The sequence below is a fragment of the Leptospira haakeii genome (assembly GCF_002812045.1).
Taxonomy (GTDB): Bacteria; Spirochaetota; Leptospiria; order Leptospirales; family Leptospiraceae; genus Leptospira_B; species Leptospira_B haakeii.
The window spans coordinates 576,064-691,406 of sequence record NZ_NPEG01000001.1 but is presented as its reverse complement, the minus strand read 5'-3'; the positions used below and the strand labels follow the sequence as shown (position 1 = coordinate 691,406).

At 38.9% G+C, this 115,343-nt stretch carries 108 protein-coding genes, 1 tRNA gene and 1 pseudogene (2 of these 110 only partly in view); 52 read left to right on the top strand and 58 right to left on the bottom strand.

Annotated elements, in window-relative coordinates; all coding sequences use genetic code 11:
- Nucleotides 1-482 carry the 5' portion of a DUF445 domain-containing protein gene (locus tag CH377_RS03290; protein WP_207797573.1) on the bottom strand. Its footprint begins 712 nt before the window's first position, so the window shows 482 of its 1,194 coding nt (coding positions 1-482); its start codon is at nucleotides 480-482; its stop codon lies beyond the left edge, outside the window.
- Between the two features lie 92 nt (nucleotides 483-574).
- On the opposite strand from CH377_RS03290, the gene CH377_RS03285 reads away from it, so the two are divergent.
- Genes CH377_RS03285 through CH377_RS03270 form a run of 4 tightly spaced genes read left to right on the top strand, consistent with a single transcriptional unit; the run spans nucleotide 575 to nucleotide 3,265 of the window.
- Nucleotides 575-1,048: an LIC_10042 family TonB-like protein gene (locus CH377_RS03285; protein WP_100722381.1), complete on the top strand. Its 474-nt coding sequence runs from the start codon at nucleotides 575-577 to the stop codon at nucleotides 1,046-1,048.
- Nucleotides 1,041-1,562, top strand: coding sequence for a UpxY family transcription antiterminator (locus CH377_RS03280; protein ID WP_207797572.1), 522 nt, complete (start codon nucleotides 1,041-1,043; stop codon nucleotides 1,560-1,562). Before CH377_RS03285 ends, CH377_RS03280 begins: the two co-directional genes overlap by 8 nt.
- 2 nt (nucleotides 1,563-1,564) lie before the next feature.
- Nucleotides 1,565-2,533, top strand: coding sequence for a KpsF/GutQ family sugar-phosphate isomerase (locus CH377_RS03275; protein WP_100722379.1), 969 nt, complete (start codon nucleotides 1,565-1,567; stop codon nucleotides 2,531-2,533).
- A gap of 6 nt (nucleotides 2,534-2,539) precedes the next feature.
- Entirely contained in the window at nucleotides 2,540-3,265 is a 726-nt protein-coding gene (locus tag CH377_RS03270; protein WP_100722378.1) for a type I 3-dehydroquinate dehydratase, read from the top strand.
- Nucleotides 3,266-3,269: 4 nt separating this feature from the next.
- Here CH377_RS03270 and CH377_RS03265 read toward each other — a convergent pair whose 3' ends face one another.
- The 7 genes from CH377_RS03265 to CH377_RS03235 form a co-directional block, all read right to left on the bottom strand.
- On the bottom strand, nucleotides 3,270-4,781 hold the full coding sequence (locus tag CH377_RS03265; protein WP_100722377.1) for a tetratricopeptide repeat protein: 1,512 nt from the start codon (nucleotides 4,779-4,781) through the stop codon (nucleotides 3,270-3,272).
- Nucleotides 4,782-4,892: 111 nt separating this feature from the next.
- On the bottom strand, nucleotides 4,893-6,506 hold the full coding sequence (locus CH377_RS03260; RefSeq protein ID WP_100722376.1) for a GMC family oxidoreductase: 1,614 nt from the start codon (nucleotides 6,504-6,506) through the stop codon (nucleotides 4,893-4,895).
- A gap of 5 nt (nucleotides 6,507-6,511) precedes the next feature.
- Nucleotides 6,512-7,015, bottom strand: a complete 504-nt coding sequence (locus tag CH377_RS03255; protein ID WP_100708637.1) for a hypothetical protein — start codon at nucleotides 7,013-7,015, stop codon at nucleotides 6,512-6,514.
- 73 nt (nucleotides 7,016-7,088) lie between these two features.
- A complete protein-coding gene (locus CH377_RS03250) occupies nucleotides 7,089-9,710 on the bottom strand; it encodes a ribonuclease R family protein (protein ID WP_100722375.1) in 2,622 nt (873 codons plus the stop codon).
- The gene (tsaB, locus tag CH377_RS03245) at nucleotides 9,707-10,396 is read right to left on the bottom strand and encodes a tRNA (adenosine(37)-N6)-threonylcarbamoyltransferase complex dimerization subunit type 1 TsaB (protein WP_100722374.1); all 690 of its coding nucleotides are present in this window, start codon (nucleotides 10,394-10,396) and stop codon (nucleotides 9,707-9,709) included. The genes CH377_RS03250 and tsaB overlap by 4 nt, the downstream gene beginning before the upstream one ends.
- Nucleotides 10,393-10,953: a tRNA (adenosine(37)-N6)-threonylcarbamoyltransferase complex ATPase subunit type 1 TsaE gene (tsaE, locus tag CH377_RS03240; protein WP_100722373.1), complete on the bottom strand. Its 561-nt coding sequence runs from the start codon at nucleotides 10,951-10,953 to the stop codon at nucleotides 10,393-10,395. The genes tsaB and tsaE overlap by 4 nt, the downstream gene beginning before the upstream one ends.
- A gap of 8 nt (nucleotides 10,954-10,961) precedes the next feature.
- On the bottom strand, nucleotides 10,962-11,819 hold the full coding sequence (locus CH377_RS03235; protein WP_100722372.1) for an Hsp33 family molecular chaperone HslO: 858 nt from the start codon (nucleotides 11,817-11,819) through the stop codon (nucleotides 10,962-10,964).
- A gap of 172 nt (nucleotides 11,820-11,991) precedes the next feature.
- Between CH377_RS03235 and CH377_RS03230 the strand changes: the two genes are divergently transcribed.
- From CH377_RS03230 to CH377_RS03220, 3 genes are read left to right on the top strand one after another with little or no spacing between them, the layout of a single operon-like run.
- Nucleotides 11,992-13,971, top strand: a complete 1,980-nt coding sequence (locus CH377_RS03230) for a beta-galactosidase (RefSeq protein ID WP_100722371.1) — start codon at nucleotides 11,992-11,994, stop codon at nucleotides 13,969-13,971.
- The gene (locus CH377_RS03225) at nucleotides 13,968-14,909 is read left to right on the top strand and encodes an LIC_10030 family protein (RefSeq protein ID WP_100722370.1); all 942 of its coding nucleotides are present in this window, start codon (nucleotides 13,968-13,970) and stop codon (nucleotides 14,907-14,909) included. Before CH377_RS03230 ends, CH377_RS03225 begins: the two co-directional genes overlap by 4 nt.
- A gap of 17 nt (nucleotides 14,910-14,926) precedes the next feature.
- Complete coding sequence (locus CH377_RS03220) at nucleotides 14,927-15,772, top strand: inositol monophosphatase family protein (RefSeq protein ID WP_086447587.1); 846 nt, start codon at nucleotides 14,927-14,929, stop codon at nucleotides 15,770-15,772.
- 47 nt (nucleotides 15,773-15,819) lie between these two features.
- Here CH377_RS03220 and CH377_RS03215 read toward each other — a convergent pair whose 3' ends face one another.
- From CH377_RS03215 to fliG, 6 genes are all read right to left on the bottom strand, one after another.
- Nucleotides 15,820-16,194: a c-type cytochrome gene (locus tag CH377_RS03215; protein WP_100722369.1), complete on the bottom strand. Its 375-nt coding sequence runs from the start codon at nucleotides 16,192-16,194 to the stop codon at nucleotides 15,820-15,822.
- 10 nt (nucleotides 16,195-16,204) lie between these two features.
- Nucleotides 16,205-16,909, bottom strand: a complete 705-nt coding sequence (locus tag CH377_RS03210) for a urate hydroxylase PuuD (protein WP_165780446.1) — start codon at nucleotides 16,907-16,909, stop codon at nucleotides 16,205-16,207.
- A 146-nt stretch (nucleotides 16,910-17,055) separates the two neighbouring features.
- Complete coding sequence (locus tag CH377_RS03205) at nucleotides 17,056-18,255, bottom strand: LIC10025 family lipoprotein (RefSeq protein ID WP_100722367.1); 1,200 nt, start codon at nucleotides 18,253-18,255, stop codon at nucleotides 17,056-17,058.
- Between the two features lies 1 nt (nucleotide 18,256).
- A complete protein-coding gene (locus tag CH377_RS03200) occupies nucleotides 18,257-18,760 on the bottom strand; it encodes a hypothetical protein (RefSeq protein ID WP_100722366.1) in 504 nt (167 codons plus the stop codon).
- Between the two features lie 118 nt (nucleotides 18,761-18,878).
- The gene (locus CH377_RS03195; protein WP_100722365.1) at nucleotides 18,879-20,813 is read right to left on the bottom strand and encodes an adenylate/guanylate cyclase domain-containing protein; all 1,935 of its coding nucleotides are present in this window, start codon (nucleotides 20,811-20,813) and stop codon (nucleotides 18,879-18,881) included.
- A 267-nt stretch (nucleotides 20,814-21,080) separates the two neighbouring features.
- Nucleotides 21,081-22,094, bottom strand: coding sequence for a flagellar motor switch protein FliG (fliG, locus tag CH377_RS03185; protein ID WP_008589915.1), 1,014 nt, complete (start codon nucleotides 22,092-22,094; stop codon nucleotides 21,081-21,083).
- 133 nt (nucleotides 22,095-22,227) lie between these two features.
- Between fliG and CH377_RS03180 the strand changes: the two genes are divergently transcribed.
- On the top strand, nucleotides 22,228-22,590 hold the full coding sequence (locus CH377_RS03180; RefSeq protein ID WP_100722805.1) for an arsenate reductase family protein: 363 nt from the start codon (nucleotides 22,228-22,230) through the stop codon (nucleotides 22,588-22,590).
- Between the two features lie 13 nt (nucleotides 22,591-22,603).
- Here CH377_RS03180 and CH377_RS03175 read toward each other — a convergent pair whose 3' ends face one another.
- The 5 genes from CH377_RS03175 to CH377_RS03155 are packed head-to-tail and all read right to left on the bottom strand — an operon-like array spanning nucleotide 22,604 to nucleotide 26,384.
- Nucleotides 22,604-23,593 carry an aldo/keto reductase gene (locus tag CH377_RS03175; RefSeq protein ID WP_100722363.1) on the bottom strand — a complete coding sequence of 330 codons (990 nt, stop codon included), beginning with the start codon at nucleotides 23,591-23,593 and terminating at the stop codon, nucleotides 22,604-22,606.
- A 15-nt stretch (nucleotides 23,594-23,608) separates the two neighbouring features.
- Nucleotides 23,609-24,226, bottom strand: a complete 618-nt coding sequence (locus CH377_RS03170; protein ID WP_100722362.1) for an L-threonylcarbamoyladenylate synthase — start codon at nucleotides 24,224-24,226, stop codon at nucleotides 23,609-23,611.
- Nucleotides 24,223-24,966, bottom strand: coding sequence for an SDR family NAD(P)-dependent oxidoreductase (locus tag CH377_RS03165; protein ID WP_100722361.1), 744 nt, complete (start codon nucleotides 24,964-24,966; stop codon nucleotides 24,223-24,225). Before CH377_RS03165 ends, CH377_RS03170 begins: the two co-directional genes overlap by 4 nt.
- Nucleotides 24,963-25,466 (bottom strand): hypothetical protein, encoded by a 504-nt coding sequence (locus CH377_RS03160; protein WP_100722360.1) that lies wholly within the window; start codon nucleotides 25,464-25,466, stop codon nucleotides 24,963-24,965. The genes CH377_RS03165 and CH377_RS03160 overlap by 4 nt, the downstream gene beginning before the upstream one ends.
- Nucleotides 25,467-25,505: 39 nt before the next feature.
- On the bottom strand, nucleotides 25,506-26,384 hold the full coding sequence (locus tag CH377_RS03155; protein WP_100722804.1) for a hypothetical protein: 879 nt from the start codon (nucleotides 26,382-26,384) through the stop codon (nucleotides 25,506-25,508).
- 72 nt (nucleotides 26,385-26,456) lie between these two features.
- Between CH377_RS03155 and CH377_RS03150 the strand changes: the two genes are divergently transcribed.
- A complete protein-coding gene (locus CH377_RS03150) occupies nucleotides 26,457-27,011 on the top strand; it encodes a nucleoside triphosphate pyrophosphatase (RefSeq protein WP_100722359.1) in 555 nt (184 codons plus the stop codon).
- A gap of 22 nt (nucleotides 27,012-27,033) precedes the next feature.
- On the opposite strand, the gene CH377_RS03145 is transcribed toward CH377_RS03150, so the two are convergent.
- On the bottom strand, nucleotides 27,034-27,255 hold the full coding sequence (locus tag CH377_RS03145; protein WP_100722358.1) for a hypothetical protein: 222 nt from the start codon (nucleotides 27,253-27,255) through the stop codon (nucleotides 27,034-27,036).
- Between the two features lie 96 nt (nucleotides 27,256-27,351).
- Between CH377_RS03145 and CH377_RS03140 the strand changes: the two genes are divergently transcribed.
- Nucleotides 27,352-28,455 (top strand): DNA polymerase III subunit delta, encoded by a 1,104-nt coding sequence (locus CH377_RS03140; protein ID WP_100722357.1) that lies wholly within the window; start codon nucleotides 27,352-27,354, stop codon nucleotides 28,453-28,455.
- Here CH377_RS03140 and CH377_RS03135 read toward each other — a convergent pair.
- Complete coding sequence (locus tag CH377_RS03135) at nucleotides 28,400-29,296, bottom strand: AAA-type ATPase lid domain-containing protein (RefSeq protein WP_100722356.1); 897 nt, start codon at nucleotides 29,294-29,296, stop codon at nucleotides 28,400-28,402. The two genes, CH377_RS03140 and CH377_RS03135, sit on opposite strands and share 56 nt — an antisense overlap.
- Nucleotides 29,297-29,303: 7 nt before the next feature.
- Nucleotides 29,304-30,878, bottom strand: coding sequence for an LIC10012 family protein (locus CH377_RS03130; RefSeq protein ID WP_100722803.1), 1,575 nt, complete (start codon nucleotides 30,876-30,878; stop codon nucleotides 29,304-29,306).
- Nucleotides 30,879-31,012: 134 nt separating this feature from the next.
- Here CH377_RS03130 and CH377_RS03125 point away from each other — a divergent pair, with 134 nt between their 5' ends.
- A complete protein-coding gene (locus CH377_RS03125) occupies nucleotides 31,013-31,567 on the top strand; it encodes a lipoprotein LipL21 (RefSeq protein ID WP_100709231.1) in 555 nt (184 codons plus the stop codon).
- A 143-nt stretch (nucleotides 31,568-31,710) separates the two neighbouring features.
- On the top strand, nucleotides 31,711-32,268 hold the full coding sequence (locus tag CH377_RS03120; protein ID WP_100722355.1) for a lipoprotein LipL21: 558 nt from the start codon (nucleotides 31,711-31,713) through the stop codon (nucleotides 32,266-32,268).
- A gap of 75 nt (nucleotides 32,269-32,343) precedes the next feature.
- On the opposite strand, the gene lenA is transcribed toward CH377_RS03120, so the two are convergent.
- The 10 genes from lenA to CH377_RS03070 form a co-directional block, all read right to left on the bottom strand.
- On the bottom strand, nucleotides 32,344-33,096 hold the full coding sequence (lenA, locus tag CH377_RS03115; RefSeq protein ID WP_100722354.1) for a lipoprotein LenA: 753 nt from the start codon (nucleotides 33,094-33,096) through the stop codon (nucleotides 32,344-32,346).
- A gap of 68 nt (nucleotides 33,097-33,164) precedes the next feature.
- Complete coding sequence (locus CH377_RS03110) at nucleotides 33,165-34,118, bottom strand: tRNA dihydrouridine synthase (RefSeq protein ID WP_100722353.1); 954 nt, start codon at nucleotides 34,116-34,118, stop codon at nucleotides 33,165-33,167.
- Nucleotides 34,115-36,628, bottom strand: coding sequence for a DNA gyrase subunit A (gene gyrA / locus CH377_RS03105; protein ID WP_100722352.1), 2,514 nt, complete (start codon nucleotides 36,626-36,628; stop codon nucleotides 34,115-34,117). Before gyrA ends, CH377_RS03110 begins: the two co-directional genes overlap by 4 nt.
- A gap of 30 nt (nucleotides 36,629-36,658) precedes the next feature.
- Complete coding sequence (gene gyrB / locus CH377_RS03100) at nucleotides 36,659-38,572, bottom strand: DNA topoisomerase (ATP-hydrolyzing) subunit B (RefSeq protein WP_100722351.1); 1,914 nt, start codon at nucleotides 38,570-38,572, stop codon at nucleotides 36,659-36,661.
- A gap of 86 nt (nucleotides 38,573-38,658) precedes the next feature.
- Nucleotides 38,659-39,120 (bottom strand): DciA family protein, encoded by a 462-nt coding sequence (locus tag CH377_RS03095; RefSeq protein ID WP_100722350.1) that lies wholly within the window; start codon nucleotides 39,118-39,120, stop codon nucleotides 38,659-38,661.
- Complete coding sequence (recF, locus tag CH377_RS03090) at nucleotides 39,117-40,214, bottom strand: DNA replication/repair protein RecF (protein ID WP_100722349.1); 1,098 nt, start codon at nucleotides 40,212-40,214, stop codon at nucleotides 39,117-39,119. Before recF ends, CH377_RS03095 begins: the two co-directional genes overlap by 4 nt.
- A gap of 12 nt (nucleotides 40,215-40,226) precedes the next feature.
- Nucleotides 40,227-41,348: a DNA polymerase III subunit beta gene (gene dnaN / locus CH377_RS03085; protein ID WP_100722348.1), complete on the bottom strand. Its 1,122-nt coding sequence runs from the start codon at nucleotides 41,346-41,348 to the stop codon at nucleotides 40,227-40,229.
- 324 nt (nucleotides 41,349-41,672) lie between these two features.
- Nucleotides 41,673-42,980: a chromosomal replication initiator protein DnaA gene (gene dnaA / locus CH377_RS03080; protein ID WP_100722347.1), complete on the bottom strand. Its 1,308-nt coding sequence runs from the start codon at nucleotides 42,978-42,980 to the stop codon at nucleotides 41,673-41,675.
- Nucleotides 42,981-43,295: 315 nt separating this feature from the next.
- Nucleotides 43,296-44,243: a hypothetical protein gene (locus CH377_RS03075; protein ID WP_100722346.1), complete on the bottom strand. Its 948-nt coding sequence runs from the start codon at nucleotides 44,241-44,243 to the stop codon at nucleotides 43,296-43,298.
- A 17-nt stretch (nucleotides 44,244-44,260) separates the two neighbouring features.
- Nucleotides 44,261-45,184, bottom strand: coding sequence for a branched-chain amino acid transaminase (locus CH377_RS03070; RefSeq protein ID WP_100722345.1), 924 nt, complete (start codon nucleotides 45,182-45,184; stop codon nucleotides 44,261-44,263).
- Between the two features lie 111 nt (nucleotides 45,185-45,295).
- Between CH377_RS03070 and mnmG the strand changes: the two genes are divergently transcribed.
- Both mnmG and CH377_RS03060 read left to right on the top strand, forming a co-directional pair.
- Nucleotides 45,296-47,182 (top strand): tRNA uridine-5-carboxymethylaminomethyl(34) synthesis enzyme MnmG, encoded by a 1,887-nt coding sequence (gene mnmG / locus CH377_RS03065; RefSeq protein ID WP_100722344.1) that lies wholly within the window; start codon nucleotides 45,296-45,298, stop codon nucleotides 47,180-47,182.
- Nucleotides 47,183-47,375: 193 nt separating this feature from the next.
- The gene (locus CH377_RS03060; protein ID WP_100722802.1) at nucleotides 47,376-47,990 is read left to right on the top strand and encodes a class I SAM-dependent methyltransferase; all 615 of its coding nucleotides are present in this window, start codon (nucleotides 47,376-47,378) and stop codon (nucleotides 47,988-47,990) included.
- A gap of 81 nt (nucleotides 47,991-48,071) precedes the next feature.
- On the opposite strand, the gene CH377_RS03055 is transcribed toward CH377_RS03060, so the two are convergent.
- Entirely contained in the window at nucleotides 48,072-48,815 is a 744-nt protein-coding gene (locus tag CH377_RS03055) for a hypothetical protein (RefSeq protein ID WP_100722343.1), read from the bottom strand.
- 311 nt (nucleotides 48,816-49,126) lie between these two features.
- On the opposite strand from CH377_RS03055, the gene CH377_RS03050 reads away from it, so the two are divergent.
- From CH377_RS03050 to CH377_RS03030, 5 genes are read left to right on the top strand one after another with little or no spacing between them, the layout of a single operon-like run.
- Entirely contained in the window at nucleotides 49,127-50,587 is a 1,461-nt protein-coding gene (locus CH377_RS03050) for a M20/M25/M40 family metallo-hydrolase (protein WP_100722342.1), read from the top strand.
- Nucleotide 50,588: 1 nt separating this feature from the next.
- On the top strand, nucleotides 50,589-51,380 hold the full coding sequence (locus CH377_RS03045) for an RsmG family class I SAM-dependent methyltransferase (protein WP_100722341.1): 792 nt from the start codon (nucleotides 50,589-50,591) through the stop codon (nucleotides 51,378-51,380).
- The gene (locus tag CH377_RS03040) at nucleotides 51,355-52,116 is read left to right on the top strand and encodes a ParA family protein (RefSeq protein WP_100722340.1); all 762 of its coding nucleotides are present in this window, start codon (nucleotides 51,355-51,357) and stop codon (nucleotides 52,114-52,116) included. The genes CH377_RS03045 and CH377_RS03040 overlap by 26 nt, the downstream gene beginning before the upstream one ends.
- Nucleotides 52,116-52,997: a ParB/RepB/Spo0J family partition protein gene (locus CH377_RS03035; protein ID WP_100722339.1), complete on the top strand. Its 882-nt coding sequence runs from the start codon at nucleotides 52,116-52,118 to the stop codon at nucleotides 52,995-52,997. Before CH377_RS03040 ends, CH377_RS03035 begins: the two co-directional genes overlap by 1 nt.
- Nucleotides 52,998-53,031: 34 nt before the next feature.
- On the top strand, nucleotides 53,032-53,451 hold the full coding sequence (locus CH377_RS03030) for an acyl-CoA thioesterase (RefSeq protein ID WP_100722338.1): 420 nt from the start codon (nucleotides 53,032-53,034) through the stop codon (nucleotides 53,449-53,451).
- A 2-nt stretch (nucleotides 53,452-53,453) separates the two neighbouring features.
- Here CH377_RS03030 and CH377_RS03025 read toward each other — a convergent pair whose 3' ends face one another.
- The 3 genes from CH377_RS03025 to CH377_RS03015 are packed head-to-tail and all read right to left on the bottom strand — an operon-like array spanning nucleotide 53,454 to nucleotide 55,287.
- Nucleotides 53,454-53,960, bottom strand: a complete 507-nt coding sequence (locus CH377_RS03025; protein ID WP_100722337.1) for a YaaR family protein — start codon at nucleotides 53,958-53,960, stop codon at nucleotides 53,454-53,456.
- Complete coding sequence (locus tag CH377_RS03020) at nucleotides 53,957-54,304, bottom strand: bactofilin family protein (RefSeq protein WP_008589609.1); 348 nt, start codon at nucleotides 54,302-54,304, stop codon at nucleotides 53,957-53,959. Before CH377_RS03020 ends, CH377_RS03025 begins: the two co-directional genes overlap by 4 nt.
- On the bottom strand, nucleotides 54,304-55,287 hold the full coding sequence (locus CH377_RS03015) for a M23 family metallopeptidase (RefSeq protein WP_100722336.1): 984 nt from the start codon (nucleotides 55,285-55,287) through the stop codon (nucleotides 54,304-54,306). Before CH377_RS03015 ends, CH377_RS03020 begins: the two co-directional genes overlap by 1 nt.
- 119 nt (nucleotides 55,288-55,406) lie before the next feature.
- On the opposite strand from CH377_RS03015, the gene CH377_RS03010 reads away from it, so the two are divergent.
- Genes CH377_RS03010 through CH377_RS02990 form a run of 5 tightly spaced genes read left to right on the top strand, consistent with a single transcriptional unit; the run spans nucleotide 55,407 to nucleotide 61,273 of the window.
- Nucleotides 55,407-56,213: a TatD family hydrolase gene (locus tag CH377_RS03010; protein WP_100722335.1), complete on the top strand. Its 807-nt coding sequence runs from the start codon at nucleotides 55,407-55,409 to the stop codon at nucleotides 56,211-56,213.
- Entirely contained in the window at nucleotides 56,206-57,459 is a 1,254-nt protein-coding gene (gene serS / locus CH377_RS03005) for a serine--tRNA ligase (RefSeq protein ID WP_100722334.1), read from the top strand. The genes CH377_RS03010 and serS overlap by 8 nt, the downstream gene beginning before the upstream one ends.
- A 53-nt stretch (nucleotides 57,460-57,512) precedes the next feature.
- Nucleotides 57,513-58,793 carry an OmpA family protein gene (locus CH377_RS03000; RefSeq protein WP_100722333.1) on the top strand — a complete coding sequence of 427 codons (1,281 nt, stop codon included), beginning with the start codon at nucleotides 57,513-57,515 and terminating at the stop codon, nucleotides 58,791-58,793.
- A gap of 47 nt (nucleotides 58,794-58,840) precedes the next feature.
- Nucleotides 58,841-59,698 carry a substrate-binding periplasmic protein gene (locus CH377_RS02995; RefSeq protein WP_423789903.1) on the top strand — a complete coding sequence of 286 codons (858 nt, stop codon included), beginning with the start codon at nucleotides 58,841-58,843 and terminating at the stop codon, nucleotides 59,696-59,698.
- Between the two features lie 3 nt (nucleotides 59,699-59,701).
- Nucleotides 59,702-61,273 (top strand): hypothetical protein, encoded by a 1,572-nt coding sequence (locus CH377_RS02990; protein ID WP_100722332.1) that lies wholly within the window; start codon nucleotides 59,702-59,704, stop codon nucleotides 61,271-61,273.
- Here CH377_RS02990 and recR read toward each other — a convergent pair.
- Genes recR through CH377_RS02970 form a run of 4 tightly spaced genes read right to left on the bottom strand, consistent with a single transcriptional unit; the run spans nucleotide 61,270 to nucleotide 64,180 of the window.
- Nucleotides 61,270-61,863 carry a recombination mediator RecR gene (recR, locus tag CH377_RS02985; RefSeq protein WP_100722331.1) on the bottom strand — a complete coding sequence of 198 codons (594 nt, stop codon included), beginning with the start codon at nucleotides 61,861-61,863 and terminating at the stop codon, nucleotides 61,270-61,272. The genes CH377_RS02990 and recR overlap by 4 nt on opposite strands.
- Nucleotides 61,856-62,203 (bottom strand): YbaB/EbfC family nucleoid-associated protein, encoded by a 348-nt coding sequence (locus CH377_RS02980; protein ID WP_100722330.1) that lies wholly within the window; start codon nucleotides 62,201-62,203, stop codon nucleotides 61,856-61,858. The genes recR and CH377_RS02980 overlap by 8 nt, the downstream gene beginning before the upstream one ends.
- A 9-nt stretch (nucleotides 62,204-62,212) precedes the next feature.
- Nucleotides 62,213-63,661, bottom strand: a complete 1,449-nt coding sequence (gene dnaX / locus CH377_RS02975; protein ID WP_100722329.1) for a DNA polymerase III subunit gamma/tau — start codon at nucleotides 63,659-63,661, stop codon at nucleotides 62,213-62,215.
- A gap of 60 nt (nucleotides 63,662-63,721) precedes the next feature.
- Nucleotides 63,722-64,180 (bottom strand): nucleoside deaminase, encoded by a 459-nt coding sequence (locus CH377_RS02970; protein WP_100722328.1) that lies wholly within the window; start codon nucleotides 64,178-64,180, stop codon nucleotides 63,722-63,724.
- Nucleotides 64,181-64,253: 73 nt separating this feature from the next.
- Between CH377_RS02970 and CH377_RS02965 the strand changes: the two genes are divergently transcribed.
- Complete coding sequence (locus CH377_RS02965) at nucleotides 64,254-65,858, top strand: anti-sigma factor antagonist (protein ID WP_100722327.1); 1,605 nt, start codon at nucleotides 64,254-64,256, stop codon at nucleotides 65,856-65,858.
- Here CH377_RS02965 and CH377_RS02960 read toward each other — a convergent pair.
- Nucleotides 65,855-66,067, bottom strand: a complete 213-nt coding sequence (locus CH377_RS02960; RefSeq protein ID WP_162494896.1) for a transcriptional coactivator p15/PC4 family protein — start codon at nucleotides 66,065-66,067, stop codon at nucleotides 65,855-65,857. The genes CH377_RS02965 and CH377_RS02960 overlap by 4 nt on opposite strands.
- 117 nt (nucleotides 66,068-66,184) lie before the next feature.
- Nucleotides 66,185-67,117, bottom strand: coding sequence for a ferredoxin reductase domain-containing protein (locus CH377_RS02955; RefSeq protein WP_100722325.1), 933 nt, complete (start codon nucleotides 67,115-67,117; stop codon nucleotides 66,185-66,187).
- A 257-nt stretch (nucleotides 67,118-67,374) separates the two neighbouring features.
- On the opposite strand from CH377_RS02955, the gene lpxD reads away from it, so the two are divergent.
- The gene (gene lpxD / locus CH377_RS02950) at nucleotides 67,375-68,427 is read left to right on the top strand and encodes a UDP-3-O-(3-hydroxymyristoyl)glucosamine N-acyltransferase (RefSeq protein WP_100722800.1); all 1,053 of its coding nucleotides are present in this window, start codon (nucleotides 67,375-67,377) and stop codon (nucleotides 68,425-68,427) included.
- Nucleotides 68,428-68,830: 403 nt separating this feature from the next.
- Here the strand turns inward: lpxD and CH377_RS02945 are convergent, their stop codons facing one another.
- The 3 genes from CH377_RS02945 to CH377_RS02935 form a co-directional block, all read right to left on the bottom strand.
- Nucleotides 68,831-70,024: a multidrug effflux MFS transporter gene (locus tag CH377_RS02945; protein WP_279305806.1), complete on the bottom strand. Its 1,194-nt coding sequence runs from the start codon at nucleotides 70,022-70,024 to the stop codon at nucleotides 68,831-68,833.
- Nucleotides 70,025-70,055: 31 nt separating this feature from the next.
- A complete protein-coding gene (locus CH377_RS02940; protein WP_100722324.1) occupies nucleotides 70,056-71,669 on the bottom strand; it encodes a long-chain fatty acid--CoA ligase in 1,614 nt (537 codons plus the stop codon).
- A gap of 121 nt (nucleotides 71,670-71,790) precedes the next feature.
- The gene (locus CH377_RS02935) at nucleotides 71,791-72,507 is read right to left on the bottom strand and encodes a hypothetical protein (RefSeq protein WP_243401943.1); all 717 of its coding nucleotides are present in this window, start codon (nucleotides 72,505-72,507) and stop codon (nucleotides 71,791-71,793) included.
- Nucleotides 72,508-72,629: 122 nt separating this feature from the next.
- Here CH377_RS02935 and CH377_RS02930 point away from each other — a divergent pair, with 122 nt between their 5' ends.
- From CH377_RS02930 to CH377_RS02915, 4 genes are all read left to right on the top strand, one after another.
- Nucleotides 72,630-72,896 carry a metal-sensitive transcriptional regulator gene (locus CH377_RS02930; protein ID WP_100722323.1) on the top strand — a complete coding sequence of 89 codons (267 nt, stop codon included), beginning with the start codon at nucleotides 72,630-72,632 and terminating at the stop codon, nucleotides 72,894-72,896.
- Between the two features lie 147 nt (nucleotides 72,897-73,043).
- Nucleotides 73,044-73,274, top strand: coding sequence for a YgaP family membrane protein (locus CH377_RS02925; protein ID WP_100722322.1), 231 nt, complete (start codon nucleotides 73,044-73,046; stop codon nucleotides 73,272-73,274).
- A gap of 89 nt (nucleotides 73,275-73,363) precedes the next feature.
- Complete coding sequence (locus tag CH377_RS02920) at nucleotides 73,364-74,707, top strand: TolC family protein (RefSeq protein WP_243401942.1); 1,344 nt, start codon at nucleotides 73,364-73,366, stop codon at nucleotides 74,705-74,707.
- Complete coding sequence (locus tag CH377_RS02915) at nucleotides 74,694-77,846, top strand: efflux RND transporter permease subunit (protein WP_100722320.1); 3,153 nt, start codon at nucleotides 74,694-74,696, stop codon at nucleotides 77,844-77,846. Before CH377_RS02920 ends, CH377_RS02915 begins: the two co-directional genes overlap by 14 nt.
- 184 nt (nucleotides 77,847-78,030) lie before the next feature.
- Here the strand turns inward: CH377_RS02915 and CH377_RS02910 are convergent.
- Nucleotides 78,031-78,112, bottom strand: a tRNA-Leu gene (locus CH377_RS02910).
- A gap of 116 nt (nucleotides 78,113-78,228) precedes the next feature.
- Here CH377_RS02910 and hisB point away from each other — a divergent pair.
- The 6 genes from hisB (at nucleotide 78,229) to CH377_RS02880 (ending at nucleotide 83,873) form a co-directional block, all read left to right on the top strand.
- Nucleotides 78,229-78,810 (top strand): imidazoleglycerol-phosphate dehydratase HisB, encoded by a 582-nt coding sequence (gene hisB / locus CH377_RS02905; protein ID WP_100722319.1) that lies wholly within the window; start codon nucleotides 78,229-78,231, stop codon nucleotides 78,808-78,810.
- Nucleotides 78,807-79,439, top strand: a complete 633-nt coding sequence (hisH, locus tag CH377_RS02900; RefSeq protein WP_100722318.1) for an imidazole glycerol phosphate synthase subunit HisH — start codon at nucleotides 78,807-78,809, stop codon at nucleotides 79,437-79,439. The genes hisB and hisH overlap by 4 nt, the downstream gene beginning before the upstream one ends.
- Nucleotides 79,436-80,170: a 1-(5-phosphoribosyl)-5-[(5-phosphoribosylamino)methylideneamino]imidazole-4-carboxamide isomerase gene (gene hisA / locus CH377_RS02895; protein ID WP_100722317.1), complete on the top strand. Its 735-nt coding sequence runs from the start codon at nucleotides 79,436-79,438 to the stop codon at nucleotides 80,168-80,170. Before hisH ends, hisA begins: the two co-directional genes overlap by 4 nt.
- A 95-nt stretch (nucleotides 80,171-80,265) precedes the next feature.
- Nucleotides 80,266-81,483: a vitamin K epoxide reductase/DsbA family protein gene (locus tag CH377_RS02890; RefSeq protein ID WP_100722316.1), complete on the top strand. Its 1,218-nt coding sequence runs from the start codon at nucleotides 80,266-80,268 to the stop codon at nucleotides 81,481-81,483.
- An 8-nt stretch (nucleotides 81,484-81,491) separates the two neighbouring features.
- A complete protein-coding gene (locus CH377_RS02885; protein WP_100722315.1) occupies nucleotides 81,492-82,034 on the top strand; it encodes a hypothetical protein in 543 nt (180 codons plus the stop codon).
- A gap of 18 nt (nucleotides 82,035-82,052) precedes the next feature.
- A complete protein-coding gene (locus CH377_RS02880; RefSeq protein ID WP_100722314.1) occupies nucleotides 82,053-83,873 on the top strand; it encodes a DUF885 domain-containing protein in 1,821 nt (606 codons plus the stop codon).
- Nucleotide 83,874: 1 nt separating this feature from the next.
- Here CH377_RS02880 and thiD read toward each other — a convergent pair whose 3' ends face one another.
- From thiD to CH377_RS02865, 3 genes are read right to left on the bottom strand one after another with little or no spacing between them, the layout of a single operon-like run.
- Nucleotides 83,875-84,675, bottom strand: coding sequence for a bifunctional hydroxymethylpyrimidine kinase/phosphomethylpyrimidine kinase (gene thiD, locus CH377_RS02875; protein WP_100722313.1), 801 nt, complete (start codon nucleotides 84,673-84,675; stop codon nucleotides 83,875-83,877).
- 18 nt (nucleotides 84,676-84,693) lie between these two features.
- A complete protein-coding gene (locus tag CH377_RS02870; RefSeq protein WP_100722312.1) occupies nucleotides 84,694-85,047 on the bottom strand; it encodes an MGMT family protein in 354 nt (117 codons plus the stop codon).
- Nucleotides 85,044-86,858 (bottom strand): sensor histidine kinase, encoded by a 1,815-nt coding sequence (locus tag CH377_RS02865; RefSeq protein WP_100722311.1) that lies wholly within the window; start codon nucleotides 86,856-86,858, stop codon nucleotides 85,044-85,046. Before CH377_RS02865 ends, CH377_RS02870 begins: the two co-directional genes overlap by 4 nt.
- A gap of 27 nt (nucleotides 86,859-86,885) precedes the next feature.
- Between CH377_RS02865 and rsgA the strand changes: the two genes are divergently transcribed.
- From rsgA to CH377_RS02840, 5 genes are all read left to right on the top strand, one after another.
- Nucleotides 86,886-87,854: a ribosome small subunit-dependent GTPase A gene (gene rsgA / locus CH377_RS02860; protein WP_100722797.1), complete on the top strand. Its 969-nt coding sequence runs from the start codon at nucleotides 86,886-86,888 to the stop codon at nucleotides 87,852-87,854.
- A complete protein-coding gene (locus CH377_RS02855; RefSeq protein WP_100722310.1) occupies nucleotides 87,838-89,151 on the top strand; it encodes a hypothetical protein in 1,314 nt (437 codons plus the stop codon). Before rsgA ends, CH377_RS02855 begins: the two co-directional genes overlap by 17 nt.
- Nucleotides 89,152-89,355: 204 nt before the next feature.
- Nucleotides 89,356-90,285 carry a FecR family protein gene (locus CH377_RS02850; protein WP_100722309.1) on the top strand — a complete coding sequence of 310 codons (930 nt, stop codon included), beginning with the start codon at nucleotides 89,356-89,358 and terminating at the stop codon, nucleotides 90,283-90,285.
- 219 nt (nucleotides 90,286-90,504) lie between these two features.
- The gene (locus CH377_RS02845) at nucleotides 90,505-92,124 is read left to right on the top strand and encodes an LIC10124 family lipoprotein (RefSeq protein WP_243401941.1); all 1,620 of its coding nucleotides are present in this window, start codon (nucleotides 90,505-90,507) and stop codon (nucleotides 92,122-92,124) included.
- Nucleotides 92,124-95,696, top strand: coding sequence for a tetratricopeptide repeat protein (locus CH377_RS02840; RefSeq protein ID WP_100722308.1), 3,573 nt, complete (start codon nucleotides 92,124-92,126; stop codon nucleotides 95,694-95,696). The genes CH377_RS02845 and CH377_RS02840 overlap by 1 nt, the downstream gene beginning before the upstream one ends.
- An 8-nt stretch (nucleotides 95,697-95,704) precedes the next feature.
- On the opposite strand, the gene trmB is transcribed toward CH377_RS02840, so the two are convergent.
- Entirely contained in the window at nucleotides 95,705-96,352 is a 648-nt protein-coding gene (gene trmB, locus CH377_RS02835) for a tRNA (guanine(46)-N(7))-methyltransferase TrmB (protein WP_100722307.1), read from the bottom strand.
- Between the two features lie 49 nt (nucleotides 96,353-96,401).
- On the opposite strand from trmB, the gene CH377_RS02830 reads away from it, so the two are divergent.
- The 3 genes from CH377_RS02830 to CH377_RS02820 all read left to right on the top strand — a co-directional run bounded on the left by CH377_RS02830 (nucleotide 96,402) and on the right by CH377_RS02820 (nucleotide 98,560).
- The gene (locus CH377_RS02830) at nucleotides 96,402-97,340 is read left to right on the top strand and encodes an MBL fold metallo-hydrolase (protein WP_100722306.1); all 939 of its coding nucleotides are present in this window, start codon (nucleotides 96,402-96,404) and stop codon (nucleotides 97,338-97,340) included.
- A 99-nt stretch (nucleotides 97,341-97,439) separates the two neighbouring features.
- Nucleotides 97,440-97,778: a PilZ domain-containing protein gene (locus tag CH377_RS02825; RefSeq protein WP_243401940.1), complete on the top strand. Its 339-nt coding sequence runs from the start codon at nucleotides 97,440-97,442 to the stop codon at nucleotides 97,776-97,778.
- Nucleotides 97,779-97,855: 77 nt separating this feature from the next.
- A complete protein-coding gene (locus tag CH377_RS02820) occupies nucleotides 97,856-98,560 on the top strand; it encodes a hypothetical protein (RefSeq protein WP_100722304.1) in 705 nt (234 codons plus the stop codon).
- Between the two features lie 2 nt (nucleotides 98,561-98,562).
- Here the strand turns inward: CH377_RS02820 and yihA are convergent, their stop codons facing one another.
- The 5 genes and pseudogenes from yihA to CH377_RS02805 all read right to left on the bottom strand — a co-directional run bounded on the left by yihA (nucleotide 98,563) and on the right by CH377_RS02805 (nucleotide 102,436).
- Nucleotides 98,563-99,237, bottom strand: a complete 675-nt coding sequence (gene yihA, locus CH377_RS02815) for a ribosome biogenesis GTP-binding protein YihA/YsxC (protein ID WP_100722303.1) — start codon at nucleotides 99,235-99,237, stop codon at nucleotides 98,563-98,565.
- A gap of 15 nt (nucleotides 99,238-99,252) precedes the next feature.
- Entirely contained in the window at nucleotides 99,253-99,960 is a 708-nt protein-coding gene (gene tilS / locus CH377_RS19580; protein WP_243401961.1) for a tRNA lysidine(34) synthetase TilS, read from the bottom strand.
- A pseudogene (locus CH377_RS19900) lies at nucleotides 99,949-100,152 on the bottom strand (PP-loop family protein); the annotation flags it as partial. The gene tilS and the pseudogene CH377_RS19900, both read right to left, overlap by 12 nt.
- Nucleotides 100,153-100,193: 41 nt before the next feature.
- Complete coding sequence (locus tag CH377_RS19895) at nucleotides 100,194-100,505, bottom strand: PP-loop family protein (RefSeq protein WP_125172137.1); 312 nt, start codon at nucleotides 100,503-100,505, stop codon at nucleotides 100,194-100,196.
- A 2-nt stretch (nucleotides 100,506-100,507) separates the two neighbouring features.
- On the bottom strand, nucleotides 100,508-102,436 hold the full coding sequence (locus CH377_RS02805) for a GAF domain-containing SpoIIE family protein phosphatase (RefSeq protein WP_100722302.1): 1,929 nt from the start codon (nucleotides 102,434-102,436) through the stop codon (nucleotides 100,508-100,510).
- A gap of 342 nt (nucleotides 102,437-102,778) precedes the next feature.
- Between CH377_RS02805 and CH377_RS02800 the strand changes: the two genes are divergently transcribed.
- Complete coding sequence (locus CH377_RS02800) at nucleotides 102,779-104,824, top strand: sigma-54-dependent Fis family transcriptional regulator (RefSeq protein ID WP_100722795.1); 2,046 nt, start codon at nucleotides 102,779-102,781, stop codon at nucleotides 104,822-104,824.
- Here the strand turns inward: CH377_RS02800 and CH377_RS02795 are convergent.
- Both CH377_RS02795 and CH377_RS02790 read right to left on the bottom strand, forming a co-directional pair.
- Entirely contained in the window at nucleotides 104,821-105,219 is a 399-nt protein-coding gene (locus CH377_RS02795) for an SET domain-containing protein (RefSeq protein ID WP_100722301.1), read from the bottom strand. The genes CH377_RS02800 and CH377_RS02795 overlap by 4 nt on opposite strands.
- A gap of 4 nt (nucleotides 105,220-105,223) precedes the next feature.
- On the bottom strand, nucleotides 105,224-107,098 hold the full coding sequence (locus CH377_RS02790; RefSeq protein ID WP_100722300.1) for an ABC transporter ATP-binding protein: 1,875 nt from the start codon (nucleotides 107,096-107,098) through the stop codon (nucleotides 105,224-105,226).
- A 266-nt stretch (nucleotides 107,099-107,364) separates the two neighbouring features.
- Here CH377_RS02790 and CH377_RS02785 point away from each other — a divergent pair, with 266 nt between their 5' ends.
- The 6 genes from CH377_RS02785 (at nucleotide 107,365) to CH377_RS02760 (ending at nucleotide 114,557) form a co-directional block, all read left to right on the top strand.
- Entirely contained in the window at nucleotides 107,365-107,976 is a 612-nt protein-coding gene (locus CH377_RS02785) for an ACT domain-containing protein (protein ID WP_100722299.1), read from the top strand.
- A 123-nt stretch (nucleotides 107,977-108,099) separates the two neighbouring features.
- Entirely contained in the window at nucleotides 108,100-109,593 is a 1,494-nt protein-coding gene (locus CH377_RS02780) for an HD-GYP domain-containing protein (protein ID WP_100722298.1), read from the top strand.
- A gap of 143 nt (nucleotides 109,594-109,736) precedes the next feature.
- Nucleotides 109,737-111,224, top strand: coding sequence for an HD-GYP domain-containing protein (locus CH377_RS02775; RefSeq protein WP_100722297.1), 1,488 nt, complete (start codon nucleotides 109,737-109,739; stop codon nucleotides 111,222-111,224).
- A gap of 72 nt (nucleotides 111,225-111,296) precedes the next feature.
- Nucleotides 111,297-112,442 carry a chorismate synthase gene (aroC, locus tag CH377_RS02770; protein ID WP_100722296.1) on the top strand — a complete coding sequence of 382 codons (1,146 nt, stop codon included), beginning with the start codon at nucleotides 111,297-111,299 and terminating at the stop codon, nucleotides 112,440-112,442.
- 146 nt (nucleotides 112,443-112,588) lie between these two features.
- The gene (locus CH377_RS02765; protein ID WP_100722295.1) at nucleotides 112,589-114,043 is read left to right on the top strand and encodes an NADH-quinone oxidoreductase subunit G; all 1,455 of its coding nucleotides are present in this window, start codon (nucleotides 112,589-112,591) and stop codon (nucleotides 114,041-114,043) included.
- Entirely contained in the window at nucleotides 114,030-114,557 is a 528-nt protein-coding gene (locus CH377_RS02760; protein WP_100722294.1) for a NuoI/complex I 23 kDa subunit family protein, read from the top strand. Before CH377_RS02765 ends, CH377_RS02760 begins: the two co-directional genes overlap by 14 nt.
- A gap of 16 nt (nucleotides 114,558-114,573) precedes the next feature.
- Here CH377_RS02760 and CH377_RS02755 read toward each other — a convergent pair whose 3' ends face one another.
- Entirely contained in the window at nucleotides 114,574-114,870 is a 297-nt protein-coding gene (locus CH377_RS02755; RefSeq protein WP_100722293.1) for a DUF433 domain-containing protein, read from the bottom strand.
- A 351-nt stretch (nucleotides 114,871-115,221) separates the two neighbouring features.
- Between CH377_RS02755 and CH377_RS02750 the strand changes: the two genes are divergently transcribed.
- Nucleotides 115,222-115,343 carry the 5' end (the start) of a hypothetical protein gene (locus CH377_RS02750; RefSeq protein ID WP_100722292.1) on the top strand. 280 nt of this gene lie beyond the right edge of the window, so 122 of the gene's 402 nt are visible here — the first part of the coding sequence; it begins with the start codon at nucleotides 115,222-115,224; its stop codon lies beyond the right edge, outside the window.

Below are 115,343 nucleotides of genomic sequence, written 5' to 3'. Positions count from 1 at the left end.
ACATTTGCGTTTTCTCCTGAAAGAGATTCCTTAATTAAATCGCCAATCCCTAATATACTTTCCAAATTCTCACCAAAAGAGGTATAGATCTCTTGTATTTTTTTTGGAATATCCTCTCGGATCTCTTTTTCTAAAATTTGTTTCGCCTCTTCCGGAACCATTTTCCAAATTACCGGGTTGTCCGCAAAAAATATATCTTTGACTATGGAGGAAGATTTTTCACCGATCCTATCTCGGATCAGATCCGAAATTTGCACGGGATCTATTTTTTTATATAGATCATAAGGACGGATCAACCTCTCCATCATTACATCTGAAATGAGCCCTGCCATTTTTTTAGAATGTCTTGGAATAATTCCCTGCCAGCCTAAAACTCCCCACCCTCTAAACTTAACAGGATAGAAGATCATTTGTACTGCTATATAGTTTGTAATCCAACCTACAAAGGAGCAGGTGACCAATATCGAAATGATCTCTATCATTGACCCGTGCATCGGGCCGAGTTTCGTAGGTCCAAAAATTCGATTCAAGAAAAATTCAATATTAATTATACTTGTAAAAACGTATTAATCCAATGGGATCCAGGGTTTCCTTTTTCATTTCTCTCTCCATTCATACAGTCCTATTTTTATCTTACTATCTGATCCGAAGCCTAAACACTCAAAATTTTTCAGAACAGATCAAACTAACTTTGAGTAAAGGCCAAATCCCGAGTTTACATTTTTCACTTCCTAAAAGTTTGGGAGAAGGACCGGACGCTTCTTCCAATTCCGGCCTGGCTGGAACTCCCGAAGCCGAGATTGAAAGATTTAAAAACGAGATCCATTTTCCACCCGAAGCTTTGGAGCAGCGATTAGAATCAGATTGTTCTTGGGAAGTGGTGATAGGGCCTAACGGAGCAGCCAGAAATATTACTACGATCAAACCTTGTAAATATAAGGTTTTTGAGTCACAGTTTAGAAGATCGATTTCTAGCTGGAAATTTCAACTGCCAGAAGGAAATATAATAATTATTCCAGTATCCTTTCGAATTGAATCAGATGAGTGAATCTTCTAAATCATGGTATGCAGTTTATACAAATTCTAGGGCAGAGAAGAAGTTAGCATTAGAACTTTCCAAAAAGGGAATAACCCAATACTTGCCGATTATCTCGACCAAAAAACAATGGTCTGATAGGATCAAAACGGTTCTGGTCCCTGTTTTTCCTTCTTATGTATTCGTAAAAATTGATATAAGAATAGAAAAACTAAGAGTACTTGAAACTGCAGGAGTAGTAAAATTTGTTTCGGTCGGAGAAACTCCTCTCGTAATCGATGAGGAAGATATTGATGCGATCCGCCAACTCGTAACTGAGTATCCGGATAGGATCAAGATCGAAAGGGAAAAGATACTGGCTCCGGGCAAAAAGGTTCTGATCAAAAACGGACCGTTTAAAAATTTAAGAGCTAGAGTGATCCGAAAAGGAAGTAAATCTTCTATTCTTGTTTCCATTTCCGGAATGGATACCACAGTATCCTTGGAATTGGATTCGGAACTATTAGAAACGGACGAGGAGAATTAGAAGTGGGAAATACATTAGATAAAGTTAAAAAAGCTTTAGATACAGAGATCGAAGCAATCCTTCATTTTAGAGAAAACCTAGATCCGAATGTAGAAAAAGCAGTCGAACTCATCTTCCAATCTAAAGGAAAAGTAATCGTAACTGGAGTAGGAAAGTCCGGAGACGTAGGTAAGAAGATCGCTTCAACCTTATCCTCTACAGGAACTCCTTCTTATTTTCTCCATCCATCAGATGCCGCTCATGGTGATGCCGGAATTTTAGCTCAAGGGGATGTAGTCATCGCGATCGGTAAGAGCGGTGAAAGCGAAGAATTACTCAACCTTCTTCCTACGATAAAAAGTATTGGAGCCAAATTGGTAGGTTTAACCGCAAATCCTCAATCTAGATTAGCTTTAGACTGTGATATTGTAATCTTAACTCCTGTATTAAAAGAGGCATGTCCTTTAGAACTTGCACCAACATCCAGCACGACAATCGCCTTGATGTTGGGAGATGCTATCGCAATGGCATTGATGGAACTTAGAAATTTCCAAAAAGAAGATTTTGCATTATATCATCCTGCAGGAAGGCTCGGAAAAAGATTGTCCCTAAAAGTGGACGATGTAATGAGAAAAGGGGACAAACTCTCAAAGGTTAACTCCGATGCAAGTTTAGAAGAAGTTCTTTCCGAAATCACAAAAAAACTCGTGGGTGCAACAGGAGTCGTGGACGCTGCCGGAAAGTTGATCGGATTCGTAACCGACTACGATATTAGAAAATTATTAAATGATGGAAAATTAGATAAATCAATCAAAGCGAAAGATTTGATGAACCCCAAACCAACAGTATTTGAAAGCGGGATCATGGCTTACGACGTTTTACAATCCATGGAAAGAAGAGAAAAACCTATCTCTGTAGCTCCAATTGTTTCGAAAGATGGAGCATTATTAGGTATCGTTTCCATCCACGATCTTTTGCAAAAAGGACTTTGATTTTCGATGAGCCAAAACGATTCTCAAAAAATAAGGATCATTCTAACATTGAATGAGGAAGAGTTTTTTGGATTAAAAACTCTTCCTAAGGCAGATTTTTTAGAGATACGTTTGGACCAATTTCGTTCCGAAAAGGATGCTCCAGAAAAGATCTTACAAAAAATAAAAGACCTAAATGCACCCTGTGTATTCACCTATAGACAACCAGAAGATTCCAGCTTAAAAAGTTTAGGCAATTGGAATATGGAGAATATTGCACCGTTACTTTCCGCATTAGAATCGGGAAAACATTATATAGATCTGGAATTGGATAAAGACAATCCGGTCTTTAATGGAATTGACGAGGATAGATTCGGTATCATCCGATCTGTTCATAGTTTTTCCGGAATTCCTGATTACGAAGAATTACTCTTTTTCCTAAGACCAGTCACAGAAGAATTTTTAGCGACTGTTAAGTCAGGACTTCCTTTTCAAAGAATTTTTAAAATAGCTGCGCTTCCGAAGAACGAGCAAGAATCTAAGGATTTCCAAGATTCTGCACTTAAGCTGTCTAAACTATGTGCTAAACAGAATATTCCAATCGGATTCTGTGGGATTTTAATGGGAGAATCTGGAAAAGAATTCAGGATCTTTCCTGAAAGAATAGGATCTCAATTTACTTATTGTTGTTTGGGAGAACCAAAAGCTCCCGGCCAAGTGGATTTGGAAACGCTTCTATCTAAAAGAAAATAAACAATTAATCCCTATCTTGGGAATCATCGTCGTCTTTATCATCATCCGATTTCTTATGATCTTTAGTTCCAGCACGAGTTTCTAAGAATGTTTTAAAATTCTCATCAGACCTGAACTTCTTGAATGCCTTATCTTTTTCTGCAGAAGTCCAATAAGAAGATTTAATACTTCCTGATTTTTTGATATAGGACATCGTCCTTTCTTGATCATTCTTCTCTGCGTAACATTTTGCTAAAAGATAATAAGCTCCTGCGGAATCCTGCACCTTTTCTAAATGGACAATCGCCTTTTCTACGTATCCAGTATATAGATACGTTTTACCTAAATAGAAATTATATTCTCTAATCTCTTCCTCGTCCGGTTGGACTGCATGGAAATATTTAAGAGCCTTTTCGTAGTTCCCGTTGTTTGTATAATATCTGGCGAGTTTTAAGATACCGTCGTAATACACATCCGGAAGCTCTTTTAACTCAGGATTTTCTTTTTCGATGGCAGTACCGATCTCTTTCAGAAGATCATAACCTTCTTCTTTTTTGCCGATCTGTATCTTGCAGAGTCCGATATACATTCGGATCTCTCTGGTTTTTTCCCCGTATTCGAGAGCTTTTTCGGCGGTTTTGATCGCATTATCACAATCCTTTTGCTGCCATTTAATTTTGGTCAGACCGATCAAAGGAAGAACTGTATGTTTATTTGCGTGAGCCTTTCTATAATACTTCGATGCTTCTTCGAAGTTTTTCTTTTTATGGTAAGCAGCCGCTTGAGTAAGATGTGTATAATAAAGTAATTTTTCCCTTTCGGAAGGGATCTTTGGCTCTATACGATTCAGGACTACAATTGCGTCGTCGTAATTTCCGACTCGCACAAGTAGAGCCCCATATTTGTAGCCATACTCCACATTTTCCGGTTCACTCTTCACTAATCCGGAAAGAATGGATTCAGACTTAACAAATTCTTTTTCATTATAATAAGCTAATGCAAGTCTCCAAAGGATCTCTTTATTATTTGGCTCTTGTTTTAACTTTTTTTCAAGACTAGAAACACTTTCCTGCTCTGGTTCTTCTTCATGATAAACAGGTTTTCGAGGTCCACCGGAAGAATATCTCTCTTCTGCGGCAGCCCTGATCTTTTGGATATGAGAAAGGTCCGGATCGATCTTTAATAATCTATTGGAATAAGAGATCACTTCTCCATAATCTCTCTGATAATTATGATAAAGGATGATCTTTGTAAGAGAGTTAACCAAATCTTTTTTAGGAAGATTTAAACTAACCGCTTTTTTGAAAGCTTGGATTGATTTAGTATAATCTTTTTTGCTCTCATATATATAACCCATGTACATCCAAGCCTCGCCTGAAGAAGGATTGCCATCGTTATATTTTTGGAATTGTTTGAGAGCCTCTGTGTAGTCTTTTCTGGAATACGCTTTTTTACCTTCTTTCATGTCTGCGAAGACAGAATTGGAAAAGAAGAATATACTAAAGCAAATCAGTAGAGAAAAGAACGGTCTACGCATACTAGTGAGACCGATATTTTCCCTCCGAATACTACAAAAGAAGGAAGGCATTTATCCAATTTTGGAAGAGAACGCCACGAATAAAGTGGAATTCTCGCCTTCCCAAAGGAATTATTTATTTCCTAAAACCTCTGCTTTTCTTTGAGCCAAGGCTCTTGCAGCTCTGAGATTCACACTCATTGTCGTAATTTGGGGGTTTACGGATAATCCTGTAGGATATACGGAAGCATCCATTACAAAAATATTCTTATGACCGAAGAGTTGGAAATCCAAATCTACCGCACCTAGGTCGGGTGACTTAGCAGCTTGGATAGAACCGTGAGGGTGAGCAGAACCGATCGCAATCTTTCCTGGCTCTATACTTTTATCCAGGATCCAATCAAACTTGGAATTTTTATCCACAGGAACTGGATCTTCTACATCAGGGAAAGGGAATATGATCGCTTTTGCACCTGCAGCAACTTGTACTTCTGCGAGAGCTTTCAAACCTTTGAGCAAATTTTTACCGTCAGTAGGAGTGATCTCGAAATATACTTTTCTTCTTCCCAAAGACCATTTCACAGAAGCGTTTGCTTCGCCATCTGCTCCATCACGAACAAGCACAATGCCTGCACTCATGTTCGGATACTTCTTCATCGTATCGAATTGTCTCTGCCCATAAAAAGGAATCAATGAACTTGCTAAGGTAGGGCGAAAAGGTGCAACTTCTAACCAGTATCCGTAACCTGTATTGTCTTGGTTATGACCGTCTTTGATCACTGCTGATTGAGGAGGTCCGGAGAACATATTGATTGTCTCTTCAAAGATCGCAAAGTTTGTGCTGGTAGGATGAACTTTTAAATTTCTTCCAACCCAATCATTTCCAAGTCCGGATCTTTGTAATAATGCAGGACCTTCGATCGCACCTGCACTCACGATGACCACAGGGGCTTCAATCACTACTTTTTCTAGAATATTGTTTGGGGCCTTTTCGTAAGGATCAGGAGTGAATTCTGCAACTACAGTTTTTATATCTCCGTCTTGGATGTATTGTGCTCTCATATTCGAGATTACAGTAGCACCCGCTTCGATCGCATCAGGGATCCAAGTCAAAAATGCGGATTGTTTTGCATTGATAGGACAACCTAAGCCGCAACGGCCGAGACCGATACAACCTCTATTATTATTCTTTAATACTTCCGGATGCAGGCCTAATGCTTTTCCACCTTTCATCAAGGTATTATTATTAGCATTGATCAAATTCGGCGGAACTTCGTGGACACCAATCCTTTCGTGGACTTCTGAAATATAAGCGTCCATTTCCTGTCTTCCGTAATCTTTCCAGCCAAAACGGGAATCCCATTCGTTGGTCACGTAATCAGGAGGATAAAGAGAAGTTTGCCAATTTATAGTGGTGGAACCTCCGATAGTCCTTCCTTGTAAAATAGAAAGAGTTTGCTCTTCTGCGATGATAAATCCTGCGTCTCTATATAATCTAGCTTGGGAAAGAAACTCATCTCCAGTGAATTTTGCAGGATTAAAATATCCGCCCTCTTCAATTAGAACTACTTTCCAACCTGCCTTTGCAAGAGTGGCAGCAACCACTGCTCCTCCTGCACCGGAGCCGATGATAACAGCTTCTGCTTGTAATTTCCAAACTCCGTCTTTGATCCCATTCTCTTTGATCAAAGATTCATGTTTTTCCGGAGTGATAATCTTATAATTTGCTTCAGGAATCGCTCCCATAGTTCTTAACCTTTATATCCCACTAGTTCGTTATAATCTCTTTCCATAGAAACTAAGAAGAAGGACAACTGGCGCATAATATTATAAGCGCCTCTTTTCAAAGACAAGGAAGAGTTTTTCCAGGAAAGAAGTCGTTTCTCTCTATCTTCTTTGGAAAGCCCCACCATAGAGGTGAAAGAAAAATCCAAAGCAAGAGAAACAAGAGAAGAGCCAGGCAAGAATGCCAATAATTTCAAAACGGATTCTGTATCGATTGGATAAGGATGGCCGTAGATATATTTATCCGCAGCTACTCCCAAGTCGAATCCTTGGATTGGATTTCCTACCAGGAAAACTTCTTCCAATGATTTGAAAGCGAGATATTCAGAATCACTCAATCCATGCAATTTAGGAATGGATCCAGGTTTGCAGGAAGCCTGAGGAACTAGGATAGCCGAGATGGCGGCCGTTTTGAACAAAAATTTTAGAAAGCGACTACGAGAAACTTTCTCATCCAGAAACGATTCCAATTCTAACTCCTAAACTTTGTTCGAAAAAACAAAGTTTGCCGTAACGAATGTTCTGGAATATGTTCGACTTTGTCTATCCTTTCTTTTGGAATTTTTTCATCTTCACGTAAATTTTGATTTCTTCAAAATCAATTCTATCCAATTCAACAGGGAAGGTTTCACCTAATGAATATTGTTTGGTATATTTTTTAGAATAGAATGTGAAGTCTGTCTCTGCTTGTAACTCACCTTCGTCTGTGAATTCTATTGCAGGGATAATTGCTTCCACCGGAGGATTATTCAGTTCCACAAATGCGACTGCCGCTTTGAATCCTACAAGAGTCGCAGTAAATTCTTTGATCCCTGTTTTTTCCAAAAACCTACAAGCTTTGAGCTTATAATAATCCCTTTCAGAATCAGTTGCTTTTCTTTCTTCGTGAGAAGTATGTAAACCCATTACTTTGATATCTTCTTCAGAATAAGGTTCCTCATCTGAGAGTAGGATACTTTCTAGGACCCTATGACAAACCAAGTCAGGATAGCGACGGATTGGAGAAGTGAAATGACAATAGTCTTTGAAACCCAATCCCCAATGCCCTAAATATTCTCCGGAATAATAGGCCTGCATAAAACTTCTTAAAAGAGAAATATTAAACAAACGCTCAGAAGGACTTCCTTCAATTACTTGTAAAACATGTCGGATAGATTCGTACTTCGTGTCTTGTAGTTGAGCGTTGACCCCGTTCAGGCTTAGGAAAGAATTCAACATTTCCAGTTTTTCAACATCCATTGGTTCGTGGACACGATACAAAGTAGGTCTTTCCTTTTTGCGAATGTACTCTGCTACTTTGATATTTGCAGAAAGCATAAATTCTTCGATCAAGATATGAGCCTGTAATCTATCCACAGGTTTGATCTCTACTACATTATGCTCCGAGTCGGTAACTACCTTTGTCTCTTTTAGATTCAGATCTACTCTTCCGGAGTTTAATCTTCTTTTTCTGAGAGTGTCCGCAAATTTCATCATTTGGAAGATCCAATTACTCGGATCTCCGGCTTTGATCTCTTCTTCTGCTCGATTATAAGTGTATCTTTCCTCTACTTTAATAATCGATTTATAAAACTTAGCATGGAAGATTGTGCCGCTCCAATCCGCTTCCATCTCCACCGTAAATGCCAGTCGGTTCTTCTTAGCCACAAGACTACAAAGATTTTCAGAAAGTTCAGGGGGAAGCATTGGAACAACTCTACTTCCCAAGTAAACGGAAGTTGCTCTAGCATATGCCTCTACATCCAGATCAGAACCCGGTTGAACATAATGAGAAACGTCTGCGATATGAACGTAGAACCGGATCTTCTTACCTTCATCTATAAAGGAGATCGCGTCGTCAAAGTCCTTGGAATATTCTCCATCTATCGTGATGGATTTGAGTTCTCTCAAATCCACCCTCGAGCTCCAATTGTCGACTGTGGATTCGTCCACTTCGTCAGGAAGTTCTTCCAATTTTACTTCTTCCGGATAGAGAATAGTATAATTGTACTTCATTAACATTCTCATCAGATCCGTGTCTTCTTTTGTATCCGACTCGAAGCGGACAAAGTGAGCTTCGTATAGATTCTTTTCGTGATCCGAATCCTGCTTTAAAGTAACGATTAAAACATCTCCGATATTGATCTCATCTTGCAGATCTTGGAGTAATGTTTTGCGGGGAAGAAAACCTTCTTTCAGATCTCCTTCCATATCTAAGAAGGTCCCGACTATAAATTTATAATCCTTCTCAGTGACCTTCATTCTATAAAGTTCACGGCCCCTGCGAAGAACTGAGACAACTTCTCCTTCTAATTTTCCTTTACGCCCGATACCCGTTGGAAGAATTTCCACAAGGTCTCCTTGAATAGCAGAAGATGTATACTGACCCGGAACAAACACTTCTGTTCCTGTAGTCAGTTTAACAAAACCATCTCCCTTCTTACTTAAGGAGATGGTTCCACTTAAGGTTTGATTTGGACGAACTATGATATTCTTTTTTTGGATCTCGATCAGACCTTCTTTTTCAAAGAAGATCAAAACTTCTTCTGCAGAACGTTTTTGTTCTTGGGCTTCCCATTTTTCCCTTCTAAATCCTTTTTTCTGTCCTGCATGAGCGATAAACTTTGAGTAGATCTCTTGCATAGAAAGGACCTTTCCTGCTTTAGAACGGAAAAATTTTAGAAGTTTTCTGCCAGGTTCATTCTCTCTTTCCCAATCATGACTTCCGAATTTTCGATCGTAAAACTTGGGCTTTGATCCTGGAACATGAGAATCTTTTTTGTGGTGTGAAGGTTTAGAAGAATATCCCTGATTCTTATTTTGAGTTTCGTAAGAAGGTTTTCTATGGTTTAATTCTTCTTTTTTCGCGGGAACCTCTTCTCGAAATTCTTTTATCGGTTCTTGTTTAAAAGATTTGTTTTTGTCTTTTTTTATTTTTTTAGAAGAAGGAGCTGAAACTTTTTGTTCGACCGGAAATATTTCCAGTTTCTTGGAGCGAGAAGACTTATGATCTTTTTTCTTTTTTGAAACCTTCTCCTTTGCTTCTCTAATACTTTTTCTTAGATCATTTTCATCCGATTCTTTGGATCTGGATTTTTTAGGTTCTTTGTTTTTCTCACTACTCTGGTTGGTTTTTGACTGTTTCTTTGTTTGTATTTGTTTAACCATTTTCTTTTTTTGTGTCATGTATAATATACCTTAGGCTTATCATCAGCGTAAGTTCCTCGCAAGTAATTCGGAACCAATTGCAAATATGAATGATCTTCCGGCTTTGCTAATGCCTTTTTGATTTCGCTGGACTTTTCCAATATACTTCCTTCCGGCGATGGAAGATTTTCTTTCATATTTGTTCCCGCAAAAAATTCGGGAGAGTCGCTGAACTTAATTCCGGTAAGATAAGAGCCTATCCTATCTTCCGGGATGGTTTCCGGAAGCATATCCGGAGTAATGTCTATAGTGCCCCAATAACCTCTGGAGTCCCTTAGACCGAAATAGACTTTTCCTTGTTTCGCTTCTATTCCTACACAAACGGGTGATTCTGATTCCGCATAATATTGGCAGGAGTACAATTCTAAACTATCAATTCCCAAAACCGGAATATTCCAGATCTGTGAAAAGTTGCGAGCTGTCGCCACCGAGATCCTGATCCCAGTGAAAGACCCCGGACCGGTCGCAGTTACGATTATATCAGGTTTTTCCCAATTTGAAACCTTCAAACAATTAGAAATTTCTTTAATGAGTAACAGAGAAGATTCTCTATTATGCAATTCTCTGTACTCGGAAAGTTTTTCTAGTTTGCCATCATCCGTTTTAAGAAAACATCCCACTAAGATCCAAGAGTTAGTCGCATCGAAGAATAATATTTTTGTCATAGGATTTTCTCCGACTTCAGGAATGATCCGATTTGTAGATCGGATCTTCTCCATTCTTCTCCCGAAAACTCAATTTGCAGATTACGAGTGTCCTCGTCCTCTTCTTCCAAATCGATCTTGATGCGGAATTTTCTGTCTTTAAATTCAGACTCTGCTCTTTCCCACCATTCTATCAGAGATATCCCTTTGCCATTCCAATATTCTTCAAATCCAAGATCAGGAATTTCTTCCGAGGAACCGATCCGATATAGGTCAAAATGAAAGATATCTAATGGATCTCCCGATTGGTTTTGGATCTCAGGAAATGGATACTCATTCATCAAAGTATAAGTAGGGGAATTTACAAATAGTTTGGATGTATCTAATTCAGGTTTTAAATGATCCAATAAAGCTTTTACAAGTTTAGAAACGAATGTGGTTTTGCCCGAACCCATTTTTCCGGAAAGAAGAACTATAGGAAATTTTCCTTCTTTCCAGGCAGCAGCGAGAATTCCTGCAAGTTTTGAGACAGGAATATCTATAGAATCTAAGGTAAGATTTTCAAACCGTCCTAACATTCTATTTCTTAAAATAACTCTAAGACCTCTGCCTTTGGGAATCTATAGATGGAATTACAGAATTCGCAGGTAACCTCGATCTGTCCTTGTTCTTCTGCAATATCCATTGCTTCTTCTTTTCCTAAATTTTGGATTAGCTCTTTGATCTTCTCTTCAGAACAATCACATCTGTATTCAGGTCTTCCTGTCGCCAAGATCTCGAATTTTGTATTCCAAGAAGCTTGCAAAATTTCTAATGCTTGAGAAACAGTTCCTTCATAGACCTTGGATTTTTCCTCTTCCAGCTTTCCGGCTAATTCTCTAACTGCGTCTATATGTTCCGGTCTTGCTTCCGGTAAAGCTTGTAAGAATAAACCTTTGATCCTCCAATGCAAACCTTCTAATTTAATATACGCTACTAAAAAGGAAGGAACCTGCTCAGAGTCTCTCAAATAGTTTTCAATATTTGTTTCGAAACTTTGATTTCTAAAAGGAACAATGGATTGATAAATACACTCTCCATCTTTCCAACGGAATACTTTTAGAATCCCTAAATTTTCTTCAGAGATCTGCCCGGATTCTATATCTTCTTCCGGGCGATGTCTTAAGGTTGCCTTTAGTTTTCCATCACGAGTACTATAAGCTAAAACCGAGTGTATCTCTGTATCATCATAAAAACGGATCTGAACGCTTACCTTTGTATCATCTTTTACTAGATCTGCTAAGAAGAATGCGGCAAGCATTGTCCTCGCCAGAAGTTCCGTACCTGCATCGTCGAAACCGTGTAAGTTAGAAGCTGCGGTTACTGCGTAGGAAATTTCGGCTGAGGAAAAACGAAAGTGAACGTCGGGAAGAATCCCATAATGGTATATATCGTGATTTTCCATGTAATGTTTGGGTTCTCGACCTTGTAGGACGAAGTTCTAATCTATTCTCCCTGAATCGTATCGAAAAGACAGTATTTTTTCCGAATTTCCATGGGATTTACCGGTTTTCTTTCTGGAAAGATCTTCCCTTAAGAGAATCATCGTCTCTACCTTTTTAACATGCGAGGACCGAATGATTTTCGGAGCTGATTATTATCCTGAACAATGGACTCCCAAAGATTGGGAAGAAGATATTCGGATCATGAAAGATATGGGACTGACCAGAGTCCGTCTCGCAGAGTTTTCCTGGGCCTTAGTCGAACCTAAAGAAGGTAAATTCGATTTTTCTTTTTGGAAGAAGATGTTGGATCTCTTTCATAAACATAAAATGGATGTGATCCTAGGAACTCCAACTGCCACATTCCCTCCTTGGCTTGCTAAAAAATATCCTGATGTTCTCCAAGTAAGAGATGGAGTTCTCAGAAATATAGGAACGAGAAGGCAGGCATGTTTTTCTTCTCCGAATTATAGAAAAGCGGTAGTTCGTGTTGTGACTAAGATGGCCCAAACATTAGGAAATCATCCTGCTGTGATCGGTTGGCAGATAGACAATGAGATCGGTCATGAAGGATCGGATATTGATCATTCTGAAACTTCTCTCAAAGCATTTCGCCTTTGGTTGAAATCCAAATATAAAACAATCCAGAACTTAAATGATACTTGGGGAAATATTTTTTGGGGAGTGATCTTCAACGATTGGAATGAGGTCCCCCTTCCAGGTCCTCATGTGAGCGCAGGATTTAATCCTTCTATGATCCAAGACTTTTACAGATTCCATTCGGATACGATTGTGGACTTTGTAAAATTACAGTCAGATATAGTGAGAAAATTTTCTCCCAACAGAAAGCTCACTACAAATTTATATCCAAGTCCTTTTCTTCCAGTAATCGATATGAGTGAATTATTTACTAATTTAGATTACGTTTCTTGGGATAATTATCCTACCTGGGGGGATCAAGAAGAACCATTCCCCCATCCATTCATATCAGCGATGCATCAATACAATCGAGGACTGAAAGATCTTCCTTTTACGGTGATGGAACAAATTTCAGGATTCCAAGGACATGATACTTTAGGTTATCTTCCTGCTCCAGGTCAGATACAACTTTGGATGAAACAAGCAATCGTGCAAGGAGCAGAACAAATCGTATTTTTCAGATATAGAACTGCAAGATTTGGACAAGAACAACTTTGTTATGGGATACTGGACCATGATAAATCCCTCACAGATAGATACCTAGAATTACAAAAAGGGATCTCTGAGATATTACCTGAAGCTAAAGATTTTGCATCTGAGCATTTTCCCGCGGATGTAGCTGTTCTTCATGATATCGAGAATGCCAGAAATTTCAAACACCAACCTACCTCTTCCGGTTTAAAACATAGTCCTGTTTCTTTTGCGCAGGTTGGATACGATATAGAGATGGCAACTTGGTTTGCAGGTCTTAATATTCTAAACGTAAACACTCATTTCTTACCCATCTCTAAAGCTGACTTTTCCAAATATAAAGTATTGGTTCTTCCATTGTATGCAATGGTAGATAATTCTATTATTAAAAAATTGGAGCAATTCGTTAGAGAGGGAGGTGTTTTAGTTTTAGGATATAGATCAGGATTAAAGGACAAAAATTCCTGGATGTTGGATTCTCAGGTTCCTGGTCCATTTTCCGAAATGGCAGGAGTCAAGGTGAGAAAATTCGAAGCAGTGGGAAATCGAAACGTTAAGTTCCGATTCAGGCTGTTACCGGGAACCTGCTCCAAAATTTGCGAGATCCTGGAACCTACCACGGCCAAGGTTTGGGCAAGATATTCTGATAATAAGAAATTTTATAAAGGAAAACCTGTCATAACTTGTAATCGATTCGGAAAAGGATCTGTCGTATACGTTGGAGCGAGCCTGAGTCCGATCTCGTTTATGCTATTATATAGAAGAACCTTAAAAATGGCAGGTATCCCATTTACTTTCTACGGTCCAACCGTAGAGCGTAGTTTTAGAAAGGGAAAGTCCAAAGACTACGAAATTTTTATCAATCATTCCGGTAAGAAGGCTCTTGCAGGTTTCAAGCTACTCAAACCATACGAGGTAAGGATCCTGCCCAAAGCAAAAAAATGAATCTGAATGAAGTTAAAGAATTAAATAAGCTCTTAAAGAATCATTCGAATGGGAGAAACAAGGGATATTCCATTTTTGTGGATAACCTTCATACTTCCTTCGTTGAGTTCGAAGAAAAATTTATTCTACCTTCTACTTCCGTTTTCGAGATAGAGTTTAGCGCAGCAGAAAGTTTTCTGAAATCACTTCTTCAACTAGCTCCCGAATTAGTTACGGATTCACTTGTTCTTCCCGAACCCAGACCAAAAAGGGACATTGATCGTTTATTCTTGATCAAACCTTTTTATACGGAAGGGGAAATGTTTAGAGAAAATTCCCCGGAAATATGGAGAGAGAAACTTCCTCCATTTGCAATCGTTACTAGCTTTCATTTGATGCATCTTGGTGGAGCTCCTAAGGAAGAAATTTATACACAAGCCTCTCAGGGAAAAACTATGTCCGTTTACACAAAGAGAGCTTACTTTTCTTCCAGGGTGATCCCTCTGGATTCGCTCACAGTATTAGAAGATGCTGTTATAGACTTCACTGCTAAAAAATACCAGGAGTCCGATTTCATGGTGCAGATCTCGAGAGATACATTCGAAGGAGTTCGGCATACATATTCCGAAATTTTTGACGAGGTGGATTATTCTAAGCAGGTAAATTTTATCCATGAGTCATTGGGTATCACTCCCGCAGATTGGTCCCTTGGAAAAATTTTCGCTCCTTTAGCAGTGGAATACCTTACATTGACCTCCAGGTTTTTGGATCCTTCCCTAGACAGGATTGCAAAGGATTTTAATTCGTTTCACCAAGTAGTTGATCTTTTGTTAAGACCAGGCAGCATGACCTTAGAAGAATCTGCCCGAAATTCATTCTTCGCTTGGCTCCGATCTCATAAGTCGGAGAGGATCATTTCCCCGTCGGGAAACATGGCTTGGAAAATTTTAAGGGTATAAAGGACATAAGCCCGAACATGGAATCCTTAGCACCTCCCATAGATTTCCCTCTTGAAGAAGTGAAGAAGAGAGTGAAATCAGTCCAGTCCGTATCCGGGCTTATACTGGAATCCGCTCGCAAACTCCAAAAAGAGATCCGAGTTTTCGGGATCGTAAGTGACTCCGAAGAAAAAGACCGCATTCATAAAGCGGACGAATTGATGGGAAAATTCCTGATCGATTTTATCCGGCAAAACTTTCCAAACGACTCAATCATTTCAGAAGATTATTTCAAACACGAAGGGAGTAATTCTTTCCGTTGGGTTTTGGACCCGATCGATGGATCCATGAACTTTGTAAGAGGGATCCCACTTTATTGCGTATCCGTAGGTTTAGAGCATAGAGAAACTCCAGTGGCTGGAGTTGTATTCGCGCCCGAGTTAGACACACGTTACTCTGCAATTTTAAGCCAAGGTGCATTCAAGAATGGACTCAGAATAGACGTCTCTAACACAGATGCACTTGCAAGATCTCTTTTGGTGTCCAGTTTTCCTACAAACAGAAAGGAAATTTTGAATGAGGTGATCTCGGATATCACTGCATTTATCAGCTGCGGTAGGTCCATGAGAAGAACAGGATCTTTCGTTTTAGATACTTGCTGGGTGGCAGAAGGTGTTCTCGACGGAATCTGGGAGAAGGGCGTAAAACTCTGGGATACAGTCGCAAGCTCAGTGATCTTAACTGAAGCAGGCGGGAAACTCACCGACTTTCAAGGAAAACATTTCTTATCGGGTCAGGCAGAAGTAGTAGCTTCTAATGGAAGGATCCATAAGCAGATCATCGACATTCTTAGAAATGTTCGACTCTCCATAGGACGAAATTAAGTAGAAAGGGACGGCGAGTAGAAACCTGCTCGCCGAAGCCAAAAATCTTACTGCTTCAAAAACTCTTCTAAGGATTTTATCTGAGCTTCCGTAAAATTAAAACGGGTCATCGCAGTACTCTGACGCTTGGGAACATATCCTGGCGGATATTCTCCTCTCATTCTCGCTTCCAATAATTCATAAGAAGAATTAGCCACAGAAGGCCCGACAGCTCCGTCCAGTTTAGGATTGGCATTATGACAAGCTAGACAGTTTGCCATGTATAATCCTCTACCGGCTTCTGCTTCCGGAGAAAGCGGTTTGGATTCTTTACATAAAGAGAATACTGCCGCGAAAATTAGTAAGAGTAGAAAGCTAAAAAAAGAAAGGCGGTGATTACCGCCCTTCTCGCTTCCACTCCGATTGGGTTGGAATGGATTCATTCAATATTCCTTAAGCAGTTAAAAGAACTTCCATCAGAAGATAAGTAACTAAAGCAAAGATCACTCCGCTAGTAATTACCGCTTTTACGGTTTTGATCGGCTTAACAGTAGGTCCATTTTGGTCCGCTCTTAAAGCGTTCACTTCGAAGATCACAATCAAAAGTACGATAATTCCGAGGAAAACTCTCAACTTCTCCGGGCTATAATTAATAGGAAGGTTACGAGCCGCTCCCATTGCGAATAACATTGGAATAGAGAAGAAAGTGTTAGTTCTAGAAGCTACGAAAGCGCGGTTAGCGTTAGGAGCAGGATCTACAGTAGTCTCTCCTTTTGCTTTTGCGATCACAACTTTTTGATTAGGCCAGATAACGAACCAAACGTTCGCCCACATAACCGTTCCAAAAAGTGCACCTACTAGAATTACTACTACCCATTGGGAATTATGCGGAATACCTTGTGCTCCGAGTGCGATAGCGATCATCGCAAGACCGGATAAGAAGGTAAACATTGCGCCCCAACGGAACCACCATAATGCGCGTGGAACTAATTTCTGAGTTGCGTTCTTCTTTGTATCCGCATCAGTTTCGTTGAAGAAAGGACCTTGTACAAAGTTGAAGTAGTACAACATTCCAATCCAGGTTACCCCAGATAAAAAGTGAATGTACTTAACTAAGTAATAAAGCCCGTTCGTGGTGGTAAACAGGGTTAATTCCATGATTCCTCCGAACACAGTTCTAAAAATATTATTCGGTCGTTAACCGAATCCGATTAGGATTATTTGTGAAAGAGGTCCAGTCAAGCAGTTTTGGAAAGTTTCTAAATTGGTTTTATGAACTTCAAGTTTACTTGAAGTTTTGAGGATCATTTACCTCTTAAATCTAATACGATATTTTTTCCTAACTCCGTAAAAAAAGAAGGCTCGTCGTCTTCATCGCTCGACTTGAAAGGAAGAAAACGATCTCTGAAAATTTCAGACTGAGTGGTAAGTAGAACCTTGGTTTTATTCCCGTTACGCTTTGTTTTATTTTCGAAACGTGTCCCGCCCGTGCCGTCGGATCCTTCTACTAAAAGTTTAAAACTTCCTTCAGCATATTCGTCCATATTTCCGGGAATGAAGAAGTTCACAGCTCCCGGAGGAAAGATGGAAAGAAATCTTCCTCCTATCGTAGTTTCCGGAATTTTGCTATAGTATCCAGTGACAGTATCGGTATTACCGGAACGACTGAACTTAAGCGTATATCCTAGTCCACGAATATCAATTTTTAATCCGAAAACATTGATGAACAGATACGTTCTAAGATGTAAAGCTTTGGGAGAAGACCAATACCCTTTAGGAGATTCAGGTATACCTAATATAATTTTTTTTCCTTCATTATAAAATTCCCAACCCTTAGTAAAACCTCCAGGTTGGAATAACTGAAATCTAAAAGCAACCTGGCCCAAACGTTTATTCCACTTTTTATAAGCTATAGGGAACTGTTCCTTCATTCTTTCCGAAAGTGTGTACATCAGAAAAAGTTCCCCATCTTCTCTTTTAATCTCACAATCGAATTGATGGCATAAAAATTTTTGAAGAGGGGAATGTTCCAAAACTTGATTCGGTTCCGCTTTGCGCAGATGTTGTACCATCTCTTCTATCAATGGAAACACATCGAATACGCTCACTTCGGGAGAAAGCATTTCAACTGTTCGAGTAATCTTGTATATTGGTTTTGTATAAAACTCTGTAGGTTCCGTTTTTACAAAGATTGAATATGGACTTTCCGGAAATACAGAAAGGGGAGAATCTGATAATTCCTTCCTAAATCGGCCACTGTTCTCGCTCAAACGAAAAGAGAGAGCAAGATAACCATCTTTTTTATAAAACTTCTCCTCCGAATCTGCTTCCGGATTTCCGTATAAAATCCCACGAACCGGATCATCTTTAAATTCAGTTTGGATAAAGTCTTGGTATTTAAAATATCTTTCAAAGTAATCCGCAACATGTGGATTCTTTTTTACACACCCAAAGAAGGGAAGAACTAGCAAAAGTGGAAGATAAGAAGAGATTCTTTTGTTCATTTTACTTTCCACTTCGGACTAATTTATAAAGTTCAGAAACTTTTGCATCATCTACGGATTCAAAATACTCTTTGTGGATGAGTACACCTTTGGAAGAATATATTCTTAAGAAAGACTTTCCTTCTATTAGACCAGCAGATAAAGCTCCTTTCTTATCCAACAAAATACTTTCGTAATCTTTCTCTTTTTCTTGGAGAATATAATCAAAAACTGCAGAAGGCGCGTTTTTTAAATTTAAATAAGCGGAGAAGATAACGCGATCCTCATCTTTCAATAATGTCTGCATCTTCCAATAGATCTTGCGTCCATGTTTTCTGCAAAGGACAATGTCTTTGAAACTACAACCGAGCAAAAAGTAAGTGTTGCCTCTTGCAGTCGATGAACTAAAAACTTTTCCTTTTTGGTCGGCCAATTTGAAATCCGGAAGTTTTTCCTTTTCTTCTGCGTTCAATCCTAAAACAGAGAAAAGTAAAACGATAGAAACAATCCCGACCTTATACTTCATATTTTAGAATTCCCTATTTGACTGAGGTTAAATTCGGATTACAAAACCAGACAAACATCAGACAGGAGAAGGTTTTATACGTTCCCTTAATTTTAGAAGAATAGATTGAAATTGGAAATTATTTTCTGTGAAGCCTAAAAATCCCGTCCCAATCTCCGGGAGGATCCTGGCCTAGGATCATTTTGGTTCTTTTAGCATACAGTTTTACGATATTATCCGTAGGCTTTTCTTTGTATAATTCCTTAAAAATAGAGAATGCATTCTTGAATTGTCCCGCTTTATAGAGAGCAATTCCTTCGTTCAGTTTCATTTTGGAGCCTTCTTTCCAATCCACTGATTCTGGCTCATCCGCTTGGAAGACCTCGTATAAGATTACAGGTTGAGTCTTGCCTTTTACAATGACTGTATCTATCTCTCTTGCCATAACATCCGAAAGCAAATTCAAACGTAAGAATGTATGATGAGTCACTAAAATTTTGCTTTTATAAAAACCGGAAAGACTTTGGACCCGTGAAGATAAGTTAACAGTATCGCCTACGACAGTCGTATCAATTCTTCTTTCGCTTCCTACAGTTCCTAAGATCAAAGGTCCGGTGTTTACTCCGATTCCTAGATCAGCACCAATGCCTATTCCATCATTCAGAGATTCTACGTAACGAACCATATCAATCGCAGACTGAAGAGCGTTATCTGCAGAGTTGAAGTTGTCCTTCTCCGCTCTATCACTATGATCGGAGAATAATGCCATGATCGCATCTCCGATATATTTATCCACGAAACCTGCATTCTTAAATATGATATCTTCAAATGCGGAGAAGTATTTGTTCAGATATTTGATATTCTCGTCCGGGCTTAACTTCTCAGAAACAGTAGTATAACCTCGTAGGTCCGCAAAGAAGACTGACATCGTCTTTTCTTTTGAATCACCTATTTTGATCTCTACCGGGCTTTCTCTATCTAAGATAGAAATAAATTCAGAAGGTACGAATCTGTAGAATGCATCTCTCTGCTTTGCTATCTCCAGGTTGAGAGCTTGAGATTGTTTGTACAAACTTACATATCTGGAAACTAAAAGACTGATGATCACAAGAATGAAAACGGAGAATGAGATCTTAAAGAAAGGGTAATGGAATCCTGCAATCTTAGTCATTGCATCGATCGTATCCCAAAGCCCGAAAAGACCACAAACACCAATGCCAACAGCAAGTTTAATGGAATCAGGCTTTTTTAAACGGATTGCGTTAGCAGAGAAAAAGATCACATACAAGAGCATCAAAAACAGAAGAATTTGAAAAACAGTTAGATTCGGAAGAACGTATTTATAGGGGAGAACCCAATTCGCTAAAAATAGAATTCCACTTAAAACGCAGAAGGTCCGAATGATCCAAAACTTTCCTTCTTTTTGGTAAAAGAAGTCTTTTGCAAAAAGCATAAAGACGGGTACCATTGGAATGAGTGCCGAAATCTCTCCTCTAAAGAAAAATTCAGTATCAGGACCACCAGGAAAGTTTATAAATTTATTATATATATGAAAGGTCGTAAAATAGAAATATACGGAAGAAAATAGTGAGAAAAGTCCAAAATACAGATAATATATATCCTGCTTTCTGGTTACAAAAAACAGAACATGATAGAAGCCGAATATAAAGTAAATCCCGAAGAGGAATATATCGAAGTATTCCGAAGTTGAATTATATATTTCCTCTAAGGAAGAGATCCTGAAATTTTTAGGATGGTAAAATCCAAAATGATCATTTGCTTTTATAGGATTACTATCCGCCATTCCCATAAAGCGTATTTTGAGATCATTTTTGCCTGCCTTTAAGATCCCATGATGAAGCGGAATGATCAGTCCCTTTACGGAACGATTTTTAGTAAGTTGCCCATCTGTAGGCTCATACCATTCTTCTCTTACTAAAATGCCATTCAGGAAAATTTTCCAGTTCTCACCTATATCTGAAATATAGAGACCGGCCGGAATCTTAAGTAAGTCGTCCGTTTTGTCCAAGTTAAATTCAGTTTTGATCTCAACTTGGTGAAGGCCTGAATCCATTGGGATCTGGAAAAGACTATTGAATGTCCAAGGTAAATTCGGAAGAGGAGTCCAATCTTCAGAACTGGTTTCTTGCTTTTTATTTTTTGGTTCTGTTTTCTTTTCGTTTGGAGTTTCAGATATAAGTCTTCCGGTCCATTCCAGTTCAGAAAAGTCTATCTTTCTAACAGGCTTAGTATCGGAAATACAACCAAACTGAAAAACCAGTAGGGTTACACAGATCCAGAATAGAAATCGTTTGTGAGATATATGGTCCAGGTTCGGACCTCACATAACGAGTTCGTCTTCGCCAGCACGTGCGACAACGATGTCTCCGGATTCTTCCAGCTTACGTATAATGTTAACGATTTTTTGCTGAGCGTCTTCCACGTCTTTAATACGAATTGGTCCCATGAAGTCCATATCCTCTCGGAGCAGGTTCGCTGCACGTTTGGACATGTTCTTAAAGATTTTTTCCTGAACTTCTGTGTCCACAGATTTGAGAGCTTTAGCAAGATCTGAGTTGTCTACTTCTCTCAATACTTTTTGGATCGCGCGGTCGTCGAGTAGTACGATATCCTCGAATACGAACATTCTCTTTTTGATCTCTTCCGCGAGTTCCGGATCTTCCTCTTCCAGAGCTTCGATGATTGTTTTCTCAGTTCCCCTGTCCACAAGGTTCAAAATTTCCACTACTGAATCGATACCACCGGCAGAGGTATAATCCTCACTCGCCAATGTAGAAAGTTTTCTTTCTAATACCCTCTCCACTTCTCGAAGAACGTCCGGAGAAACCCGGTCCATGGTAGCGATCCTTTTTGCAACTTCTGCCTGAATGGTATGAGGCAAACCGGATAGAATGCTAGATGCTTTCTGAGGATCTAAATAGGATAAAATTAATGCAATTGTTTGAGGGTGCTCATTCTGGATAAAGTTTAATAAGTGCTGAGGGTCAGTTCTACGAATAAAGTCGAAAGGGCGAACCTGTAAACTCGAAGTAAGTCGATTGATAATATCGATCGCTTTCTGGTTACCAAGAGCTTTCTCTAATAGTCCCCGAGCGAAGTCGATACCTCCGTTCGAGATGAATTCCTGAGCCATCATAAGCTCGTTGAATTCTACGAGGACCTTCTCCTTATCCTCCGGAGTGATCTTATCTAAACGTGCGATCTCAAACGTGATCTGTTCGATCTCGTCTTCACGTAGATGTTTGAAAATTTCCGAAGATACGTCGGACCCTACGGCGATTAGAAAAATGGCCGCTTTTTGTCTTCCGGTTAGAGAGGTCTTTTTATTCAGCACTTTGAGCGCGTCCTAAGGAATACTATCGGCAAAACTTTCCATTTTCAAGGTAAAGTTTTTTTGTCGGTTCCTACTTGCAAAGACGACATAAATTCCGAATTTGGGAAGGGAAAGCTTTGTAGGAGATCCAACCGTGAAACTGAAAGTTTACGAATACAAAAACTGTAGCACATGCAGAAACGCCCTAAAATTCCTGGAAGGAAAAAAGATCGACTTCGACAAGAAAGCAATCCGAGAAACCCCTCCAACCAAAACGGAACTCAAAAAAATGCTTGGGTATGTGGGTGGAGACTCCAAAAGATTATTCAATACTTCCGGTGGAGATTACAAAGAACTAGGTCTTAAGGACAAACTTTCCAAGATGAGCCTGGATGAGCAGTTCGAACTACTTTCCGGGAATGGAAACCTGGTAAAAAGACCTTTTGTCTTAGGGGAAAATTTCGGACTAGTAGGTTTTAAAGAAGAAGAATGGAAGGCCACTTTAAAAACTAAATAGACCTTCCCACCAATTATCTTCCTATAGAACCCATACTAGTGGCCGGATAACGTAGTCCGGCTGCTGCATCTTTAGGTGCGACCGAATTGATCCTGTCCAAATCTTCTTTGGATAATTTGACAGAACTTCCCCCGATATTCTCTTCCAGATATTTACGTCTTTTGGTACCAGCAATCGGGACTATATCCTCTCCTTGAGCAAGAACCCAAGCTAAAGCAAGTTGACCCGCAGTGACAGATTTTTCGTTAGCGATCTCTTTTATCTTAGCTACTAACTCTAAATTTTTTTGGAAATTCTCTCCTTGGAAACGAGGTGAATTTCTTCTAAAATCTGTTGGATCAAGATCTTCAAATTTCTGGATCTGTCCTGTTAAAAATCCACGGCCGAGGGGGCTATAAGCCACGAATCCGATTCCAAGATCTCTACAAGTTTGTAAGATACCATCTTCCGGATCTCTGGTCCAAAGAGAATATTCGGTTTGTAATGCTGAAATAGGATGAACCTTAGCGGCTCTTTTGATTGTATCAATTCCAGCTTCAGAAATTCCTATATACTTTACTTTTCCCTGTTTTACTAAATCCGCCATTGCTCCTATAGTTTCTTCGATAGGAGTATCTGGATCTACTCTGTGTTGATAATATAGATCGATCGTATCTACACCTAAACGTTTCAAACTTCCTTCGCAGGCTTGTTTCACATATTCAGGTTTTCCATTGTATCCTCTTTTATAAGGATCATTAGGATCTCTCACGATCCCGAACTTAGTGGCAATCACTACTCGATCTCTTTTGCCTTTGATCGCTTTTCCTAAAAGTTCTTCATTTATATGAGGGCCATACATATCTGCTGTGTCGAATAATGTAACTCCCAGCTCTATCGCACGATGTATAGTTGCAATGGATTCAGTATCATCTGTCTTTCCGTAAAAATCAGACATTCCCATACACCCCAATCCTTGTTCGGATACGAGTGGGCCTATCTTTCCCAATTGTCTTTTCTGCATGATTGCCTCCAGGGATTATAATGAGTTGATCTTTTCCATTCCCTTGCCTTCTCTTAAGATGGAAATTCCATCTCCTGTGCAATCAAGAATGGTAGATAATTCGAGCTCTAGGATTCCTCCATCTAAGATCCCATCCACTTTGTTACCGTATTCTTTTTCGATCATGTCCACGTCGGTCACGAACTCATCTTTGAAAAATACCGAAGTAGAAGTAAGAGGATTTGGATGGAGCTCCAACAGAGTCTGTAGATATTTTGAATCGGGAATCCTTATCCCTATATTCTTATCTTTTTGATTCGAGAAAGAAACTCTAGGAAGATGTTTATTCGCCTTAACTACGAACGTATACGGTCCAGGAGTAATTCTTTTCATCAAACGGAACGCTTCATTGGAAAGTTGTTCCATATAGTTAGATGCGGTAGAAATATCTGCGCAAAGAAGAGACAGAGGTTGGTTCTTAGAGATATTTTTCAGTTTGTATAATTTTTCGACTCCAGCATGAGATTGAGAGTCTGCAATCAAACCGTAAACTGTATCAGTAGGAAATACATACACCCCTCCCTCGGATAATTTTTTGGAAATTTGTCCGAGGATCCTCTTTTCAGGATTTTGGGGATGTAATTCTAATATCATATACCGGAAGTAACACCTCCGTCCACGACGATGGTCTGACCAGTAACGTAAGCCGCTGCATCGGAAGCTAAGAAGACTGCCGCTCCTGCAAGATCTTCCGGTCTGCCTAATCTAGACATCGGGATCCTTGCTTTCATTTGCTCTAATACTTCGGGTCTTTCTTTGATCATCTCCGTCATGTCCGTATCAATAAATCCCGGACAGATCGCGTTTACTCTGTATCCGGAACCTGCCCATTCTACCGCGAGGGCTTTGGTCATATTAATTACTGCACCTTTTGTTCCGCAATATACGGACGCAAATTTAGTGCCGACCATACCTAGGACTGAGGCGATATTGATAATGTTCCCGCCTTTTTTCTTATGTATTTTATAGTATGCCTGACTCGCACGAAACACTCCCACAAAATTGGTTTGTGTCACATTTTGTATGTCTTCTTCTTTAAAAAAGCCAGCAGGTAGGTTGGTAGCTACTCCTGCATTATTTACAAGCACGTCCAACTTACCGTGTTTTTTGCTCAATGTTTCAATGATAGAATCCATTGCTCCAGGTTGGCGAATATCAGCTGCAAATGCTTCGATGCCGGATCCTTCTAAACGTTTAATGGACTCGGAAGAAGATCCAGTTCCATATACTGTTGCACCTGCGTCCAAAAATCCCTGAGCGATCTGTCTTCCGATCCCCCTAGTTGCTCCCGTTACTAATACTGATTTACCTGTTAAATCGAATACGTTTTTCAAAATTCTCCTCCCTTGTCGGTAGTTTTAGGTTCCGAATAATACACTTTAGGTTTGCTGCCATTTTGTAATACACCGCAAGGATGTTTAGATCTATCTTTGTCGGATCTTCTTCCGGCGGAAATATCATATCTTTCAAATAGTTTTTTGGAATCTATTCTCATGTTATTTCCATAATCCGTATTGGTTGCCTTGATCTTTTCTTTTTTCTTAGGCACTGGCTCTGTTGGATCGTGAGGTTCCTTTTCCAGTTTGGCTTCTTCTTCTATCTTATAATCGTTCTTTAGAACACCACGATCTATATAATGAGAATATCCTTCGTATTCTTCATGAAACGGATCGCAGTCGGAAAGATCTGGATTTACTACAATCTTATCACAGAATATATCGAACCAATCGCATGTGTTTTCAAAAGTATGATTTTTAAAATTTTGTAGATTGAAACCTCTGCAGGAAACTGAAGTAAGAAAGAATAGAAGGAAGATAATTTTAAATAATTTCATATTCTATTCTTATATTCGGAAAGAAAATCCGAAAGGCCCTTACTTTTTACCTTCGCCATTTGCAGGCGGATTTGTTGAAGTGCTAGTATTCTTACCATCTCCCGGTTTTTTACCGGTTCTAGATTGATAGACACTTATAATTGCCTGTTTTTCTTTCTGGCGATTTTTCTCTTCTGATTCGTTCAAAACTTCCAAACAATCGTCCCAGTATTTTACTTCCTCAGGAGTTAAATAGTCCGTTTCCAAAACTTTATTTTTAGTAAGTTTCTCTTCGGATTCCAATTTTCCTTCTTTGGATTTTTCCAGAAGGATTTTTGCCTTATAAAGTTGCAATAAGCCTTGTTTAGCAAAATATAAATTCTGTCCTTGATTTCCTATCTCTCTTTCTAATTTAGCAGCCTGCCAAGTATCCCTATAAATCTGAAGATGTTTTTCCATAACGGGAATATATTGTTTTCCCGGTGCTTCCGTATTCAGTTTCAGATCCACAACCTTAGGTTGGATATCCTTCTCCAATGCATCAGAACGATTGAAGACTTCTTTTGCCTGAGCTTCTGCAAGTTGATCCAATTTAGTTTTTAAAGTTTGGAATTGGTTTCCTGCTGGTTCCCATTCTCCCCTTTGAAAAGAAGATTCTGCCTTTGAATAATCCGCAAGGCAAGTGTCCCAGTCCGACTTCTTTCCAAAATTTAAAAGACTAGTCCTAAGATATCGTAAAGATATCCAAGATTTTTTACGCAAAGAATACGCTCTAGATTTTGGATCTACATTTGAGTTAGTCGGTTTGGTCTCCGGACTATCGTTAGGTGCAACTTTTTTAGCTTCCTGGGAATAAGAAGAAGTGAAAGCCACTAGTGAGACAAGAATTACCGAAACTTGGGTGCGTATAGAGAAGAATGATCTAAAAAATAAATTCATTGGTTCGATCCGTGCGAACATTGATACCGGGAAAAGGAGTGTCTGGCAAGGCTTTTCTTTCAGGATGGATATATGCTTATTCTGAGATCCCAATCTCCTAGAAGAAAAGAGATCTTACAGTCCTTAGGATTACATTTCCAAATCCTACCACTGCCCATAGACGAAACTAGTCTTCATGAAGAAACACCTGTTCGTTATTTGGAAAGAGTGACCTTAGCAAAGCTCGGACCAACACCAGATGATTCGGAAGATGTAATCTTAGCCTCAGATACAATTGTAGTTTTTCAAAATAAGATCCTCCAAAAACCCTCAGATGAATCGGAAGCATTTTACATGATCTCAGAACTTTCCGGAAACACACACCAAGTGTATTCAGGGCTTGGTATCATGACTAAGAACGAAAAAATTTTCGAGTATGATGTTTCTGAAGTGGAATTCTATTCTTGGAAGGAATCTGAAATTTTAGAATATATTAAAATTTGCAAACCTTACGACAAAGCAGGATCATATGGGATCCAAGATTCGAATTCTCCTGCGAAAAATTTCCAAGGATCTTATTCGAATATCTTAGGCTTTCCGATCCGCAAATTTTTCTTATACCACACTCTTTGGAGCAGGTTTCTTTGATTATTGAATGGAAGAGGGGGAATTAAACGTAAAGATCTAGAAATCGACCTTTAGATGTGGAAGATTCCTGGGGTGCAGAACTTCCTTCCGGGCCATAAAGTTTTAGAGATTTTCGTAAGTCAGAGAAGTCCCTTTGGCGAATTGGCTCAATTGCGGGAACCCTAGACTGATTCAAGATCGGCTTGATATAAGTAAGATAATCTTCTTGAGCAGAAATTCTCTGTACGCCGTCGCTGATTCTCATTTAGCCTAAACCTAGCTAAAAGATCGGAAAAATATCGGATTTACTTTAGGAAAAGAATCGGATCATCCGCTTGACTAACTGCGAAATCCTTCCAGGATGATTTCCGTGGCCGATACCAAAGTTGCGAATTCTTATGAGAATCTGATCGATTTTCTACACAAGACCAAACCCAGCCTGGAGTCATTACCCCAGATCCTATTTGTGGTCTCTCAGGATTCTTACGAATTCGGTGTGGTCAGTGATCTGTACAAAGCCGCTTATAAAAAAAGTGCGGATCCTTATGAGATCGTAGTATTCGTTGCAGAGCCGGGAGATTTAGAGAATTTTCAGAACGAAGCCGGAAACCTAGACATGTTCGCGGCCCAGAAATTATTTATAATCAAATCAGGTGTTACATTCTTCAAGCCGTGGCTTGGAAAAACAAAATCCAAAACTTCTCCTAAATCTTTTTCAGTTCCTGAAACGGTAAAAATCCTGATCCATTATGATCATTGGGACCTTCCCAAAGAATTGGTTTCCATATTCGGAGATAAGGTCTCTCATTTTAAATCTTCTAAGATATTCCCTGATAAAAGAAAAGAAGCCTTCTTAAGAGCCTCTAAAGAAGTAGAAGTTAAATTGGACGACGAAGCAGAAGAAGAATTTTTGCTCAAAGTAAATCCAAGTGCAGGTGCTTACTTAAAGAACTTAGAAAAACTGAAATTATACTTAGGCAAAAAAAGTTTCAATCTTGCAGATCTAAAAGAAGTATTATTCCAAAGTTCGGAATTCAGTTCCTCCGAGATTGTGGATTATTTTTTCGAAAAGGATTATGGAAGATTCTCCAGAGAATTTTCAAAATTCAAAATAGGTAAGGACTCACTTCTTATTTTTCTTTCCTTAGTGAAAGACCATTTAGATAAATTAAGGATTTATAAAATTATTCTGAGAATGTATGACAAGGTTCTAAGTGAAAAAGAACAATCTGACTTACTTGGGATCGGAGCTTATTCTCCAGCCAGAAAGAATCATACTTTCAAAAGACTTAGGAAAGAAAGCTCAGCGTTTAACGATCTGGAAATTAAAGAATTGTATGAATTCTTATTGGAAATGAACCAAAAGATCAAAACAGGTTCTGAAAAAGAAGAAACTGTGTACTATTTCTTCAGGAAGATGGAGGATTTTTTCCATCCTCGGAATCGAACAATTCGAACTCGGTGATCTTTCTATAAATTGTTCTTTCGGAAATCCCTAATATTCTAGCTGCCTTTTCCCTGTTTCCATTTACTAAGATCAAATTCCGTCTGATAATTTCTCTTTCATAATCCCTAAGTGGAATTCCAGTACGAACTGTAAGATTATCGTTCTGTTTGTATCCTGTTTCGAATAATTCCGGAGGAAGATGTTTTGTATCCAGAGTCTTCACATTATGCATGGAGACCATTGCTTCCAAAAGATTTTTTAGCTGATGAAGATTACCCGGATAATCATATTCTAATAGAAACTTTCCTAACTTTTCAGAAATTTTAATATTTTTGCGATTATATCTTTTACCAATCAGATCCAGGAAGAAACGAGTCAGTGGAGGAATATCTTCTTTTCTATCTCTTAATGTAGGAATTTTAACCTGAAGGGTTTGTATCTCAGTCAATAGGGATTCTTGTAATCTACCGGACTTCACTTTATCGGTAAGATCGGGCTGATCAGAAAGTAAGTATCTATTCTTCCCTTTTTCATTCCGTATCTTTTGTAAAAGTTGTACCTGAAAACTAGGATTTAGATTTGAAAAGGCTTCTAAAAAGATTATAACTCCAGCTTTTCCGTCTAACTTAGAGAAGATCTCGGAAGTCTCTTCTTCCGACTCGGAAACTGAAAAATCAAAAACTTGGTATTGAGGAAACCTATCTTTACAGAACGAATGGAACAAATATCCTAAGTAACTTTTTCCGGTCCCCGATTCTCCTAAAAACAAAATGGGTAGATCGGAAGAGACCGCTTGTTTCATACGATCCAAGATTTTACGGGTAGTAGGGGATAATGCTATAAAATTAGGTTCTTCCATGACTCTGCTACGGCTGAGAAACTTCCAGGATCTCTCCCTTTACTAAACAATCGAATTTGAATTTTTCCGTATTTATCAAATAATTTCGAGCAACGGAAGGATCACATTCTAAAATTTTAGCAGTAGAGAAAGTATATCGTTCTAACGAATCCGGTATTACTTCGACCCCCTCCGAAGAAAAAGAGGATGAAAGAAACGTAACCGCCCACACTCCTTTTTTTCCTTCTGAAAATCCAGATATGTTTGGAACTCGGATCCAGAATGCCTTAGACCCTGATTTGACTAAAACCTTCGGAAAATTTCCGAAATATTCTGAATTAGCAGCACCGCTTACGGAAGAAGAAAATAAAGATGCAAAATTACTGCGGACAGGCTCAGAAGTGAGGATCTTCTCCTTCTTCACTTCTTCGTAAATACTTCCTAAACTCCATGGATTTAAGAATTCTCCCAGGGAATACTTACCTGCAAATTCCACTTTTTCGAGAGAAACATCCTCCAAATTCATTTTTGGATCTGGAGAAGCGCTGCTGCTATATAATTTTCCCTCTTTGAATACCAAAGTTTTGGAATCTCTAGGAGTTACGATTTTCTGGAAGTAGGAAACTTCTCTGAATTCCGCTCCTCTTTTTGCCGCTTCTTTATGTTCCCTACGTGCTTCCGGCCCTGCATAAGAAGAATATAGAATTGAAACCTTAGCACCGACCTGACTCAAGCCCTCAATCGCGGCGCCGTATCCGCTAATTGAATTGGAAGCCTTTGCATTGGTGAGAATGCTGATCATTCTTTCCTTTTTCTTTCCTGGAGAATCTTCCGAACTTAGAATCCTTCTTAATCGGAGAAGTGCATTCGTAAGATCTTGTGTATTGGATTTCCCTTCAGATTTAAAGTCTTTCCATTGTTTGATAAATTCTGAGCGGCTGGATTCAGGAAAAACTTTAGAACCATTCTCACTAAAGACAACCAAACGAAATTTTGTTTCCGGTTGCCAAGAGATTGCTTCTAATTGCGACATAAATTCTTTTCTTTCAGGTGCGTAAGAATAAGAAGAATCCAAGACAATGATCTGTGATTTCGCAGTTTGGACAGGCTCTCTGGAATATTCTTTTATCTTCTTTTTGGGAACCAAAGGAAAGGAATCCTTGGTCAACTTTTCCAAGGTAGCAAATAGATCTTTTCTACCTATGATAGAGTATTCTTCCATTTTAGAAAGGTTACAATCATATACGGAGCGATCGATCCTAATCTTCTCCTCAATAGACAACTGGTCCCGAACTACATAATCCGGTTTGAGTCTGGAGCAAGTTTGTTTAAATTTTTCTCTGGATACTTGAGGGATTAGAAAATCTTTTATTTCCGGATCGGAATTTGGAGAGAGTTGTTCTTTTATCTGAATAGAATAGATCCTAGTCGCATAGAACTGGCCTAATTTTGCTAACTCGTATGGCTTTTCACCGGTTCCTTCCAGGGAGGCCGGAGCATGTCCTTCCCAATTTCCAGGGAGAAATACAACTGTCGTCGCTATTGCGTCGCTAGCCGCCAGAGTTAGCAGAACAAAAAGATAATTTCGGAAATTTTTTGACAATTGTGCGCTGCGAATAAATATTTTTTTACCAAAAAGTTGGCTGCTTTTAAATTTAAACGTATTCATTAAAAAATGGCTTGCGGAATCCGTTTAATGGATATATTCCTCAATTCCATCTGATCAAGGAGAAAATGATGATCAAGAAAGTAATCGTTATTGCACTATCTGCTGCATTACTTACCTATTGCGGAGCGAACACCGCGCAAAAAGATGCTACTTCCGTTGGCGACGGAGGATGGTCTTTCGAAGGCTGGGGTGGACCACCTGAGCAAAGAAACGACGGTAAAACTCCAAGAGATACCAACCCTAAAGACTATTACTACATGAAGTTTGCTTCTCGCGCATCTGCTAAAGCTGTTGCGAAAAAAAGTCTCGCTATGATGCAGTCTACTTGCCGCGAAGCTTCCCGCTTACAAGGTGCTTCCGACGTTGTTAAAAAAATGGTCGGTGAGACTGTTGAATCCGCATCCGGAGTTTCCGACGGTGAAGCAACTGCTTCCGTTATCGTAGGTACTTCTGCAGGTATCGTTAAAGGAGTAGGAGTTTACGAGTGTAAAGCTACTGGTCCAGGATCTGATCCTAAAGACATCTCTAAAGACAACTGGGAAGAATGCCAGTGTGTTATTTATGCTAAATTCCCAGGTGGACGCGACGCTCTAGTTGCTAAAGCTCAAGAAGTTGGTAAATAATATTAAGTCAGTTTGAGTTTCTACTTTAACTGAAATGGAAACCCCGCCCGTAAAAGGGTGGGGTTTTTTATTTCTTCATAGAAGAATGAAAAAAATTGAGTCACTTGCTGCAATTAAGTGAGTAAACAAATTCCAATAAACTTATGATCAAGAAAGTAATCGTTATTGCGCTATCTGCTGCATTACTTACCTACTGCGGAGCGAACACCGCGCAAAAAGATGCTACTTCCGTTGGCGACGGAGGATGGTCTTTCGAAGGCTGGGGTGGACCACCTGAGCAAAGAAACGACGGTAAAACTCCAAGAGATACCAACCCTAAAGACTATTACTACATGAAGTTTGCTTCTCGCGCATCTGCTAAGGCTATTGCGAAAAAAAATCGCGTGATGATTCAATCCACTTGCCGAGAAACCGCGCGCCTACAGGGCACTCCTGACTTAATTAGGAAAATGCAAAGTGAACATCACACTACAGAGAAGTTCTGCTCTAACGAATCCCGTCAAGGGCTAACTACCGATTGTAACCCCTCGATATCTGCATCACTCGTTCAAAGTGTAAAAATTTACGAGTGTAAAGCTATTGGTCAGGGTTCAGATCCAGCAGATGTTTCAAAAGACAACTGGGAAGAATGCGAGTGCATTATCTATGTTAAATTTCCAGGTGGTCGCGCCGCTTTTCTAGCTAAAGCTCAAGAAGAGTAAACGATAATTTAGTTCGAGTTTTTACTTTAACTGAAATAAAAACCCCACCGAGAAGGTAGAGTTTTTAAGTTTTATTTATTCTGTTGGTTGTTGTTCGGAAAGAGTTAAGCCGAATTCAGTCGCAAGAGAATTCACAGATTCTTGAAAAATATCTCCTTTCTCGAAAACCGTCTTCAATGCAGCGGTTGCTGACTTCTTTAATTCTTCCTGTTTAGCGGGGTCAGCTGTTTTATTGATTTCAATCAATTTTAAACTAGCCGCTTTCAGATTTCGAACGCTATCTCCCAAAAGTGGATCTCTAGAAATATTGGAAGAAACTGGTTGAATCCAAATATCAGACAGATTATTTAACTTCCCACCTTTCAAGATGGAACCGTTACAACGTACTTTGGAGAATTCTCCACTTGCTTCCGACTCGAAACATGACATTCCTTTTTCTAGCTTTCCTTTAGAAGGAGAAGTAAGAGAATTTTTAGCAAATGCAGTATCTCCGTCACCTACCACGAATAGGACCGCATCATAAAAGTTTTTGAGAAGTGCAAAACCTTCTTTCCCGTCTACTGTTCTAAGTTTCAGATATTCTGTGACTGTTTTTTTACCTTTGGTATCCGTTACTTCGAAGGGAACAATTTCTAATCCATTCACTTCTTCAAATTCATAAACCAAAGTGACTTGATCCGATTTTTCTCTGGAGCCGGGACTTTTGTAAACGTGTTGATCAGCACCGGAATATTTTGTTCCTACGATTTGTTCAACCGGAGCTTCTTCTTTCTTTTTATCACATGCGAGTAATACAAGTATGGTAAATATGAGTGCAATGGCTCTCATCAAATTCCTCCTGGAAAGGAATTATCAGCTTACTTTAGAAAATCTTTGTCAATCTCAATCCTGAGGGATCAAGAAACTAGACTCAAACTGTTTTGAGCTTCGTGAAGTATTTGGATCAATTTTTCAGGATCTTCCATCTTGAGAAGTTCCAGTCGTTTAGGCTCTATTTCTTTTCGAGATTGTATATAACGCACTAAATGTTTTCGGAGAAGGATCAATCCATACTTATCTCCAAAAGTTTCCCTCATTAACTGTAAATGACTTAGAGTCGTGGACACTATTTCTTCAAAACTTAGATCTTCTTTTTTGATATTAGAGAATATCCAAGGGTTACCGATGGAATTCCTACCGACCAAAACCCCGTCTACTTTGGATTCCTCTTTTCTACGGACCGCTTCTTCGTAACTGCTTACGTCTCCGTTTCCAAAGATAGGGACTTTTCTTTCCGACTTGATATCTGCGATCGCATCCCAATCTGCTTTTCCGGAGTATCCCATTTCACGAGTTCTTCCATGAACTGAAATTGCCATCACTCCGGATTCTTCTAAGATCCTGGACACTTCCATATAATTTCTAGAAGAATCATCCCAACCTAAGCGGATCTTCGCAGTTACTGGAATGTCCAATGCCTTTCTCATTTCTTCTATTATCTTTCCGGCATATACAGGTTTGCGGAGAAGTCCGACTCCGGATCCTCTCATAGAAACATTTCGAGCAGGGCATCCCATATTCAAATCTATAATATCAGGATTTAATTCACGGATCCTTTTTGCGGCTTCTACTATGATCTCCAGTTTATTACCGAAGATCTGGAAAGTAATCGGTCTTTCTTCTTCACGAAAACGTAATAGAGATAATGCTTTTTTTGATCCGACTGCGAGGCTATCGGTGGAAACAAACTCAGTGTAAGAAAAGGCAGACCCATATCTTCGGGCCATGGTTCTAGTCGGGCTATCACTGATCCCGGCCATCGGCGACATAGCCAACCAACCGGGAATTTCGACAGAACCGATGCGGATCATTTTTCTTTGCTTTCACGAATCACGGTACAATCTTGGACCCTATCATTGTCCTTGATGTCTACGACTCTGACTCCTACTGCAGTTCTTCCCATTTTAGAGATTTGATTTGCTTCAGTTCTAATGACCATTCCTTGCTGGGTGACTAAGATAATCTCGTCTTCTTCGCCCACGGAACTTACTGCTACTGCTGCACCGTTTTTCTCTCCCACTTTCAAGAAGGCCATTCCTTTGCCTCCTCTACCTTTGGTTCCAAACTCTTCGAAGCCCAGACGTTTTCCGTAACCGTTTTCTGAGATCACAAAGATGTCGTCGCCTTCCACTACTTTAGAAAGTCCTACGATCGCATCCTCTTTGGAGAGCCTCATCCCGGTCACACCTTGAGCCGTTCTTCCTTGAGCTCGGATCGTATCCATTTCAACTCTAAGTGCAAGTCCGTTAGCGGAGAAGATCATTACGTTATCACCTTTAATAACGGAAATTACTTCTATGAGTTGGTCACCATCTCTTAGACCGATGGCGATGATACCTGATTTTTTTACATTACCGAATTCGGATAATTCTACTCTTTTGATAAACCCATTCTTGGTTACGAGTAATAGATCTTTTCCTTTATCTTCTTCTTTGAATGTAAAGATAGCGGAAATGGTCTCGTTCTCTCCAAGTCCTATGATTGCTTTTAATGATTTTCCTCTGGCTTCTTTGGAAGCTTGAGGAAGTTCGTAAGCTTTCATCATATAAACTTTTCCGATGTTTGAGAAGAACATCACATTATCGTGAGTCATGGCAGTTTTCATGATCTTGACCACATCTTCTCTTTTCTGAGAAAGTCCTTGGATACCTTTTCCGCCACGTCTCTGTCTTTTGAAAGTATCTAAAGGAAGTCTTTTTATGAATTGATCATAAGTAATTTGTAATACAACTTCTTCGTCTGCAATCAGATCTTCTGCGTTAAAGGTAGAAGACTCTACACTTTCCAAACTAATATCGGTCTTTCTTTTGTTCCCGAATTTTTCAGAAACTTCTGACAATTCAGTACAAACTATATCAGACACTCTTTCAGGTTTAGCGAGAATATCTTTCAGATCCATAATAAGGGCTCGAACTTCTTCTAACTCATCGATTACCTTTTGGACTTCTAAAGAAGTCAATCTTTGGAGTCTCATCTCCAGGATCGCGTCAGCTTGGATATCTGAAAGAACGAATCGAGCCATCAATTGTTCTTTTGCTTCCGCAGCATTTTTAGATGCACGGATTACTTTGATCACTTCTTCTATATTTTCGAGAGCAATCTTCAATCCTTCTAAGATATGGGCACGTTTTTCAGCCTTATCCAGATCGAATTGAGTTCTACGAACAATTACTTCTTTTCTGTGGATTGAGTAAGCAACGAGGATTTCTTTAATGTTAAAAATCTTAGGTTTGTTATCTAAGATCGCAAGCATTGTAATCCCGTAACTTACTTGAAGTTGAGTAAGTTTCAGAAGTTGGTTTAGGATTACTTGCGCATTTGCATCTTTTTTAATATGGATCTCTACTCTAATCCCTTTTCTATCAGATAGATCCAAAATTTCGGAAATTCCTTCGACCTGTTTTTCGTTAACAAGCTCGCCAATTCTTTCTAGAAGAGTCTTTTTGTTTACTTGATAAGGAATTTCAGTAACGACTATTACTTCTCTGCCTTTTTTGTTCTCTTCTATTTCCACTTTGGAACGGATTCGAATTGAACCTTTACCAGAATGATAGGCAGATAATAAACCTTCTCCGCCGATAATCGTACCGCCGGTAGGGAAATCCGGGCCTGGCATTATTTTAAGAATTTCTGATATACTAATATCAGGGTTTTTGATTACAGTGATAACCGCTTCAATCGTTTCTCTCAAGTTATGAGGAGGAATGTTTGTAGCCATCCCGACTGCGATCCCGGAAGAGCCGTTTACTAGTAAGTTAGGAAAATTTGCAGGAAGTACATCCGGCTGTTGTTTGGTATCATCGAAGTTAGGAGAAAAATTAACCGTCTCCTTTTCGATATCTCTTAAAAGTTCTTCTGCAACTTTTGCAAGTCTTGCTTCTGTATATCGATACGCTGCAGGGTTGTCTCCGTCTATTGATCCGTAATTTCCTTGTCCGTCAATGAGAGGAACCCTAAGAGAAAACTCTTGAACCATACGAACTAATGCATCGTATACAGAGCTATCTCCGTGTGGGTGATAATTACCTAATACTTCTCCGACGATTTTTGCACATTTAACGTAAGGGCGATCACTTCTCCAGGCCCTTTCATTCATTGCATGTAAAATACGTCTGTGAACCGGTTTTAAACCATCTCTGACGTCAGGCAAAGCTCTTCCAACAATTACGCTCATCGCATAACCAAGGTAGGCTTCCTTCATTTGGTCTTCGATTTCGACAGGAATTACCCTGACGCCATTCTTCAGTGCATCACCAATATCTGGACGGGAAGAAAGGCTGAATCCCAAAGTTTTTGTTTCGTTCTCTAGCTCTTCGCTCATTTGTATTTAGAATTTCCTATTACCAATATATTAAAGATCAAGGTTCGCAACTTTTGCTGCGTTGACCTCGATAAAGCGACGTCTCGGATTTACTTCGTCGCCCATAAGTATATTAAATGTATCTTCGGCTTCCACGTAATCATCGAGTTTTACTTTTAGAACGACTCGTTTTTCAGGATCCATTGTTGTCTCCCAAAGTTGCTCCGGATTCATCTCACCCAAACCTTTATATCGTTGGATGACTGCCTTTTCTGTTCCTAGAGATTTTAAATATTCATCCTTCTCTTTATCAGAGAATAAATAAGCGGACGTCTTTCCGTGTTTGATCAAATACAGAGGAGGTTGTGCAACATATAGAAACCCTTTTTCAATGATGGGTTTCATATAACGGAAGAAGAATGTAAGAAGTAATGTACGAATATGCGAACCGTCTATATCCGCATCCGTCATAATAAAAATCTTATGATAACGAGCTTTATCCACGTTAAATTCATCTTCACCAATTCCTGTGCCTAATGCAGAAACCAGAGTACGAATTTCTTCATTACCTAGAATTTTATCTAAACGTGCTTTTTCCACGTTCAGAATTTTTCCTTTTAGAGGAAGGATTGCCTGATAATGCCTATCTCTTCCTTGTTTCGCGGAACCGCCTGCAGAATCTCCCTCTACTATATAAAGTTCAGAAGCTGCAGGATCCTTTTCGGAACAGTCTGCTAATTTTCCAGGAAGACCACCACCTTCTAATACAGATTTACGACGAGTTAAATCACGGGCCTTACGAGCAGCCTCTCTAGCTTTAGCTGATAATATACATTTTTCTAATATCTTTTTAGTAATTGCGGGATTCTCTTCAAAGAAAAGGGAGAGGCCTTCTCCAGTTAGAGTTTGCATGATCCCTTTGATTTCTGCATTTACTAGTTTTTCTTTTGTCTGAGAGTTAAACTGAGGTTGAGGAATTTTTACTGAAATCACTGCAGTGATCCCTTCTTTTAAATCCTCTCCAGATAATGCAGTAGGTTGTTTTTTTACAAGCTGCTGATCTTTCTTTAAGAAATCATTAAGAGTTCTAGTTAAAGCAGCACGAAAACCTTCTAAGTGAGTTCCACCCAAGTTATTGTTTATATTATTGGTAAAACAAAAAATATTTTCAGAATACGTATCAGAGTATTGGATCGCTATTTCTGCGACTACGTCATCTTTATTTCTTTCGAAATGAATTGTTTTGTGAAGTGGATGTTTGTTCTCGTTCAAATATTCTACGAATGAAACAATACCACCATCAAATATGAACTCATGCTTTTCGGAATCGGACTTTCTTTTATCCTGAACAATTAGTTTTAAACCCTTATTCAAAAATGCTAACTCTCTAAAACGAGAAGTAAGCACGTCAAAATGAAATTCAGTCGTGGTGAAGATGGTTGCATCCGGCTTGAATCGAACGACAGTACCTCTTTCGGTAGTGTCCCCAATAACATTCACAGGACCTTGGGGCACACCTCTTGAATACTTTTGCTGATGGATCTTTCCATTTTGGTAAACTTCCACTTCTAATGATTCAGAAAGTGCGTTAACGACAGATACCCCAACTCCATGGAGTCCACCGGAAACCTTATAGGCATCATTTTCGAACTTACCACCAGCATGTAGAATGGTCATAACGACTTCGATAGTGGAGATATTTTTTTCAGGGTGGATGGCTACTGGAATTCCACGCCCATTGTCCTTCACTTCTATTATGTTCTCAGGAAGAATGGAGATAGTAATCTCCGTACAATGGCCAGCCATGGCCTCGTCTACAGAGTTATCAACAACCTCATAGACCATCTTATGAAGACCGGTCTCATCTTGGGTCCCGATATACATCCCGGGGCGTTTGCGTACGGCCTCTAATCCTTCTAGGATTTTGATCTGACCTGCGCTATAACTGCTTTCTGGTTGGCTCATCGGTCCTCCGGAATCTAGGAATAGTTTTCCTGAATTCGCTAAGGAGGCAAGGAAATTCGGCTTATTATTTAGAAAGAATGTCCTTCTCAGAGGAATTCAATTAGCTCTAAAAGTCTTTTTTTTGCGATAGGATCTGTTTCTTTTTCGGCAATAGAAATTAAGTTTTGTTTGCCCTCCAATCCGGTTTTATCCGCGGTATATGAGGGGGATTTTTGTCTTTTAGGAGAGAGATTACCGATCCTAATTTCAATTTTTTTTACTACATCTCTTCCTAAGTAACGAGCAGAATAACTAAAGATCCTTTTTCTCATAAAAAGGATCTCCTGTTTGTATGCTGAGTGAACTGTTATAATCACCAACACATCACCGTTTAATGCAAATGGTTCGGAATGATTTGCATATACCGGACCTATTATGTCGACCCAACGTTTTGCTAAAGTTTGGACTGCAATTTTATCCGCTAAACTTTCTTCAGTTAAACCCAAATCTTGAAGAATATTTTTGAATTCCTGAGGAGCAATTTTTTGTATTTTGGATTCTTCTTTCATTGGTAAGGAGTGACTAGGCCATTTTTGACTACAAAGATCTGTTTTTCGTCTTCAAGTCTCCCTATATAGTCTGAGATACCTTCAAGGTCAGTGGTAGTAAAAAAAGCCTGTCCCGAATTCAAAACAAGATCCACAAAATATTCTCTTCTTTTTACATCCAATTCGCGAATTACGTCATCAATTAGAAGAATAGGCGTCCTTCCCAATTTCCTACGATAATACTCGAAAGCGGCCGCTTTAAGCGAAATCACAGTACTTCTCTTTTGACCCTGAGAAGCGAAATCCATAATATCTCTATTATCTTCTCCGATATACAAATCGTCTCTGTGAATTCCTACAGAAGTATAACCTAGTTTTCGATCTCTATTAATATTTCTTTGTAGGGTTTCTTTAAAATTTTCTATATCAAAAAAACTGGGCTTGTATTCAAGAGTTAGATTATCTTTTCCACCGCTTAACTTTTTTAGATTTTCTCTATAGATAGGATCGAATTCTACAATGAATTCTTTTCTTTTATTAAAAATGCTGATCCCTTTTTCGATTAGTCTTTGGTTCCAAATTTCATAAAGACCAGAATCAGAAGATCCACTTTTTAAAAGTGCATTTCTTTGTTTTAAGATACGATTATATTCTATTAGATCATTTAAGTAAGAAGGATCTAATGAAGAAAGTAGACTGTCCAAAAACCTTCTTCTTTCAGAAGGTCCACCTTCTACTATAACTAGATCCAAAGGAGTCATTAAAACACTTAGGAATTTACCTACTAAGTCGGATCTTTTTTTAACTTCTTCTTGATTAAACTTAAGTTTGCGGCGACTGACTGGTTTTTTAGAAAAACCTAATTCATAAATTTCTTTTTTATGATCTCTGTCTACTTCACCTTTGATATAATATCCGTCTGAGTTCCAACGAATCAAATTTCCCTCTTCTGATTCTCTAAAACTTTTTAGCCAAGAGATCATAGAGATTGCTTCGAGTAAGTTTGTTTTTCCTTCTCCGTTTTCTCCCACAAAGAAAATAAGCCTGGAATGGAACTCCAGGCTTATTTGTTCGTGGTTTCTGAAATTGAGAAGCCTTAGGCTTCGTAAAAACACGGATCTTCTCTTTTAAATTTTCATCGGCATGATTACCGATATAAAATCAGGATCGGAAGGATCCTTGAATACCACAGGTGAACTTGAATCGCTGAATTCTATTTTGAATTCATTATCATCGATAGACTTGAACACATCTGATAAATATTCACCTTTGAAAGCTACAGTTACTTCGTCTCCAGAATACTCAATCGGCATATTAATACTAACCTCATTCACTCCTTGTGTTTGAGCGTAGAAGTTAATATTATTTTTAGTGAATGTTAAACGTATCTGACGAGTTGGCTCTTCCGCAGCTATCAATGCTTGTCTAAGATAGATCTGGAATCCTTCTTTCGGAATTACTGCACTGAATTTAGAAGACTTAGGAATTACTTGCTCGTAATTAGGAAAGTTACCTTCGATCAGTTTGCAAAGTAGCTCGATCTGATTTGCATTCACATAGATTTGATTATCTATAATGCCTATCTTACCTGTTTCAGCAGTAGCGATCATTTTAGAAATCTCTCTAATAGCCTTAGAAGGAATGATCACTGAATCTTTGAATTTCAAAGTAGTGGAAAGAGGTCTTTCGATCTTACATAACCTTCGACCGTCAGTAACTGCAAATACAAGTTTATCTCCTTTAGGAACCATGAACAGTCCATTGAAGATATATCTTTGGTCTTCGTGTGCGATAGCATAAGAAGTTTTGCGGATCATCTCTGCAAACATTGCTGTTGGAAAATCGGAGATATTCGATGAGTCCACTTTAGGAATGGTTTTGATCTCTTCTGCATCCATTCCATTCAGTTTGTTTTTATAATCATTCTTCTTAGTAGCATCAGTGATATAAGTAATACTTGAATCAGCATCGCCATCTTCAGTTGAGAGTAAAGCCTCTTCGAAGTGAATGGTTTTAAAAATACTGGATAATTGTTTTGCAGGTAATGAAATATCTCCCGACTTATCTACTTGAGCATTTAATGATGTTTTAATAGATATTTCTAAGTCAGTTGCAGAAATAGATACGGAAGAAGTTTCAGCTTCTAATTTTAAGTTGGAGAGAACAGAACGTATCTCTCTAGCAGAGATTACTCCCTCTACAGCGTGAATCGCTTTTAGGAACTCGGATGTGTTCACTTTGATCTTCAATTTGCATTCTCCATTTATATAGGTGATCTATATATAGATTCTTATATATGTACTGTTGTAGTACTTGTACCTGTGCATATGTAGATAAGAGTCATAACTCTTTAGATAAGGGAAATATGTCGCATATATATTGAAAAGTACAATTTCCAGGACCCGGAAAAAACTCCTGTGTATCTGCTATACTAACCTTCAAAACCAAAGTCTATAAGGGACAATAATTTTGTGTTATGTCTTATTTACTTGTTATGAATAAACTACTAACTAGTTATTTACATGTTATCTATAGATCTATGTCCCTTTAGATAAGAATTGAAACTAAGTTTTTTATTGGAAACGGAACCGGTTCAGAACTTCTTCCACTTTAATGGAAAATTCTTTATCATCTTTTATCTTATTTTCGATGTTACGAACTGCATGGATTACTGTGGTATGTTCCGCAGAAAACATTCTTCCAACCTGACTTTTATTCAGTCGGAAACCTTTGTGCAATACATACATACAAAGATGTCGAGGGATCACATACTCAGGTTTTCTACTCTTACCCATCACCTCATTCGGATCCAAGTTATATAGAGAAGAAATATGTTCTATAACCTTGTTTTGGCTGAGTTGGAAGTTCTTTTTGCGGAAGATACGATTCTTAAGTATCTCTTCTATCATCGATGTTGTGAAGAATAGATGAGAGAATGCCCTCTTATGAAGAGCTAAATCATTCAAAGCTCCCAAAAGAGCACGAGTATCATCTTCGATCAGGTCCGCAATAAACTGAATATGCTCCTGAGAAAGACCCAAATTTAAAATTTGGCAGTTCTTTTCCAAAATTCCGATACGAATATCTCTATCAGGTGGCTGGATATCAGCCTGAACACCGGTCACAAATCTAGATTTTAATCTTTCATGAAGAGGAAGTTCAGAACTAGGACGATCAGATGCGATCACAATCTGTCTTTTTCTTTCGAAAAGAAAGTTGAAGATAGAGAAGAACTCTTCTTGTGTCTTCTCTGCTCCTGTGTTTAGAAGTTGGATATCATCGATCAATAGACAATTATAAGATTGATACTTAATTTTAAAAGATTCGATAGAATCTCTAGACTGAAGAGCGAACAAAAACTCACTCATGAAGGACTTTATATCTACGTAATGTACTGTTTTCCAAGGTTCTTTTTTAAGAATTTCGGAACCTATAGAATGAAGAAGATGGGTTTTACCCACTCCTACTTTTCCGAATAAGTATAAGGGATTGATCTCCGCAGGATTTTTTACACATTCCATTGCCGCGCTGAATGCGAGACGGTTAGTGTTACCTACGATAAAATTATCAAAAGAATAGTCCGGATTAAAAGAATAAGACTTATCTTTGAATTTTTCCTGAAGAACTTCGTTTAGATTAGAAGCACTTTCAAGAACGATTTCAACCGGGACTCTGTTTCCGCTAGCTCTGAAGATCGCTTCTTCGATATGGTTTTGGTATTTTTTCTCAACATGTGTTTTAATATTAGAGGATGGAGCTACGAGGATGCAACGATCGTCTGTTAAACTCTCTAATTGTAAGGTATATATGAACTTATCAAAGTACGTAGGAGGAATTTCCTTGGAAACTTCCTCTAATACACGCTTCCAGCTAGGGTCCAAACAAAACTCCAAAGAAAAAAATCAAGAACACACCGACAACTTTATGAATACGAAACTCGTATTTGTCTCGGAAAAGAAAAAACTGAATTAGGAAACGATCCGAAGGACCATCCGACGAGATTACACTATTTTTCTTCTGTCAGTCGCATACAAATGAAAATTCGGAAATCGAAAAGGAAACCTTAGGAAAAACACAGTGGATTAGTGATAGATAAATCATTATGTCACTTAGTATAATTACTAATATTTTGTTACATTTAATCGTTGTTAAGCGAAGTAACTGGTGAAGAATTTAAAGAAAATATAAAGGAATTTTTATTTTTGTTCTAGTAGCGAGAGTTCGTGAATAAGAAGTGATAACGCAATATTCTCTTGTCCATGTATTCTTTCGTGTAATTTTTCCTTAAAACGAAAGACTGCTTCCATCTTTGGTAGATTAGAATCGAAATCAGATTTGGAAAACTCTTGTAGCAATAATAATCCGATCAGATCTAAGAAGTCCTTAAAGGAAAAATCTTCTTTCCAATTAGAATGTTCTTCTTTGTACTCCAATATCCATTCTTCTAATCTAAGATAATCCAATGGTTGCCTTAGATTTCCGTTGATCTTTTGAGAAATTTGTTCGAGTACTGCTGGTGGACAATCAAAGGATACCATACTTCCACCTTTAGCAGGAAAGTAAGGTATTGAATTTTTATTATGTAATTCTTTGATCACATGCTGAGGAAGATAACCGAAAGGAATACAGACTGCTCTACTCACGATCGTTTCTTTCAGTTGTTCCAAGTCGTTTACTATAAATATAAAACGAGTGAAAAATGGAGCTTCTTCCAAAGATTTTAAAAGAGCAGTCTCTGCTTCGTTACCGATCAAAGATGCATCAGGTATGATAATAAATCTGGTCTTAGAAAGATGAGGTCTATAGTAAAGTCTTGTGCGGATCAGCCAGCGGATTGTGAACTCTTCCGGATTGTCTTCTTTACCAATTGCGATTTGTTTATTCTTCTCTAATGGAAACCACACAATATCCGGATGAGAATGATGCATGAATGCTCTGCAAGAAACGCAGTGCCCACAAGAAGTCCCTTCTAAACAAAGTATATGTCTGATAAATCTTTCGACTGCAGATTCTTTTCCAGTTCCTTCCGGTCCATGAAAGATGAGTAAGGGAGGAAGAAGGTCAGGTTGAGCTGAGTATTTTTTTAGGAATACTAGAGCCCTTTCCTGACCTTGGATTTCCTCGATACCGAATGCAGAAGACATGTTCTTCTTATTAAAGATTAATAAACAGGAGTCAACCAGTGTTTGTAGTTTTGGTTTTTTCCAACGACTAGATCAAAGAATGTGGACTGTAGTTTTTTAGTGATAGGTCCCATCTCTCCGGTTCCGATTTTTCTCTTATCCACTTCGCTAACCCAAGCAATCTGCACTCCAGTTCCGGAGAAGAAGATCTCATCGGCGATATAAAGTTCACTTCTTGTGATATCTCTTTCGATGACTTCGAATCCTGAGTCTTTTGCAAGTTGTAGAACTGAACGTCTTGTAATTCCTTCTAACAAAGAAGAAGAGATAGAAGGTGTGATGATCTTTCCATCTCTCACTAAGAAGATATTCTCTGCAGAACCTTCGCTTACAAAACCTCTACTGTCTAAGAAAATCGCCTCGTCGTATCCATTCTGAACTGCTTCTGATTTTGCAAGAGCAGAGTTCACATATCCACCGGAAACTTTAGAGAGAGTAGGGATGACTGTATCGTCGAACCTTCTCCAGCTTGATACCATAGTAGTGAGTCCACGCTTGGTATCTAAGTAATCATCCAACTCTAAAACATAAATTGCAAGTTCGGTAGGAACATCATGAAATCTAGGAGAAAGTTGAAGAGCAGAAGTGTAGATGAAAGGTCTAAGATACACATTCCTTCTGTATCCGGATTGTTTAAGTAGATCTAAGGTTATGTCACGGAGTTCTTCCGGAGTCTTTGTGAATTGTAACTGCATGATCCTAGTAGAATTCACAAGACGTTTATAATGATCTAAGATTCTGAAAACATATAAGTTATCAGAATTAGAATCATAATATCCTCGGATCCCTCCGAAGACAGTGGTTCCATATTGTAAGGCGTGAGTTTTGATATTTATATTTGCTTCTGACTCCGGGACTATTTTTCCTTCGAAGTAAGAGAGTTTCTTGATGGATTCGGGCATGTACAGGGAACCTGAAAGTGATACTATTGATTACATGATTCTAAGCATAGGCTCTACTGTCGACTAATGATCGATCTTAAGAATTGCTTATGCAGGAGTGCTAGGTCTTAAATGAATTCTTCTTTTTTTCCCAATCGATTTGATTGTGTTGTGGTCGGTGCGGGTCACGCAGGCTCTGAGGCTGCCTATGTCTCATCTATTGGTGGTGCTAGAACTTTACTTATTACAATGAACTTAGATACGATCGGACAAATGTCGTGTAACCCTGCTATCGGTGGGATTGCAAAAGGACATATGGTTCGAGAAGTAGATGCACTTGGTGGCTTAATGGGGAAGGTCATTGATGCAACCGGTATCCAATTTAAAATGTTGAATACATCAAAAGGCCCTAGTGTCTGGGCTCCTCGTGCTCAAGCGGAGAAGAAAGAATACCAACTCAAAGTAAAACATACACTTGAATCTATTCAAAACTTATCCATCAGACAAGATACGGTCGAAGATCTTTTGATAGAAGAAGATCGTATTATTGGAGTTCGGACAGGAAGAGGTTTCGAAATTTTCACTAATCATGTGATCTTAACTACGGGAACATTCTTATCTTCTATTGTTCATATAGGAACTTACCAAAAAGAGAACGGAAGATTCGGAGAACCTACAGTCAAAGGTCTTTCTCATTCACTTGCTAAGTATAATTTGAAATTAGGAAGATTGAAGACTGGAACTCCACCGCGAATTCATAAAAATTCAGTCGATCTTTCTGTGATGAGTGTGCAAGAAGGTGATCCGGATCCTTCTCCTTTTTCTTTTTCTACAACTAAGATCACTCGCAGACAGATCCCCTGTTATATCACTTACACAAATGAAAAAACACATGCACTGATTAATGAGAACATTCATCTTTCTCCAATGTATTCAGGTCAGATCAAATCGACCGGGCCGAGATACTGTCCTTCTATAGAAGATAAAGTCGTTCGTTTTGCTGATAGGGAAAGGCATCAGATTTTTTTAGAGCCAGAAGGTTATGATACGCAAGAGATTTATCTAAACGGAGTCTCTACTAGTCTTCCGGAAGAAGTGCAGTGGAAACTTGTACGTTCGATTGCTGGTCTAGAAGAAGCAGAGATCTTGAGACCTGGATATGCAATTGAGTATGACTATGTTGATCCTACAGAATTAAAACCAACCTTAGAAACGAAAAAGATCAAAGGTCTTTATCATGCGGGACAGATTAATGGTACTACAGGTTATGAAGAAGCTGCTGCCCAAGGTTTAGTTGCTGCTTATAGTGTACTTTCTTCCTTAAGAGGGGAGGAGCCGATGTTGTTCTCTAGAGGAGAATCATATATCGGAGTTCTTGTGGATGATCTAGTTCATAAGGGTGTTGAAGATCCATATAGGATGTTCACTTCACGTGCGGAACATAGACTTCTTTTGAGACAGGACAATGCTGACCAAAGACTGATGAAGTACGGATATAAGATGGGTCTTGTATCTGAAGAAACTTTCAGTGAGATGACTAACAGATATAAAAAGATCTCTGATGTTAAGGAAAAGATACAATCTACTCCGCTCAAACCTCTACCTGAGTTCGAAGCTTTATTAGAAAGAAAAGGAATCCAGAGTTTAAAGTACGGCGCAAAACTGGATTCGTTTTTGAAAAGACCTGAAATTGCTTTTGAAGATGTTAAGTTCCTGGTGCCTGAGTCTGAAGAGCTAAGTGCTCAAGACAGAAAGGTCATCGAAATGGAAATTAAGTATGAAGGTTATATCAAAAGAGAACAAGATACTATCGATTGGAAGAATAGATATCTTACTACTCCGATACCTGAAACAATCGATTACTCCTTGGTGCCAGGTATTAAGAAAGAAGCCATCCAGAAACTTACGAAACATCGCCCTTTAAATTTAGAAAAGGCGGCTCAAATCTCTGGTGTAGATCCAAGCGACATTGATATGCTTCTTTTTTATATCAAAGGAAGAAAGCCGAGTCCGGTTTAAACTTCTCTAAAGACTAATAATGAATCTAAAAAACCCCGGAGTAATCTGGGGTTTTTTATTCTCTTTTACAGATTGTTGTATTTGGTATCCTAACCTGGAACCATGTGTTGGAATTCCAACGTTTCACATGAAACGTTTTTCTTAAAAAACACTGTCGCTCTATATGATCTCTTCTAATTTTTCATCAAGTCTCATGAATCCGGATCAAGTAAAAGGTACAGAAGGATATTCAAACTATCTAGAAGAGTTTATCAAAGCTACAGTTGATATTGATTTTTTTGATCTTCATAAAGACTTCCTTCCTTATATTCCGAAAGAAAAAGGTTTCGTCTTAGATCTTGGCGGCGGAATAGGAAGAGATGCTTTTATCTTTTCTAAGATGGGTCATTCAGTCATAACTGTTGAGCCACTTGAAGAGTTTAGATCGTCGGGATCTAAACTTTATTCTTCGGATAAGATCATTTGGATCGATGACTCCTTGCCTGATCTTATAAAACTTTCAGACTATAATAACCATTTCGATTTCATTCTAGCGTCCGGAGTATGGCACCACTTGAATGAAGAAGAGCAGTTATATTCCATCAAGAGAGTATCTGAGCTTCTGAAATCAAATGCTATCTTTGCTCTTTCACTTCGTAATGGGCCAGTAGGTGTGGGGACTTATGTGTTTCCAACAAATGCAAAGATAAATATTGATCAGGCTTTAAAGTTTGGCCTGAACAATTTGTTAATTATAGAGAACCAACCTAGCTTAATGAAGAACAAAAAAGATGTTACTTGGACTAGGTTAGTCTTTCAGAAAATTTAAGAATCTGTCTATTCAAGTAGGCAATAAAAAAGGGAGAGCAAATCGCCCTCCCTCTCTCCGTTTCACGTGAAACGCGAGTGGTTATTTTCCGTAAACAAGCTCGTGAGTTTTTTCCACGGCCCATTTATCTCCTTGTTTGATCAAGAAAGTGAATTGTTGTAAACGATTCTCTTTATCCCATATTAGTCGGTTCATTCTTTCAATCGTTCCTTGAACATTCATACGGCTCAAAAGTTTTCCATTTGAATCAAAAGTTAAAACAGTAGATGCAGCTTGTTGTTTATCTTCGTTATAAATGTTTTGTTGGAATAGTCCCGGCTTGTTCGGGTCTTTAACTATAGCAAATCTTTCAGTAAGTTTTGCATCAGCCCATTCAGTCTGAGCTTCCTTTATTAAACCATTTTCACCCCAAGAGATAATAGTACATGTAAGTATATTCTTTCCGTCTTTATCTACTAATTCTATGGAAGAAAGAACTCCTGATTTATTATATCCGAAGTTTTTGGACTCAAGATTTAGTCCGTCCTTATTATAGAGTTCTTCTTTTAGGATTTTTCCATCCTTGTATATAAACTTAGTAAAGCCGTCTGGCTTCCCATCTTGTCCTATATAGTTTTCTTTTACTAATTTTCCAGAAGCATCATATTCATACTTTGCAGTATAGATTATATTACCTTTGGAATCTCTTACTAGCTCTTGGCTAGGGCCGCCCTTTTCAAAACCTAAAATGATCCTATCAGTATGAGACCATTTTCCAGGGGTGAAAGAATAGATAGGGGCGATGCAGGAGATGAAAACGAAAGAGAAGAATACTCTTTTTAACATGGAGATTACCTCCCTCTAGACATCGACTATTTGTGTAAAATGTTAAGAGTCTTTTTAGGAAATTTGAATGGGTTTCTTTCGTAATGATACCGGATCAAGATCAGATATTGGGGTCTTTTCTTTTTGTAGTACCTGTAAGACTCTTGGAATCTCATTTTATTTAAGTAGGAAGTCCTACAGAAAATTATAACATTCCATTCATAGAATCAAAGGAAAACTCCTTGCAGAGGCGCAGTGACGTAATAATTTTTTACGGGCTTCTAGACCGAAAACATTAGAAGCCAATAAAGAAAGATTAGTGGAGAGGAAATATGTCCCTCAAAAAAATCGGGATCACGGTCCTTGCTCTTATTGCGATCTTCTTAATTTATACGATCGCATTCACTGAAAAAGGGATCAAACCCATCCAACCGGAAGCGACTATTCCAAACTTAGATTATTCTGCTTTAAGTGAAGAGGCCGCAAAAGATCTTCAAGCTTATATCAGGATTGCAACTATTAGAGGTAGAGAGAAAGAAGGGGCACTGTTTCTGAAATCTATCTTAGACAAGAGAGGAATTCCTTCTCGCATCATAGAGTATCCTGGCAAGCCAGACAGAGCATCACTTCTTGCCGAGTTAAAAGGTAAAGATACAACTAAAGAAGGTTTAATACTTACAAGTCATATCGATGTTGTAGAAGCAGATGCAAAAGACTGGGATGTTCCACCATTCTCTGGAGTGAGAAAAGGAGCTAGAATTCATGGAAGAGGAGCAGTGGATGTTAAGGGTCTTGGCATCATGCAACTACATGCATTCTTACTTATTCATGAGAAGAAGATCCCTCTAGAAAGAAACTTAATGTTCCTTGCTATCGCAGATGAAGAAAGTCGCTCAGAACATGGAGCTAGATTCTTAGTTGATAAGCATAAAGAAATATTCAACGGATATGAATATGTTTGGAACGAAGGTGGAACCGGATCCAAAGACATAGCAATCAAAGGTTCAAAAGTATTCAATATACAACTCGCAGAAAAAGGTGCAGTGTGGTTGGACTTAAAAGCTAAATCTATTCCAGGGCATGGAAGTACTCCGCCAGTTAGTTATGCTGCAAAGTCCATGGTGGATTTTTTACAAGAAGTGCAGAACATCGGAAACAAAACGATGATCAAGGATGAGACTGCTGCATTTTTCTATTCATTAGGAGGAATCAGTAATTTCCCTGATTCATTTGTCTTAAAAAGATCTAGAAACCCTTTACTCTTTTTGATCTTAAAAGGTGTGATTAACTCTAATAGACATCTTAGAGCAATGACTAGAAACACAGTAAGTCTAACTGGTATAGATAGTCATCCGATCGGAATGAATGTAATCACTTCCGAGACAACTGGATCTATAGACATTCGTATTCTTCCAGGACAGGATGAGAAAAAGATTTTTGAAGAAGTAAAAGCACTCGGAGAAAAATACGGAGTGGAAGTCAGTGCTCGTCACTTAGAGTCAGGAAGTATTTCTCCTATGGACGGATTATTATTTAGAGTTCTTGCTGGTACTGTGACTGCAGTTGAGCCTGGATCAATCGCTACTCCTTTCTTATCACCTGGAACCACTGATAGTTCTTATCTCAGACAGATTGGATTAAAATGTTACGGACTTATTCCTGCATTACTTTCCTCGGAAGAGATAGATGGTATTCATGGTAAGAATGAGAGCATGAGTGTTCCTCAGCTTAAGATGGGAATTGAAATTTTATTCAAGTCCATCATAGAATACAATCACCAAGTCGCAAAGTAGAATGACAGAAACTGAGACAAGCCATCCGGACTTCAACCATGATCCGGATGGGATCCAAGCCGCGATAAAATATAGATTCCCAAAAGACGCAGAGCAGATTCTTCCCTTATTTGATTGGGAACTTGTCTCTTTATTCTTAACCTTCCTAAAAGATAAGAACCAAGCAGGTGGCTTTTTTTCTAAAAGAGATACGAATGAGATCTTAGATCGTCATGTTCTCGAATCAATCTTTCATATTTATAAGATACAGAGTATACTAGGATCGTTTAACAAGATGAAGGTGGGAGATGCAGGGACAGGTCCAGGGATACCAGGCTTCTTCTTTCGTTGTTTAGTAGAAAAAGAAAGGCCTAAGCTAGTTCTATTAGATTCACAAAGAAGAAAACTCTCTCATACAGAAACGTTTGTGAAAGAAAACAAAATCTCAGACGTGGAATTCCTTTTTGCAAGGGCGGAGGACTGGAAAACTGACTGGAATTTAGGTGTTTCTAGGGGGTTTGTGCCCTATCCTTGGAGCGCAGAAGTCCTAAGTAGATGTATTATAAAAGAAGGATATTATGTCCCTTTTATCGGAAAAGACGAGTTTGATGCAAAGATTGAAAAGAAGATCTTAACTGATAGCGGCTTTGATATTATTAAGACCGTACTTTTACCTGAACTCGAATTTTTAGGCATGCGACATATTAAAGTCTTGAAAAAGGTCGGATCGGCAAGGCAAGGTATTCCTAGAGCTTGGAAGCTTCTCGAGAAGGAGAGCAAAGAATTCTATGGGAAAGATCGTATCCATCAGTAATCAAAAAGGCGGCGTAGGAAAGACTACTACCTCCATTAATCTCGCAGCAAATCTAGCAGCGATTGGTAAAAAAGTTTTAATCGTAGATTTTGATCCGCAAGGTAACTCAGGATCCGGTTTAGGGTTCGAGATCAATACTCTCCAAAATACTTCTTATGAACTTTTGATCGGAGAATCTTCCGCAGCAGAATGTATCAAAAGAACTGATATCGAAAATCTTCATATCATTCCTTCTAATATCAATTTGTCTGGTGCAGAAGCTGACTTATTGGGCGAGGAAAATCGTGAGTATCGTTTAAAAGATGCGATCGGTCATTTAAGAACCGAGTATGATTATATTCTGATCGATTGCCCTCCTTCTCTTGGCGTGCTAACTATTAATGCATTGTCTGCGGCCGACAGTGTGATGATCACTCTTCAAACTGAATACTTCGCTTTGGAGGGACTGACTCAGCTTATGAAGATCATTTCTTTGGTTCAGGGAAAATTAAATCCTTCTCTCGAGCTTGAAGGAGTGTTGCTTACTATGTTCGACAAGAGAACCAATCTTGCTCAGCAAGTAGCAGAAGATGTTAAGTCTTATTTTAAAGAAAAGGTATATACTACCGTTATCCCTAGAAACATCAAACTTTCCGAAGCTCCATCTTTCGGTAAGTCCATTCTTTCTTATGATCCGGATGGGATCGGCGCCCAAAGTTACAGAAGTCTAGCATTAGAAGTAGCCGGTAAAAATTAATGAGTGCTAGCGCAAAACCGAAAGCATTAGGTAGGGGACTCGGGAATTTAATTCCTGTTTCGGAGGAAAAATCTTTTAAAGAAGCAGGAGGAGAAGGTTCGCTCAAAGAAGTAAAACTTTCCGAGATCCGCCCGAATCCTGACCAACCAAGAAGAACTTTTAATGAAGAATCTTTGCGTGAACTTGCTGAGACGATCAAAGCTCATGGAGTGATCCAACCGATTGTAGTAAAAGATACTGGTTCCGGATATGAGATTATCTCCGGAGAAAGAAGATACCGTGCATGTAAAATTGCGGGCTTCATAAAAATTCCGGTAGTAGTTAAGAAAGCAAATGTCCAACAAACTTTGGAAATGGCTCTCATTGAAAATATCCAAAGAGAGAATCTAAATCCGATTGAAGAAGCTTTAGCCTACAAAACTCTTTCTGAAAAATCCGGGCTAAAGATTACTGATATTGCATCAAGAGTTGGCAAGAACAGAGCGACTGTTTCGAACTTAATCCGTCTTTTACAATTGCCTAATTCAGTTATGGATCTTGTAAAGAATGGTAGAATATCCGAAGGTCATGCAAGACCACTTCTATCTATTGCGGATCGCAAAAAATCGGAACAACTCGCTTACCAAATTGCGGAAAAAGGTCTAACCGTCCGCCAGGTGGAAGACATTGTTGCAAACTTGACTGAGGAAGCTCCGGTTAGAGAGAAGAAAAAATCCAAACGTAAAGAAGTGGATATCGTAGAGCTTGAAAACAAGTTCCGCAAAAAGTATTCTATGAAAGTAGACATTACTCACAATTCTTCTTCCGGAAAAGGTAAACTCAGCATTGCATATCCAAGTTTGGATGCATTGCAGAAGGTTTTAGACGCTTTAGGTTTATAATACCTTTGCAGAACTTTGGTTATCAAAAAAGTTCATGAGCTCGAATGATTCTGAATTCTATCATACTCTAAGAGTACGTTATTCTGAGATCGACGCACAAGCTGTAGTATTCAACGCACATTATCTTACGTACTTTGATACCGCTTTGAATGAATACATGAGATTTCTTAAGTACGACTATAAAGGCGAATTAGAGAAAAACGGTTTGGACTTTGTAGTTACTCGCTCGCTCATTGAATACAAATCACCTGCAAGATTTGATGAAGAACTGAAAATTTATGTGAAAGCTGGGGAGATTAAACCTGCCAGTATTCTTTGGAATATTCAGGTTAGAAAAGTATCAGATGATACTTTAGTTTGTAATGGTGAGTTGACTTGGGCCTTTTTGTTATTAGAATCTAGAAAGCCTGCAAAACTTCCAGACGTGTTTAAAAGTTTAGGATCTAAGACCTAATCTTAATTCATTAGATCTACTAATAGACCACGAATATCTTCCATCCTTTTCATTAGGTCAAAAGTAGAATTTTCAGGGTGTATGATAAAGTCCGCTAGAGTCTGGATCTTATCATCTACTATCTGAACTACTTGATAAACCTTCTCCGATCCGCCTCTCGCTCTAGTGCGTAAAGTTTCTAAACTTGTATTTCTATCTAGGACTTCTTTTAGGATCCCTTGAACGATCCTCTTATAAACTTCCAGGTTTGCATACGTAGGAGATTTTAAAAAATTTCTCTCTGCGTCCGGAAGATCTCTAAGTAATGAATTTAGATCTCTTGTTCTTTCTTGGTTATAAGGAAGTAGATGTTCTACTAAATCAAAAAATTCACTTTTAGAATCAGGTATCTGGGAATCGGATACTGAACTAGGAACAGGTTGGTATATAGAAGCATTTAGAGAAAGACCGAAGTCTCTTTTTTTACGTGATTCTGTGCGAGGGTCTTTTTGCTGAGATTGGATCTTCAATGAGTGGTCGGGTTAATCTTACAATTTCCCTCGAATTGTACTCCCTCTTCCATAACTACCTTTGGAGTGATGATATCACCTTTCATACGGCAGCTTGCGAGTAGAGTCACTCGTTCCGAAGCGAATATATTCCCATTAATTTCACCACCGGCGACGACAATACGAGCTTTAATATCCGTATCGACGATTCCGGTCTTTCCGATTAGGACTTTTCCGTCGGTTTTTATGGTTCCCCTAAAAATACCGTCAATACGTAGAAGCCCGGAAAGTTTGAAGTCTCCGCTGAATTCGGCGCCTTCGCCGATGATACTATTTACTGCTAATTGCTCTTCTGTATGGGCCATCAGTCTTGGATCTGGTTCAAGAATGCAAAAGGATCGATCGCTCTGGTGCCCACATGAATTTCATAATGAAGACTGTACTGAGGACTGTTTTCCGATTTTCCAACGAAGCCTAATACTTCGTTTTTGGAAATTTGCTGGTTCGCTTTCACTTTTACACGATCCAGATTAGAGTAAATCGTTTTCCAACCGAACTTGTGAGCTACTTTCACAAAGTATCCGGTATTACGTGTGTATCCGATTTCATAAACTGTGCCAGGTGCAGTTGCCACTACTTCTGATCCAGGGAAAGCTCCAATATCCAATCCATTATTAAAGTCTCTACGAGCAGTAACTGGATTTAGATATTCTCCGTAAGGATAAAGTACATATCCTTTTACAGGCCAAATGGAAGGAGTTTGGCGGATTAGATTTTTACGTTTTTTTAATATACTGATGATTTCTTGGGTAAGTTCGTTCGCTACTTTTAGATTATGAACGTCTTCTTTGAGTCGGAAAACTTCTGCACCTGGTGCTAAGTTTTTATCGGAACTAAAAGAAAGTTTTTCCGCTCCTCCGATTCCTTTTGCAACTTTAGAATTGTCACCTGTCAATCTTCCGTAAAGTGCTCCCACATGGTTGTGATAGTATTCAACGTGTTCGTGAAGACCGTTGATCTCTTCTTTCATTTTTGCAGACTGACGAATGAAGTCCTGGTTGGATAAGTTCAATTCTGTAAGTTGGTGAATAGATCCAGAATGGCTGAGAACGTTAATAGAACTAATAAGAAGAAGGACCAAAATTGTCCCGATGAAGATGGTGATCGCTCTGTAAGAGATATGAAAGTTGATCGTCTTTTGTTCGGAGTGAGGGATCACCATGACGGTGAGACGTTCTTTACCCTTCTTATTCCAATTTGCTATTTTGATATCTAGCTTAAGCTTCAGATCTTGGTATTTATATCTGAGCCTATAATAAAGTAATGCAAGATAGGATTTAAGATTCAAGCTATTATGTCCCAAACCAACGAGTTTCCCCGTTCCGTCGTTATGCTGTAAGGATTCTAAAAAATTCTCTTTTCAGTCAATACAAATCGCGAAAACTGCCTTTTAAAAGCCGTTTTCACATGTACTCAATCATAGACACTCACTGCCACTTAGATATAATACAAGAGCAAGGGCAGGATATTGCAGAATCTTTAAAAAAAGCAAAAGAATCAGGTATAAAAAAGATCGTCCAGATCGGTATCGACCTTGAGAGTTCAATTAGAGCGAAAGGTTTATCTGAAAAATTTTCAGATGAAGAGATAGAAATATTTTATTCGATCGGTTGCCATCCAACTGAAACTCATGAATTCCCAAAAAAAGAAGAAATTTTGACACTAGTCAAAGAAAACGTTACGGATAAAAAGTTATCTGCAATTGGAGAGATCGGATTAGATTATTATCACGATGCTTCAACTAAGGCGTATCAGGCGGACGTGTTACATTCTTTCTTAGAAGCTTCTGGACAATATTCTCTTCCGGTAGTGATCCATTCCAGAGATGCAGCAGAAGACACGGTTTCTATTCTAAAAGAACATAGAGACAAAGCATTTGGAGTGATCCATTGTTTTACTTATGATTATCCAACAGCGAAGAAGTTAGTGGATCTAGGATACTATATTTCTTTTTCGGGAATCGTTGCTTTTAAGAATGCAAGAGATATCCAAGAGGCAGCTGAAAAACTTCCCCTGGAAAGTATGTTGATCGAGACGGATGCTCCGTTCCTTGCTCCTCCACCTTTCCGTGGAAAAAGAAACGAACCATCTTATACTAAATTCGTTTTAGAGAAGATGTTTTCACTTAGAAAAGAATCTAATTCAGAAGTAGAAAAAACTTTGTATAATAATTCCTTAAAATTCACGCAAAGAAAGGCGTATCATCATGATTGATCTGAAATATATCACCGATAACACTGAAGAACTAAAATCTAATTTAGAATTAAGAGGTTTTAAAGATCTCGCCGTTCTGGACCAGCTTGCCGAGATTATTCAAAAAAGAAAGACCCTTCAGAAAGAAGCGGATGTATTCCGTGAAGAAAGGAATAAAGCGAGTAAAGAGATCGGAAAAGTGAAACAAGCAGGTGGCGATATTGCAGCTGCTTCAGCTGCCGTAAAAGAGATAGGAGATAAGATCAAAAAGATTGAAGACGATCTAGAATCTCTAGAATCTAAACTTCTTGAGATCAATTTAGGCCTTCCTAATATCCTAGATAAAGATGTTCCTGTAGGTAAGAACGAACACGATAATAAAGTTTTGTACGAAGTAGGAGAAGTCCGAGACTATAAGTTCACTCCAAAACCTCACTTCGAATTGGGAGAGGCATTGGGTTGGTTCAATTTTGAGAAGGGAACGAAACTCGCTGGTGCAAGAGCTTACACTTATTTCGGTCTTGGAGCTAAATTAGAAAGAGCACTTGCGAACTTAATGCTTGAAACTCATACTACTGAGCATGGTTATACAGAAGTTTGGGTGCCGGTCATGGTGAACGATGAATGTATGACTACGACAGGACAGTATCCTAAGTTCAAAGACGAATACTATAGATTAGAAAGGGATGAACTCAATCTAATCCCTACTGCAGAAGTTCCTTTAACGAATTTATACAGAGACGAGATTATTCCGGAAGCCTCACTTCCTATCTCTATCACCGCTCATACCTCTTGTTTTAGAAGAGAAGCAGGCTCTTATGGAAAAGATACTAGAGGTCTGGTGCGAGTTCACCAATTCCAAAAAGTAGAACTTGTGAAATTTGCTAGACCGGAAGATTCTGAAGAAGAGCATAAAAAGATGCTCTCTCATGCAGAGAATATACTGAAAAAATTAGGTATTCGATACAGAGTGATGTTATTATGCAGCGGGGATATTTCAGCTGCTTCTTCCAAAACATACGATCTGGAAGTTTGGATGCCTGGTTTAAATCGTTGGATGGAAATCTCTTCTGTTTCTAACTTTAAAGATTTTCAAGCAAGACGTGGAAAGATTCGTTACAAATCCAAAGATGGCAAAAATCAATTGGTTCATACTTTGAACGGTTCAGGTTTGGCCATCGGCAGGACTTTGGCAGCAGTTATAGAAACTTATCAAAAAGAAGACGGAACTATAGAGTTTCCTGAAGCTCTAAAAAAATATCTCTGATTTTTTCTCCGAAAAAGTATCAGGTTTTTCTCCAAAAGACAGATAGTTAGAGTATGGCTTCTAAAATCCATACTCTAACTTTTCGTTCTTTCAAGTTCGTTTCAGTCTTACTTTTATATTTCATATTTGCAGGATTTTCCGTTTCGGGTGCAGAAGATTCCTCTTCGAAAGGAAAAGTTGCCCCTTTAAAAGGAGAGATTAACACTTCCTTAAACGAATTCGGGATTAGTTTGTCGGAAGATGGAAATACTCTTTATTATTATTCCAAACGTAAAAATTCAAATTACTCAGATCTTTTCAAATCCGTAAAAACCAAAGATGTTTGGAGTTCAGGTGTAGAAGTCTCCGATTTGAATTCACAATTCGACGATCAAAGCCCTTTCATCATAGAAAATGAGAAGGCAATCATCTTCTCATCTAATCGAGACGGAAGTATAGAATTCAAATTGAGCAGTGGTAAGATTGGAGTATCGAGAGATCTATATTTCGCCACATTGAAGGATGGAAGTTGGGATAAAGCAACTAGGCTTCCTTTGGAAGTGAATAGCCCGGCGATTGAGGAAAATCCATTTTTAGCAGGAAGCTATTTATTCTTCACTCGTTATCCGTTCGGAAAAGTTGCTGAATCAGACATTTACATTTCGGAATATAAAGACGGCTCATGGAGAAAGGCGATCCGTATGGAAAGCCCTGTGAATACGGAGCATGCTGAGATAGCAGCTACTTTAAGTAGAGACAGTAAGTATCTGTATTTTTCTTCAAATCGTCCAGGCGGTTACGGCGGATTAGATATTTATAAAGTAGAGATCAAGGAAGACGGAACCTTCTCCCCTGCAGTAAATCTAGGGCCGGTCATTAATTCGCCAGGTGATGAAGCATTTTATACTGAAACTCCTGATGGAAAAAACGCTTATTTTTGTAGGTTAGAGAAAGAAGGTGGGAATTACGACGTCTACGAATTTTCCGCAAATGAATGGGAAGAATTGAAGAAGAATAAAAAAATCTCTTTGGAATCTATTCATTTCAAAACCGGTTCATTCGAGATCGAAGAAGAATCCTTTGAAATTTTAGACAAATTGGTCACCTTCTTAAATGAGAACCCTTCTATAAAATTAAAAATTACTGGGCATACTGATTTACATGGGGACCCGAATGACAATTTGGAATTAAGTCGTAATCGGGCGGGAGCAGTGAAGGATTACTTGGTCAAAAATGGAATTTCTAAGAGCAGATTTTCCACTGACGGAAAGGGAAGTAAGGAGCCGATTTATCCGGAAAAAAACCCGGAAACGGACCGCAAAAATCGAAGAACCGAATTTCAAATTTTAGAATAGACTAAAAACTCCTTTAACATCCGGAAGATGCCGATAACATAGGTATCATGAAAATGCGGAAGCAGTTTCAGTCGGCATTCCTTTCGGTTTTTGTCCTTTTTATCTCTCTAGACTTATATTCTCAAACCAAAGCTATGCCTTCCAGATTGGACTCGATCCTTTCCAAAAAGGAATTGGTGGTCGGAGTCAATCGAGTCTACGAACCATTTTATGTCCAAGATCCGAAAGATGGTTATCCAGGTTTCGATATGGAACTTGCAAAACTTTATGCGGATTATTTGGGCGTTGCTCTTAAAGTAAAACCTCTCAAAACTTTCCGCCAATTTTCGGATGAGATCGCAGCGGGTACTATCGACATTGCGATGGCTGGAATGTCGACAGATCTAAGCAGGGGAAAGACTGTTACTTTTTCAGACCCTTATCTTCTGACAACTCCTGCTGGACTTGTTAATAAACGTTCACTTCCCCCTGAACCGGAAGGAAGTATTGTAACTACTAGAACTTTTAAATCTCTGGAAGACCTGTCGGTTTTAAATGCTCTTTCCTTTTCTGTTAGATCCAATACTACGAACCATAATTATCTTTTGAGAAGGTTTGGTAAGAACCAAATTTACAGTTATCTTTCAGATTCTATTGCGATAGATGCATTAACAAAAGGGAATGTAATTTGTTATGTAGCGGATAGTTTGTACATTCTATCCTTGTTGCAAAAACAACCTAGTTTAAAAGCAAACTATGTAGCCCTTATAAATCCTGTTATGGATGAATATATCAGCGCGGCGTTACCTTTAAATGATCTAGTCTTTGCGGATAATTTTAATTTTTTTATCAAAGAATTAAAAAGAACGGGAGTGATAGAAAGTCTTCGTTCTAAATATTTTCTAGGAAGCGGTTGGGTAAAATAATTCGTGTTGGACTCTCCGTTTCAAAAGATTCGAATTTTTGCTCTAGTAATATTAATTCTTGCTGGAGTTTCTATTTCCGCTCAGGAAGTAGAAGAAAAGACAAAGATAGATTTTCAAGGAAACTATAGGGTGCGTGGTTTTAATTTAGGAAGGGATATATATACTTCCAGACAGACCCCCGTAACTCCTTATAACCGCTCTGCTTTTTTACAACAATACAACCAAGACACTCTTACAAAATATCAGAACGAGTTGGCCGCTAGAGAAAAGGGTTATCCAAGTACTCTCAGTCCTCAAAAAGAAGATACAACTTACTATGATACAAGGATGACCTTGAATATGAACTTCTCCACTTCGAAATATTTCGAAGCTTTGGTAGGTGTTCAGATAGGTGACGTTATCTTTGGGGGAAGAGGGGTTAATCAGAGTTCTAGTGTAGGTCCAGGGCAAGGTGGAGAAGCAACATTCAGTTCTGCGGTAAATATGCAGACAAACTTTCTATATCTTAACTTCAAATTGCCTGAGAAAAGTTTTACGGCAAGAGTTGGTCTTCAGCTTTTCACTTCTGCACAAGGTAGAGTTGTATTCATTCCGGGAACCGGAGTCAATTTGACCAAGGATATCAGAGATTGGAATACAACCATAGAAGGCGGTTGGTTTGTAGCAAAACAAAACAACCTCACAGATTTAGATAAGAATACTTACGCAGATAAAAATTACCAAGGTTCTAACGTTTACTTTTATAAGATTAAAACTAGCTTCTTCAATAATGCTAAACATGAATTGTACAGCTTTTACTTGGATGATAACCTGAGAGATGTTCAAGATGTGAATGGTGTTTATGGATTAGTCTCCAGGACAAGTGACACGAATCAATTATTCTGGCATGGCCTATTTAATGAATTTAACTTTTCTGATTTTACATTAACGGTTCATGGGATCTATAACCATGGAACTGTAAAAGCTTTGAATCCATATAGAGATTCAGATGGTAACGAGATCCAACAAAAGTACGATCGTTATAAGATTAAAGGCGGATTTTTCGATATGCAATTGTCTTATAGATATGATGAATCTATAAGAATTACCGCTATGGGTTCAGGTTCTACCGGAAGGCCCGGTTATGAAAAAGACGGGACCAGATCTAACTTACATGGGAATGGTTATAGAACTTTATTCCCAGGATATTCACTTTCGAACATCGCGAACGACTTTACGGGAGGTTATGCATTATTCTCCGGTAGAGATATGAGCGGTCTGTATGAATATGGGATTTTTACGGATATAGTTCTATCTGGCCCTTTGGTCTTAACTTTAGGTTATTATAGATTGTATGGGACTAAGTCCCCTCTTATGGATAATAATAGATTTTATAATGAGGAAAACTTCTATCATACATCCGCATACTTCGGCCAGGAATATAACCTGAATTTAAGATGGAGTGCGTTCAGAGATATGCAGATCCTTTTGCGTTCGGGCTACTTTATAGCAGGCAATGGTTTGAAAGCCTATCTAGATACGACTCAAGGAACAATATTAAGAGAATTGTTTGTCACTGCAGAGCATAGGTTCTAAAGTTTAAGTCTAGAACGGATAGCTCTTCCTAAAGTATATTGGTCTGCAAGTTCTATGGAACCACCGACAGTGATACCGTAAGCGATCCTAGTAACGGACACGTTGAAATTCTTTAATTGATGATTTAGATAATCAGCAGTTGCATCCCCTTCCAATGTTGGGTTTGTAGCAACTAAAACTTCTTTTAGATCTTCCGGTTCTATTCTGCTCAAAAGTTCTCTGATACGAAGATCCTGAGGTCCAACACCTTCTAAAGGAGAGATTACACCGTTGAGAACATGGTATCTTCCTTTAAATTCTCCAGTGTTCTCTATAAAGAATACATCTTCAGGTTGTTCTACTACACAAACAGTGTGGCTATCTCTTTTTTCCGAAAGGCAAAGATTACAAATTTCTTCTTCAGAGTAGGAGCCGCATCTAGAGCAGAAACGGATCCTTCCTTTTACTTCTGATAAACTTTGGATAAATCCGTTAAAAACCGCTGGGTCCTGTCTTAATAAATGAAAACTAATACGATATGCACTCTTTCTTCCAATCCCAGGAAGAGAAGAAAGCGCATTTACCATTCCTTCGATTAAATGTTCAGCCAAGGTTGCCGCCGAATAATTTAGAAATTTCGGAAAGATCCAGTCCGCCTGTAATAGATTTTAATTCGTACTCTGCGGCTTGTTTAGCTTTTTGGATGGCATCGTTTGTAGCCGCCATGACTAGGTCTTCTAACATTTTATTATCTTCTGAATCGAATAATGCACGATTGATCTTTACATCCACTATCAATCCGTCTCCGGTAGATGTTACTTGCACCATTCCAGCGCCTGCATCGCCCATTACTCTTAGGCTGGAGATCCTTTTTTTGATCTCTTCCATTTTGCCGCGCATTTCTCCCATTTTGGAAAAAATTTCGGATGCGTTCTTTAGATTTTCAAACATGACTATACCCTAGAGTCCCAGCTTAGGCACTTTGGAAGGATCTACATCCGTTCCTAAAAATTCGTTTTTAAAAGATTTTTCCCATTCTGCATCTTCGGAAGAAACATCTTTTGCTAGGTCTTCTAGAGAAGATAGAGGCCCCGCTTTTTTTTCCTGAGAAATTTCTTTCTTCTCATTAGACACAACGGGAGAAGGAGTCGGGACTGGAGTTTGTATTTCTTTAGGTGGAGTAGGAGCCTGTTTTTTAGGAATCTCGAATGTAGCAGCTGTAGAATTAGAATCCTGGTCTTGGATCATCAGTATGAGATGATTGATCCTATCTACGAGTCCAGCAAGGCTAGGTTTAGCAAGATCTTCCGTAAGCTTTTTAATTTGTATTTCTATAAAAATTTTAATCTCAAAAGAGTTTCTCAAACGAAGAGTTTTAACTCTTTCGAATAATTCAAAAAGACGGAAAGAAAGTTTGTTCAATGCGATCGGATCTACGGATTCGAAATCCTTTCTCATTTTGATCAGATCTTCTCTGGGATAGTTAACGGATTCGGAATCTGCAGCAGAATCTTTCACTAAACATAACGTATGAGTGAATTCTATTGAATCCCAAAGGAACTTGTATATGTCCTGTCCTTCTTGGTATAAGTTCTCGATGATCTGCAATGACTTAGAAGAATTTTCGGCATCAACCAGACTTTTAATGAAGTCTGCTAAGAAGTCGATCCCATGATAGCCGATCATTTTTCGGATCTCTGCTCCTAAGAGTCGATTATCTGTGAACACAAGAGCCTGTTCCATAAAGGAAAGCATGTCTCTCACGGAACCGTCACCCTTCTTCGCTATCCAAAACAATCCTTCTGAATCGTATTTAGTATTTTCTTCCTTACATAAATTCTCCGCATAATCTTGGAGAACGGATAAAGGAACTTTTTTAAAAATGAAATCTTGGCAACGAGATAGAATGGTCTCCGGAATTTTGTGATATTCAGTAGTAGCTAAGACAAAAACCACATGAGATGGAGGCTCTTCCAAAGTTTTTAAAAGTGCGTTAAAGGATTGGTCGGTAAGCATATGTACCTCATCTATGATGTACACTTTATACTTCCCACCCATCGGAGTGAATTTTACGTTATCTCTAAGTTCTCTGATATTTTCGATACCACGGTTACTCGCAGCATCAATCTCAAGAACATCTCCTGAAATTCCTTTAGTGATCTCTTGGCAAGAATCGCATTGATTGCATGGCTCGTTATCGACAGGATTTTGACAGTTTAGTCTTTTCGCAAAAATCCTAGCGATTGTCGTTTTTCCTACACCTCTCGGTCCGAAAAAAATATACGCATGACCTATCTTTCCGGATTTAACCGCGTTTTGTAATGCACCGATCGCAAGATTCTGATGGATCACATCTTGGAATCTTTGGGGGCGATATTTGCGGGAGAGAACTTCGTGATTTCCGGCCATAGGGTTGTAATTTTACCAGATAGCATTGGACAAGAAAGAAGGAAAAGCCTAAAAGTCCGTCTAATTTCTCTTATCTTTGAAGAAAGTTTTGAATAACTCTGTGGTCGTTTCTGACTTAATTAGTACAAGTTCTGGAAAAAAATTTCTACTATAGATCGTTTCTAAAGGAAGAGATGATATTCCTTCTCCTAATTTTGCAGGAACCAGATATGCTACTTTAGGGATTCTAGAAAGAAGAATGGAACCGCCACACATCAAGCAGGGTTCTAGTGTTGTAAGTAGAATACAATCAGTAAGATATCTTTCCTTGCAGATCCGTTTTGCTTCGGAAATTGCGAGAACTTCGCTATGTAAGGAAGAATCTTCGGAAATTTCCACTGAGTTGTAAGCTTCACAGACAAGATTTCCGTTTTTGTAAATTTGTGTGAAACTAGGGATCTCTTCCGAATTTTGAGTTCGAATTTCCGTAAATCGGTCTAAAAAAACTTTAAGTAATGGCTCTATAATTTCTTGGCTCATTTTCGGTTTCTATTTCCGTTTCTCTTTTAAATTCTTCTTGCTCTTAGCGTATGTAAATGGTTTTTTCAAGCGCATGATTCTTTCGGCCAAATTGATGAGACCGGCCGGTTCTTCCGCAAAGTCCAATACTCTACTTATACGTTTAAATTCTCCTACGGGACCTGTTTCTACTCAAAGGCAACCTTTAGTTTTAGGTCTGGCTTTGGACAGAAGTTGGTCCATGAAGGGAAACAAGATGGATTCAGTGATCCAGGCTTCTTCTTCCCTGGTCAATTGGTTGACCCGTCGCGATTTTTTAACCGCTGTTGCTTACGCAGAAGACGTTCAGGTCATCCAACCTCTTGTTCCCTTGGCTGAAAAAAATTCTGTAATTCACAGATTGAATTCTATCCAAGTGGGTACTTCTACCAACCTGAGCGGTGGTTGGCTTCATGTTCTGCGAACATTGGAATTACATCCGATTGCAGATGGTTATAAGAGGGTCATTCTACTTACCGATGGAAATCCAACTTTAGGTATCAAGGATCCGGTGCAGCTTATCCAGATAGCGGCTGACGCTTATAAAAAAGGGATTAGCACGACGGTGATCGGTTTTGGTAACGACTTCAACGAAATACTTCTAAAAGAGATCGCAGAATCAGGTGGAGGAAATTTCTACTACGTAGAAACTCCAGAAGAAACCGGTGATATATTCTTCAAAGAATTCGGAGATATCGGGACCTTATACGCTCAATCCATAGAGCTCAAAGTAGATTTTCCGAAAGGACTGGATTATCTGGATTTAGTCTCAGAAGTTTCTTCTTACCAAGAACCTGATCCTGAGGAAACAGGACGTACTAAAACATTAGTTTTAGAAGTTGGTGATATGAGAGCGGACGATGTAAAAAGTCTAGTAGTTCAACTTCGCCCGACCAAAAAAGATACACCTCCAAATATTCATATTTCTGCAAGTTATTACGAATTAACCGATGGCGCAAAACTCGAACAAAAGACTATTGATATTCCTTTAGATTGGAATGATGACTCCGCTAAGGAAGACGCGGATGTAGTTGTCGAGGCTACAATCGCTAAAACCGGAAAAGGTTTAAGAAAAGCCGGAACACTTTTGAAAGAAGGTTATACGGAAGAATCTATTTCTCTTCTGAATGATCTGATCAAAGAGATTAATGAGAAGGAAGAACTTGCTCCTGAAGTTCTGCAAACTCTTGGTTTTAGAGTAAGTTCTTTAAAGAATCGGATCTTGGAAAATTCTCCAACTGCTGCGAAACATTTGGTAGCTTCTGCTTCCGAACTTCAGTACGGGGCAATGGAGAATTTCCCGGACGATGGAGTAGAATACCACGATCAGATCTTTGCATATCGTACGAATGAAGATATAGATCTTTATAGATGTCCTGAGATCAAAACAGCGATCCAAGAAAAGATGAAAGAAGGATATAGATACATCGTATTCAATCTTGCCAAATCTTCTTATATAGACTCTTCTGCGATAGGTATGTTGATACAGATCGCAGGCTGGCTCAGAAAAAGAGGTGGAGAATTGATCGTAAGTAATCTAAGATCTTCCGTTAAAAAAGTATTCTCGATCACTCGATTAGAATCTCATATTCGTGCTTCTGAAACGGAAGAAGAGGCCCAAAGTTTATTAAAGGCCTGGATAGAAAGTAAGGCGGTTTAGCTTAAAGAGCTTTCCGCCGCAAGTATTGCATCCTTTACTTCTGAGTATAATCCAACCGGTATTGCGATACCTTTTTGAGTAGGTTTGTATTCACCTTCACTGTCTGTGTACCAAACTCTTAAGTTCAGATATTTGTTACCTTTAAATTCTGAAATTTCGACTCGGATGATTTCACCTTTGCCTTTATCGATATCTCGGATTACGCTCATAGTTTTCCCTTCCTGACGGCAAAAGACTAAATTCCCGGTTTTGGATTTCCAGTCGTTTTCCATAAAAAAAGGCCCCCGATTGGGAGCCTTTTACTTAGAAAAATTTTAGAAAATCGATCAGTAGGTTTCCACGAATAATTGGTGGGCGCCTTCCAGATGATGTTTGTATTCTTCGTAAGTTCCGGAATTTCCGTCGATCTTTTGGATCTCTTCGATTACTCCTTTTTCCATTCCTTTCGGACCACCGCAGATATAGAAACGTCCACCAGAAGAGAGAACTTTTTTCACTTCTGCTTCTAACATTTTAACTCTGTGAGAGATATACATTCTTCCGCCGTCGAAAGGATTGTTTTCTTCTCTGGAGATGGCAGTAACTAATTTGAAATTAGGGAACTTCTTCTCTAAACCTCTTAGGTAATCCATCAATACTAATTCGTCAGAGTAAGGTGCTCCATATACAAGAGTTACGTTGCCTGTGAAGTTGATAAGTTTGTGTTCAAGGAGTTCCTCGCTCATTCCAACAAATGGAGCGATACCGGTTCCGGTTGCGAGGAACATGATGTCTCCGGAGAAATCAGTACTTGGAAGAAGGAATTTTTTTCCGGAAGGTCCAGTCATTACTACTTCGTCACCTTCTTTGAGGTCACAAACGTAGTTAGAGCAAACTCCTTTGAATTGAACATTTCCATCTGCATCGTAAACATTATCTCTTTTGATAATGAATTCGATTGTGTCTTCTTTCATTCCGAAAGAGTAGCTAGGAGAAGCAATTGAATACAAACGAACTGTATAAGCTGCGTCTGCAAGTCCCTTTGCTTTTTTCTCAGGGTCTTCTCCAGGAGGAATGATACCACCGGATTGTCCGATTAAATAAGGATACTGGCTATGATCGATAGCTAAAGTAATTCTATGAATTAATGATTCGCCTTCCTTCTTAGGCCTTTTACCTTTTCCAGTTTCTGGAGTAAGAAGTACATTGCTGATAACCTTCGCTTTCAGCGGGCTTGATTTTTTGAATATATTGATTTGCGGCTCTCTAACGGGCTTCATAGGCGGGCTGGATCCTGGTGTCGATTTCTAATGTATTACAGATTTTTTTCAGAAGCTAATTCGTCAAACGGGATATTTCTAAAGGAAGAAGCACCATTCTTCCGTATTATGTCTTCTTTATCTTTAATCCTTTGATAACTTCTTCTCTTGGCCATTCGTAGGTTTATATGAGTAATTCATTCTGAAATTTCGGATAGATCCGAATTCGATCTGCGAATACGTTGGCAGATACTAAAAGACTAGAAAAGAGGGTCTTAATGGCTAGATATACCTTGGAAGAACTGGCTTCCAAAATTTCCGGAGCAAAAATAGAAAATTGCGCGGACCCCAAAAAAGTTCAGGTGGAATCTGTTTCTCCGGTCAACCCGGGAGTTACGAACAGCATTAGTTTTCTCGCTAATAAGAAGATGTTAAATGAGGCAAAGAAGACCGCCTCTAGCATTGTAATGACTACTTCCGAGTTCGCAAAGGAATTAGAAGTTCCATGTCTGGTTGTAGATAAACCGGATTTGATACTAGCTCAGGTATTGGATCTGATCTATCCTCCCCATACATTTGAAAACAAAGTAGAAGCAAACGCATTCGTTCATCCTAAAGCAAAGATAGGTAAAAATTGTTATGTAGGAAATTTTGCTTCCGTTGCCGAAGATGCTGAGATTGGAGATAATGTAATCTTGGAAGACGGAGTTCGTATCGGAAGAGGAGCGAAAGTCGGAGAAGGTTCTCATATAGGACCAAATAATGTGATCCACCACGGAGTCATTATAGGAAAAAGATTCAGGTCTTTTGGAAATTGTACTGTAGGTGGAGACGGATTCAGATTCGTATTCGCAAACGGTAAACATAATAAGATCCCTCAAGTCGGAACAGTGATTGTGGGAGATGATGTGGAGATGGGTTCCAATAGTGCCATCGATAGAGGCGGTTTGGAAAATACGATCATAGGTGATGGATGTAAATTCGATAATCTAGTTCACATCGGCCATAATTGTGTATTAGGAAAAAATGTTGTAATTGCTGGTTACACAGGTGTTGCAGGTTCCACTACGATAGGAGATAATTGTACTATCGGTGGCGGATGTGGTATTGCCGATCACCTTAGCATTGCAAGCGGAACAATCGTGGGTGGAGGAACTTCTGTTCGAAACACTCTTTCCAAGCCAGATATTTATGTGGGTTGGGATTATGGACTGACTTTCCCTGAATTCCAAAAGCTCAGAGTGAATATCAAAAACGTGGTTAATTTCCAAAAATGGGCCAGAAGAATAAAGGCTATCGAATCTAAACTCGGCCTTAACGCTGAAGAGTAGTTTTAATCGGCCGACAGTCCTAGCTTAGAATCGCCTAAATCAGGGATCCTAAGCTAGGTCCAAAATCTTTCCGAATTATGTCCAATAGGCTTGACATGCTCCGGAGAAGGTTGAATTCTTCGCCTTATCCCAATTCGGAGGCTAGCCTTGAATACCCGACCCAATACTGAGGTCTTGGACCATATTCCAAACTCCCAGATTTCCGGGCGGGACTTTCCTCAAATAAATAGATTAGGAAAGTTGTTGGACTTATATGCGGATAACTTGCTAGAGCCACATTCCGAAAAAGTGGTGCTTATTAGCGAGTTGAGATATACCCGCAGCTAAATAAAAAAACAGATCTTTGATAAGACCCGAATTCTCGGGTCCGTCATTCCTTCCCTCTACTCTATAATAAATAATATTAAGATTCCTTAATTTTCTTATGGGTCTTGCCTAAGAAAAACAAACAAGCCAAAGACATTATACCAGACATGGACATTACTGTGATCATTGGATAAGCGCTTCCGTCATGAAGAAGGCTGACTGCTGCTGTAGAAACCGCACCGAATACCATCTGCAATGCCCCCATCAAAGCGGATGCACTTCCTGCATTTTTAGAAAAAGGAGCCATGGCAAGCGCAGAAGCATTCGGAACAATTAATCCGAATGCACTTACTAAAAAGAAAATTAAAACAAGCATCGGAATAAAGCCTAAGCCGAAAATTTCGAAGATAATAAGCAAAGAACAAAGTATTAGATATGAATATCCTACATACTTCACAATAGTTGCTGCTTCGAATTTTTTGAGAAGAATACGATTGATCTGACTAGAAAGGATCAAACCGAAAGCGTTAAATCCAAAAAGATAACTGTACTCAGTTTGAGAGAGTCCATTCAAAACCATAAATACGAATGGAGAACCAGCGATATATGCAAACATCACAGATGCGGAAAATCCGGAACTAAGCACATATGTTTTGAAGATTGGATTTGAAAATACTTCGACATATTCTTTGATAACTGGAGCTATCTTAAGAGAGATAGAAGAATCACCACCTTTGGTATCTTGGAAAACCAATAAAGATCCAAAAAGCATTAAGGTAGAAATACCTGTGAGAGTGAAAAAGATCCAATTCCAACTAGCAAACTGAAGTAAAAGTCCTCCCACGGTAGGAGCAAGTATAGGCGCGATTCCCATTACTAATATAATCTGAGAAAAAACTTTGGCTCCTTCATGAGGAGAAAATACATCTCTTACAACTGCTCTTGGGATTACCATTCCGGCACAAGCACCCAAAGATTGTAAAAAGCGGAAGAATATTAATGAATTAACTGAATTCGAAAATCCACAAGCCAAGGAACTTACTATGTATAACGTAAGACCTACGAGCAAAGGAATTTTACGGCCGAAACGATCTACGATTGGCCCGTAAAATAATTGTCCGAAAGAAATTCCAAAAAAGAAACTAGTTAACGTTAATTGCACATCTGAGATCGGAGTTCCAAGATCTTTTGCGATCTCATTCATACCTGGAAGGTACATATCGATCGAGAAAGGTGCAATTGCAGTCAATGCCCCAAGTATTAGGATTAAAGTGCCGTTAGATTTACTCACTCTCCTAGAATTGGATGCGAAGATTAGAGGTCTATTCTTCTAATTCTTTTCTTAGAATTTTCTTATCGAACTTACCCACACTAGTTTTTGGAATCGCGGAAACCGACCGAATATCATCTAGCTTAGGTAATTGCCAGTGAGCAAAATTTTCTTTGAGTCGATCATGGATCTTTTTCGGATCCACTTCTTTACCTTCAATAGGAACTACAAAGATAACAGGGGCCTCGTCTCTGACAGGATCCTTTCTTCCTACAACTGCAGCTTCTAAAACATCCGGATCTGCCATGACTAGATTTTCCATATCAACAGAAGAGATCCATTCTCCCCTGGTCTTGATCAGATCTTTCTTACGATCTGTGATCTGCATGTAACCATACTCATCCAAGACCACAACATCTCCAGTTCGGAACCAACCATCGGAGGTGAATGATTCGGGAGATTCTCCACTTTTATAAGAAGCAGCGATCCAAGGTCCTCGTACTAAAAGTTCTCCAGGAGTTTTTCCATCCTTAGGAACATCTTTGCCATTATCGTCGATTGCTCTGATCTCTACACCTGGCACAGGGACACCTTGTTTGGCTCTATAGGAATATCTTTTATTATCATCTAAGTTTTTCATAAAACCGCGAAGATGAGATACGGTTCCAACCGGGGAAGTTTCAGTCATTCCCCAAGCATGAAGAATGGAGATCCCGAAATCTTTTTCGAAACCTTCGATCAAACCTCGAGGAGCCGCAGACCCACCTACCACCATAGTATGAAGTTTCAGATTATATTTAGTTTTCTTTAAGTGTTGGTAGAGAACATTCCAAACGGTAGGGACACCTGCTGTTAGAGTAACTTCTTCCGATTCCAATAGTTCGGCAAGTGCGGCTCCCAAGAGATGTTTTCCAGGAAACACTAACTTACATCCGGTCATTACGGAAGCGAAAGGAATTCCCCAAGAGTTAACATGGAACATTGGAACTACCGGAAGAACAGTTTCAACTTCTCTGATACCTAATGCATCTCCCATGCAGATGGACATCGAATGTAAATAGGTGGATCTATGAGAATAAACAACTCCCTTCGGATTTCCAGTTGTTCCAGAAGTATAACAGATTCCCGCTGCTTCGAACTCATCTATAGGTTCGAAATTTTCTATATCATCTCCTGTTTTCAAAAAATCTTCATATGAAATCGCATTAGGAAGATTTGGAAATGGAACATTCTCTTTATCGTCTATGATAATAAATTTTTGTACACCATGGATTTGACTTAGATTCTTTTCGATCGCAGGGGCTAAAGATTTATCTACAAAAATAAATTTATCCTTAGCTTCGTTGATGATATATATAAGTTGTTCCGGAAACAATCGGATATTGATCGTATGAAGAACCGCTCGAATACTTGGGATCGCAAAATACAATTCCAAGTGAACAGAATGATTTAAACAAAAAGTGGCGATTGCTTCTCCAGGTTTTACACCGGCGTTTCTTAAAGCGTTCATCAAACGGATCGTTCTTTTGTAAAATTCTCCGTAAGTAAGTCTTTGGATGGAATTATCATGCCATTTGGTTACGATTTCTTTATGAGGATGAACCTCTTTTGCTCTTTTTAGAATGGAAGGCAAAACTAATGGATAATCCATCATTGTGGAACGCATAAACTTCTCCGCTTAAATTGTCGGGCCAAGATTATTGCATCGAATTAGTTACGGTCAAGAAGAATCGAAAGAATTCTAAATTGTTTTATCTCAAAACGGATAAACAGAGTTAGTCGAGTATTTACTTACAATATCCGGCCATTGTAAATCCCAACTCATAACCTGTAAAAATTTGTATATTGGCTGCCCAAGCAAGTTTAGAATCTGGATCAGTTAGGTCCGATGTAGCGATCGTGATTGGATTTAATATTTTTTGAGTGAATTCACAAGGAGAAACGGGGAGACCTTGGTCCCCTTTCATATATTTTCCAAGGGAGAAGAATAAGAAATTCCGTACGATTTGTGACTTGCCCTGAGCTGCAGTAGAAAATTTTAGATAAGATTCCAGATTAGTTTCGAGTTCCTGTCTCGCTTTTAGATCCAATGGATTCTTTTTCAATTTCGCAGACGTTGACTGAAATTTTTTCTCCAATTCCAAACGAAGTCTTTCTGCACAAAAGAATTCTGTTCCTTCTTTTGCGGTTAAGGCCTCATATTTGATCCTATAATATTCTAGCTTTCCGTCTTTGTTTAGATGGAGATGTTTTCCTTCTCCTACTTCCGAAACATAAACGATCTGGCCGATTAGATAGGTTTCTCTGATATTCTGTTCGGATATTTTATATAAAGTATCCAACATGATTTTTTCATTTTCACTTGTAGCAGATTTTTCAGAGGTTAGGAATTGAAAACAGGCTTTGTTAATATCCGGATGATCTATATAAACCTGCTGCATTTTTTGGGCGGAACCAACGCAGGAAATTAAGAATATAAAACAAAGGTTAAAAACATTCTTCATTTAGATAGAAGATCTATTGATTGGATGCGCAATCCATCCTTTTTTATTGTAAGAATGTGCGGATTAAAGATAGGTTTCGCGATAATCCTTGACATCCGGATATACCATACAGGGTATAGGTTATGGAATTAGATGAAATAAGAAAACAACTTACTCATAGGCTGCACAGAATTAAAGGCCAGTTGGATGCACTTGAAAAGAGTTTACATAATAAGGACGAAGATTGTGAAAAAACCATAATTTTGCTCAAAGCTTCAAGCCAGGCTCTTAAAAAATTCGGAGAGGCATATGTCCAAGAGTATATGGATAGATGTTTTTCCGAAAAAAAGTCCTCCGCGACTATCCAGAAAAATCTAAAAAAAGCAATTAAAGCTGCATTTTCTCTATAATCCCTCCTTTTTAATCATTTTTTCTACAAACGCGTTCAGAACTATTTTTTGGGCGCCTAAATTTATTTAGCCCAAAGATTTTTTGTTGATCAATTATATACCCCCACGGGTATATGGAATTATTACATACCTAGGGGGGTATATAATATGGAGAATACAAACAATCAAAGCTGGTATTTGGAAAGGGTTTTATTCCTGATTGCAGGCTCGTTCTCTTTAGTCGGGTTACTTATCGCCAACTATTTCAGTCATTGGGGCCTTGTTTTGAATCTATTGGTTGGGGTAAATATGATCTTATTTTCTCTAACAGGATTTTGTCCGATGGGATTGATCCTTACTCGATTAGGCATTCCTAAAAAATGCGGATCAGATAGGTAAATTCGATGCATTCTAAATCCGCTTTATCGCTGATACTCGGTGGGGTATTGTTCTTGATACCCCTTTCCATCAAAGCCTCGGACTCCAGTATGGATTTTTTCTCCGTATGGGAAAAGGTAGCCGGGAATTCTCCTTCTTTACAAACGAAAAGTTTGGAAATAGAAGCCGCGAAATCCGCAAGCGCTAGAGCGGGTTTGCATTGGTTTCCTAAATTATATACTGATGTTCGTACATATCAAACGAACGATCCTATCTTAAATTTTACTGGAAAACTGGGACAAAGATCCGCTACACAATCGGATTTTTCGACTGCGAGCAATCGATCTAATCTTTCCAATTTTTTAGATTCAAATAACCAACTTTATCAAAATATAAATCCGAATTCCGCAAATATTTTTGCGAAAGATACCTTAAATCATCCAGGTAGTAATATGTATTCCCGGGGGACTTTGGGCCTTGAATTTCCGGTATATGAAGGAGGGTCTGGAAAGGCTTTTAAGGAAATTAAAGATAAAGAACTTCAATCTTATATTCTTGAATCGGAATATTTTAGAAAAACTTTATATATCCAAACTGCTGTCGCGTTCCATTCCTCCTTAGTATTTTCAAGTGGAGTTAAGGAAAGGGAGAAAATACTCCGTCAATTGGATTTCTTCGTGAACTCGTATAGATTAGATACTGTTGGGAATCCGATTGGTCATTCCGGTTCTCTCGCTTTAAGATCCATTCAACTTAGAGTGTCTTCTGAGATAAAAGAGAAAGAACTATATCGGAAAGAATCCTTAGAATCGATCAGGATACTTTCGGGTGGACTACTCGAAAATTTTAGATTAGCTGAAACTTCTTCATCACATTTTTATGAAGAGGTTTTGCCTTTGCCACCTTCTGAATCTGAGAGGCACACTGCGATTTCCAAAATTCTGGAATCTCATTCAAACATATCCAAACAAAAGGTAACAATGGAAAATTCTAAATTTCTGCCCAAGGTAGGCGTTTATGCGGAAGCATATGGCTATAATGGAGATAGGAATTTTGCAAACTCTTATAACGCAGGAGTTTTCCTGCAAATGAATCTTCTTAATCCTACTGATATAGGCTCCAAAAAGGAAGCGTCGATCCAAGCGGAAGCGGCAGAAACAAAAGCTAAAGAAGCAAGGTTAAAAGAAAACTCCGAGTTCAAGATCCTTTTAGAAAAGGAAAGAGTATTGTCTGAGAATAGAAAAGATTCCGAACAATCCTACCGGATACAATATGAACAACTCCTTCTTTCCCAAACATTATTCAAAAGGGGGAATATTCCCGCCTCAAGTTTAGCTGAAAGTTTCTCACGAACTTCAGACGCATTGTCCAGGAAAGAGTTTATAGATTTAGAATATTTAAGAACTAGAGCTCAGCTCATCCTTTATTCCGAGGAAAACGATGAACGAAAATAACAAACAAACGCAGTCGGAAGGTTTCGCAGGAATACTAGCGGGAAAATTTATCAGTTCTAAACTTACTCCTATTTTTGCGGTAGTAAGTATACTTGCGGGAATTTTATCAGTATATCTAACTCCGAAGGAAGAAGAGCCGCAGATTTCGGTTCCTATGGTGGATATTTCATTCTTTTCTCCTCAATACTCAGCGAATGAGATGGAAAGAAAAATTACAGAGCCAGTGGAAAGATCTGTATGGGGATTGGAGGGAGTGGAATACGTTTATTCCGCAACCAGAGATCATCAATCATTGATCACTGTCCGCTTTAAGGTGGGAGAACCTTTAGAGCCCTCTTTAGTTAAGATCCATCATAAAATTTTAGAGATTAGAAATCAACTTCCTCCAAATACTTCTGATCCATCAGTAAATTCTTATACGATTGATGATGTTCCTTTTTTGGCTCTTACTTTTAGTTCAAAGGAAACGGACGATTATTCTCTTCGTACTTTGGTTTCTCCTTTAGCGAGAGAGCTATCTTCTACTCCTGATCTTTCCAAAGTGGAATTATTAGGAGGAAGAAAAAGATCGGTTAGAGTAATTGCGAATCCACTTCGAATGAAAGAGTTTGGTGTGGACTTTATCCAACTGGCCGAAAGTCTTCAGGCAAACTCCTCAGACTTTCCTGCAGGAAAAAACTGGGGAACAAAAAATATATATGATATAGAGATCGGTTCTTCGATCCGAACTATAGAAGATCTCAAAAAGATCCCAATCAAACAAAGTTGGGGTAGAGTTATTAAGCTAGAAGATATAGCTCAAATATACGAAGGTCCTCAAGAAAGAACCAGGCAATCCTTCTTTTTTCAAAAAGAAAATCCGGATATTCGAGAAAACGCAGTCACGATCGTATTTTCTAAAAGAAAAGGAACGAATGTAGAAGAATTAGCACAAATCATCCGAGAGCGTGCAGACGAATTTAGAAAAGATCTTCCGAGCGGAATAAAACTTAGTGTAATACGCGATTATGGTAGAACAGCAGGAATAAAATCAAAGGAACTGATCGAACATCTTCTTATAGCAACTATTTCCGTTTCTGTTTTGATCGCTTTATGGATGGGGATCCGAGCCTCTTTCGTAGTATTTGTAGCGATCCCGGTCACCTTAGCTCTTACATTAGCAATTTATTATTTTCTAGATTATACTCTTAATCGTGTTACCTTATTCGCTTTGATTTTTTCAATAGGTATACTCGTAGACGATGCGATTGTCGTGGTCGAGAATATTGAAAGGCATCTTGCGTTCCCCGGAAATAAAGGAAAGATCAGATCCATTTTAGACGCAGTTTCAGAAGTAGGAAATCCGACGATATTGGCTACCTTTACTGTGATCGCTGCGATATTACCCATGGCATTCGTGCGAGGTTTGATGGGACCTTATATGAAGCCGATCCCAGTCGGAGCCAGTCTCGCCATGCTTCTTTCCTTATTCGTAGCTTTTTCAGTCATTCCTTGGATTAGTTTAAGAATTTTCAAAGAACATGTTGGAGCGACAACGAAACAGAAAATTTCACGTTTAGATAATATCTATCTAAAGGTTGCAGGATGGCTTTTAGAATCTAGATCGAACCTTCTAAAAATGATACTTTTGATCATTGCGTTGTTTGCGATTTCTGTTTCCTTGGTGGCATTTAAAGCGGTGAAAGTTAAGATGTTACCTTTTGATGATAAGGATGAATTCCAGATCATATTAGATTTTGATCCAAGGACCCCACTTTCGAAAACCGTTGAATTAAGTTCGGAACTTGCAAAATCGATCCTTAAAGAAGAAAATATAGAAAAAGTCCAGATATTTGCGGGGGAGCCCGCGCCCTTCTCCTTTTCAGGAATGGTAAAACATACTTTTTTACGAAGAGAGGAATGGAAATCTGATCTTCATATCGTTTTAAAAGACAAAGATTCCAGAAAGAAAAAGAGCCACGAAATTATAGAATCCATTCGCCCTATTTTAGAAAAATATAATAAGGAAAATTCTGTACTTAGCAAAGTGTTAGAAATCCCACCTGGGCCTCCGGTTCTTTCTACCTTAGTTATAGAAATATACGGGCCTACAGAAAAGGAAAGAATCAAAGTCGCTCAAGAAATCCGTTCAATCGCTGAAGCGCAGGAAGGAGTTGTAGATCTTGATTCTAGTCTTTCCGAGGTCAGGCCTAAGATAAAATATCCCTTCAAATTTGATAAGGGAGGACTTGTTGGAATTCCTTCTTCTACGATGGCAAAAAATGCGGGATTGTTCTTCGGAGAAACTCCAGTGTTCATTCTATCCGAATCGGAACATTCGGAAGATATTTCAGTGGATTTGTCCGTTCCGAATGAATTCAGATCTTCACATTCTCCTTTTTCCAGTTGGGATTTATCTTCTCAATTTTCCGGATCTGTTTCTCCTAAAAATTTAGTTGGGGAAGGAGGAAGAATTTCTTCAAAAGTACTTCATCGAAAAAATCTAAAACCTTTAGAATATGTGACTGCTGAGTTTTCGGGAAAAGAAGAAGCTCCGGTTTACGGAATTCTTTCCTTGAGCCCTAAAATCCAATATCCAATTTATACTTCGGAGGTGCCATGGAATACAAAACATCCGGTTATAAAATGGGACGGAGAATGGTTCATAACGTATGAGGTCTTTCGCGATCTAGGTGGAGCGTTTGCAGTTGTGATGATCTTGATTTATGTTTTGGTACTCGGCTGGTTTCAGGATTATAAACTTCCGATTATCATAATGGCACCGATACCGATTTCTCTTATCGGGATTATCCCGGGGCATTTGGTGTCTGGAGCTTATTTTACTGCGACCTCTATGATTGGATTCATCGCCGGTGCCGGGATCATAGTTCGAAACTCAATCATCTTAGTGGATTTTATTCAGGCTGAGATCGAAGCAGGAAAGGATTTAAAAAGAGCAGTATTAGATGCGGGAGTGGTTCGTTTCCGACCTATGTTTTTGACTGCTGCGGCGGTAATAGTTGGCTCCTCAGTCATGTTATTTGATCCGATTTTTCAAGGCCTGGCAGTGTCTTTAATTTTCGGGGAGATTGCGGCGACAGTGCTAAGTCGGTTCGTCGTTCCTGCGTTTTACTTTTGGTTTTCTGAAAGAAGAGCATGATTTTGCCGAAGAAGGGACTCGCCCGCTACACAGTTTCGCATCCTGCAAAACTTAGTTCCGCGGCGTGTCTCACTGGCCTCAGCACGTCCTGTGCTTCGGTCGCGAAAATGTACGCTCCCTATGGGTCGCTTTTTCGCTTACCAGTTCGACCGTTCGAGTCTTTAGTTTTCTGTATTACTTGATTTGCCGAAGAAGGGACTCGAACCCCCACGGTGTTACCCGCTGGTACCTGAAACCAGTGCGTCTACCAATTCCGCCACTTCGGCTAGTGGTTGGAGGGATTTGTTTCCCTACGGATAATTTTGCCTTTAAGGACTTTCCGTCAGCTTATTTTTGGAATTCATTGACACGATAATTAAGAGGAAAGTAGGGTCAGGATAGAATGAAAGAAGAACGCAAAACTTCGGAGACGGACATCAAGCTCTCCCTGAATATTCGGGGTACAGGTAATTATAAATTCGATACTCAAATTCCGTTTTTCGAGCATATGCTTTCCCATGTTTCTAAACATGGGCTTCTGGATATTGATCTATGGTTGCGAGGTGACATAGAAATCGATTGTCATCATAGCGTTGAGGACACTGCGATTCTTCTCGGCGCGACTCTTCACAAACAGTTGGGAGACAAGGCAGGCATCAGAAGATACGGTCATTATACTCTTCCGATGGACGAAGTTCTTACGACTGTAGCGGTGGACTTAGGTGGTAGATATTATTATAAATATACCGGTCCTGAACTTGTAGGTAAGTTTGGAATTTATGATGCAGAGCTATCGTTGGAATTCCTACAGAAGTTCGCTTTGAATGCTAAGATGAATCTTCACATTCATGTTCATTACGGAGAAAATCGTCATCATATCCATGAATCCATTTTTAAAGCTTTCGGTAAGGCTTTGAGAATGGCGATTGAGCTAGACCCTGCTGCAGGCGGAGCAATTCCTTCTACCAAAGGTGTTTTGGAATGATAGCCGTTCTTGATTATGGAATGGGGAATATTCACTCCTGCTTAAAGGCGATCTCACTCTTCACAAAAGATTTTTCTTATACCAAGGAGCCATCCGTTTTGAAACAGGCGGATGCGATCATTCTTCCAGGCGATGGCCACTTCGATAAGGCCATGAAAAATCTGAATGAGTCTGGTTTGAGAACTTTTGTAGATGATCACGTAAAGGCAGAAAAACCGCTGTTCGGGATCTGCATAGGTTTTCAAATTTTGTTCGAAGATTCGGATGAGGTTATTTCCGGAAATAAAAACGCGACTGTCCCTGGACTAGGTTATATTAAAGGTAAGATTCGCAAGTTTAAGGGAAAAAACTATAAGGTTCCGCATATCGGTTGGAATAAATTATATAAAAGAAATCCTTCTAAAAGTAATTTATTGAAAAATTTAGAAGACGAATCCTTCGCATATTTTATACACTCTTACCGTCCCGTTGGAGTGGAGAGTTCCGCAATCACTGGCTTCTGCGATTATTATGGGGAGAAGTTCCCGGCAGTGGTTGAGAAAGGAAATGTTTTCGGAACACAATTCCATCCTGAAAAATCCTATTCCTTCGGCCTAAAGATTCTGGAGAACTTTATTCAATCCTTATGATTTTAATTCCTGCCATTGATTTGTTGGATAATTGCGCTGTTAGATTATTCAAAGGCAATTACGACGAAAAGACAATCTACTCAACTGAGCCTTGGAAACTAGCAGAAGGTTTCGAAAGAAATGGTGCTACTCTCTTACATCTTGTTGATTTGAACGGTGCAAGAAACCAGATTGGGATCAACACAGAAGCTATTTCAAAAATTCGTAAATCTTCAAAGTTGAAGATCCAATTAGGTGGTGGGATCAGAGATAAGGAGAAGTTGGAATATTACGATTCAATCGGTATCGATCGTTTTATTCTTGGAACTGCTGCGGTTAAGAATCCGGAACTTTTGGACTTCGCTTTGAAAAAGTACGGAGATGATAGGATCGTCGTGGCAGTGGACGCCAGAGACGGCATAGTCAAAATTGCAGGCTGGGAAGTAGACTCTGGTGTGAAGTATTTGGACCTTCTTGAAAAAATGCAACAAGCAGGTATTCGTAATATTATTTTCACGGATATCGCCCAAGACGGAACTTTGGCGGGTCCAAACCTTAATGCATATAAGGAAATTTTAAGCAGATATAATTTTCAAGTAATTGCGTCCGGCGGTATTTCTTCTTTAAAAGATATAATGGCGCTATCCGCATTAGGGACTTCCGTTCCGATGTATGGAGTAATCACTGGAAAAGCTTTATATGAAGGTAAAATAGATCTGGCCGAAGCAATTACAAGCTTAGGTTCCGATTAATTTTTAATTCCCTTTTATAAGTACAGATCAGCATATTTTTTCTTTCCTTGTGCCTTCCAGGTACGTATAAAGGTATTTTGTAATCGGAGTCCCGAATGAAAAAATTGTCCCCTAGCTCTATTCTTGCCGTAATTTCCGGTATCGCGGCGTTTATCTCGTTCTTATTGATCAGAAAATATTTCGGCGGAGAAACTGCGGACGGACTTGCACAATCTCTTTGTGACGCAGTAAGCGAATCAGGTTCTTGTTCCAAGGTTTCCGAAAGTAGCATCTCAGCTATCAGGAATGTTCCTTGGTTAGGGGACCTTCCGATCGCACTTTTCGGATTTACATTTTACGGATTTGTTACATACCTTTTTATCCGATCTGAAAAAAGTCCTGAAAACAAAGAAGGGTACCTTCTTCTTTCCTTTTACGTTTTGCTTATAGCATTAGTGATTGATCTTGGATTATTCTCCGCGTCCGTATTTTATATAGATGCGATCTGCGGGCTTTGTGCAGTTACTTGGATTTCCACTTTGATCTTGGTTGCAGGAACCTTCTTCCAAATTAAAGACTATAAGGACAAATCCTTGAAAAAAGCATTCGGCATCTTCCAATTGGAAGGTTTAAATACTTATATAGTTGTTTTGTTGTTCTTAGCTGCTGGTCAGATCGGAGGAAAATCCTTCCATGATTCTTTAGTAGATGGAGAACATACTGGTGTCGCTCAGATCCAAAAACAATTATCGGATTACGAAAAAGCACAACCAGTTTCAATTGATCTGCAAGGCTCTTCTATACAAGGAGATCCTAATGCTCCGATCACTATCGTAAAATTTGCGGACTTCAATTGTGGTCACTGTATGGATACTTCTCATATCTTAAAAAGGGTTTTGAGAGATTATCCAGGACTAGTAAAGATCGTTTATAAAAATTTCCCGTTGGATGCAAATTGTAACCGATTGGTCCAATCTCCTCGTCCGGACGCGAGTTCTTGCGTGGCTGCTTCTGCTGCGATCTGCGCGGATAAACAGAATAAATTCCCGGCAGTTTACGAAGGGCTTTATAGAAATACTGAAAATAGGATAGCACACTCACCTGCATCCGTATTGAGTTTAGCTCAACAGGAAGGGTTAGATATGAACCAGTTCCGTGCTTGTTTGTCTTCTCCTGCTGTCCGCAATCAGATCAATAAAGAAGTGGATGATGCTGAGAAAGTAGAGATCCACAGTACACCTAGTTTATTTATTAATAATAAACCGATCCAAAGTGGAACACCAAAAGAGGCTTTCTTAAGAGCTTTGATTGAAAGTTTAATTAAGAAGGTTTGAGGTTTTAAGTGTCGGAAGCAGCCGAAGTATCCAAAAAGAATTTCTATTGTAGGAACTGCGGCTCTTCCATTCTTTCTGATTCGGAAAAATGTTTGTTTTGCGGTTCTTATCAGTTACCTGGAAGAATTCCGTTTTTCAAATTTTTATCCGAAAGTAGGTTATTTCGCACTGCTTTCTTTTTTCCTTTTTCGGCTTTGATAGCTTTTGCGCTCCCGATCATTCACGCATTGAATCCAATTCCGTCCTTAGATTGGTCTTGGGTACTTCTTATTTCCTTCTTCTTTTTTACATTCTCCGTTTTCGGATTCGTTTCAGAATGGATCTTTTTGAATAAGTTCAAAGGAGATGCAAAGGATTTTAGAGAAGGATTTTTCGAATGGCAGAAGACTCTCTATCTTCGCAATCCGTATCTTTCTTATTTCGGAATGTTTTTATTCGTATGCGTTCCTCTATTGAATTGGGAAAATCATTTTTCTTTTGCGGCTTCATCTTCCGCAATCTGGACATTATTACTAGTATTTTTATCCAAAATTCTTATTCCACTTTTCTAAACATCGGAGTACTCATCCATGCTGAAGAAGATCCTGATCATTTCTTTATCTGCCATTACGATAATTGCTATTTCCTTCGGAATTCTTATTTGGCATACAATCAATTTTAGGCCGATCACATTAGGTTTATATTATGAAAAAATTTTTTGGGAGAATGTTCTGGATGATCCTGAAACTTTGACTTCTCTTAGGATTTTGGATTCTTGGGGAATTACTTCTCATAATTACAAATGGTCCGACTCTTCTCCGGAAAAGGAAATGGAAAGAGCAGATAAAGCTAAAAGAGATTTAGAAATTCTTAAGACATACGATTCTTCCAGACTAAGTGGAGAAGATAGGATCTATTATAAAGCTTTAGAATGGGATCTTGAGCTTGCGGCCGATTACGAAAAATATATTTATAATTCTTATCCGGTAAATCAACTATTCGGTGTTCAAAATCATATTCCCTCTTTCTTAGCTACTTCTCATATGATAGAAGATTATGAAGATGTGGAATCTTATATTGCAAGATTAAAGGGGATTTCCGAAAAGTTGGATCAAGTAATCCGAGGTTTGGAGATCAGACAATCGAATGGTGTGATCCCACCGGATTTTATTTTGAGAAGAGTCCTGGATGAATTAAAAAATTTCAGGGTCAAAAATCCGGAAGATAATATTTTATATGTAAGCCTTCGAAAAAAATTAGAGAAGAACGATGAGATACTTTCTAATCAAAAAACTTCTTCTTTAGCAGACGTGAAAAAAATACTAGAATCTTCCGTTTATCCAGCGTATTCTAAGCTTCAGAATTTTATAGAACAACAACTTAAGTTAGCAGATAATAAGGCTGGAGTTTGGAAACTTCCAAACGGTGAAAAGTTTTACGCACATACTTTAAAATATCATACCACTACTAATCTTTCTCCCGAGGAAGTCCACTCAATCGGGCTTTCGGAAGTAGCAAGGATCCAAACCGAGATGAAATCGATTTTGGAAAGTTCAGGGATTAACGTTTCAAATTTGCAAACTACTATGAGGCAACTAAGAGAAAAGCCTGAGTTCCAATTTCCAAATACTCCGGAAGGAAAAGAGAAAGTTATAGAGGTTTATAAAGAGATCTTAAAAGAATCTATCGAAAGATCTAAACCTATCTTTCCTTCTTGGCCTAAAGCGAAAGTCCAGGTAGAAAGAATTCCCGAATTTAAAGAAGCGGGAGCGCCCGGAGCCTATTACGAAGAACCCAGTCTGGATGGAAAACGTCCTGGTGTATTCTATGCAAACCTTCGTGACTTAAAAGAAATCCCTAAATTCGGGATGAATACATTAACGTATCATGAAACAATTCCAGGACATCATTTACAAATTGCTTGGTCTCAAGAATTAACTTCTGCCCCAAGAAAATTAAGAACCACACATTTTACTGCATTCGTAGAAGGTTGGGCTTTGTACGCGGAAAGACTTGCAAAAGATTATAATTTTTACTCCGACCCTTATGTGGATTTAGGAAGGCTTCAAGCAGAATTGTTTAGAGCAGTTCGCTTGGTTGTGGATACAGGGATCCATTATAAACGTTGGAGTAGAGAAGACGCAATTCGTTATATGTCAGATAATACTGGCATGGCTCCTAAGGAAGTCTCTGCAGAGATTGAAAGATATATTGTATATCCTGGACAGGCATGCTCTTACAAGATCGGAATGATCTCCTTTTTAAAAATGAGAGAGGATTGGAAGTCGGTCAAAGGAGAAGCTTTCGATATCAAAGAATATCACGGCTTCGTTTTAGGAAAAGGTTCTCTTCCTTTGGAAATTTTGGAAAAAGCTTCTAAAGAAGAATTAGGACTAGCTGCTAAAAACTAAATTAATCCGGATTATGATTTAATGTTTTTGTCTTTCCTGCCGGGAAAGACTGTAAGATAGCAGAGTGTAAGAATTCCCTAGCCTTGGCTATAGAGTCAGAAAGCGGAAATCCTTGAGCTAGATAAGAAGCTATCGCAGAAGAATAAGTACATCCTGTTCCATGTGGATTGAAGTCCTCCACAAAAGGTTTTGCGTATTTAAAAGTTTCTCCATTCGGAAGTCCTAATACGTCCAATGCTTCTTTGGAATTTTTGATATGGCCGCCTTTTAATAAAATAGGAACTCCTAGTTTTTTAGAAAGAGAAACTGCTTCCGATTCCATGGATTCGATTTTGGAAATTTCGCCTGAACCTAAAATTTTTGCCTCATCCAAATTCGGTGTAACTATGGCGGCCATGGGTATTAATTCAGAGATTAAGGATTGTATTGCTTCGTCTTGTAAAAGTTTTGCGCCGCTCGTAGCTACCATTACTGGATCTAAAACTAATTCGAAGTTTTGTCCTTTAGCTTTATATTCTTTTAAAATTTTGGAAATTCTTAGGATCAGACTTTCAGAGAATAACATCCCTGTCTTGATTGCTTTTACAGGAAAATAGGAAAGTACAGCTATAAGTTGTTTTTCTAAAAAGTCCGGATCTACTTCTAAAATTCCTGTGACACCGTCCGGATTTTGAGCAGTCAAACAAGTAATGACAGATGTACCGAAAGATCCGGTGGAGTTGAAAGTTTTTAGGTCCGCTTGGATTCCTGCCCCACCTCCGGAATCTGAACCTGCGATTGTTAATACTACCGGCTTTTGCATTCGGAACCTTATAGATAATTAATTAGGCCAGCCGAATCGTTTCCAATCCACGACCTCTTCTCTAGAAAATTTGATACCTTCTGATTCTAAAAGTTTTTTTTGTATGATCGCTCTAGGAGTATCACCTCTATGAGAAATTTTTCCCATACTATTAATGACTCTTTGCCAAGGTATCCTCTGCTCTTGGCCTTTTTTTAAGGCGTTTAAAGCGTAACCTACGGCTCTAGCTGCTCTAGGTTTTCCGATTAAGACAGCAATCCTGCCGTAACTAGTCACTCTTCCTTTTGGGACTTTCTTTACGATTTTATAAACAAGGTCGTAAAAGTTTTCCGGCTTTAGTTCTATCTTTTTCTTTTTAGGTTTTGCGATCATACAGCAGGTTTTTCTAAACTTGTTTCTGCATTCGGCTGAGGTGGCCTAAGAGGCAATTCTACCTTGAATACAGTTTTTCCGGGCATAGATTCCACTGTAATCTTGCCCTTATGTTTTTCTACGATACCTTTTACAATACCAAGGCCGAGTCCGGAACCTTCTCCCTGATCTTTTGTAGTGAAAAACGGGTCCCAAATCCTGTCTTTGATAGAAGGATTAATTCCCGGGCCGTCGTCTTGTACTTCTATTGTAACAGTATCTCCGACAGAATAAACTGATAATTCAATCGTGCCCTGTCCTCGGATTGCTTGGTTCGCATTTTGGATCAAGTTCGTCCAAACTTGGTTTAACTCGTCCGGATTACATACAACCTTAGGAATAGTGGAAAAGTTCGTCTTAACCTCGACTCCATATTTCAGTTGGTTGTTCATGATCACTAAAGTATTTTCGATACCTTCTATCAAGTCGGCACTGGTGAAAGATTTACTTTGGTCCAAATGAGAATAATATTTTAAAGCTTTTACGATCCGAACAATATTTTTGATAGAATATTTGATATTTTTAATGTTTCTGTTCGTATTAGATGCGTGTTTGAGCATCTCATATCCCGGCTTTGCGCCTTGCGCCAAAATTTCCAGAATATACTTTTTCACTTCCATGACATCGTTTTCAATAATGAAAGAGGCCACTTCTCCCGCTAAAGAAACGTCTATCCCCATTTCGACCATTTCTTCTTTCATTTCTCTTTTGATCCGGAACTTGTCCTTGGACTCCATGGCCTGACTTTTTCTTCGGTCTCTTAGGATATGAAGAAGTGCAACTTCGAATGATTTTCTTAATTTTTTGTTCCTTGCGAATCGTACGATTTCGAATACATTCTTTACGATATAATTCATATTCGATTCTAGATTGTCTGCGGAACCGTTGATAACTCCTGCAGGAGTATTGATCTCGTGTGCGATTCCGGCAACCATGGTTCCTAAAGAAGCCATCTTTTCTGACATGATCAATTGGGATTGGGCACTCTCCAGTTCTTGGGTCCTATGTCGTACTTTTTCTTCTAGTGTTTCAGTTAACTCTATTAGCCTTTCGTAAAAAATAGAATTAGAAAGTGACATTACGGAAACGGAACGCATCTCGTTTAGTCTTTCCAGTTCGGAAGCAGTGTACCTTCTTCCGTCGTTTTTAGGCCCTAAAACCAACATCCCTAACAGACTTTTGTTTAAGATGAAAGGAACGAGTAGATCCGCTTTCGTTTTTGCCGCGAATGAAAGTGCATGTTCTCTAATCTGATGTAATTTTGCGTTTTCTACAAATTCTTCTGAATAAAAAATTTTATCGTGTTCAGTGATCCATAAAAGAAAAGGATCGAAGATATAAAAATGATCTTCTCCTGTTTCCGTAGGATACGGGGAGAATTTTCCAAGATCCTCTCTCCATAAGTAAATTTTGGCCCTACTCGCATTTATGATACTTGGGAGAAATTTTAGGATTTTATCGCATACACTTTCCGTGATGTTGGTTGCAATTAGGTCACTTTTGAATTTATCTAACGAAGAAAGGTATTTTACATATTCTTGGTCCGTCAGTTTAGAAAGTGCGGATGATAAATTCCATGCAGGTCCGAATTCATTGAACCATATCCAAACAAAAACAGCAGCCAATGTAGTAAAAGGCAAACTGATCAAGAGCACAATTGTACGATCCGGATCCAAGGATCTAAAATCCAAACCGAATATAAGCGCCGATTGCAGAAGGAATGCGGCTAAAACAAGACCGAATATTGGCCCGAATTTGCGTATGATTTTCATCGCGTGCCTGTAAAATTAGGCTTAAGAATGTCTAGTTCCACGATTCCAGTAAAGGAGTTTTTTACGATAGCAAGGGTCTTCGGAGCCTTCTATGATTTATATTCTCCAGAAAGAGGAAGAGTAAGAGCCGTACTTAGAGGAAGGCTCAGAAATATTTCCGCAAAAGAAAGACACCCCTTTGTTGTAGGCGACAGGGTCTGTGCCATGGAATCCGGCGGAGAATGGGCAATCGAAGAAAGATTATCCCGCAAAAATGAACTTTTACGTAAAAGTAAAGAGGGAGATGCACAGGTACTTTGTGCTAATGTAGATCAAATTGCAGTACTTGCCTCTTTGAAAGATCCTGAAACGAAAGATGGATTTTTGGATCGTTGTTTGGCGGCCGCGTATCTTTCCCAGGTCCCTCCCCTGATCATATTCACAAAATCGGATTTAGTGGACCAAGAAACTGCGATTAAACGTTCTTCCGTATATAAAGATTTAGGCTATGATATAATTATTGTTTCTTGCCAGACCGGCCAAGGTCTAGAAGAACTATGCGCAAAGTTTTCTTCAAAAACTACCTACTTAGTTGGGAATTCGGGAGTAGGAAAATCTAGCTTAGTAAACGTCTTATCGGATAGGGAATTGCAAAAAACTTCTCAGGTCAGTCTTTCCACTAAGAAGGGTAAACATACGACTACAAACTCAAACTTTCTAGTATTGGATGATGATATCGTATTAATCGATTCTCCAGGTATCAAAGAATGGGGGATCTTACACTTAACCAAAGGTGAGATCTTGGAAAGTTACCCGGAATTGAGAAAGTATAAAGAAGAATGTGATATTTCCGACTGTTGTGACGCGGGTCCCGGATGCAAAATGTTATTTTCTATGGGAGAAGCGACCGATATAAGTACGGAAAGAAGAAAGAGCTTGGAATCTATGCTTGCAAGCCTGGAAAACCCGTTTAGAATCACACGTAGAGATCACTTAAAGAATGAAAGTAAATCCTAAATCGGTAGAATACAACTCGATCGACGAGGTTTTAAACTTCGTACGCGATTATAACGCCGGGAATATGTTACGTTTCCTAAATGCGATCGAGGACAATAGCGGTAATATTCTAGTAAAGGAGGAGGTTCAGGTAAAAGAATCTGCTCTTACCCGATTAAAGGAAATTAAGGGTCAGTATAATCCGGAATTTAAGATAAAATTAACCAAAGAATTAATCGGTCAGATCCAGGACAAGATGGCCGAGAAGATCGTTTTACAACTTAAGAATACGGATAAGAAATTCTTAAAGTTCATGTACGAAGAGAATAAATTCAATTTTAAGGGAATTATTCGTAACGGGATCAATAATAAGAAACATTTACTCGCGCTCTTTAAAGTTTACGAAACAAATCCTCATTTTTTCAAACATATCTGCGAATTAGGATTATTGGCTTTGGGAATCGTTCTGATCCCTGATGCGCTCAAATATAAAATGTTACGTAGATATTCTTTTCTTGGCGGGATCTTTATGGATATCGCTCGGGTTACCGGAGACCAATGGAATAAACCATTCCCGGATGATACTGAAAAAACAAGGATTGCAAAACAGTGCGCTAATTTCATGCAGAAGTTGGATCTTCCCGAATTTGTATGTTCCGCTGCTTCTAACCACGTTCCGCTTGGGCTTCAAGACAATGTAGAAGTTGTAGCCTCAGGTTCTAAAAAAACTGAAAGAGAAAATCCAGACGAAACGTTCTTTGCAGAGATGATGGTGGATGATGGAGAAAGTGATTCTACTCCCGACGACGAAGAAGACGCTGGGCTTCCCGATAAATCGGAAGATTTGTTACGAGAACTTCTCACTGATTCCTTAAAGATCGCTAGATATATTCATACAGTTAGCTCCTTCTCCCATGATAAAGAATATGTAATGGAAGAATTGGTATACTTCCTAGCGTATAACACTTCCAGAGGTTACTTTAACGAAGTGCTTGCTAACCCTTTGGTGAACTTATTCAAACAATTTGAAGAAAATGTAAAGCGTATGCGTAAGTTGGCAGAGGTGGAGATGCAATGTCTTCATCCTCCTGCTGCTTGGGCTTATCCAAAACCAAAGGCGAGCCAGGTATTATGTAAGAATAAGGTCTGGGATTGTCCGAATATAGTGCAAGGTTGGGATATTCATGTTATCTCATCTCAAGAAGCATTCGGTTGGGTAGGCTCAAGTCTAAGCGCTGATCATTATCCGAAGTGCAAATTGGAAGAAGAACTGGATTCTTTACCTGAAGTAGAGCCTAAAAAGGCTGAGAAAAAATAGAATCAGTTCTCATATTGCTAACCCTTAAGGGTTAGTTTTTATACTTTCTAGTAGAATCTGCCAAAGGGGCATTTTTAGGAAATTTTTTTCCAAACCAAATCTTTTGCTTTTTGTAAAATGGTTTAAACATAAGTATTGGTAAAAAGTCCTTGTTAGTTTGTTATATCTAGAGGATTCTTAAGCTTAAAAAGCGGGGGAGAATATATGTTAAAAAGTAAAAACACCCTAATTCTAATGACTCTATTGGCAATCAGCTATCTGATCGCCTGTAGTCCTAAAACAAGCAGTGGCCAAATAAAATCAGAAGCAGCATCTTCAAGTGCTAAGATTGTTTGGTTGAACGGAGACGTAAAAGTCCAGTCCGCCGAAGGTGAGAAAAAAGCCGAATTCGGTCAGACAGTAACTGCTGCAGACACTATCCTTACCGGTAAAAATGGATCCGTGGAGATCATGGTTGCCGAAAGTGGTATCATCAAAGTTTCCAAAGAAAGTGAAGTATCCGTTGCTACACTAGTCGGAGACGAAGGAACTAACGTTAAGGTCAATCTGAACTACGGAAGGATCGTAACTCTGGTTCGTAAAGAGAACAAAAACTCTGATTTCAATGTTGTAACTCCTACTGCTCTTGCGGGAGTTCGTGGAACTACCTTCTTAACTTCTGTTGAAAACCCAACAGGCAAAAAAGTAAACTGCGCAGAAGACCATTGTGATGTTAAATTCGCAGTATTAGAAGGTTCTGTTGCTGTATCTAAAGTTGGAGAAGAGTCTGAAGTCATCTTGGAAAGAAACAGAGAGATTACTCTGAAGAAAAACCAGAAATTGACTGAAAAACTTATCCTTTCTCTAAGACCTGAGTCAGTAAAGGAACTGAAAGGATTGATCGTTCTTAAGAAAAACGACGTTTTAGAATATAATAACCTGGTGGATGAGCTAAAAGCATCCAGCGAAGAACTTCGCATTTTGAGCCAGGCTTCCACAGTGGAAGAAGTTCGTACCCAATTGCAGAAACGTGAGGCTACTAGAGCGAATGCAGACGAAGTAGCAAGAACTGCTCAGCAAGTGAACGAAACTAAGTACGTTCAACAAGACGTTCAAAAAGAAAAGTTGAAACTTAATCCGAAAGAAACTTTCTAATCTAGTTTCTTTCTTCTTTTCCGCTTTTCTAATTCTATAGGACCCCGCTTTACAGCGGGGTTTCTCTTCTTATACGCATTCTTGCGTAAACGATTCGTAATTTTCTAATACTCCAGAAAGACCAACCGAGGTCGGATAATTCTTTGCAAAAAAGCCCTCATTTTTTCCAGAACTAGGAAAAGATTTGCTAAATCAGTCCCTGGGAAATTTTTTTACGGGATGGGGAACAATTCATTTCGTAATCTTATTATATTCTCTCTTATTACGAGTTTTGGGCTTACTTGCTCCTCGGTACAGAAGTTAAATGAACCTTCTAAACTGATACAAGAACCGTATTACAAGCCGATAGGCGATTCCGAGAGTGTATTCATTTTTAGAGAATCCGAAACCGACTTTCGGGTTCGTAAAGCGGGACATGAGGTCCCAATCTTAGCATTCTCTCCTATAGAATATCCTAAATCGGTGGATAAAAAATTGGCCTCTTACTTCGAGCAAGAGATCAGTTTAATCTGGAAAGATGTAAAGTATTCGAATGCAAAAATTTCTCCGGATGTTTGGAAGAATAAGGCCGGATTAACCCAGGAATTAAAATCCAAGGATGTGGATGTTTTGGTTTTGGGTTCGGTAACTGAATCTGATGCAGGTTGGACTTTTAAATTCGAATTAAAAGATTCAGTGGATGCAACATCTTATGGAGACTTTGGACTTTCTTTCAAACGCCCGGTTTCAAGTGAAGAAGTAGGAGCTTGGAACCAAGCAATCTTCTGGAAATCTTCTGATAGAGTAATTTCACTCGAATCTAAACAAACCACGGTTCCGGTTTGGGATAGAAAGCCCGATTTAACTAGAATTAAAGAAATCGTAAGTTCTTCCATCAAAGGCACCTTAACAGTAAGAGCTTCTTCCGGGGATACCGAGATTCTTTGGAAAGGAAAGTCATTAGGAAATACTCCACTGACTGAGGTCCCAATCCAAGAAGGAATCCAAGATATTCAAGTAATCTTAAAAGGAAAAAAACCGATCACTAAGACCATCCAAGTAAGAGCAGGCAAAAAAAGTTTCCTCTTCCAAGAATGGGAAGAAGATCGTACATTAGGATCTGCTAAAGTAATCACTGTGCCTAATGGACTTTCGGTTTCTTTGGACGGTTATAAGCAGGGAGAGACTCCTTTCTTTCGTAGTAATTTAACTCCAGGTGCTTATCAGTTGGAACTTCTAAAAGAAAGCGCTGACGGTGCTTATGTATATTACGAAGGAATCTTGGATGTAAAACCCGATCGTTTGGTAGAATTGGCACTTCCTTATTTCGGATATGGATTATTGTCAGAGTTAGAGTTCTGGAAACCATCCGGAGAATTTGGATTTTCTCCTTTCGGGCCGACCGGTTTGGAATTTGCGAAAAAGAAAAACTTATCCAACGGTTGGAACGGAGTGTATTCTCTTCCATTCATTCCGGAAGAGGTAGAGATCGAAGGTTATTTCTTACTTCCTGTGGATCATGGAGATGGTTCGGTTGCGGTTACATTCCATTTGAATGGCCTTTCTTTGGGAGTTATTGCAGGAAAGGAGAAGGTCTCTATCTTCCAATTTCCTTCCGATGGAAAGACGCTTAGCACTTATAAATATTTGGATGTGGATAAGGATATAGGCCGTCCATTCCTATTCAAAACGGATTTAAAAAACAAAAAATTGTCTCTATACTTAGGAAGAGACGTGGTTTGGCAGGGAGACTTGCCTGCAGGAGGACTCTGGACTGTTTCCGTTTTGACCAGAGGAGAAGAGTTTAGGGAAAAAACTCCCATCAAAGATCTGAAGATTCTCTATAAGGGATATAAGTGATGAATCGTTTACTTTCTCGTTTTATAATATTTTCTATTGTTTCCGTTTTTGCGGTTCAATGTATTTCTAAAGATTTCAGAAAATCAAACTCTCAAGATGCTATCTTAGAAAAAGACATCATTGCCGCTCAAAAATTAAAACAAGCATCAAGACTGATCAACGAAGGAAACTCCGCTTTTCAAAAAGGGAAATTCGAAGTCTCTCTTTCTAAAGGTAGAGAGGCCGTAAAAGCATACCCTACTGCCGAAGGTTATTATCTCATCGGTTCTTCCGAATATCGTTTAGGTAAAACGGAAGATTCTTTGAACTCTTTGAAAAAAGGAACGGAGTTAGATCCGGAGAATGAGCAAATTCTTTTGACTCTTGGGATCTTATACACTTCTCAAGGGGCAAATAAGGATGCTTTAGAAATTTATTCCAAATTAGAAAAACTTCCTAAGGTAGATGGAAGCTCTTATACATTCAAAAAAGCAGTATTATTAAAAACGATCGGAAGATATGACGAGGCGTACTCCGCTCTCAAGTCAATTCCGGAAGATAAGTTTAAATTTAAAGCTCAATTGTACATGCAGTTGGGAGACACTGCAGTTCAAGTAAAAGATTACGAAGCAGCAGAGTCTTATTTTGAGAAGGCTAGAAATGCGGATCCGGATCTGGCATCTGCTAAACAATCTGCTTCCGCTACTAAAGTGGCTGGTCTATTAGAAAAAGGGAATGCCGCCCTCAAAGCAAAAAGTTACAGAGAAGCGGTCCAATATTTTACTTCTGCTACCCAATTAGATCCTAAGAACCCTTCCCCATTTGTATTTTTAGGAAATGCAAAGATACTTTCTAATGATACAGACGGTGCGATTAAAGCATTCGAAACTTCGCTAAGATTAAAGGCAGATTACTTAGAAGGATATTCTGGTCTCGCATCCGCTTATAGCAAGTCAGGGAATAATCCGAAAGCAATTTCCGTTTTAGAAAAGGCCATTCCATTCTTCCCTAAAAACGCAACTATCTATAACCAAATCGGCTTGAACCAAAAGTCTTTGGGCGAAAATGCAAAGGCGATGGTTTCTTTTAGCAAGGCTCGCGAGCTGGATCCGAATTATAAGGAACCTGTTTTGAACCTTGTCTATCTTCTGGCTTCTGAGCATAGATACAAAACCGCTAAGAACGAATTGGAAACTTTAAAATCGGATGAAGAAACCAAAAAGGTTGCCGCCTTCTTAGAATCTTCAGAGTTGATCCATGAAGGAGATCTACGTCTTCGTAAAGGAGATACTAAATCCGCAAAGACCTACTTTGATCGTGCGAAAGCGAAGGACCAGGATGATCCTGGAGTTTATACTGCTTATGGTCGTTTATATCAGATCAGTGGAGATGTAAAACTTTCGGAGCAGAATTACCTAAAAGCTCTGAGTCTACAGAAAGGAAACCTTCCTGCCCTCCAAGGTTTAATCCGTCTTTATTCTGCTCAAAAAAACCAATCTAAAGTGGTTCAGTACACTAAAGAATTGGAAGCAATTACTGGAAATGATCCACTTTCCGGAATAGTGCTCGCTAGAACTTACGAAGACAAAAAGGAATTCGATAAGGCTGAAAATACTTATAAAAATTTAATGAAGAAGTATCCGGATAATGAATCTATCCAATTCCGTTTGGCATTTCTTTATTATAAGATCGCGTTAGAAGAGAACGAAAAAGCAAATTATGATTCTGCAAGTTCTTGGTTGGCAAAGGCTGAAAAACTAACTAAAGATCTTCCCGAAATCGCAGAAGCGAAACAAACTATCGATCAGAACAGAAAGTTCTCTGAAGTAGTTCCTACAATCCAAAAGGCAAATCGTCTATTCGATAATAAATCTTACGAAAAAGCGGTTCCTCTTTACCAATCTGCGTATGATAAGACTAAAAAGCTGACCCTGTATATTAAGGTCGCTGAATGTTATCTTGCGATGGGAATGGAAGAAAAAGGGATTTCTCTTTTAGAAAATTCTCCCGATGGATCTAAAAATCTGGCTGCTCAAGAAGCAATCTATGCCTTCTTACTTAGAAAGGGAGAAGTGGATAATGCAGAGAAAGGATTCCAAAAGGTTTTAGAGAAAAAACAGGATTCTTACTATAGCCATTATCAGCTTGGGATCATTGCTCTTCAAAAGAAAAATTATGATACTGCGATCGAATCGTTTAATCGCTCTTGGCTGTTAAATCCTGAATTCACCGCTTCTAGAATTGGTAAAGGGATCGCTTATTATAATCAGAATAAGAGTAAAGAAGCCAAAGAAGAATTCGAAAGTGCTATGAAAGCGGATTCTGAAAATGAATTAGCTCCTTATAATATTGGTATCGTTCTTTTTAATGATAATCTTCTAGAGCAATCAGTTGAAATATTTAAAGAAATCATAAAGAAGAATCCAGACTTCCCGGATGCACATTTCCAACTTTCCTATATTTATTTTAAGAAAGGAGATTTGGAAGCTGCAGATGCTGAGATCGTAAAAGCTCTCGAGCTTGAAAGAGATGAAAAGTTTTTACATGCACGTATCAGAATTCTTTCTGAATTAAAAATTAAAAATCCTGCAAATGCAGAATATAAAAAATTAGCTATAGAATTAGGAAGGGAACTCGCAGAAAAATATCCGAATTCTCCTTATTCCGGCCAGGCAGAAAGATTGGTTCTTTCTGATTCAGATACTCCTGTAATCTTACAGCCATTCCCGAATCGTGGATCTTTGATCGGAGTTCCAGTCATCATCAACGATCTGTTATTGATGAATTACGGGACTTCTATTGAAGCGTTAGATAAAAATAGAGCAATCCGTCTTTGGAGAATAACAAGTACTAAATCTTTCCGTAATGTTCTGGCAGATCGTAGAGTGTACGCATTCACAGATAGAAGTTTAGAAGTCAGAGATCAAAACTCTGGTTCTATTTTTCAAACAATCAACCTACCGGGAATGTTCAAGAAGGCATTGGTCTCAGGAGATAGAATTTTAGTAGAAACTGAAAACTCCGGAAAAAGAACCTTAACCAGCTACTCGGATACTTTTGAAGAAAATAAATCCATCCCACTGGACTCTAAAACTTGGTCAGCATCTAAAAAAGGACAAGTGTTCTTAGTCCAATCTTCTTCTAAAGAAGATAAGATTTTATATGCAGATGCAAAACTGAGCAAAGATGTGGACTCTGCATGGACCGGAACTACGAATCCAAGATTGCTTGGGGCTACCGAGGATGGAACATTTTTCCGAACCGATAAAGAGATCGTATATGTTTCGGGAAAAGGGAAAGCAACTAAAACTGAAATTTTAGACAAGTCTGCTAATCTTTTTAGTGTAAGAGGAAACTCTCTCTGGTTTGCAGGTAACGATAAAATTTATCGTGTAGACGCAGATTCCTCCAGTCTGAAGGAAATCAAAATTTCCAGTAAAGAAGTAGAAGGTCTGTTACCTGGCAAAAAGAAAGATGTAATAGTATTATATAAAGATAATACTGCCGTCAGATATGATGAAAAGGGAGAAGCTGTCTGGACTTACAAATTAGTCCAAGATTCAGACAATGTTTACTCCTTATTGTATCACTAAAAATTGTTTTAGATTTTGATCCGATCCAAATAGTAAATACGGGAGCCAATCTCCCGTTTTTCCTGCTCGAAATGGGAGATTGGGAAATTTGCTCTTTGGAGAGAAAACTCAGAATTGATAGGTTTATATCTAAGATCGTCCCGAAAAAGACGAATTCCTTTACGCGCATAAGGGCCGTAATCGGTCGCAAAATGGAATACGCCGTTGTTTTTCAGAAGAATATGAATCGTATCTAGAAATCTAGGATTTAAAGTTCTGTGTTTATGGTGTCTACGTTTAGGCCAAGGATCGGGAAAGTTCAGAAGTATCTCATCGAAAATACCTGATTCGAAAATTTCTTCTAAAAACCAATTAAAGTTCACTGAAAGAAGTTTAACGTTCTGGATATCTTGCTCTTTCAGATCGCGGATTGTTTTGCGTAAACGATCCGCCTTCTTCTCCATAAGGATAAAACCGGTCTTTGGATTGTCTTTGGCCAAGGACACAGCGACTTCTCCCCAGCCAGAACCTAACTCTAGATAATATGTCCCGAATTCTTCGGAAAACAAATCGTTTTTTTTTAATTTACTTCCGGGGTTTAATTTTAAGAAATAATCAGAGGTAAAGGGGATTCTAGTAGCGATCTTCCATTGTTTTTCACGAAAATTCGATGTCATCGCTGAATACCTGCAAATACCAAATCTCTTAGTTGTCTAATTTAATACAGTGAAAATAAAATTATACGGAGTAAGAGGATCACTTCCTACTCCGCTTTCCGGTTCAGAATATAGAGAAAAATTAGAAAAGATCCTAGAGTCCGCTCATAGGGAATTTAAATATAAGAACGGAACCTTTTCCGTTCCTACATTCTTACAATCATTGAGCCCGGAATTGTTACGTCCTGTGGGTGGAAACACCACTTGTGTATATGTCGAATCAACAAAAGGCCAGAAATTAATTATAGATTGTGGTTCCGGAATGAGAGAACTGGGCAATGATCTTCTGAAAGAAGGTATAGCTCAAGGCGGCACTATCAAAATTTTAGTGACACATACTCATTGGGATCATATACAAGGTTGGCCTTTTTTTAAACCTGGATACATTCCAAGCGTTCAAGTAGATTTTTATTCCACCATTTCCAATCTGAAAGAAAGATTCGATCGCCAACAAAATCCTGAAAACTTCCCGATCACATTGGATGAGATGATGTCTAAAAAAACATTCACTCTTCTTCAAAGACAACAGACAGTTGAGATAGGTGATTTTAAAGTAACTCCTTTCCTTTTGAAGCATCCTGGTAATTGTACAGGGTATCATATAGAAGAGAATGGAAAAAGTTTCTTGTTCTGCACAGATGTAGAAGTTAGAGAAGAGGATCTTTCCGAATTCGAACATTTACGCGCTAAATTCGGAAGTCCTAACATGCTGATCATAGATGCTCAATATAGCTCCGAAGAAGCGGATCGTAAGATCGGTTGGGGCCATACCTCCGGTAGATTGGCTGTTCGTTGTGGAGAAGTTCTGGGTGTAAATAAACTGGTTTTAACTCATCATGAACCAGATCATCCGGATGAAGAAATCATACGAATGTTCAATCAAGAAAACCAATCTACTACCCTAGCAGAGATTGTATTAGCTAGGGAAGCCGATATATTTAATTTATAGTCTTTTTTTTAAAAGAATCTTATGCTTATAAGAAATCTTCTTTGAAATTTTTTCTTAGTACTGTATCCTCTTCCGCCTATGCAAGAACTAGAGATCGGGATGAATCCTTCTCGCAAGGTAGTGCCCGATTCGCTGACGGATAAAAGATTTTATACAAGATTCCGTAAAGACAATCGGGTTAAACTTTTCGAGGGAGGAAATTGGAGCGAAGGTATTCTGGTAGATATATCTATGATAGGAGCATCCATTCTTTCGAATGAGGATTGGAGTCCTGGCAAAAAGATAACAATTATGTCACCAATGTTTACCTGCGAGATACCAGGAGAGGTTATTCGTAAAACTGTTAGCGATATGGGACAAAGATATGCGATTGTATTCCATGATCTTTGTGACTCAAGTATACTTGAGATACTCAATAAGATAGCGAATTGCAGATAACGTTTTTCTATTAAGTAAAGGGAATTTTTTTCCCAAACTCTAAACTCAAGGCTTGCCAGGCCGACATTTATAATAGGATGAACCTGGGAGTTATACAATCTTCTTCCATGATGGAAAGACCGAAAGATAGTTCGGTTAAGTACATTGGCCATGGGCAACTGGAAAGTGCGCCTCAGGTTAGTTCTGTACTCCATGTCATTTCTCATGAACTTGCACATGTCGCAGAGTTTCGCAATGAAGCAATACGAGATAATGCTGAGCTTCGATCCATTGACGTATCGATCGAATATGAACTTAGAGACGGAAAATTAGTGGCAGTTGCTGGGGAAACCAAAGCAACAACAATCAAAAAGACCGAAGAAAAGAAATCCAATCTTTTAGCTTTAGATGAAGCAGAAGGTGAAAATTCCAGCAAACAGGCTGATTCTACTAAGAAAAACGAAGCGGCTTCTCATTCTGATCTCATATCTGATAAAGAATGGGAACTTATGTCTGAACTAAGAGATATCGATCTGGAATTGAATCGATTGGATAAGAATCAGGTTTCTTCTCATGAGGATCCGGAAAGAAAGTCGGAAGACGAAGCTCGTCGTCACATGGAACTTATCGAAAGAAAACGTAAGTTGGAGATGGCTTTAAGCCAGGAAAAACTGAAAGCTCTTTTGGAAGAGACTTTAAAAACAATCCAAGAACTAAATCAAAAACAGATCCAATTTGCTGGACAAGTATATTACGGTGATGCGATTAACGCAGCCGGCAATCTTTTAGAAACTCACGCTTAATTTTAACCTTGTTCATTGATCTCTTGAGGGATCGTGTCTTCTTCCATAGGAGGAATTATCAAGGATTTCATCATATTCTCTATTATCTTTCTGAGCTCGGGTAGACCTTTTCCATACTTAGGAGAAACAAAAACAATTTCTAACATAGGATATAATCCTTGGATGTTTTTCATTTTTTTTCTAAGTTTGGAAAGTTCAGACTGATTGAGCTTATCTACTTTAGTACGGATTAAAACAGGTTTAGTTCCTTTTTCGAAACAGGTACCAATTAATTCTAATTCTTCGTCAGGCAATTCTCTTTGAGCATCTGACAATAAGAACAGACATTTTAGATCTTTGGCCGAGTTTAGATAGTTCATCAAAAGATCCATCATCTGCTCATGATCTTTATGAGAATTTGCGGAATAACCGAAACCAGGAGTATCAACTAAGAATAAAGATTTTGAAACTAAGAAAAAGTTAAGAAGTTTAGTTTTACCAGGGGTTGCAGAAACCTTTGCCAAAGATTTTCTTTCTACGATTGCGTTTAATAATCTGGACTTTCCGGAGTTGGAACGACCTGCAAATGCGATATGAGGAATACCTTTGGAAGGAACTTTAGAAGCATCTGCATAAGAAGATAGAAATCTAACTTCTCTAAAGAATGGGTCCGGCTTTAATTCTTGGAGTTCTTCCATAAACCTCTGGACTCTCTAATCTTGTTGGAAATCATCCGATCGAATATCATCCAAACGGGCATCCCACATACGAAGACAAACCAATACAGTTTTCCCTTCCCGTTTTAGAATGGGTAGCATTTTTCTGACCGGAACCGGAATCTCTTTCTCTCTAAGGATTTCGGAAACGTCTCGATGGATTCCTCCAAGCAGGATTTTTTCTCCTTCTCCGTCGTTAGACGGCTCGCAATTTTTCGGGATCTTCTTTGTTTTACCGTTCCATTTCAAAAAGAAAGAGTCAGAGTTATAGCTGAACGGTTTCAAATAAGAAGCGGTTTTGGGTAAGATGTACAAATCTGACGAAACACTTTTCCAAAACCAAACTTCTTTGTTTTCGAGAGAAAAGGAAACTTTTCTATCTAGGTTATGAAGGAGGTCCGCAAGAAATTGAGAATTCAGGGGATGAAGGCTTAAACTTTTCAAATGTAAATCCAAAACTTGTTTGCAAATGGAGGCGGGCTCTTCTTCCAAAATACGTCTGGATACTGTTCTAATCTCATCTTCGTTTATTTTGCGGTTTGTTGTTCCACTTCTAGGCGTATCTGAATCGTGAAAATTACGAAAAATTTTATCCGGATCAGCTCCTTCTTTTAAAAATACGGGAAGAAGTTCGGATCTGATCCTATTTCTGAGATAACGTGAAGAATGATTAGATTCATCTTCGAATACGGGCCACTCTGCCATTGCCAATGCAGTCTTACGATCCTGTTCTCCGAATAATAATAACGGTCTGAGCCTATTATTCTCTAAAAGTCCCAATGTCCTTAGAGAATTCCAGCCACCACCTCTGATTAGTTGTAAAAGTACTGTTTCTAAATAATCTTCCGCATGATGTCCGGTTGCAATATAACCGTTTATCTTTTCGGAAATTTTTTCTAGGTCTCTAAATCGAAGGACTCTTCCTGCTTCTTCTAAGCTTAATTTTGCCTTAGCTGAAAACTTCGGAACGTTTTTTTTTTAAAGATCGAATTAGGGGTTATAGAGCGGATATATTTTAAGATATCGGATTCTTGTTCTGCATTATCACGAATAGAATGATCCAAATGATAAATTATAGGAAAATGAGAAATTAGATTTTTATTATGAAGCCAAAGGTAGAATTGAAGAAGTAAGGAAGAATCTTTTCCACCGGAAAAAGCTATAACTGCAGGTTTGTTTTTCATAAAGTCTTGGTAATTTTCTAATTGAGACCAAGCAGATTGAAAAATGGATTCTAAGGTTTCGTTCATTTTTATTTTAAACGTTTTACGCCTATTAAAGTAATATCATCTGTCTGTTCCCTTTCCCCGGTAAAGTTTTTTATCTTTTTTAGGACAGTTTCTAAAAGAAGAGGAAGACTTTCTTTTCTTGCCTCAAAGACAGATTTATGTAGACGATCCATTTCGAAAAAGTCTTCAGAAGGGTCCATGGCTTCCCACACTCCATCTGTAAACATCAGGAAAAAATCTCCGGGTTCTAAGTAAAATTCCCCACTATTCTCAAAATGGTCTATATCGGGATCTATCCCTAAAACTACTCCGCCTGTAGGAATTTCTTCCAAACGATTTTCCTTTTTACGATAAACCAGAATATTCCCCTGACCTCCACCACTGAAAACAAAACGATTTTCATTTTGATCCCAATGAATAATGGTTAAAGACATGAAACGCGGAGATACAATATCCTTAAAATAGTTCTGATATAGGTAAGTGTTTACCGTTTGTAAAATCTCCCAGGGACTTGGATTTTTTCTGACTAAAGAATGGATCACTGTTCTAACGGTCGCCATCACTATACCGGCCGGAACTCCTTTACCGCTTACATCACCTATACATACATAAGTTTCTTTATTGGCGGGATGAGTTATAAAATCGTAATAATCTCCACCAACTCCTATTGCTGGTACCATTATTCCGCCGAATTCGTAATTTGGATGATCCGGCATTTTTCTAGGAAGTAATGACCTTTGTAAGTCTCTCGCGATCTCAATTTCCTTATCTAATCTTTCTTTTTCGGCTCTTTGGTGGAATAGATGAAAGTTTTGGACTGAGATCCCTGCTTGGACTGCAAATGCGTTTAATACATCTATTTCTTCTGGGCTCCAGTGTAGTTCTTCTTCCTTAGCGAGAAGTATCCAGATCTCGGAATTTTCAGAGCGTAGTACTGGTAAGATAGCTAAGTGTTTTTTCTTTCCGTTACTACCTAAAGTTTTCCATTCTTTTAGATCTGTAGAGTCCATTAGTATTCCAGATTCTGTAGGCTTTTTGAGAATACTCCATTCTCCCTTTAATTGAATATTCAGTTTAATCTCGGGAGCTCTCGGACTTCCCGTAAGTATATGTCCTTCGGTAGAAATTGTATTTCCTTCTCCGTCAATTTTTCTTTCTATTAAAACGAATAGATTGCTTTCCGAAAACTCAGTTAAGGAAAGAAGAATGACCCGGAAAATTTCAGTCCTATACTTGAATCCCAAACTACTGAGTTTTAAAGCAGCAGAGTGAAGGTTTCTAAAATTTCTGGATTGAGTTTGAGAAACTTCGAAAAGAATTCTGTTTTTTAGCGTAGTTGCAAATTGACTAGCGATCAATTCTAAAAAGTAACGATCCTTTTCCGCTTGAACGGGATCGTCTTTTTCATAATCTACATTAATTAATCCTAATACTTCTTTTTTTAGATGGATAGGGACTGAAAGTTCTGATTCTACCTTATTTACTCGGCCATATTGTCTGATCTGTTTATGAGGTTGTTCATCAAATCGATAATACACCGATTTACAAGTTTCGATTGCTTGTCCTAAAGGGCCGTTCTGTTCTCCCTTCTTGATCTCCATTCTAAATGCTAATTTCTCTAAAGCGGGACCTTTTTTGTTTTTGCACGATTTTACTAAGATACGATCCAATCTCGGCTCATACACCATGACGGAGATCCCGGGAAGATTCAATTTTCTGAATGCTAAGTTTGTAAAATTTTGGAGAAGGTCATCCAAATTCGGACTAGTATTAAATAGGGAGAGAAATTCTAATAAGATCTCATTCGATAATGCGTGAACTTCTGGAGGTTTGATCCTATTTCGTTTTCTTTTTTCTAAGATCCACTCTCTTCCACAGGAATTACAAAGAAATTTCCCATCTTTGAGTTTCCCATCCGGAAGATAATACTCTCCGCAAAATACGCAGGACATCCGGAGAAAAATAGTAAAGAAAATGTTTACTAGAGGAAAGACGTTTTCACCTCATTTTAAATAAAATCATCGAATAACGAGAATTCGTTCTAAATTTTGGAGTTTATCTTATTCTAAAATTCGAAGGTATATCGATCATTTGTAATATTATGTCATTTGAAATAGTGAGCATGAAGCGATTCTGATGCAAATTTTGCAGTCCTTCCTCGAAACAAAGCGAGTTGCTTGGATTTTAAGTTTTTTTCCTTGACCGCAAAATCATCAATCAGCACCTTTTTTAAGCAGATGTCCGGTTACATAAAACCCAGCCCTCTCCGCCATATACAAGAAGTGGCAACCGCTATGAATTCGACTTTGGATCCAGATCGTCTTCTGGATCTGATTTTGGAGAGATGTATCCAAATTTGTGAGGTTGGGTCTGGTTCCCTCATGCTGATCAGCAGGGGAGATGAGGTTTTAGATATCGTTACTTTCAGAGGAATGAACCCTTCTGTTCGTACAAAAGTTAAGCTTAGGGTTGGAGAAGGTATTACCGGTATTGTTGCGGCCTCCGGCGAAGGGATGATCGTTAACGATGTTACCCAAAACCCACATTATATTTCTATTAAGGACGATATTCTTTCAGAGCTTGCAGTTCCGATGATCGTAGAAGATGAGGTGATCGGAGTTATTTCTCTCGACTCTAGCAGAAAGCAAGCTTTCTCTGAAGAGTATCTTGAGCTCGTTTCCACTCTCGCCAATATGGCGGCTCAGATCTTTAAAAACCTTCAAACTTTCAGACAGTTGGAACAGAAGAATAAGATCCAACAAGTACTCATAGATATTTCTAGAACTGTAACTTCTACCTTAGTTCTCCAAGAAATTTTTGATGATGTGATGGATCGATTGGATAAATCTCTCAACCTTGAAAGAGGTTCAATCGTTCTATTTGATTCTGAGAAGAATATACTAAAACTCAGTGCGGCATCAGGACTCACCGCAGAAGAAATGGAAAAAGGAGTCTACCTTCCTGGAGAAGGAGTCACCGGAAAAGTTTACGAATCCGGAGAAGCAGTTATTGTTGAATCAATCGTAAGCGATGAAAATTTCCTGAATAGATTAGGAAATGCCAGCCATTTTAAAAACAATCCTGAGAACGTTAGTTTCCTTGCGGCACCTATCAAATCTGATACGGATGTATTGGGTGTAGTTAGCGTATTCTTCGTTCATAAAAAATACGTGGACCTTAAAACGTATTTAGACTTCCTTCAAGTAGTCGCCTCCGTAATTTACCAAGCGATCCGTATCCAAAAACTGATCGATGAAGAAAAGCGGGAAATCTCTAGAGAGAACATCTTATTAAAACGAGAACTTAAGAATAAGTATAAATTCGGTTCTTTGATCGGAAAGTCCAAGTCTATGGAAAAACTTTTCGAGATGATCCAACTTGTTTCCGATTCTCGCGCCTCTATATTGATCACTGGAGAATCCGGAACAGGAAAAGAGATGATCGCATCTGCGATCCATTATAACTCTTCCAGAGGAGATAAACCTTTTATCAAGATCAACTGTGCTGCTATTCCTGAAAATCTTTTGGAGTCTGAATTATTCGGCCATAAAAAAGGATCATTCACCGGTGCCGTCGCTGATAAAAAAGGAAAGTTTGAGATGGCCGATACAGGTACCATCTTCTTGGATGAGATCGGAGAGATGGATCTCAATCTTCAATCCAAACTTTTGAGAGTTCTTCAAGAAAAGGAAATAGAGGCAGTAGGTTCAGTTAAACCTAAGAAAATCGACGTTAGGATCATAGCTGCGACTAACGCAGATCTGGAAGAACTCATCTCTCAAAAACTCTTTAGAGCTGATTTATATTATCGTTTGAACGTGGTCAATATGTTGACCCCACCTCTTCGTGAAAGACCGGAAGATATTCCTCTTCTGATCAATCATTTCATCACCAAGTACACTTCTGAAAATGTTAAGAAGATCAAAGGTATCACTAGAGAAGCTCACAAACTTCTTATGAGCTATAGCTGGCCTGGTAACGTTCGTGAATTAGAGAACGTGATTGAAAGAGCAGTGGTTCTTTCTCAATTAGAAATGTTGGATATCCAAGACTTCTCAGAAATCAGCGGACGTATACTTTACGGCGACGAGGGAGAAGATGTGGAAGTTGGTGTAGATCCGGAAGCTTCTTCCGAAGTAGCAAGTTCCAAGTTCTCTCCTGCTCATTTAGATGCGTTGGATGGAAGAGCTATGGAAGTAGTTGTCGGAGAAGTTGAAGCAAGACTGATCAAGTATGCAATGAAGAAATTCAAATACACCAAGACCAGGGTTGCCAAGTTCTTAGGAATCAACAGGAACACTCTAGATAAAAAGATCAAAGATCTTAAGATAGATTATTAAGAAGGAAGTTTTTCCTTCCAGTTTTGATCAAATTGTTTATAGTTACAGGTTAATTCTTCATCCTTTAGGATCTTACGGACAGCTCTGTCTTTTCCTAAAGGATTACTTTCTCCCTGAACCCCACTTTTATCTTCCAAAGTGTTTGCTTGATCGCTATGGTTCATGAAGCGGGAATTATCCACACAGAAATACCATTGTCCTTCAAACAAATATGAATATGTATAGATCAGATTTTGGAGTCTTTCAGGAAGAGCTTGGACTTCTTCTTCTGTTAGGGTCCAAACAGTTTTAGGATGGAATTCCCACACGAGTTCGCCTTCTTCTATATCTCTACCCGCGAAAACTCCAAGGCCTCCAATTGGAGACTCGGAAACGTAAGTCGGTACTTTCAGCATATTTCTATAATCCGATTGCGGCCGCGGAAAGTGAATCATTTTCTGGAGAAGGATAAGGTTCCAGACTTCCATTTTTTAAGATCACTACTTGGTCCGCAGCGTGCAAACCTGTCAGTCTATGGGTCACAGAAACGATTGTTCTTCCTTCTCTCAATTTTTGGAGAGTTTTTAAGATCCTTGCTTCAGTGATCGGGTCCAAAGCAGAGGTCGCTTCATCCAAGAGAAGAATTTGAGGATTACGTACTAAGGCTCTTGCGAGAGCGATCCTTTGTTTTTCTCCACCTGAAAGTTTAGAACCTTTATCTCCAGCTATCGTCTCGTATCCATCTGGAAGTGCGGAAATGAATTCGTGGATCTCTGCAAGTTTTGCTGCTTCGATCGCTTCTTCAGGAGTTGCGTCAGGACGTCCCATACGAATATTTTCAAGAATGCTAGTATGGAATAAGAAAGTATCTTGGAATACGATTCCAATCATGGAGTGAAGAGCATCTAAACGGATCTTCTCCATTGCGATTCCATCTAAAGAAACTTTTCCTTGGTTCGGCTCCATCATTCCTAAAATGAATTTTAGAATGGTACTTTTTCCGGAACCACTTTGACCAAGGATAACCGTATATGTTCCTTTTTTGATCTCTAGGTTTACGCCGCTAAGATTTTTAGTTCTACCTTTATAACGGAAATGTAAATCTTCTAGTTTGATGGAATTTTGTAATTCAGAAGGTGCAAATGGACGTTCTCCTTCTGATTCGAAAGTAGGAGTCCTTAAGATCTCTAATATTCTTCTAGCGGAACCGCTTGCTTGGTTCATAGTTGGGAAATACTGGGACACATAAAGAAGAGAATAAGACAAATTCAAGAATGGGGGAAGAAAAGCCGCCAAAGCTCCCACGCTTACCATTCCATGGAATGCAAACCATGCACCCGAAATCAAAAGTACTGCTTGTAAAAGTAGAATTCCACCGGAAGCAGAACGTTCCAAATAAGAATTGGTCAGTCCTAATCTTAAGGAAACATGAAATAGTTTTTCGCAGTTTCCTTTAAATTTATCCCAGAAAGCTCCATCTAAATCGTAAACTCGAATCAGATTCTGAGCAGAAATAGATTCCTCGACAGCGGTGAGTACCTTGGCTTCTTCTATCTTTCTTTCGTAACTTGCAGCAGTAGATCTAGTGGAGAAGAATACCGGCCCTAAGAAAGTGATTGGCCAGATCAAGGTAGCAATTGCGCCTAATTTCCAATCCAAAGCGAATAGTAATGCAGTCCCAAAGATTGCTTCGAGTAATGGAGAGATTCCCCAAGGAATCAATGCAAGTACTGCGTTTTCTAAAGCAGAAAGGTCGGTGGAAAATCTTGAGAGAACATCTCCCAAACGAGTATTTGCATAAAAGTCCAGATTCACTCTTTGTAAGTGAATGAATAACTCTTCTCTCATGTCTCTTATGGCACGAGCGGAGACCCAATTATACAGATAATCCCTAACTGTTCCAGCAGCTGTGATTAAGATCGTGCCTCCGACTAGAAGAGCTCCAGTGATATAAAGAACTGTTTCGTTCTTCCCTATTAAAGCTTCGTCGATCAAAAACTTAAAAGAGAAAGGAATCGCAGAATAAACGATGATTTCAGTAAAAAGAAGGCCTAAAACGATTCCCAATCGTACTTTATAATTTTTAAAATATCTGCCTAACCCAAGAAGAATAAGAAAAGGAGATTCGGAAGAAGACTGATTTCCCCCAAAACTTGGTCCTAAAGAAGAAGAATAAGAACCTCTCGCAGCCTGGCTTCCTTGAGGAACCTTCGGTCCGGCCGCTTTTGAGTTAGAATACGTCGCTTGTGGTTTTCCGAATTTAAATCCTTCGGTAAATTTCTGTTTATTTGTCATATATGTATCCCCAGCGGGAAGAAGGGCGTATCGGTTAGTAAAAAAATTTCTCCGATTTCCCCAGTATATTCGGGAGGGCTTTCCGCGTATATCCGGTAGCAGCGGATTTTCTTCTAACTTCTGTCTCATTGATGAAAAATTTTAGGAGACAGAATATTGAAAAAGGAGCTACTACTCATTTAGACTTTGAAAACATTCCTCAAAAACTCGGGTTTTTGAGTGTTATTTTTTAGAGAATATGCAGGCTTTGTAGGAAAGCGGAAATTATGATAGAATTTAACTACAAAGAAGAATACGGAGTCTATAGAGTTACTCTCAAGACTTCTGAGACTGCCCCAGGAACACTTCATAAAATGGTGAAGGCAATGTTCTTTATGGGATTCGAGATCCTTTCGGGAGACATTCGCACGATCAAAGACGGCGACTCCATGATCAGTTACGATGAATTTATTCTAAGATCCCCTGAAACAGATTCTAAAATTAAGGCATCTAAACTAGGTATCTTAATGTCTTCCGTCTTTTCCGATGATAATGCGCTGGAAGAGATGATCCAAACCTCAAGTGAAATAGATATTCGAAATACATTTTATTTAGGACAAGATTCTCAATTGGAGTTTGAAGATCTACCTGGCAATTCTGCTACAAAGTTCTATTTAGAAGCTCCGGATAGAAAAGGATTATTATACTTTGTGACCGGAGTTTTGAAGGATCTGGGGATCAATATTCTCTCCGGTGAAGTTAGAACTGATGGTAAGTCCTTAAAAGCACAGGACACATTCATACTAACCGACTCTCGTACAGGAATTGGGTTCGCAGGTAGCACCACAGAAGAAAGGATCCGTAGATATATTCTGCAAAGTAGCCTAAATCAAGTTTGATCGGGCGTATTTGAAACGTCCAAATTATTAAACCAATAAAGAGACGTATTATGGTATCGGAATGATTCGATTCATTGGATCGATTTGCCGATATTATTATGCAGGAGTTCCTTCCACCTAACGATGGACGCAGCCAGAGATTTACAAAAATTCGATTTTACGGAAGAAGTGATCCAACACTTTCGAGAGAATAGAATTATACCTGTCGACTTTTATAATAAACACGGACAGATCCTAATTCATAAAAAGGATATGGCCACCGGAGACGATATTAGTCGTCTTCAAAAATTCGAAAAACAAGGGATTTATTTTTTAACTGCTGAGATCGCTAAGATCCATCCAGGTTCCGGTAAAAAAAGTTCCTTAGATCCTTCTTTCGATAAACTAATTAATCCTACACTCACTTTGGATATGTCCAGAGGAGCAACAGATCTATTATCCGATATCAAAAAGTTTCCATTAAATGGAGACCATGTTAAAGAGATCAATAAGTCTATTAACGCCGTCCTAGATGATTTTAAATCTTCTCCGAATATGGAGACTGGCCTAGTCAATATTATAGAAGTTATGAAGAATGCAGGAATGCCCGTGGATTCAGAAGTTCTTACTAAAAGAACTGTGATTGCAATGGCATTGAAGGTAAGAGCCGCAAAGGTTTTTACCAAAGTAGATATGGATCAGAAGAAGACAGAGCAGATGAATCTGATGATGGCTTCATATCTCGCGGACATCGGCTATACTCAGATGAAGATCCCTACTCATGCGAATCTAAAGCCGGAAGAGTTGGAATATATCAAGAATCATCCAATCATCAGTTATTTGATGATCGCTAATCTTCCTGAGATCGAGGATCCGGTCAAATCGGTAGTTCTAAACCACCATAGACCTCATCGTGGAGAAGGGATGAATAATAATTATCCCCAAACCAAACCTTTAGTTCAAAAGCTCCAGGGTTATAGAGAAAAATACAAAGACGATTTTCGCAAAAACCTTTTAGCTACCGATATCCAAAGACAAGTAAAATCCATTCTTACCAATGCTATCTCTTACGAAGATATCGGAATTCTTTCGATCGCAGGTGAGTTCGCTTCCTTAACCACTCCTCAGCCTTGGAGAGAACCGATGGATGGCCTTAAGGCAATGAAACTAATCTTGAATAATAGTTTCTTTGCTTATAACGAAAAAACTTTGAAGGACTTTTTCGATCATGTGGGCCTGTCCTTATGTGATAATCAGCCGTTCGTGAAAATCGGAGATTACGTTATTGTAGCTTCTCAGGATTCAAATCGTAAGGTATTCTTCGAGATCTGCATTATTAAGGATTCTCACAAAAATTCAATCCGGCCGATGTTAGAAAGGATCGGAACCATCCGACCGAAGTTTGCAAATAACGGAAAGGTCAGGATCTCAGGCTTCGAAATGGGGAGCTTGACCGTGGATAAAAGAAGAGCAATATTTAATTTGGAACGTAATGCTGACCCTAGAAGGATCATCTATTTGGTGGATCCTGAAATCGATCCTGAGTTTTTTGACTCGTTGGATCGGAAAGTAAGGGAAACTTATCCCTCTAGGACTTCTTCTGATTCAGATTCTGCCTCTAAAGCGCCTGTTTCTTAAGTGATTGACACAATTTCGGAAATTTATTCTTGCCTACTCACAAGGTTAAATCATTTCTTTGTTACTAAACATATATCTTACTTAAACGTTATATACTTCGGGTTTATATTTTCAACCCTCCGTAATGCGTATGGATTTTACCTATGACTCAATTTCAAAGTGGCCCAATCGATCCTCTCAGGCTTGAAAGATTTGAGTTTAATGCTGAGGTAATTAGGCAGTTTAAGGAAAGTCAGTCCATCCCGGTCGACTTTTACAATAAGAACGGACAGATCTTAATTCATCGCAAAGACAGCGCTAGCGAAGCGGATATTAACAAACTACAAAAGTTTGAACTTCAGGGAATTTACTACCTTCTATCCGAAAGACATAAAGTAGGAATCCAAGTAGAACAACCGGACTCAGTAAACGGTAAAAAAGTTTCCTTTATCAAATTAGTGAATCCTGATCTTACCTTGCAGATGGCAAGACAGGCTTCCGATCTTCTCAAAGAATTGAGAGATTATCCTTTAAACGGAAATCATGTGAAGAATGTTGCGAAGGCTATTGATGGGATCTTAGATGATTTTGCGAATAGCCAAGACGTTGAGTTAGGTTTAGTCAACGTAATAGAAGTTATGAAATCCGCTGGAGTTGAAACTGACTCCGAAGTTCTGACTAAAAGAACAGTTATTTCTATGGCAATGAAACTTCGTAGTTTGAAAGCCATCTCCATTAAGGATAACGAGAATTCTAAAGCACAACAATTGAATCTGATGATGGCGGCTTATATGGTAGATATAGGCAAGGTCAGGATGAAATTTCCAGTACATGGAAACCTAAGCACCGAAGAATTCGAATATGTAAAAAACCACCCTATCATTAGCTACTTGATGATAGGGAATATGGCTTCTATTCAAAGTCCGGTAAAAACCGCAGTATTAAACAGTCATAGACCATACAGAGGAGAAGGATTAAATAATAATTATCCTTCTACAACATTCCTACAGAAACGACTGGGGGAATATTACGAAAAGTATAAGAACGATCTTTCTAGAAGTGTACTTGTAGAAGATATGCAGAGACAATTGTATATTCTGCAAAATAATTCTTATAGTGAAGATGACCCTGCGATTATTTCTATCGCAGGAGAATTTGCATCACTCAGCAGCGAACAACATTGGAGGTCTGCATATTCTCCTATTACTGCGATGAAGTTGATCTTGAATAATAGCTTTTTCTCATATAATGAAAGAGTGGTTAAAGAATTTTTCGATTTTATGGCTCTGAGTTTATGTGAAAACAAAAGTGTTCTGAATGTTGGCGACTATGTGATCGTAGTATCTACTGATTCCCAGCATAAGATCCACTTTGAGACTTGTGTTATTCGAGAGATTAACAAAAATCAAACTCGCCCTCTTCTAGAAAGAGTTGGAACAATCAGGCCTGTTTTCTCGAATAAAGGAAAACTTAAGATTGTAGGTTACGATCGCAAAACTTTCCGTCCTGATATTAGAAAGGCGGTCTTCAATCTAGCCAACGCAGTGGACCCAAGAAGGGTGATTTATTCGATCGATCCTGAATTGGATCCACCTTTGTTCGATCTGATTGACAGAAGTTATCGCAAAACAGCTCCGAAATCTGTCGCGTAAACGATTCTCTTTTCCTCTCCACGTTGGAATCCTACTTTCTTCCGTTGGTGGTCTCCTGTTTTCTGGTACTGTATGCCTTCCAGTTGGGGTAAAATATTCAAAGTTAGTACGTTCGGAGAATCTCATGGCGAGGCTGTGGGAGTTGTTGTTGAAGGAGTTCCTGCAGGAATTCCAATCCGACTGGATGAGATCCAAAAGGATTTAAACAGAAGAAGACCCGGACAAAGTAAACTCACCACTCCAAGGGACGAATCTGATACTGTTCGGGTTCTCTCCGGGGTTTTTGAAGGAAAAACGATCGGAAGTCCGATCGCATTGATCGTAAATAATCAGAACACGATCTCCAAAGATTACGAAAATTTAAGGGAAACTTTCCGCCCTTCTCACGCAGATTATACTTACCAAACCAAGTACGGATTCCGTGCTCATGTCGGAGGAGGAAGATCCTCCGTGCGTGAAACAATTGCAAGAGTGGCCGCAGGTGCGATTGCCAGAATGATCTTAGAAGATGATCTGGGAGTTAAAACAGTGGCTTGGGTGGACACAATCGGCACCATCTCTTCTGAAATTGCAGAGAACAAATATCCGGCGACCAGAGAAGAAGTAGATGTAAACGAGGTCCGTTGTCCTGATACTCAGGCTGCGGACAAAATGCGTTCTCTCATTCTTCAAATGAAAGAAGCTGGGGACAGCGTGGGTGGAATTATCCGTTCTGCTTCTTATAATCTTCCACCTGGTTTAGGAGATCCGGTATACGATAAACTGGATGGGGACATAGCAAAGGCTATTTTATCTATTCCGGCCTGCAAAGGTTTCGAAGTTGGTTCCGGGTTTTCTGGAACTCTTCTAACCGGAAGCACTCATAACGATGAGTTTTATGTAGAAGAAGGAAGTGGAAGAGTCCGCACTCGCACAAATAATTCCGGAGGACTCCAAGGTGGGATCTCCAACGGGGAAACTTTAGTGGTTCGAGCTGCGTTTAAACCTACTTCTACCATTTTCAAAAAACAAAATACTGTAAATATTGATGGAAAAGAAACTACATTGGAAGCGAAAGGCAGGCATGATCCATGCGTTCTACCTAGAGCGGTCCCGATCGTAGAAGCAGCCATAAACCTGGTTCTAGTAGACGCATATCTCTACCAAAGAGCGATGAATCCTCATTGGTTCCAAAAATGGGCCAAAGTTCCGGATTATTACAAGGATTTAAAACTCTGAATTTGTCTCTTAGTCTGCTGTGCGGACTTCAAGAATCTGAGACAGGCTCTCATATCCTTACGATCTAGAAACGGGTTGCCAACTTAGAATAGTACGTTTCAAATGAAATTTGGCGCCCTGGTTTGTTTAGAAAAACGGAGGTTCGAGTGGTCAAGATAAAGATAGACGGGATCGAATACGAGGTCGACGAGAAAAAAAATCTGATATCCGCAGCTAAAGATGTCGGAGTGGATATTCCGTTTTTCTGTTATCATCCTAAATTATCAGTGGTGGGCATGTGTCGCATGTGTCTCATCGAGATAGAAGGGATTCCCCGTTTACAAGTAGCTTGTAATACTAAAGTTACCGAAGGACTTTCTATCGTCACCAAGAGTGATAGAGTTATCGAAGCAAGAGAAGGAACGATGGAGTTCCTACTTGCGAACCACCCATTAGATTGTCCCGTGTGCGATAAAGCGGGCGAATGCCAACTCCAAGACAATTCTTTCAAAGAAGGAAAAGGAAATTCTAGATTCACATTAGAAAAAAGGAATATTCCTCAAGAAGAGATCGGTTCCAACCTGATCATTAACCATAATCGTTGTATCGTATGTTATCGTTGTGTCCGTTTTGAAGAAGAAATGGTAGGAGAATCCAACCTTGGACTCTTCGAGAGAGGATATCATTCCATTATAGGTCTCGCAAAAGAAGAACCCATCAATCATAACTACCAGGGTGCGCTTGCAGATATCTGTCCAGTCGGAGCATTATTAAATCATAAAACATTATTCAAGTCCAGGGTTTGGTGGTATAAATCCGAAGAGTCCGTTTGTCCTGGATGCAGTACAGGTTGCAAAACTTATACAAACGTAAGAGATAACAAAATGTTCCGCTATATGCCTCGTATAGACGAGGAGAAGGACCAGTATTTCCTTTGTGATAAAGGCAGATTCAATGTGGATTGGTTGAATACAAATAGATTGTTCTCCTTCTACAAAAATGGAGAAACAAGTACTAGTTCTGTTGTTTTGGATGAGATCTCCGAAAAAATTTCGAAGTCCAAAAAAATCGCGGTGATCGGGGGAGCCCACGAGTCTGATCAGAACTTGAAATTTATCAAAGAAACTTTATCTAAGCTTGGAGTTTCGTTCGTGACAGAAGCAAGAGTAAGTTCTGAACAATACAAAGAACCTGAACAAGTGGATTTCCAGTACACTACGGATAAAAGACCGAACACTAAAGGTGCAATAGATGCTGGTTTTGTTTCTGCTGAGGGAATTGATTCTATTCGTTCTTCTGCTGCTAAAGGTGAATTCGATCTGATCTTTGTAATTAAAGAAAATGTTTCTGAGATCTTGGCTGGAGTTCCTTCCGAATCTATAGTAGTCTTAGAAACAAATCTTACGGACGATGTGACTAAAGCGAAATATTCAGTACCGATTAAAGCATATTCAGAACAAAGCGGAAGTTTTACTAATAAGAAGGGATGGACCCAGAACTTTAATAAATCTATGGAAGCACCAAAAGGTTTATCAAGCACCGCGGAAATTTTCTCCTTATTAGAAAAGAAAACCTTAGAATTACGTTCTAACACTAGAGAGGCAGCCGTTGGGAACCGTTAATGTAATTAATGTAGCGGCAAAACATAAGCCCGCTTGGTACCAAAGATTATATTCCTATTCGATCGCGAACGGGCTTTGGATCACTCTAAAACATTTTATCAAAGCAGCTTTTCTAAAAGGTGCAGTCACACTAGAATTCCCTGAAAAGAAACGAAAGTTCTCTCCTCGTTTCCGCGGAATGCATACGATGAAACGGGATGAGATTGGCAGAGAAAGATGTACCAGCTGTTTCTGTTGTATGTGGATCTGCCCTGCGGACGCTATCAAGATTGAAGCAGGACATGTAACTCCTGAAATTCAACATCTTCATCCGGAAGATAAGTTTGCTAAGAAGTTCGAGATAGATCTTTTACGTTGTATATTCTGTGGAATGTGCGAAGAAGCATGCCCTAAAGGTGCAATCTATTTGGATGGCCCTGCAGAGATGGCTGCGGACAATAGAGAAGATCTAATCTTAACTAAAGAAAGAATGATGCAAAAAGTCGGAGGACCGATCTTAGGAGAAAGGCTCTAATCCCCCGCCTTTCTATTTAAGAAACTCTACGGTTAGCATCTCTCAATTCTGAAGCAAATTCTCGAGGAAGTTCTCGATTTGCTTTATCAAGAATCGGAGAATGTAATCTTTTGGAAGCGTATTCCAAACATGCTTCAATATCCAAAACCTTAATATTCGGGTATTCGTTTAGAATTTCACGATATCCGAATCCTAAAAAAATCATATCTAGTATTTCTAAAACTCGGATAGAGGTTCCCCGGATGACTGGTTTGCCCCCGCAGATGGAAGGATGAGAGATAATACGGTCTAGTTCTTTTGTATCTGTTTCCATTCTAATTATACAACAAAGCTCCAAACCAAATTTTGAATCTTAAATTCTGGAGTCTGAAATTTTTCCCAGGAAAGAAATAATCCGTAAGATTTAGGGAACGAACAACTTGTCGAAAAAATCTTAAAGTAATATAGAGAATAAAAAATTTAAAAAAGTAACTAAAATACTATTAGAATAAAAAATTCGGTATAAATCGAGCTAAGTCAATCCAGAGAAAAGAATTCGATTCGAAGCAGAGCCGCTTTGCAGATCATATTCTATTCTAAACGTTTTTAAGACGTTCAAAATATGGAAAACGGCTCCATCGAATCAATTTACGTCAAAATAGGTGATGTCTTCCGATATTGCCGGATGGAGAAAGGTCTCTCTTTAAAGGAACTTGCAGATGCTCTTAAAAAAGAATACGGAGTTCCATTCAATCCTAATCTTTTAGGGAAAATAGAGAGGGGAGAATCCAGACTACTCACTCACGA

What these genes read in the sequence shown, in the direction of transcription:
- CH377_RS03285 (WP_100722381.1), top strand. Translation starts at nt 575, where the DNA reads ATGGGATCCAGGGTTTCCTTTTTCATTTCTCTCTCCATTCATACAGTC.
- CH377_RS03280 (WP_207797572.1), top strand. Translation starts at nt 1,041, where the DNA reads ATGAGTGAATCTTCTAAATCATGGTATGCAGTTTATACAAATTCTAGG.
- CH377_RS03270 (WP_100722378.1), top strand. Translation starts at nt 2,540, where the DNA reads ATGAGCCAAAACGATTCTCAAAAAATAAGGATCATTCTAACATTGAAT.
- CH377_RS03265 (WP_100722377.1), bottom strand. Translation starts at nt 4,781, where the DNA reads ATGCGTAGACCGTTCTTTTCTCTACTGATTTGCTTTAGTATATTCTTC.
- CH377_RS03260 (WP_100722376.1), bottom strand. Translation starts at nt 6,506, where the DNA reads ATGGGAGCGATTCCTGAAGCAAATTATAAGATTATCACTCCGGAAAAA.
- CH377_RS03250 (WP_100722375.1), bottom strand. Translation starts at nt 9,710, where the DNA reads ATGACACAAAAAAAGAAAATGGTTAAACAAATACAAACAAAGAAACAG.
- tsaB (WP_100722374.1), bottom strand. Translation starts at nt 10,396, where the DNA reads ATGACAAAAATATTATTCTTCGATGCGACTAACTCTTGGATCTTAGTG.
- tsaE (WP_100722373.1), bottom strand. Translation starts at nt 10,953, where the DNA reads ATGTTAGGACGGTTTGAAAATCTTACCTTAGATTCTATAGATATTCCT.
- CH377_RS03235 (WP_100722372.1), bottom strand. Translation starts at nt 11,819, where the DNA reads ATGGAAAATCACGATATATACCATTATGGGATTCTTCCCGACGTTCAC.
- CH377_RS03230 (WP_100722371.1), top strand. Translation starts at nt 11,992, where the DNA reads ATGATTTTCGGAGCTGATTATTATCCTGAACAATGGACTCCCAAAGAT.
- CH377_RS03225 (WP_100722370.1), top strand. Translation starts at nt 13,968, where the DNA reads ATGAATCTGAATGAAGTTAAAGAATTAAATAAGCTCTTAAAGAATCAT.
- CH377_RS03220 (WP_086447587.1), top strand. Translation starts at nt 14,927, where the DNA reads ATGGAATCCTTAGCACCTCCCATAGATTTCCCTCTTGAAGAAGTGAAG.
- CH377_RS03215 (WP_100722369.1), bottom strand. Translation starts at nt 16,194, where the DNA reads ATGAATCCATTCCAACCCAATCGGAGTGGAAGCGAGAAGGGCGGTAAT.
- CH377_RS03210 (WP_165780446.1), bottom strand. Translation starts at nt 16,909, where the DNA reads ATGGAATTAACCCTGTTTACCACCACGAACGGGCTTTATTACTTAGTT.
- CH377_RS03205 (WP_100722367.1), bottom strand. Translation starts at nt 18,255, where the DNA reads ATGAACAAAAGAATCTCTTCTTATCTTCCACTTTTGCTAGTTCTTCCC.
- CH377_RS03200 (WP_100722366.1), bottom strand. Translation starts at nt 18,760, where the DNA reads ATGAAGTATAAGGTCGGGATTGTTTCTATCGTTTTACTTTTCTCTGTT.
- CH377_RS03195 (WP_100722365.1), bottom strand. Translation starts at nt 20,813, where the DNA reads ATGGATTCAGGCCTTCACCAAGTTGAGATCAAAACTGAATTTAACTTG.
- CH377_RS03175 (WP_100722363.1), bottom strand. Translation starts at nt 23,593, where the DNA reads ATGCAGAAAAGACAATTGGGAAAGATAGGCCCACTCGTATCCGAACAA.
- CH377_RS03170 (WP_100722362.1), bottom strand. Translation starts at nt 24,226, where the DNA reads ATGATATTAGAATTACATCCCCAAAATCCTGAAAAGAGGATCCTCGGA.
- CH377_RS03160 (WP_100722360.1), bottom strand. Translation starts at nt 25,466, where the DNA reads ATGAAATTATTTAAAATTATCTTCCTTCTATTCTTTCTTACTTCAGTT.
- CH377_RS03155 (WP_100722804.1), bottom strand. Translation starts at nt 26,384, where the DNA reads ATGAATTTATTTTTTAGATCATTCTTCTCTATACGCACCCAAGTTTCG.
- CH377_RS03150 (WP_100722359.1), top strand. Translation starts at nt 26,457, where the DNA reads ATGCTTATTCTGAGATCCCAATCTCCTAGAAGAAAAGAGATCTTACAG.
- CH377_RS03145 (WP_100722358.1), bottom strand. Translation starts at nt 27,255, where the DNA reads ATGAGAATCAGCGACGGCGTACAGAGAATTTCTGCTCAAGAAGATTAT.
- CH377_RS03140 (WP_100722357.1), top strand. Translation starts at nt 27,352, where the DNA reads ATGATTTCCGTGGCCGATACCAAAGTTGCGAATTCTTATGAGAATCTG.
- CH377_RS03135 (WP_100722356.1), bottom strand. Translation starts at nt 29,296, where the DNA reads ATGGAAGAACCTAATTTTATAGCATTATCCCCTACTACCCGTAAAATC.
- CH377_RS03125 (WP_100709231.1), top strand. Translation starts at nt 31,013, where the DNA reads ATGATCAAGAAAGTAATCGTTATTGCACTATCTGCTGCATTACTTACC.
- CH377_RS03120 (WP_100722355.1), top strand. Translation starts at nt 31,711, where the DNA reads ATGATCAAGAAAGTAATCGTTATTGCGCTATCTGCTGCATTACTTACC.
- lenA (WP_100722354.1), bottom strand. Translation starts at nt 33,096, where the DNA reads ATGAGAGCCATTGCACTCATATTTACCATACTTGTATTACTCGCATGT.
- CH377_RS03110 (WP_100722353.1), bottom strand. Translation starts at nt 34,118, where the DNA reads ATGATCCGCATCGGTTCTGTCGAAATTCCCGGTTGGTTGGCTATGTCG.
- gyrA (WP_100722352.1), bottom strand. Translation starts at nt 36,628, where the DNA reads ATGAGCGAAGAGCTAGAGAACGAAACAAAAACTTTGGGATTCAGCCTT.
- gyrB (WP_100722351.1), bottom strand. Translation starts at nt 38,572, where the DNA reads ATGAGCCAACCAGAAAGCAGTTATAGCGCAGGTCAGATCAAAATCCTA.
- CH377_RS03095 (WP_100722350.1), bottom strand. Translation starts at nt 39,120, where the DNA reads ATGAAAGAAGAATCCAAAATACAAAAAATTGCTCCTCAGGAATTCAAA.
- CH377_RS03075 (WP_100722346.1), bottom strand. Translation starts at nt 44,243, where the DNA reads ATGTCTTCTGCATTCGGTATCGAGGAAATCCAAGGTCAGGAAAGGGCT.
- CH377_RS03070 (WP_100722345.1), bottom strand. Translation starts at nt 45,184, where the DNA reads ATGCCCGAATCCATCAAGAAACTCTCTTACTTCGAAGGAAAAATAGTC.
- mnmG (WP_100722344.1), top strand. Translation starts at nt 45,296, where the DNA reads ATGAATTCTTCTTTTTTTCCCAATCGATTTGATTGTGTTGTGGTCGGT.
- CH377_RS03060 (WP_100722802.1), top strand. Translation starts at nt 47,376, where the DNA reads ATGAATCCGGATCAAGTAAAAGGTACAGAAGGATATTCAAACTATCTA.
- CH377_RS03055 (WP_100722343.1), bottom strand. Translation starts at nt 48,815, where the DNA reads ATGTTAAAAAGAGTATTCTTCTCTTTCGTTTTCATCTCCTGCATCGCC.
- CH377_RS03050 (WP_100722342.1), top strand. Translation starts at nt 49,127, where the DNA reads ATGTCCCTCAAAAAAATCGGGATCACGGTCCTTGCTCTTATTGCGATC.
- CH377_RS03045 (WP_100722341.1), top strand. Translation starts at nt 50,589, where the DNA reads ATGACAGAAACTGAGACAAGCCATCCGGACTTCAACCATGATCCGGAT.
- CH377_RS03040 (WP_100722340.1), top strand. Translation starts at nt 51,355, where the DNA reads ATGGGAAAGATCGTATCCATCAGTAATCAAAAAGGCGGCGTAGGAAAG.
- CH377_RS03035 (WP_100722339.1), top strand. Translation starts at nt 52,116, where the DNA reads ATGAGTGCTAGCGCAAAACCGAAAGCATTAGGTAGGGGACTCGGGAAT.
- CH377_RS03030 (WP_100722338.1), top strand. Translation starts at nt 53,032, where the DNA reads ATGAGCTCGAATGATTCTGAATTCTATCATACTCTAAGAGTACGTTAT.
- CH377_RS03020 (WP_008589609.1), bottom strand. Translation starts at nt 54,304, where the DNA reads ATGGCCCATACAGAAGAGCAATTAGCAGTAAATAGTATCATCGGCGAA.
- CH377_RS03010 (WP_100722335.1), top strand. Translation starts at nt 55,407, where the DNA reads ATGTACTCAATCATAGACACTCACTGCCACTTAGATATAATACAAGAG.
- serS (WP_100722334.1), top strand. Translation starts at nt 56,206, where the DNA reads ATGATTGATCTGAAATATATCACCGATAACACTGAAGAACTAAAATCT.
- CH377_RS03000 (WP_100722333.1), top strand. Translation starts at nt 57,513, where the DNA reads ATGGCTTCTAAAATCCATACTCTAACTTTTCGTTCTTTCAAGTTCGTT.
- CH377_RS02995 (WP_423789903.1), top strand. Translation starts at nt 58,841, where the DNA reads ATGAAAATGCGGAAGCAGTTTCAGTCGGCATTCCTTTCGGTTTTTGTC.
- CH377_RS02980 (WP_100722330.1), bottom strand. Translation starts at nt 62,203, where the DNA reads ATGTTTGAAAATCTAAAGAACGCATCCGAAATTTTTTCCAAAATGGGA.
- dnaX (WP_100722329.1), bottom strand. Translation starts at nt 63,661, where the DNA reads ATGGCCGGAAATCACGAAGTTCTCTCCCGCAAATATCGCCCCCAAAGA.
- CH377_RS02970 (WP_100722328.1), bottom strand. Translation starts at nt 64,180, where the DNA reads ATGAGCCAAGAAATTATAGAGCCATTACTTAAAGTTTTTTTAGACCGA.
- CH377_RS02965 (WP_100722327.1), top strand. Translation starts at nt 64,254, where the DNA reads ATGATTCTTTCGGCCAAATTGATGAGACCGGCCGGTTCTTCCGCAAAG.
- CH377_RS02960 (WP_162494896.1), bottom strand. Translation starts at nt 66,067, where the DNA reads ATGAGCGTAATCCGAGATATCGATAAAGGCAAAGGTGAAATCATCCGA.
- CH377_RS02955 (WP_100722325.1), bottom strand. Translation starts at nt 67,117, where the DNA reads ATGAAGCCCGTTAGAGAGCCGCAAATCAATATATTCAAAAAATCAAGC.
- lpxD (WP_100722800.1), top strand. Translation starts at nt 67,375, where the DNA reads ATGGCTAGATATACCTTGGAAGAACTGGCTTCCAAAATTTCCGGAGCA.
- CH377_RS02940 (WP_100722324.1), bottom strand. Translation starts at nt 71,669, where the DNA reads ATGCGTTCCACAATGATGGATTATCCATTAGTTTTGCCTTCCATTCTA.
- CH377_RS02935 (WP_243401943.1), bottom strand. Translation starts at nt 72,507, where the DNA reads ATGAAGAATGTTTTTAACCTTTGTTTTATATTCTTAATTTCCTGCGTT.
- CH377_RS02930 (WP_100722323.1), top strand. Translation starts at nt 72,630, where the DNA reads ATGGAATTAGATGAAATAAGAAAACAACTTACTCATAGGCTGCACAGA.
- CH377_RS02925 (WP_100722322.1), top strand. Translation starts at nt 73,044, where the DNA reads ATGGAGAATACAAACAATCAAAGCTGGTATTTGGAAAGGGTTTTATTC.
- CH377_RS02920 (WP_243401942.1), top strand. Translation starts at nt 73,364, where the DNA reads ATGGATTTTTTCTCCGTATGGGAAAAGGTAGCCGGGAATTCTCCTTCT.
- CH377_RS02915 (WP_100722320.1), top strand. Translation starts at nt 74,694, where the DNA reads ATGAACGAAAATAACAAACAAACGCAGTCGGAAGGTTTCGCAGGAATA.
- hisB (WP_100722319.1), top strand. Translation starts at nt 78,229, where the DNA reads ATGAAAGAAGAACGCAAAACTTCGGAGACGGACATCAAGCTCTCCCTG.
- hisH (WP_100722318.1), top strand. Translation starts at nt 78,807, where the DNA reads ATGATAGCCGTTCTTGATTATGGAATGGGGAATATTCACTCCTGCTTA.
- hisA (WP_100722317.1), top strand. Translation starts at nt 79,436, where the DNA reads ATGATTTTAATTCCTGCCATTGATTTGTTGGATAATTGCGCTGTTAGA.
- CH377_RS02890 (WP_100722316.1), top strand. Translation starts at nt 80,266, where the DNA reads ATGAAAAAATTGTCCCCTAGCTCTATTCTTGCCGTAATTTCCGGTATC.
- CH377_RS02880 (WP_100722314.1), top strand. Translation starts at nt 82,053, where the DNA reads ATGCTGAAGAAGATCCTGATCATTTCTTTATCTGCCATTACGATAATT.
- thiD (WP_100722313.1), bottom strand. Translation starts at nt 84,675, where the DNA reads ATGCAAAAGCCGGTAGTATTAACAATCGCAGGTTCAGATTCCGGAGGT.
- CH377_RS02870 (WP_100722312.1), bottom strand. Translation starts at nt 85,047, where the DNA reads ATGATCGCAAAACCTAAAAAGAAAAAGATAGAACTAAAGCCGGAAAAC.
- CH377_RS02865 (WP_100722311.1), bottom strand. Translation starts at nt 86,858, where the DNA reads ATGAAAATCATACGCAAATTCGGGCCAATATTCGGTCTTGTTTTAGCC.
- rsgA (WP_100722797.1), top strand. Translation starts at nt 86,886, where the DNA reads ATGTCTAGTTCCACGATTCCAGTAAAGGAGTTTTTTACGATAGCAAGG.
- CH377_RS02855 (WP_100722310.1), top strand. Translation starts at nt 87,838, where the DNA reads ATGAAAGTAAATCCTAAATCGGTAGAATACAACTCGATCGACGAGGTT.
- CH377_RS02850 (WP_100722309.1), top strand. Translation starts at nt 89,356, where the DNA reads ATGTTAAAAAGTAAAAACACCCTAATTCTAATGACTCTATTGGCAATC.
- CH377_RS02845 (WP_243401941.1), top strand. Translation starts at nt 90,505, where the DNA reads ATGGGGAACAATTCATTTCGTAATCTTATTATATTCTCTCTTATTACG.
- CH377_RS02840 (WP_100722308.1), top strand. Translation starts at nt 92,124, where the DNA reads ATGAATCGTTTACTTTCTCGTTTTATAATATTTTCTATTGTTTCCGTT.
- trmB (WP_100722307.1), bottom strand. Translation starts at nt 96,352, where the DNA reads ATGACATCGAATTTTCGTGAAAAACAATGGAAGATCGCTACTAGAATC.
- CH377_RS02825 (WP_243401940.1), top strand. Translation starts at nt 97,440, where the DNA reads ATGAATCCTTCTCGCAAGGTAGTGCCCGATTCGCTGACGGATAAAAGA.
- CH377_RS02820 (WP_100722304.1), top strand. Translation starts at nt 97,856, where the DNA reads ATGAACCTGGGAGTTATACAATCTTCTTCCATGATGGAAAGACCGAAA.
- yihA (WP_100722303.1), bottom strand. Translation starts at nt 99,237, where the DNA reads ATGGAAGAACTCCAAGAATTAAAGCCGGACCCATTCTTTAGAGAAGTT.
- tilS (WP_243401961.1), bottom strand. Translation starts at nt 99,960, where the DNA reads ATGGCAGAGTGGCCCGTATTCGAAGATGAATCTAATCATTCTTCACGT.
- CH377_RS19895 (WP_125172137.1), bottom strand. Translation starts at nt 100,505, where the DNA reads ATGAACGAAACCTTAGAATCCATTTTTCAATCTGCTTGGTCTCAATTA.
- CH377_RS02805 (WP_100722302.1), bottom strand. Translation starts at nt 102,436, where the DNA reads ATGTCCTGCGTATTTTGCGGAGAGTATTATCTTCCGGATGGGAAACTC.
- CH377_RS02800 (WP_100722795.1), top strand. Translation starts at nt 102,779, where the DNA reads ATGAATTCGACTTTGGATCCAGATCGTCTTCTGGATCTGATTTTGGAG.
- CH377_RS02795 (WP_100722301.1), bottom strand. Translation starts at nt 105,219, where the DNA reads ATGCTGAAAGTACCGACTTACGTTTCCGAGTCTCCAATTGGAGGCCTT.
- CH377_RS02790 (WP_100722300.1), bottom strand. Translation starts at nt 107,098, where the DNA reads ATGACAAATAAACAGAAATTTACCGAAGGATTTAAATTCGGAAAACCA.
- CH377_RS02785 (WP_100722299.1), top strand. Translation starts at nt 107,365, where the DNA reads ATGATAGAATTTAACTACAAAGAAGAATACGGAGTCTATAGAGTTACT.
- CH377_RS02780 (WP_100722298.1), top strand. Translation starts at nt 108,100, where the DNA reads ATGGACGCAGCCAGAGATTTACAAAAATTCGATTTTACGGAAGAAGTG.
- CH377_RS02775 (WP_100722297.1), top strand. Translation starts at nt 109,737, where the DNA reads ATGACTCAATTTCAAAGTGGCCCAATCGATCCTCTCAGGCTTGAAAGA.
- aroC (WP_100722296.1), top strand. Translation starts at nt 111,297, where the DNA reads ATGCCTTCCAGTTGGGGTAAAATATTCAAAGTTAGTACGTTCGGAGAA.
- CH377_RS02755 (WP_100722293.1), bottom strand. Translation starts at nt 114,870, where the DNA reads ATGGAAACAGATACAAAAGAACTAGACCGTATTATCTCTCATCCTTCC.